Origin of the sequence: Dyella flagellata, from assembly GCF_030160275.1 — a bacterium.
Lineage (GTDB): Bacteria > Pseudomonadota > Gammaproteobacteria > Xanthomonadales > Rhodanobacteraceae > Dyella_B > Dyella_B flagellata.
Genome location: NZ_BSOA01000003.1, coordinates 383,881 through 498,122 on the forward strand (window position 1 = coordinate 383,881; position 114,242 = coordinate 498,122).

The window sequence follows — 114,242 nt, forward strand, 5'->3', positions numbered from 1 at the left end:
TCCGGCTCGCTTTTATCGATGATGCGGTCCAGGCATTGGTGGCTGCCGATGCGGAACAATCGCTGCGCATCGTGACGCTGGAACGCCTGGTACGCGATCTGCGTAGCGAGTTGGAAGCGGTGCGTCTCGGGCAGGCGCCCGATGCGCACAGCGAGCCGCCGCCGCCTCATTATTGATAGAACGCAACACGTAACACTGGATTTTCGATCATGGTCGATTCATTACGAGATCAGCTCCTGAAGAGCGGCATCGTCAAGCAGCTCAAGGACGAAAAACGCCAGCAGCAGCCTGCGCCCAAGCCGAATGCCGCCTTCGCCGGGGGCAAGCCGCCGCATAAACCGCCGCACCAGCCGAAACCTGCCCGCAGCGGCGAGATTGACCTGGCCAAGGCCTATGCCATTCGCGCGCAGACCGAGGCGCAGGAGCGCAAGCGTGCCGAACAGGAAGCGGCCGAGTTGGCGCGCATCAAGCGCGAGCGCAAGGCGAAAGTACAGCAGCTGCTTGAAGGCCAGGCGCTGAACAAAGCCGATGTCGATCAGGTGCGTCACTTCGAATACGGCGGAAAGATCCGCCGGGTACATGTGGACACCCACCAACTTGCCGACCTCAACGCCGGCAAGTTGGGCGTTGTGCAAAACGCAGGGCGTTATGTGCTGGTCACGCAGGCAGTGGCAGAGCAGGTGCGGGAGGTCGATCCGCACCTGGTGGCCTTGCTGGTGAATCCGGCGGCCGTGGGTGTGGACGAGGACGGCATTCCCGACGATTTGATGTGGTGATGCAGGCTGGGATGAGCATCCCAGCTCCCCACGCGGTGTCCCTATGCTGGGATTTCATCCCAGCCTACGCGATCGCGACGTCGAACTCCTCTTGCGGCTTCAACGCCGGGTGGTCCCAACCATGCTTGGGTGTGAAACGCTCGCCATGGCGTTTGGCCAGCGAGTCGAGTTTCTGGCGCACTTTCTCCGCACCCTCGTCGCGCACGAACTGGATGGGGCCGCCACGGAAGGGCGCAAAGCCGGTGCCGAAGATCACGCCGGCATCTAGCAGGTCGGCATCGTCCACCACGTTGTCGCTCAGGCAGGCGACCGCCTCATTGACCATCGCCAGGATCATGCGATCGCGCACGTCCGGCGGTGGCGTGTAGTCCGGGTCCACCTGTGGCTTCTGCGGCTTGCCGTCCTGCCAGGTGTACAGGCCCTGGCCGTCCTTTTTGCCGCGTTTGCCGGCTTCGAGTTTTTCCTCCAGGCCCGGTGGAAGCTCCAGGCCCAGGAACGGCGCCAGCTCCTTGCCGACCGAGGCGCATACGTCCAGGCCCACGGTGTCGGCCAGTTCGATCGGCCCCATCGGCATGCCGAAGGCCTTCGCTTCCCGGTCGAGCACCGGTCCTGGCACGCCTTCCTTGTACAGGCGCAGCGCTTCCAGCAGGTAAGGCATCAGGATGCGGTTGACCAGGAAGCCTGGCGTACCCTTGACCGCCACCGGCAATTTGCCGATCGCTTTGCAGAAGGCCAGCGCCCGTTTTTCGATGGCTGGGTCAAGGCGATCGTGACGCACCACTTCCACCAGCGGCATCTGTGCCACCGGGTTGAAAAAATGCAGACCCAGGAAGCGCTGCGGCGCTTGCAGGGATTTGCGCAGTTCATCCAGTGGCAGGGATGAGGTATTGGTGGCCAGGATGCCATTGCCTTGGCTCAGTTGCGGCTCCATCGTCGCGTAAAGCGCTTCCTTTGCTTCCGGGTTTTCGAAGATCGCTTCGATGGCAAGGTCGGCCTGCGCGACGCCAGCGCCTTCCACGTCAGCGCGTAGGCGCTTGCGCGCTTCGGCCACCTTGTCGGGTGTTTTCAGTTTTTTCTCGTACAGCGCCTGGGCGCGATCCAGTGCGGGCTGGATCCATTTCATCTCGCGATCCTGCAGCGTGACCTCGAACCCTTTGAGCGCCGCCCATGCCGCGATATCGCCACCCATGACGCCGGCGCCCACCACGTGTACGTGATGAATAGCTGCGTCGATGCCGCCGCCCTGACCCTTCAGGCGTTCCTGCAAAAAGAAGATGCGGATCAGGTTGCGTGCGGTGGAGGTTTCCGCCAGCTTGGCGACCGAGCGCGCTTCCAGTTTCAGGCGTTGCTGGATGTTGTTGCCGCCGCGCTTCCACACATCGATCAAGGCGAAGGGGGCGGGGTAGTGTTCCTTGCGTACCTTCGCCGCCGTCTGTTTGATCACCATCGGCGCCAGGATCTGGCGTGCCAGCCAGGTGTTGCTGATCCATGCCGTCGCACGCCGCGCGAACGGTTGGGCATGGGGATGGCGCAGCAGGGCGCGTGCTTCGGCCATCAGCTCATCCGCCCGGGCCAGCCGGTCGACCACGCCCAAACTCTTGGCCTTGCGGGCAGACAAGGCTTTGCCTGTCAGCATCAGGGGCAATGCCTCGGCCGCGCCGATCAGGCGTGGCAGGCGGGCGGAGCCACCCCAGCCGGGATGGATGCCCAGCATCACTTCCGGCAGCCCGATGCGGGTTTTCTCGTCGTCCGTGGCGATGCGCTGGCGGCAGGCCAGGATCAGCTCGGTGCCACCGCCCATGCAGGCGCCATGCACGGCGGCCACGGTAGGGCAGGGCAGGCGCGCCAGCGCTTCAAACACTCGCTGGCCATTCTCGATGTTCTCCAGCACCGTGCCCTGCCTGGCGTATTCGACGAATTCCTTGATATCGGCGCCGACGGCGAACCCGTTCGCCTTGGCCGAATGGATGATGACCCCGGCGGGCTTTTCGATCGCCAGCCGCTCCACGATCTGCCCTAGCTCATCCAGCACTTCGCGCGAGATGGCGTTGACCCCGCTTTGGGCGCGATCCAGGGTGAGGGTAACGATGCCGCTGTCATCCAGGCTCGTTTTCCAGTGATTGAAGCGCAATCCTTCGAACATGGGGGCATAGGGGATGGCCGGGAGACCTGCACCATACCGTTCCGCCGCGATGATTGCGAGACGCACCATTCGGAAGGGTATTGGGAGGGCAGCCTAGGGATGCTCTGATCTATTCCACGTGCCCGGCATGACGTCCAGAAGGCCCGCAGGGCGTGCCGCGCGGCGCGCATACAGTGCGGTGACGGGTACGTGGAATAGATCAGAGCATCCCTAGGGTATGCCGCATGGATCACGCCTCAGTCATCCGGCTATTGCGCTTCGCGTACGACTGCGTAACGTACGAGATGCGACGACTTCCCTTTGGGCGGTATGACTTCCCTGATGGCCCCCGCGCCGCTTGCCGGCAACGATATCTACGAGCGCATCCTGACCGCCCCGGGAGGGCTGGTCGTGCTGGAGCACGTCGAGAGCAAGGCCTTGATTGAGCAATTTCGCGCCCTGGCGCGCCTGAACGGCCAATCGGTGTATCTCTGGCGGCCCGAAACCGGCATGGAAAACCTGCGTGAGGCGCATGCGGTGATTCCCGGTTCGCTACGCCTGGGCAATGCCTTGCGTTACATCCAGCAGGCCATTCATTTTGGCGTGTACCTGCTTTCCCCGTTCCCTTTGCCGCTGGCGCCCGCTGATAGCAGCCTGTTGCGGCAGCTGGCCCGTGCGCCTCAAGGGCATGTGCGTCGGGTGGTATTGCTCGATGCGCCGCAGAGTCTGGTTTCGAGCATCGACGATATTGCCGTGCGCCTGGGCAGCGCGGCGGACGTGGTCCAGCGCCCACGGCTGCGTGACGGACGATGGCTGTTGTGAGTACGGCTGCTTTTCAAACCGGCATCTTGCTGGTGGCCTCGCAGCGCGAGCTTCGTCGCGAGCTGTTCGATGCGCTCGATCGCGAGGGGCATCCGACCATTCACTCCGCGCGCGACATGACGCATGCGGCGATCTTGCTGGAGGGGCGAGAACCGCTGGCGTTGATCGTGGTGGTGTTCGACGGTGACGGACGCGCGGGCACCACGGTCTGCGAACAACTGCGTCTGCTGCCGTCGTGCGTGGATGCGCCGATCATTGCGGTACTGGTCGACGAAGCGACCATCAAACCGGGCCAATTGCCGCCCATGGTTGGCGGCTGGCTGTTCGCGTCGCAAATCGGCAGCGAACTGATTGCGCGCTGGCAGCAATTGCGTGGCGGGGCGCAGTTGCAGGTTGCGGAGCCGGTCGCCAATCCATCTCCAGCGTCTTCCTTGGTATTGCCCGCCACCACCAGCGACTACCGTTTCATCTTCGAAGACGGTGATGGTGACTGGCTGATCGTCGACCCGGCCGCCGAACGCGTGGTGGAGGCCAATCCGGCCTATATCAGGCACAGCGGGCTGGCCAATAGCTTGCTGACCAGCATGCCGCTGACGGAAGTGCTGATCTTCGAAACGGTGGGGCTGGAGAAAGCGCTGTTCGATGCGGACCGGCGCTGGCTCGCGTGCCGGCGCAAATCGGTTCGTGGCCATGACATAGGCGAAGCCAGTGTGCGACGCGTAAGGCATAGCGGACGCGAGATGCTGGCGCTGGTGTTTCGCAGCGCCAGCGCGAGCGTTCGCCCGGCTGTTGCCTTGGGGGTGCTGGCGCGCTTGCTCTCGGGCAATCACGACGATGCAAGTCTGCCGGAAACCGCGCGACTGCTGTTGGACGAGATGGATCTGGATTATCTCGCCGTGTGGTCGGCGCGTCCGGAGGAAAGCAGCGTGCCGGTCCAGATCGTGCAGCGCTGGCGCGGCGAAGAGCAGGTCTGGCCGGGTCCGCAATTACAGAGTTCGCTGCGCCTGGTACTCGGGGGCCGCACGCTGCTGCATCCGCATGATGCAAAGCGATTGGCCGAGGTCGATCCGCTGATCAACTTGCTGGGCTTGCGCGGCTTCGTCGGCTTGCCCTTGCTCGACGAACGGCGCAGCGTGCTGGGCGCCTTGCTGGCGGGCAGCCGCCATCCTTTCAGCGAGCCGGGCATCGTGGAGCCGGTGCTGCATTGTGCGGCGGCGCACTTCGCGCACATGCTCGAATTGCGGCGCACCCGCGAGCAAGGCCGTGCAGAAGGCTTGCTGGATGCGCTCACCGGGCTGCCCAACCGGCTGCTGTTCAACGACCGCCTCGACACCATCATCCGCGAGGCGAATCGCACCGGCGAGACCTTCGCCGTCCTGTTCGTGGACCTTGACCGCTTCAAGTTCATCAACGATACGCTCGGTCATGCGGTAGGCGACCAGGTGCTCGTGGCGGTGACGCAGCGACTACGCAGCAGCGTGCGCGCGTCCGATACCGTGGCGCGTTACGCCGGCGACGAGTTCATCATCGTGCTGCGGCACATCGTCAAGACCGATGACGTGCTGCGCGTAGCGGACAAGATCGTGCAGTTGATGGAGGCGCCGTTGCATCTGGAAGATGGTCCGGAGTTGCAGGTCACGGCATCCATCGGCATCAGCTACTTTCCGGAAGATGCGCTCGATGCCGAGACCTTGCTCAAGCATGCCGACGAGGCGATGTATGCCGCCAAGAGCCTGGGGCGCAACAATTACCGCGTCTACGACGTAAGCCCCGCGCAAGAGCAGCAGAACGCCGCCTTGAAGGCGCGCTTGCGCCATGCCGAAGGCAACGGTGAATTGCGGGTGTTCTATCAGCCGCAGATCAGCGCGGAAACCGAAGACATTGTCGGCATGGAAGCGTTGCTGCGCTGGGAGCACCCGGAACTGGGCCACATCGGCCCCGGCTTCTTCATTCCGTTGGCGGAGGAAACCGGGCTGATCGTATCGATCGGCGAGTGGGTGCTGCGTACCGCTTGCAAACAGGCCAAGGCTTGGGACGAGCGTTTCGGCTTGCGCTTGCGGCTGGGCGTGAACCTTTCCGCTGTGCAGCTGATGCAGCCGGACCTCCCGGACGTGGTGGAGTCCGTGCTGGAGGAGAGCGGTCTGGATCCGGGCTTGCTCGAACTGGAGGTCACCGAGAGCATCAGCATCAAGGCGGCACCCAACCTGATGGACAACATGCAGAAGTTGTACAAGCTCGGCTGCCATATCGCCATCGACGACTTCGGTACCGGCGCCGCTTCACTGGACTATCTGCGCAAACTCCCCGCCGATCGCATCAAGATCGACCAGAGCTTCGTGCGCAACATCGGCGTCGACCCCGATGACGAAGCGATCGTACGGGCCACCATCGAAATGGCTCATCGCCTCAAACGTGGCGTGGTGGCCGAGGGTGTGGAAATCGAGCAGCACCTGCAGTTCCTGCGTGCCAACCATTGCGATGAGCTCCAGGGCTACTTGTTCTGCCGGCCTTTGCCGCACTCCGGCTTTGAGCGCTTGCTGGGCGAGCGCGAGCGCTTGTTGTCCGGCCAGGGTCTTTCTGCGGTCAGCGCCTGAATTGATCCGGGCAGCGCGCGCAACTTCTTGAGTCACAGCGGCATGCCCCTATCTTAGAATGGTGATGGATCGGCTTTTGCACTGAACTTGTCGGGGCGAAACAGGTCAGAACGGCTCACCCATCCAACGGGACATCCCGGCATGGTCCAGTGACGAAGGAGACGGCCCGGATGGGCGACAACGAACTCGACAGTGCGCTGGTAGAGCGTGTTCAAAACGGGGACAGGCGTGCTTTCGACCTGTTGGTGCGTAAATATCAGAACAAGGTCATCGGCCTCATTTCCCGCTACGTACACAACGCCGCCGAATGCGAGGACGTGGCGCAGGAGGCTTTTGTCCGCGCCTGGCGGGCGATCGGCTCGTTCCGCGGCGACAGTGCTTTCTATACTTGGATGTACAAGATTGCCGTCAACACGGCCAAGAACCATCTGGTAGCCATGGGCCGCCGGCCCCCGGCGGACGATATCGCCATCGAGGATGCCGTGTTCGTGCCGGGTGCCGACCGCATGCAGGAGGGGGCCACCCCCGAGCGCGAATTGATGCGCCAGGAAATTGAACAAACGGTGTTTGCCACTGTCCAAGCCTTGCCCGAGGAGCTCAGGACGGCCATCACCCTGCGTGAAGTGGAAGGCCTTAGCTATGAAGAGATTGCCGAAGCCATGGGCTGCCCGATTGGAACGGTGCGTTCGCGCATCTTCCGGGCACGCGAGGCGATCGATGAAAAGTTGCGGCCATTGCTTTCAGACCGCGAGGATCGGATGTCATGACTGAAGCCAACATGGAAAACCTTTCCGCGGCCGTGGACGGTGAGCTGTCCAGGGAAGAGTTGCGCTTTTTGTTGCGCAGACTCGATCACGACGGTTCGCTGGTGCAGACATGGATGCGTTATCACGTTGCAGGCGAAGGACTGCGCCGGCAGTTACCGGCGGTGGCCAGCGAGGGCTTTGCGTCCCGCGTAATGGCGGCCATCGAAGGCGAACACGCGGCCGCCAAGTCGCCCAAGCGTGACTGGCTGCGGCTGTCCATGGGCGGCGCGATCGCGGCGAGTGTCGCGGTGGCGGCGTTGATGGTGTCGCGGCCGACTGCACCTGATTCCGAGCGTCCGGCCCGGCTTGCCGCCAATGGCGGCGCGGCTGCATCCCACGGTGCGCGCGTCGGTGCATCCCTTGCTGCGGCCAATGCCACGGCGGCGCCAAGGCGGACGAGCAACGATATGCTGGCGGCCGTGCCGCCGTCCTTGAGCCCGTATTCGGCCTCGGCGTTGAGCCAGCGCGCTTCGGTGACCCTGGGCGATCCTTCGGAAAATCCGTTGTTCCAGCGCTATCGCGGCCAGAGCTATTCCATGCACGGCTACAAGGCGCTGAACAACCAGGACGGCAGCTACTTGCTGCTGATCGATACCCCGCAGGCGCAGCCTGCCGCGGTGCAAGGCGCCCGTTAAGTAACATCCGGAAGCGGCGGGCATGCGCTCTCCGCTTTTCGGCTGGCCAGCTGCCTGGCTTTGCCTTTCTTCCTTGTCCCCTTGCTCTCGTTCCACCTGGCCAGCCCTGGAGCGTGAAGAGGGGTGTCTGAAACCCGTGGAGGAGTCATGAATCAACCCCGTCTCGTCAATAGCCGTCTTCTTTGTGGCCTGCTGGGCTGTGCCCTGGGTTTGGGCATGGCCACGGCGAGTCCCGCGACTTGGGCGCAGGCTGCCCCGGCTGTTGCCGGCTTGCCCGATTTCACCGGGATCGTGCAGAAAAATGCTCCCGCGGTGGTGCATGTGGAGGCCAAGTATTCCGGGCATCGTCCCAAGAATTCCGGCGGTATGCCGATGCAGGGCATGGACCCGGGCCAGGCCGAAATCTTCCGCCGCTTCTTCGGCATGCCGATGCTGCCCTCGCCGGACGAGCAGGCCCACACCTCGCTAGGCTCGGGCTTTATTCTTTCCAGCGACGGCTACATCCTCACCAATAATCATGTGGTCGATCACGCCGACAGCGTGACCGTCCGCCTGCAGGATCGGCGCACCCTGACAGCTAAGGTGGTGGGTACCGATCCCACCTATGACATAGCCTTGCTGAAGGTGGATGCGGGCGGCAGCCTGCCGGCCGTAAGCATTGGCGATTCGAGCCTGCTCAAGCCCGGCCAGTGGGTGCTCGCGATCGGCTCACCGTTCGGCTTCGACTACACCGTGACACAAGGCATCGTGAGTGCGGTGGGGCGTAGCCTCGGCAACCGGGATCAGCCCAGCACCTCCTTCATCCAGACCGATGTGCCGATCAATCGCGGCAATTCCGGTGGGCCGTTGTTCAACCTGCAGGGCCAGGTGGTGGGCATCAACTCACAGATTTTTTCAGATACCGGCGGCTACCAGGGCATTGCTTTCTCGATCCCGATCGACCTGGCCATGAACGCGGTTGAGCAGCTGAAGAGCAAGGGTTACGTCACGCGCGGCATGCTGGGCGTCCAGATCAAGCCGGTCGATGACGATGTCGTGAAGGCGTTGAAGCTGGATAGCGACAAGGGGGCGATCGTGGTCAGCGTGTCGCCCGATAGCGCCGCACAGAAGGCTGGCCTGCAATCGGGTGACATCATTCTTGCCTTCGACGGCCACGAGGTTGTCCAGGGGCAGGACCTGCCGCCGATGGTTGCGATGACCAAGCCGGGCGCCACGGTACCGATCAAGGTCTTGCGCGATGGCAAGGAAAAGACCGTCAACGCCACCATCAGCACCATGCCTCGTGATCAGAATGCCGCCTCCGCGCTGAGCAAGGCCGCCCCGAGCAGTGGCGCGGACGCGTTGGGCCTCAGCGTCGAGAACATGGATGCCTCCGCGCGCAGCCAGCTCGGCCTGAAGCCGGGCGAGGGCGTGGCCATCGCCAACGTGACCGGCCCCGCGGCGGCACAGGCCGGCCTGCAGCAGGGCGACGTCGTTCTGATGGTGAACCAGAAGAAAGTGGGCAGCGTGGAGGCCTTCCGCGCCGCCACCGCGGGCGTGAAGCCGGGCGATACCGTGCTGCTGCTGGTGCGGCGCGGCGATTCGAACAACTTCATCGCACTGACCATTCCCAGCGACAAAGCCGATTGAGTCCCCGTACGAAGGCCCGCCGCAAGGCGGGCCTTTCCCAAGCAGAGCCCGCAGGGCAGCCGCCCGATGGTGGCGTGGGCCGATGTTCTCAATCCATGCGATAATGAGCGGCTAATATCGCCATTCCGGTGATAGCTGGCCTTGCATTGCGCGAGGCGGTGAAGCTGACAGCGTGCCCATGGAACTGATCCGCAATTTCTCCATCATCGCCCATATCGATCACGGCAAATCGACGCTTGCCGACCGCATCATTCAGATTTGCGGCGGACTGGCCGAGCGCGAGATGGAAGCCCAGGTGCTGGACAGCAACCCGATCGAACGCGAGCGTGGCATCACCATCAAGGCCCAGTCCGTGTCGCTGCCGTACAAGGCGCGGGACGGCAAGACCTATCAGCTCAATTTCATCGATACGCCGGGCCACGTCGATTTTTCCTACGAAGTGAGCCGCTCGCTCGCCGCCTGCGAAGGGGCGCTGCTGGTGGTTGATGCGGCGCAGGGCGTGGAGGCGCAATCGGTCGCCAACTGCTACACCGCCGTGGAGCAGGGCTTGGAAGTGGTGCCGGTGCTCAACAAGATCGACCTGCCCACCGCCGATCCGGACAAGGTGAAGGGTGAAATCGAAGCCGTGATCGGCATTGACGCCACCGAGGCCGTGGCGGTCAGCGCCAAGACCGGCCAGAACGTAGTGGAAGTGCTCGAAGCCATCGTGGCGCGCATTCCGCCGCCCAAGCCGCGCGATACCGACCGCCTGCAGGCGCTGATCATCGATTCCTGGTTCGACAACTACCTGGGTGTGGTGTCGCTGGTGCGCATCATGCAGGGTGAAATCAAGCCCGGGGACAAGCTGCAGGTGATGTCCACCGGTCGCGCGCACGAAGTCAGCGAAGTGGGTGTGTTCACGCCCAAGCGCAAGAAACTGGAGCGGCTCAGCGCCGGCGAAGTGGGCTGGATCACCGCCTCCATCAAGGACGTCCATGGCGCACCGGTGGGCGACACCCTGACCTTGGCCGCCAAGCCCGCTTCGCATCCGCTGCCCGGTTTCCAGACCATGCAGCCGCGCGTGTTCGCCGGCCTGTTCCCGGTTTCGGCCGATGATTTCCCCGCGCTGCGCGAGGCGCTGGACAAACTTCGCCTCAACGACGCTGCGTTGTTCTTCGAACCGGAAAGCTCCGAAGCAATGGGCTTCGGCTTCCGTTGCGGCTTCCTCGGCATGCTGCACATGGAAATCGTGCAGGAGCGCCTGGAGCGCGAATACGACCTGGACCTCATCACGACTGCGCCGACCGTGGTGTATGAAATCCTCAAGAGCGACGGCTCGGTGATGCAGCTGGACAACCCCGCGCGCCTGCCGCCGGTCACCCAGATCGAGGAAATCCGTGAACCGATCATCGTGGCGAACATCCTTACGCCGCCCGATTACATCGGCAACATCATCACGCTGTGCGAAGAGAAGCGCGGCGTGCAGCGTTCCATCCAGTACCTGGCCACGCAGGTGCAGATCAATTACGAGCTGCCGCTGGCCGAAGTGGTGCTGGATTTCTTTGACAAGCTCAAATCGGTGTCGCGCGGCTATGCGTCCATGGATTACCACATGGAGCGCTTCGACGCTGGCCCGTTCGTGCGCGTAGACGTCCTCATCAACGGCGACCGCGTCGATGCGCTCAGCCTGATCGTGCATCGCAGCCATGCTGATCGGCGCGGCCGCGACCTGGTCGAGCGCATGAAGGACCTGATTCCACGCCAGCAGTTCGACGTGGCGATCCAGGCCGCCATCGGCGCGCAGGTCATCGCGCGTTCGACGGTGAAGGCGCTGCGCAAGAATGTGCTCGCCAAGTGCTACGGTGGCGACGTCAGCCGCAAGAAGAAGCTGCTGGAAAAGCAGAAAGAAGGCAAGAAGCGCATGAAGCAGGTCGGTCGGGTAGAGATTCCGCAGGAAGCCTTCCTTGCCGTGCTCAAAGTGGACAAATAGCGGAGCCAACGCATGGATTTTGACTTTTCGGCCATTCTGCTCGCCCTCACCGTCCTGTTCGGTGTGGTGTGGGGCCTAGACCGATTGCTGCTGTATCGCAAGCGCAAAGCGCGCTTCGCGGCGGCTGGCGAGGAATACCGCGATCCGGCGCCGGTGGATTGGGCTCGCTCGCTGTTCCCGGTGATTTTCGTGGTGCTGGTGCTGCGCTCCTTCGTGGCCGAACCGTTCCGGATTCCGTCCGGTTCGATGATGCCCACGCTCGACGTGGGTGATTTCATCCTGGTCAACAAATTTGCCTACGGACTGCGCCTGCCCGCCTTCAACAACAAGATGGTCGGCATCGGCGAGCCCAAGCGCGGCGACGTGGTGGTATTCCGCTTTCCCGGCTACATCTGCCAGGACGACAATGGCAAGACCGTGCGCAGCGGCGACATGACTTGCGCCGATCCGCATGCGCCGGTGGCCAGCCAGAACTGGATCAAGCGCGTGATCGGCCTGCCGGGCGACACCCTCGAAGTGCACGACAGCCAGATCGTGATCAACGGCAAGCCGGTGGCCGATACCCAGATCGGCTCGTTCAAGGGCAATCCGGCCCGTCCCGAAGACAACGAGCTGCTGTATTACAACGCCAGCGTATGGAGCGAGCAGCTCGGCCCGGTCAATCACCTGATCGCACGCATGCCCGCGCGCGGTCCGACGCCACCGATCCCCAATGCGAAAGTGCCGGCGGTGGTGCCGCCGAACTGCTACATCGTGATGGGTGACGACCGCGAGAACAGCGAGGACAGCCGCTGGTGGGGCTGCATGCCGGAACAAAACCTGGTCGGCAAGGCTTTCATGATCTGGTTAAGCTGGAAGGGTTGGGGTACCGGCTACGTGGATTTCCACCGTATTGGCACGGTCATTCATTGAAGAAGCCATTGATCTATGCCTACGCGTGCGACATGGCGTCAACCAGCTTCCCTGGCAGAATCGTGAACATGTCGCTGGCGATGCTTGCGCGGACCGGGCAAAGTAGCGCTATTGGGGTTTTGATTCGGAACAGGGGCCGCGTCGGCGGCACAGCGAGGGGACCATGAAATCCAAACAATCAGGCATCACGCTGCTCGGCTTCATCGTGGTGCTGATCGTGGCGGGCTTTTTCGCCTACATGGCAATGAAACTGATGCCGGCCTACACCGAGTACGCAGGTGTGGTGAAGGCCATGAACCAGATAGCCACCGAAGGCGTGGAAGGCAAGACGCTGGACCAGGTTCGGCGTGACCTGCTGTTCAAGCTGGGGTTCCAGTACGTGGATGATTCCACCATTCATCCCAGCGACATCACCTTCGGCCAGGGCGCCAGCGGCAATGAGCTGCGCGTCACCTACGACAAGCAGATACCTTTCTTGTACAACATCGATTTCCTGATTCATTTCAACAAGAGTGTGCCCGTGCCGGGCAATGTCGCTCCCCCGCAATAACAGTGGATTTGCCTTATCACTTTCGCGATCCTTCGCTGGCCACGCTCGCCCTGACGCATCGCAGCGCCGGTAGACCCAACAACGAGCGCATGGAGTTTCTCGGCGATGCCCTGCTCGGGGCGATCATCGCCGAGATGCTTTACGAAACGCATCCCAAGGCGGCCGAAGGCGACATGTCGCGCCTGCGCGCGCAACTGGTGAATGGCCAGGCGCTGGCAGTCGTGGCCCGTGAACTGGAACTGGGCGACCGACTGAAGCTGGGCTCGGGTGAACTCAAGAGCGGGGGCTACCGGCGCGACTCCATACTGGCCGACGCCTTCGAGGCGCTGGTTGCCGCCATCTACCTGGATGGCGGCTTCGAAGCTTGCAGAGCGGCGGTACGAACGCTGTTCGCAGACCGCATCGCCGCTTTGCCGCATGCCTCCAAGGACGCCAAGACCCGGTTGCAGGAATGGTTGCAGGCGCAAGGTTTGCCGCTGCCGCAGTACGAACTGGTGGCGACCGAAGGCGAAGAGCATGCGCGTATCTTCGAAGTGCAATGCCTGGTCAGCCAGCCCACGGCGGTGACGGCAGCAGGGCGCGGCAGCAGCCGCCGGCTCGCCGAGCAGGATGCCGCCGAAACGGTGCTGACCCGGCTGGCTGGCGAGCAGGAAGGACAGTAATTCCCTGGCCGGACCCGGCCACCCGGTCGAAATCCAGGTTTTTCGCATGGCAATGACGCCATGCCGGTGGCGTTCGCAAGCGTGCGGAGCCATGCTTATAACCGTCTACCAGAGTACCCCCGCACCATGAACGACGAACGCGACGACGCCACCGAAAACGAGCTGCCGCACCCCGACTTTCGCTGCGGCTTCGTGGCGTTGGCCGGCCGGCCCAATGTCGGCAAGTCGACCTTGCTCAACGCGCTGATCGGCTTCCGCCTGTCGATTGTCAGCCCGCGTCCGCAGACGACCCGCCATCGCATCCTCGGCATCGCCAGCAGCGACGCCGGGCAGATTCTCTACGTCGATACCCCGGGCCTGCATCGCGGCGCCAAGCGGGCGATGAACCGCAGCCTCAACCGGGCCGTGCACTCCGCGCTCAGTGAAGTGGAACTGGCCGTGCAGGTGATCGAGGCCGGGCGCTGGACCGATGAGGACGAAGCGCTTTACGAGGTACTGCGCGAACAGAGCACGCCGCGCCTGCTAGCGATCAACAAGGTCGATCTGAGCAAGGACAAGGCGGCGCTGCTGCCGTTCGTGGCCGAGCTCACCGAAAAGCACAGCTACGATGCGGTGCACTACGTGAGTGCCCTGAAGAGCAAGGGGCTGGAGGTGCTCACGCAGGACATCCTCGCCCGCCTGCCGGTGCGCGCGCCGGTGTTCGGCCAAGACGAAATAACCGATCGCAGCGAGCGTTTCCTGGCGGCGGAAATGGTGCGCGAGCAGCTGATGCTGCGCCTCAACCAGGAATTGCCCTACGCCACCACGGTCGAGATCGAGCAATTCAAGGACCGCGAAGACGGGGTGGCGGAAGTTCATGCGGTGATCTGGGTGGAGCGTGATGGCCAGAAGGCCATCGTCATCGGGCAGGGCGGCGAACAGCTCAAGGCCATCGGCACCGCGGCACGCCGGCATATGGAGCGCATGTTCGATCGCAAGGTATTCCTGCGACTGTGGGTGAAGGTGCGGGAAGGCTGGGCGGACGACGAATCGATGCTCAAGCAGTTCGGCTATACCGACTAGCCGGGCCGGCGATGCTCATCGAGCAGCAGCCCGCTTTTGTGTTGCACTCGCGCCCTTATCGCGAAACCTCCTTGCTGCTCGAATGTTTGACTCGCGATCACGGGCGCCTCGGCGTGGTCGCGCGCGGCGTGCGCAGCCAGCGTGGGCGCCTGCAACGCTCGCAGCTCGAACCTTTTCAGCCGCTCGTCATGAATTTGCACCTGCGCGGCGAACTTGCCAGCCTGCGTGGCGCCGAACCCACCACGGCGCCGTTTCGCCTCTTGGGCGATGCAGGCCTTTCAGGCCTGTATGCCAACGAATTGCTGGTACGGCTGACCGAGCGGCAGGACCCGCACCCAGCCCTCTTTGAGGCCTACGCACAGACGCTCGCGCGTCTCGCCGAGGGCAGCTCCCTGGCATGGCATCTACGACGCTTCGAACGCGACCTGCTTGCCGCCTTGGGCTATGCCCTGCAATTGGATTGCGAAGCCGATACCGGAGCGCCTTTGCAGCACGATGTGCTGTATGCGTACCGTTCGGAGTACGGCGCGGTTCGTTGCGGTCCTAACGAACCTCATGCGGTGCGCGGGGGAGATCTGCTGGCATTGCACGACGATCGCATGCCGGAAGCCCAAGGCTTGTATGCGCTACGCGGAATGATGCGCGAGTTGATCCGCTTTCATCTGGGGGGCGTTGAGCTGCGCGCGTGGCGGGTGCTGCGTGGTGCGCTTACTCGGCGATAGAGGAGATTGGGGCAAACCCCCAATGTCTCCCTTGCTTACGCACGGTTGCTGCATTTCGTATGTCGAACCATTGCGTGCGGCGCGTAGGCTGGGATGCTAATCCCAGCTTTCTACACGCCATCCCGATGCTGGGATTGTCATCCCAGCCTACGCGCTTACACGACGCTAGAGGTAGAGGAGGTTGGGGGCTTGCCCCCAACCTACGCCCCCGGCAGGGCCTCGATCGTCTCCCGTACCGACCGCCGAAAATCCAGCAACGGCAGCATCGCCCCCCGATGGTCCAGCTTCAGATGCTGCTGCAACGACACGATATGCTCGGACAGCGACGCTGCGCCGCAAAACCCGCAGGATGAGCGCAGTTTGTGCAGGCGCGCTTCCAGCGCCTTCGGGTCCACGGCCAGCTCATCCAGCTCCTGGTTGATCGCCACCAGTTCCTGCCGTAGCAGTCCACGCAGCGCCTGGACTACCGCAGGCGTGCCGCTGGTGTGGAGGGCTTGGCCATCGTCCAGTACCGGTACGCTGCGCCGCCCCACGGCGGCCAGTGTCAGGATGCCGCGCAGATCCGCCAGGGTACACGGCTTGAGCAGCACGGCATGGAAGCCCGTTGCTAGTAACGCCTGTTGTGCCTGGGCATCCAGTTCCGCGCTGCTCGCGACGGCGGGGCGGGAGCCCGAGCTGGCCTCCGGATCGTTGCGCAGCTGGGTCAGGATTTCGACCGCGCCGGCCCCCGGCATCCGGCAATCCAGCACCAGCAGGTCGAAAGTCTCGTTGCGTGCCAGGGCCAGCGCTTCGTTGCCGTTGGCGGCGAAGACGACGCGGGCGCCGAACTGGCGAAAGGCGTCGCCGAGGAAATAGCGAGTGGGCGCATCGTCGTCGGCCACTAGCAGATATGGTTCGACGGCAGTAGCCGTCATGGCGTCGTCTGGCGGGTACGGCATCGGTCCTGTGTCCGTATCGTTCAGCTTAGTTTGGCAGAATGGCTGCCCCATGTTTTCATTTCGCCGCCCGCTTGTCGCATGCGCCCTCTGGACCCTGCTATGGGCGGTGCCCGCGTGGGCGGGAACTGTCGTGGTCGCCAAGCGTATCGATGTGCCTGGCGTGAGCCTGCAGGACGTGCGCGCGCAGTTCAGTCCTGGCGCAACGCCTGATACGGTGCAGATCAGCCTGCGCGCCGGCAAGGCGGACATACCGGGATTCGGCTGGCGCAAGGTTGGTGTCGTCGTGGACGGCAATCTGCATCGCGACCTGCAAATGCGCTGGATGTTCGACGGCACGGTACAGCTCAACGGCGCGCCGGGCGGCGCGCTCGGCAATGCCACGCTCAACCTGGTCGTGGATGCCTCTGCCAACACACTCGAAATCAACGCCGACCAGGGCGTCGCCCATATCAGTACGGCATTCCCGCTGGATCAACCCACGCACGCGCAAGTCAACTTGCGCAACCTGCCTGCCGGCTGGCTGCAGGGGTTGCTGGCAACCGTCTGGCCGGCGCGTATCGCAGGCGGCAAGCTGGATGCGGACCTCGCCCTCGATATGCGCGAAGAAGGGTTCCAGGCTTCCGGCGATGCCAGCTTTGCCGACTTCCAATACACCACGCCCGCGGGCAATGTCGCCGGCCAGGGTTTGAACGGGCATGCGCGTTTCGCGCTCGATGCCACGGCCCGGCCGGCGCAATTGAGCTTGAACGGCAGCCTGCATGGCGGGGAGCTGCAGCTTGGTCCTGTGTTGGCCAGGCTACCCGCCCACGACGTGACGCTGGATCTTGGCGCCAGCCCCGAGCGAGGCGGCCTCGCCATCAGCCGCTTGCGTATGGATGATGCCGATGCGCTTGAGCTGGACGGAGCGCTGGCGATCGACGCCAAGGGCAACCTGCAGAAGCTCAAGCTGGAGCATTTCCAGGCGCGCTTCCCGGTGGCTTACGAACGCTACGGTCAGCCGTGGCTCGACAAGCTCGCGGAACCGAACTTGCAAATCGCCGGGCAGCTCGAAGGACACGTCGACTACGCCGGTGAGAGCTTGCGCAGTTTCGGTTTTCATACGGAAGAGCTGGACGTTGCCGACAGTAGCGGCCAATTGCATGCGAGCGGATTGCACGGCGATCTGGACTGGTCCCAGCAAGGCGACAGATCGCCTACCGCGCTGGCCTGGGACCATTTGACGCTACATCAATTCACCACCGGCGCAAGCCAATCTCGCTGGCGCAGCCGCGATGGAGCCTTGAGCTTGCAGGTACCGCTGGAGTTCTCGGCGTGGAAAGGCCACGCCCGCCTCAGCCGCTTCGAATGGCGGCCGGATGCGGAGAAAGCCGAACGCTTGGACCTTGCCGCCAGCCTGGCGGGCATGGATATGACGGCGCTCACCCAATCACTGGGCTGGGTGCCCTTCGCCGGTACCCTGGGGGGCACTATTTCCTCCGTGCACTGGACCGGCGATCGCTATGCGTTGGAAGGCGGATTGACCATCGAGGCATTCGGTGGAAGCGCCTCGGTCGACCATCTGGCGGTGCAACAGCCGCTGAGCATTAGCCCGGCGCTGGGCGCGGACGTGGGCTTGCACCAGGTCGACCTGGCCGCCCTGGCCGAAGCCTACAATTTCGGCGCCATGACCGGCCGAATGGATGGCTCCATCGAGGGCCTGCAACTGGCGGGAGGGAGCCCGGTGGCGTTCAATGCTTCGCTGCTGGCGCAAAACGGCGGGCATATCAGCCTGCGCGCGGCCAACAACCTCTCGATCATCACCGGCGGCACACCGGCCAGCGGCCTGCAGAGCGCGATGATGAGGCTGTTCAAGACGGCTAACTTCAAGCGGATGGGGCTCAACGCCACCTTGCGCAATGGCGTATGCACGCTTGGCGGCCTGGATGGGGATGCCAGCAGTTACACGATTGTCGAAGGCAGCGGCCTGCCGTATCTGCACGTAACCGGCACGCAGAGCCGGATCGAATGGCCGCTGCTGGTCCGGCGCATCAAGACGGCCACCCAGGGCGCCGTGGCCGAGCGTTAGAGTCTTCCGCTGGTATCATTGAGGACTGGCCGGGCCGGCGAGGCCCACATTCCTCCCCTTCATGTCCCGTCCGGGTCGCACGCGATCCGGCGTCCTGTTTTCCCAAGAGGGCCGATGAACGAGTTCGAAGTCGCCATTACCGATCTGAGTCACGATGGCCGTGGCGTGGCCCGCATTGACGGGAAAACCGTATTCGTCAGCGGCGCCTTGCTGGGCGAGCAGGTGCGCCTGCGCATCCGCAAGCGCCACCGCAACTTCGACGAAGCGGAAACGCTGGAGGTCCTGACGCGCTCGCCGCACCGGGTGGAACCGCGTTGCAGCCATTTCGGCCAATGCGGCGGTTGCTCGCTGCAGCATCTGGACGCCGCCGCGCAGATCGAAGCCAAGCAGCGCGTGCTGGTCGACAACTTTGTGCGCATCGGCAAGGTGGGACCCGAAGCCTGGTTACCGCCGCTTACCGACGAAGCCTGGGGCTATCGCCGCAAGGGGCGCCTGTCCGTGCGCGCGGTGGCGAAGAAAGGACGCGTGCTGGTGGGTTTCCGTGAGGAGAACAATCCACGCTATGTCGCCGACATCCTGCACTGTGACGTCGTGCACCCGGCGCTCGGCGCAAAGATCGGTTTGTTGGGCGAACTGGTCGGCAGCATGGACGCCGCCGCCGAAATCGCGCAAATCGAATTCGCCGCCGGCGACGACACCATCGCGCTGGTGTTTCGCCATCTCAAGCCGCTGAGTGAAGGCGATCGCGCCAAGCTGGTGGCGTTCGGGCAAGAACACGGTTTCGCCATTTACCTGCAACCTGGCGGCGTGAGCAGCGTGCATCCGCTGTGGCCTGACCATCCACGGCTGGCATTTCGCATTCCCGCCGGCGCCGGCGTGGAAGACGTGGAACTGGTCTTCCAGCCGCTGGATTTCGTGCAGGTCAATGCGGGCCTGAATCGCCGCATGATGCAGCGCACGCTGGAGCTGCTAGACCCGCAGCCGCAGGATCGCGTGCTCGATCTGTTCTGCGGCCTGGGCAATTTCACCTTGCCATTGGCGCGTCGTGTTGCGGAAGTCACCGGCGTGGAAGGCGAGCATGGCCTGGTGGCGCGTGCAGCAGACAATGCGGCACACAATGGGCTTGCCAATGCACGCTTCCACGTCGCCAATCTGTTCGAGGATCAGCGCGGCACCGAATGGGCGCGCAAGCCGTGGGACAAACTGTTGCTCGATCCACCCAGGGCCGGCGCGGACAAGGTGTTGGAATACCTGCCGCACAAGGAAACCGGGCGTATCGTCTATGTTTCATGTCATCCGGCGTCGCTGGCGCGCGATGCCGGCATCCTGGTGAATCAGCATGGTTTCCGCCTGAAGGCGGCCGGCGTGATGGACATGTTCCCGCACACCGCCCACGTGGAATCCATTGCGCTGTTCGAACGCAAATAAACTATGGGCATCGAAATCGAACGCAAATTCCTGCTCGCCAACGACGATTGGCGCACGTCAGTGAATTCCAGCAAACCCATCGCACAGGGTTACCTGGTCGATGTGCGGGCTCTTCGCGATGGCACTGCGCGCGCGTCGGTACGCGTACGTATCAGTGGCGAGCAGGCCTGGCTCAATATCAAATCGGTGGAACTGGGCATTGCGCGCGCCGAGTACGAATTGCCGCTGGCGCTAGCCGATGCACAAACCATGCTCGCTACCATGTGCAACGGCGTGCTCGAAAAGCTTCGCCATCATGTGGAAGTCGAAGGCTGGATGTTCGAGATCGACGAATTCCTCGGCGCCAGCAGCGGGCTGGTGGTGGCGGAACTCGAAATGCCCGAGGCGCATGCCGCCTATCCGCGACCTGCTTGGTTGGGGCGCGAGGTGAGCAGCCTGGCGCGCTACTACAACGTCAACCTGCTCGAACACCCATACTCCGAATGGAGCGATGAGGAGCGCAACGCCTCCGACTTGCCGGCAGGGGAGGGCGTCTGATGCTGCTGATCGGCATTGCCGGCACCGAACTGCTGCCGCACGAACAGGTGTGGCTTACGGCCCCCGGCGTGGCGGGGGTGATCCTGTTTTCGCGCAACTATCGTGATCGCGAACAGTTGCTCGCGCTGGCCGAATCGATACGTGCCGCGGCCGGCGAAGATTTCCTGCTGGCGGTCGACCAGGAAGGCGGGCAGGTACAGCGGTTCCGTACCGATTTCACGCGCTTGCCTCCCTTGATCAAGATCGGCGAGGTGTACGACCGCGATCCCGCCGAAGCCATCAAGCTGGCCGAAGAGCATGCGTGGGTGATGGCGAGCGAACTGCGTGCCAGTGGCGTCGATTTCAGTTTCGCGCCGGTCGCCGACCTGGCGCGCGGCAATGCGGCGATCGGCACGCGCGCTTTTCATGCCGACCCCGATGTCGCCGGTGAGCTGATCCATGCTTACGTACGCGGCATCCACCTCGGCGGCATGGCGGCGGTGCTCAAGCATTTTCCCGGCCATGGTTCGGTGGCGGTCGACACGCACAAGGCGCAGGCGATCGATCCGCGCTCGCTGGATGAGATCCGGCGGCAAGATCTGCGCCCGTTCCTGGAAGGTTTTTCCGCGCGCGCCGAGGCGGTGATGATGGCGCACGTGGTGTATCCAGCGGTGGACGATCAGCCCGCGGGTTATTCGCGCTGCTGGATCCAGGAGGTCCTGCGCGAGGAACTTGGTTTCCAGGGCGTGGTGATCAGCGACGACATCAGCATGGCGGCAGCCGGTATTGCCGGCGGCGTGGCCGAGCGCGTGCATGCGCACCTGCAAGCCGGCTGCGATCTGGTGCTCGCCTGTTTTCCCGAAGTGGTCGAACAGGCCATTGCCGCCATGCCGAAACCGGCTGAAGCCAGCATGCGGCGCATCGCAGCCTTGCGTGGTGCAATCGGCTCGACCTGGGCCAGCCTGCTCGACAACCCGCAGCGCGATCATTTCGTCGCGCGTGTCACAGCATTGAATAGCTAGGGGCTTGCCTATGACTACCACTTCGTCCGTTCCCGCGCTGGCGCAAGCGCTGACCCGTTCCGAGCTGCTGTTCAAACGAGAGGATCTGGAAACCGTCATCGCCCATATCGGGCGCGCTGTCGATGCGGCACTCGATGGCGAGCGCGCGGTATTTCTAACCGTGATGAACGGTGCGCTGATGTTCGGCGCCCAGCTGGCCTTGGCGATTCGCACCGACCTGGAATTCGATTACGTCCATGCCACGCGCTATCGCGGGGCGACCTCCGGCAAGGATCTGCATTGGCTGCGCGAGCCCTCTGTGTCGTTGCAGGGGCGCGTTGTCCTGCTGGTGGATGACATTCTCGACGAGGGCCATACCCTCAAGGCCGTGCGCGACGACTGCCTGCGCCGCGGCGCCAAGCGCGTTCTGGTCGCCACGCTCTGCCGCAAGCTGCACGATCGTTGCGTGGAAGGTATTCAAAGCGATTTCAACGGCGTGGAGCTGCCCGATCGCTACGTTTTCGGCTATGGCATGGATTATTACGAGCAAGGCCGTAATCTGCCTGCCATCTACGCGTTGAAAGAATAACCACTAAGCAACCGTAATCTATAGGGCCGTCATTCCCGCGTTCGCGGGAATCCATTTTTGCAGCAGATCAAGATGGGTTCCCGCTTGCGCGGGAATGACGGGCTCGTCATTTGCCTAGGAGTTTTGCAGTGACTCACGCCCACATCGACCTCGCCGTCATCGGCGGCAGCGGCCTGTACCAGTTTCCCGGTCTGGAAAACGCCACGCGGCAAAGCGTCGACACACCCTATGGCCCGGCCTCCGGCGATGTCGTAATAGGCGACTTCGCCGGCCGCCGCATCGCTTTTCTGGCCCGCCATGGCGAAAGCCATACCCTGCCGCCGCACCGGGTGAACTACCGTGCCAACCTGTGGGCATTGCACCACCTGGGCGCGCGCCGCGTGATCGGGGTGAATGCGGTGGGTGGCATTCGCCACGACATGGGGCCGCGCACCCTCGTCGTGCCGGATCAGATCATCGATTACACCCATGGCCGCTACACCAGCTTTTGCGACGTGGAAGGCGCCGAGGTCAGGCACATCGATTTCAGCGAGCCGTATACCTCCTCCTTGCGTGTTGCGCTGCTGGAAGCGGCAAAACGTGCGGATATAGCGGTGATCGACGGCGGCTGCTATGGCGCCACCCAGGGGCCGCGTCTGGAAACCCGCGCGGAAATCGCCCGCATGAAGCGCGACGGCTGTGACCTGGTCGGTATGACCGGCATGCCGGAAGCGGGCTTGGCGCGCGAACTCGAGCTGGACTACGCCTGCCTGGCGCTGGTCGCCAACTTCGCCGCCGGCTGCGGCGACGAGGCGGAAATCAGCATCGAGGAAATCTTTGCGCACCTGGCGGCGGCGACTGCCGGGGTCCCCCCCATCCTTGCCCAATTGCTCAAAAGCTGATCATCCTAACCGGTTATGCGGGGGTGCATATTGCGCTTTGCCTGAAAACATGAGGATACTTCGCCCGTGCCAGGGGCGGCGGACCTAGGGGTAGAGGTGGTTCTCGCAGAGACTTGGTGCATCCAGTCCTTAGATTCAGAGGTTCACGCAAATGCGTTTCGGTACGGTCAAGTGGTTCAACGATGCCAAGGGTTTCGGCTTCATCGCGCCCGAGGACGGTGGGGAGGACGTGTTTGTCCACTTCTCTGCGATCAATTCGAAGGGCTTCCGTAGCCTGCAGGAAGGTCAGCGCGTCAAGTTCGAAGTGACCCAGGGCCCGAAGGGCGCCCAGGCGTCCGGCGTCGAACTCGCAGGCTGATCAAGCCATCGTTGTTTACCATGCAGTTCTAACGAGAAAGCCCTGCTAACGCAGGGCTTTCTTTTTTAATGCTCAAATGCGTGGCTTTCTTTTTCTTTGCAACGATTCCTTTTTGAAACAAGATTTAGATCGATGCAAGGCGAAAACCGGAATTGTCGCCCCCAACTTACGCCACAAACTGCAATCGAGCCAGTTCCGCATACAGCCCACCTTCGGCGAGCAAGCTTTCGTGCGTGCCTTGCGCCACGATGCGCCCGCCATCCAGGACCACAATGCGATCCGCGCGCTGCACGGTGGCGAGGCGATGGGCGATCACCAGGGTGGTACGGCCTTTTTCCAGTCGTTCCAGGGCTTGCTGGATGGCAGCTTCCGATTGGGCATCCAGCGACGAGGTCGCTTCGTCCAGCAACAACAAAGGCGCGTTGCGCAGGATCGCGCGTGCAATGGCAATGCGCTGGCGCTGGCCGCCAGACAGGCGTACGCCGCGCTCGCCCAGTTCCGCGTCATAACCGTCGGGCAGCATCTGGATGAAATCGTGGGCCTCGGCGGCGCGGGCCGCCGCGCGCACTTCCTCGTCGCTGGCGTCCTGCCGGCCGAAGCGGATGTTGTTGGCGGTGGTAGCACCGAAAATCACCGTTTCCTGCGGCACCAAGGCAATCGCGCCGCGCAGGTCGGGCAGGTTCATCGCACGCAGATCGATGCCGTCGAAACGGATGCGTCCATGTTGCGGATCGTAGAAGCGCAGCAGCAATGCAAACACCGTGCTTTTGCCGGCTCCCGACGGACCGACCAGCGCCACCGTTTCGCCGGGGCGGATGTCCAGGTTGAATTGGTGCAGCGCAGGGGCGTCCGGCCGGGTGGGGTAATGGAAGTCGACGTTTTCAAAGCGCAAGGCACCGCGCACCGGCTGCGGCAAGGCTTGCGGATGCGGCGGGTCGGCAATGCTGGCTTCTTCATGGAACAATTCGTTGATGCGTTCCATCGCGCCGGCAGCACGCAGTACGTCGCCCCACACGTCGGAAAGGCCCATCATCGAACCGCCGGAAAGCATGGCGTACACCACGAACTGCGCAAGCACACCGGCATCCAGGACGCCTTCCAACACATCGCGCGCGCCCACCCATAGCACCAGCGTTATGGCGCCGAAGAACAACACGATCACCGCGGCCGTAAGAAACGTACGCATGCCGATGCGTGCGCGTGCGCTCGCCAGGGCGAGTGCGATGGCGTTGCCGTAGCGTCCGCTTTCGATGCCTTCGCGCGCATAGGCTTTTACCGCGGGTGCCGCGTTGAGCGTTTCATTGGCGATGGCCGCGGCGTCGGCCAGGCGGTCCTGGCTGGCGCGCGAAAGCTTCTGCACGCGGCGGCCAAAAATCAGGATCGGCAACACCACCGCAGGAATGACCAGGGCGGTGAGGCCGGCCAGGCGCGGGCTGGTCCAGATCATCGCCACTGTCGCGCCAATCAGCATCACCGCGCTGCGCAATGCCACTGAAATGCCGGAACCGACCAGCGCCTGCACCACTTCCGTATCGGTGCCCAGGCGCGAGATCAATTCGCCCACGCGGTTGCGTTCGAAGAAGCTCACGTCCAGACGAATCACGTGCTCATACAGCTTTGCGCGCAACGCGGCGAGCGTGCGTTCGCCAAGCAGTGAGATGCAGTAGAAGCGCGCGGCGGTGGCAAATGCCATCACCAGGGCGACCGCGAACAGGCCGATGAAACTGGTATTGATCGCGGCGAGGCTGGAACCGCGAAAACCGTGGTCGATCATGTGTCGCACTGCCATCGGCAGCACCAGGGTGGCGCTGGAGGAAATGCCTAGGAACGCCAGCCAGCCCACCGCCAGCATGCGATGGGGTTTCACGAAGGGCCAGAGCAGCTTCAGGGAGCCGATGCGGCGACGGGGCTTGGGATCGTTCGCGGGCGTTGTGCTCATAGGGCTTGGAGTTGGGGGGTCAGGTGACACATAGGGATGGTCCGGGGTGATTCAATCCACCCGGGCCTGCGCAGCGTGGTTCATTCCAAGGTATGGCCCTCGCTCCTTCCGCGGCTGATATCGACGATGCGCGCCTTGGCCTCGCCTACCCGCTCCGCAGGAAGGCGCATCCGCAGCGTGACGCCGTCCGCCTCGAAGCTTTCCTGTTCGAACTCCACCCCAAGCTCCTTCAGCCGGGCCTTCATCAGGGCAAGCTCGGCAAAATCGCAACGCAGCCCCAATCGCGCCATGACCACGAGCGGCGTGCGCGCGGCCAGCCGCAGGCATTCGGCGGCGGTTCCGCCATAGGCGCGCGCCAGACCGCCGGCGCCGAGCTTGATGCCGCCATACCAGCGTGTCACCACCACCACCGCTCGGTCGATGCCCTGGCCCTCGATCGCCTGCAGGATAGGGCGCCCGGCCGTGCCGCCCGGTTCGCCGTCGTCGTTGAAGCGATAGTCCTGGCCGATGCGGTAGGCCCAGCAGTTGTGGGTGGCAGAGGCATCGCTCACCCGCTGCACGTAGGCCAGCGCTTGCTGCGGGGTTTGAACCGGCGCGGCCTGGGCCAGGAAGTGGCTTTTGCGAATCTCTTCGCTGTGTTGAAACGGGGCAGTGAGGGTATGCAGCATCCAGACAGGGTAGGGGAATCGCAAGCGGGGGTCACATGGGCGTTTCCCGTGACTTGCGTTACGCTGCCCGTTTCGCTCGGGATGAAGCCTTGATGTTGTTGCTGTTGTTGCTGATTTGCCTGCTGGGTTACAGGCTTCGCCGCAGCCGGGGCGGATGGGTTTGCTTTGTCGTGGCCTTCGCGCTGTTCGAGGCGACCTGCTGCGGACCCTTGCCGGCCTGGCTGCTCACCCGGCTGCAAGCACCGTATGCGACCCGGCCGATGGTCACCTGGGAGCCGCGCAATGCGATTGTCGTGCTGGGCGTTGGTACCTCGCGCGTTGTCGCGACCGGTGAGGTAGGCCCCACCGTGTTCGCGGGCGGCAGGCTTGCCGAGGGCTACACGCTGTATCGCCAATGCAAGCAGAGCGGCAACGATTGCAAGCTGATCGTCAGCGGCGGGGATCCCTTCCGCAACGGCGTAACGGAAGCGAAGGCGTATGGTGATGTACTGTTGGGCATGGGCGTGGATCGTTCCGACCTGATGCTCGAAACGCGCAGCATGAACACCTGGCAGAACGCGCAGTTCGTGCAACCCATGCTCAAGGCCTACGCACCACAGCGTGTGATCTTGGTGACGGCGGCCGTGCATATGCGCCGCTCACAGATGTACTTCACGCACTTCGGCATCGATGCCTTGCCGGTGCGGGCCGACTACGAAGATGCGCGGTTGACCTTGTTTCCCAACGGCTGGAACCTGGCGCTGACCGAAGCGTCCCTGCACGAATACCTGGGTGTGCTTACGTATTACATGTACAACGCGTTGGGATGGAACGCGCCGCCGAGCAGGTATGGGGCGCCTTGATCAAGCACAATTCCCTCCCCTGCGTGCAGCAGGGGAGGGAGTACACGTCACGCCGACTTGTTCAGCGACGCCATGTCAATCACGAAGCGATAGCGCACATCGCTGCTGAGCATCCGCTCGTAAGCCTGGTTGATATCCTGGATGCCGATCATCTCCACATCCGCGCCGATGCCGTGCTTGGCGCAGAAGTCCAGCATCTCCTGCGTTTCGGCAATGCCGCCGATCAGCGAACCGGCCAGCGAGCGGCGACCGAAAATCAAGCCACCGGCATGCACCGGCGGGTTGACCGGTTCCACCAGGCCCACCAGCACGTGCACGCCGTCCAGCTTCAGCGTGGCAAGGTACGGATTGAGATCGTGCTGGTGCGGCACCGTATCGAGAATAAAATCGTAGTGGCCGGCGACGGCCGCCATCTGCTCGGGATCGGTGGACAGCACCACGTGATCGGCTCCCAGTCGGCGCGCTTCGTTTTCCTTGCCGGGCGAGCGCGTGAACAGCGTGACGTCCGCACCCAGCGCCTTGGCGAACTTCAGGCCCATGTGGCCGAGGCCGCCTAAGCCGACGATGGCCACCTTGTGGTCCTTGCCGATATGCCAGTGACGCAGCGGCGACCAGGTGGTGATGCCGGCGCACAGCAACGGCGCGGCGGATTTCGGGTCCACGCCCTCCGGTACGCGCAGCACGAACTTGTCGTTCACCACGATGCGCTCGGAGTAACCGCCATAGGTCGTCAAGCCGTCGCGGCGGTCGACGCTGTTGTAGGTGAACGTGGGCATTTCCTTGCAATACTGCTCCAGGCCTTGTTGGCAGGCGGCGCAGTGCTGGCAGGAGTCGACCATGCAGCCCACCCCTACCAGGTCGCCGGGCTTGAAGCCGGTGACCTGGGCACCGACCGCGGCCACCCGGCCGATGATTTCGTGGCCGGGCACCAGCGGATAGCGCGAGCCGCCCCATTCATTGCGCGCCTGGTGGATGTCCGAGTGGCAAACCCCGCAATACAGGATGTCGATCACCACGTCATCCGCGCGCGGATCGCGCCGCTCGAATTGATGGGGTGCCAGTGGCGAGGTGGCCGATTGCGCGGCGTAGCCGCGGATGTTGAGTGCCATGCAGTGCTCCTAAGGGGAGTGAAGCCAAGCGAGAGGAAAGGCCAAGGGGCAAAGTATGCGCAGTGCGGCAAGGGCCGGGTAGCCGGATCCTGCTAAATGCTTGCTCGATCCTGCAAATCGTCCGTCCAGGACTCGCCTTGGCCTGCAGGAACAGGCAATCTTTCCCCGTTCCTGACAGGCCGCATTCCGCATGAATACGCAGTTCCAGCCGATCGAAATGCCGTCCCGCCTCGAGCAGGATTACGAGGAATTGACAGCCATCGTTGAACGATACGCCCAGGCTGAGGGCGTCACGGCCACAGCTTGGCCGGCCTTGTCTTTCTTCCGTGCCGACACGCCCAGCGACCGTAGCTGCGCCCTGTACGAACCCTGCCTGGGCCTGCTTCTGCAGGGCAACAAGCATGTTCTGGTGGGTGAGGAGCGCCTGGAGCAGGAATACGGCCACTACCTGATCAATTCGATCGACGTGCCGGTAACCGCCCAGGTGGTGCGCGCCTCGCCGCAGGAGCCGTGCCTGTGCATCACCTTGCGCCTGGATCCCCTGCGCATTGGCGAATGGCTGTCGGAGGTGAAGCTGCCCAAGCCCCTCAATGCGACCGCGCGCGGCATCGCGCTCAGTCCGGCCAGCCCGGAAGTGCTCGATCCGCTGTTGCGCCTGGTACGGTTGCTCGACTCGCCACAAGACCTGCCGTTGCTCGCGCCATTGATCGAGCGCGAACTGATTTACCGGCTGCTGACGGGCGAGCAGGGCGCGCGCCTGGCGCAGATCGCTAGTGCCGGCGGGCAGGGGCAGCAGATTGCCCGGGCTATCCATTGGCTGCGGCAGCATTTCAACAAGCCCCTGCGGATTGCCGAGCTCGCCGGCATGGTCAACATGAGCCCGTCATCGCTGCATCATCATTTTCGCCAGATCACCGCGATGAGTCCGCTGCAGTACCAGAAGGTGTTGCGCCTGCACGAGGCGCGTCGCCTGCTGTTGACCGAAGGCTGCGACGTGGCGACCGCAGCACATCGCGTAGGCTACGAAAGCCCCTCGCAGTTCAGTCGCGAATACAGCCGGCAACATGGTGCACCGCCGTTGCGGGATGTGATGCGCCTGCGGGCGATTGGGAATATGGCTTGCGTGGAGCTGGATGTGCCTGCGTAGGCTAAGATGCAACGCCCAACCTGCCGCTGAGCAAGCCTTATGCCCAGCGCTGCTGATTGATCTAGAATCATTGTCTCCAGGGAGCGTATGTATCTATTTCATTTCCTAAAAAACCTGACCAAAGGTTTTTACCATCGGGTGTTGCCTTCGAACACGCCGACGGCAGAAAAGCCGGTGTGCAATATCTGCGGTTTTCGCCTGACAGCCCCGCCCGATGTTTTGTCAGAACGCGAGATGCGTAGTTGTGCCGTTTGTGGATCAACGCTGCGTTTCCGCGCCATCGTTGCGGCCTTGCAATCCGAACTGGACGGTGATGGCCAAGTCCGAGCGCTCACGCGAATCCCGAGGCGCAAGCATGTCAAAGGGATAGGTATGAGCGATGCGGGCGTATACGCATTCGCCTTGCAGCGCAAGTTCGACTACCTCAACACTTTCTACCACATCGAGCCCATGCTGGACATCCGCTCGCCGGCCCGGCATTACCTTGGCCAGTTCGATTTTGTCGTCAGTTCTGATGTGCTGGAGCATGTGGAGGGATCCACCGACCGCACATTGGCTAACCTACGTGCCTTATTGAAGACGGGAGGCATCCTTGCCCTCACGGTACCCTATGGTTTTCACGAGACTACGATCGAGCACTATCCGGATCTTCATCAATTCCGGATCGAGGGTGAGGGCGCCGGCCGTGTCCTAGTGAACGTGACCAAGGACGGCAGGGAGCAGCGATTCACCAATCTTTGCTTCCACGGCGGCGACGGTTCTACTCTTGAGCTGCGAATCTATTCGTACCCGGATCTAGTCCGGCAGCTTGGCGAGGCGGGTTTCACCGATATTCGTCTGCACGCTGCCGACCATCCCGAATGGGGGATCATCCATCGCACCAAGCTTGGCCTGCCCATTACTGCCAAGGCAGCGTAGTTGAGATTTGCGTGAAACTTGAAGTGCCGGCGTAGGCTGGGATGACAATCCCAGCATTGCCGTGCATGCAGCACAAGCGATGCTGGGATTGTCATCCCAGCCTACAAAATTTCATGCGCCGGGGAACGCCCCGCGCATCACCATCAGCCTGATCTCCGTCATATCTTCAATCGCATAGCGCACGCCTTCGCGTCCCACGCCTGACAACTTCACGCCGCCATACGGCATATTGTCCACACGGAAACTCGGCACGTCGTTGACGATCACACCACCTTGCTCCAGCTCATCCCAGGCGCGCATCGCATGGGTGAGCTGGTCGGTGAAGATGCCCGCTTGCAGGCCGTAATCGGAGTCATTGACCAAGGCGAACGCCTCATCGATGTGCTCGAACGGCACCAGCAGCACGAACGGTCCGAACACCTCCATGCGATTGACCTTGGCGTCCTTGGGCACGTTCTCCATCACGGTGGCTTCGAGCATATTGCCCTTGCGCTTGCCGCCGCACAGGAGCTTGCCGCCGGCCTGCTGCGCCTCGTTGATCCAGCCTTCCAGGCGCGTGGCCGCGGCTTCGTCGATCATCGGACCTAAGAACACGCTCTTGTCCTTCGGGTCGCCGGCCTGCAACTGCTTGACGGCCTCGACCAGGCGCTGCTTCAACTCCTCGTACAGCGATGCATGCGCATAGATGCGCTGCACGCTGATGCAGCTTTGGCCCGATTGGTAGAACGCCCCGAAGATCAGCCGCTCGATCAGTCTGTCCAGGTTCCCAGCCTGATCGGCATCCACGATGCAGGCCGCATTGCCACCCAGTTCCAGCGTGACCTTCTTGTGGCCGGCGCGTGCCTTCAGATCCCAGCCGATCTGCCCGCCGGTAAAAGAGAGCAGCTTCAGCCGGGCGTCTTCCACCAGCGGCGTGGCGTGCTTGCCGTCCAGCGTCAGTATGGAAAACGCACCCTTGGGTAGATCGGTCTCCGCCAGCACCTGACCGATGATCAGGGCGCCGATCGGCGTTTTTTCCGAAGGCTTCAGTACGAACGGACAACCCGCGGCGATGGCCGGTGCCACCTTGTGCGCGACCAGGTTCAGCGGAAAATTGAATGGCGTGATGAACGATACCGGCCCCAGCGGCACGCGACGCGTAAAGCCGTGGTAACCGTTCAGGCGCTCGGCCAGTTCGAGGTTCAAGGTCTCGCCGTTGATGCGCACCGCTTCTTCGGCGGCAATGCGGAAGGTATCGATCAGGCGCGTCACTTCGCCTGCGGCATCCTTGATCGGCTTGCCGGCTTCGACGCATAACGCCATCGCAAGCTCTTCATGGCGCTCTTGGAAGCGTTGCGCGCAGTGCTGCAGAACGGCTTGCCGCGCCCACGGCTTGAATTTTTTCATCGGGCCGGTGGCTTGCACTGCGGCGCGGATGGCTGCCTCGGTGGCTTGCTCATCCGGCACGGCTACGCGCGTGGCGATTTCACCGCTGTACTTGTCGTACACCTCCATCATCGTGGCTGAGGTGCGCGGTTCGTTGGCCAGGTAATAAGGGTAGGTCTTGTCGAGCATGGTCACTCCTTCACCGCCGCGCTCAAACTGCGGATTTCTTCGTTGAGCACGCGATGGTTGTCCGAATAGTCGATGGCAAGGTCGATCAGGTGCACGCCGCCCTGGTCGAAGGCGCGCTGCAGGGTGGGCAGGAATTCGTCCGCGCTGGATGGGCGATGCCCGTGCGCACCATGCGCTTGGGCGAAACGCACGAAGTCGGGGTTGCTAAATTGCATGCCGTAGTCCGTATAACCCATCTCGGCCTGTTTCCAGCGAATCATGCCGTAGGCGTCGTCGCGCAACAGCAGGATCACCAGGTCGAGCTTGAGACGCACCGCGGTTTCCAACTCCTGCGCATTCATCATGAAACCGCCATCGCCGCAGATCGCCAGCACCTTGCGCTCCGGGTAGACCATCTTGGCGGCCATCGCCGAAGGCAGGCCGGCACCCATGGTGGCAAGCGCGTTGTCGAGCAGGACCGTATTGGGCTGGCGCGCCTTGTAGTAGCGCGCATACCACAGCTTGTACATGCCGTTGTCCAGGCACAGGATGCCGTCGTCCGGCATGAAGCGGCGGGTGTCGGCGACGATGCGGACCGGATGCATGGGAAAACGCTCTTCGTTCGCGTACTGGCCAAGCTGTGCCTGGAACGCTACACGCACCTGGTCGAAATAGCGGAAGTCCCACTGCTCCTGCGGGCCCAGCGCGTCGGTCAGGCGTTCCACCGTATGCGCGATATCGCCCACCACTTCAATCTGCGGGAAATAGACCGTATCCACCTCGGCCGAGGAAAAATTGATGTGGATCACCGTACGCCGCCCGCGCTGCATGAAGAACGGCGGCTTTTCCACCACGTCATGGCCGACATTGATGATCACATCCGCCGCGTCGATCGCGCGATGCACGAAATCGCCATCGGAAAGCGCAGCGTTGCCCAGCCATAAGGGATGCTCTTCATCCACCACGCCTTTGCCCATCTGCGTAGTGAAGAAAGGGATGCCGAGCTTGTCGATGAACGCGCGCAAGGCAACCGCGGTGCGCTGGCGATTGGCGCCGGCACCGATCATCAGGATCGGGTGTTGTGCGCTGCTGATCGCTTCGGCCGCTTGCACCAGCGCGGCGTCGTCGGGAGAGGGCCTGCGCGCGTATTCGGTGGGAAGCAGTACGTAGTCTTCGACTTCGTCGCGGGCGATGTCCTCGGGCAGCTCCAGGTGCACCGCGCCGGGGCGTTCCTCCTCGGCGCGGCGAAACGCTTCGCGAATGCGCGCCGGGATCGTTGCTGCCGACACGAGCTGGCGCGTGTACTTGGTGAGCGGCTGCATCATGTCCACCACGTCGACCAGCTGGAACAGGCCCTGCTTGTGTGTGCGGATCGGCTTCTGGCCGGTGATCATCAACATCGGCATGGCGCCGAGCTGGGCATAGGCGGCAGCGGTCACCAGGTTGGTGGCGCCAGGCCCCAAGGTGGACAGCGCCACCCCCACCTCGCCGGTGAGCCGGCCCCAGGTCGCCGCCATGAACCCGGCCGCCTGTTCATGGCGGGTCACGATCAGGCGGATGGAGGATTCGCGCAAGGCTTCAACGAAGTCCAGGTTCTCTTCGCCCGGCACGCCAAAGATGCACTTCACGCCTTCGGCTTCCAGGGCTTTCACGAACAATGACGCAGCTTTCATGCATCGTCCTCTCGAAAGATACAGCCGCTATATGTACTCCAAAGTTCGATTCTTGCGGGAATACGTTTGAGTCGTGTGAAGAATGAATGCACTCGCGATCCAGCTTGCCTCGAATCACTTTCTTCCCTAAGCGCAACCCGAGAGTGCTATGTCTCAGTTGGCGGATATCTGCCCCCTCCCCTCCGTGTAGGAGGGGAGGGGGCATGGCGCGTTATTCTTTGCTGACGCGAAGCGGCAGCTCCCCATCCGCCAGCTTCGCCCGCAATGGCGTATCGACAGCCACGTTCTGGGCCGAACGCAGCACCTTGCCTTGCGCATCGAACAGAATCGCATAGCCACGCTCCAGCGTAGCCAGCGGGCTCACTGCATGCATGGCGCGGGCGGTCTGCTGCAGGTTCCATTGTTCGCGCTGCAGCTTGTGCTGGATCAGGTGCCGCAATTGCAGCGCATGCTGTTCGAGTTGCTGGCGGCGGATCGTAACGTAGTGGCGTGGATGCAGAGAGAGCAGCCGTGTATAGGCACGATCAAGCTGTACCGCATTTCGCGTCTTCTGTACCAATTGACAGGCGAGCAGCCGGCGATGCAACTGCTGCAAGCGTTGGCGATCGCGCTCCAGCCGTGCCTGCGGACGTTGTGCTTGCAACCGCGCCAGCAGATGATCGATGCGTTGAATGCGCGTCTGCAAACGCCGCTCATGGATGGCCGTGACGCGCTGGCGCAACTGCTCCAGATGCCGGTGTTGGGCAAGAATATCGGGCACCAGCAATTCTGCCGCCGCCGAAGGAGTGGGCGCGCGCAAGTCGGCAACGAAGTCGGCGATGCTGAAGTCGATCTCGTGCCCGACCGCGCTCACCACCGGCACGGCGCTGGCGTGAATGGCGCGAGCCACTTGCTCGTCGTTGAAAGCCCACAGGTCTTCCAGCGAACCGCCGCCGCGCGTGAGCAACAGCACGTCGTAACGTCCGCAAGCCGATGCCTTGCGCAGCATGGATACGATGGCCGGCGGTGCTTCGCGGCCCTGCACCGGTACCGGCAGCACATCGACCTCCACCAGCGGCCAGCGGCGTGACATCACGCTAAGCACATCTCGAATCGCGGCGCCGGTGGCCGAGGTGATCACGCCGATGCGGCGTGCGTAGCGGGGCAGGGGGCGTTTGCGTTCCTGCGCGAACAGGCCTTCGGCATCCAGCTGCGCCTTCAGCCGTTCGAACTCGCGTTGCAGCGCGCCTTCGCCGGCCGGCTCCATGTGCTCGATCACCAGCTGGAACTCACCGCGTGGCTCGTATAGACCGACGCGCGCGCGCGCCAACACATGTGCGCCATCCACCGGCCGGAAACGCAGGCCCATGCTCTTGGTCTTGAACATGGCGCAACGCACCTGTGCCAGGCTGTCCTTCAAGGTGAAGTACAAATGGCCGGAAGCCGGACGCGCCACGTTGGACAGCTCACCTTCGATCCACACTAGCGGCAAGGCATCTTCCAGCAGCCCGCGCACCAGCCGATTGAGCGTGCTGGGCGTGAGAACGTGCCGTGGCGGTTTGCCGCCGGCCCCTTCGTTGAAGTCGTCGGGTGCGTGCATGGAGGCGGGAGACTAGCACGAAAGGCTTGAGGAACATTGCATTGGCGCACGATGCGCATGCGGAGCCTCATTCATATTCGCCAAGTAGCTGAAGGCAAAAGCTGTTTGGGTTGGTCGGCGTTTATGAATCGTCGCTATCGCGCATTGCGCGTAGCCGGCGCAAATGCCGTCTGCGCATGCGCCAGGCGCGGATGCCGGTATTGATCGCCAGCCACACGGCCAGCAGCGCAATCGGCCAAGCCACCACGGCCGGCCAAAGCATGGCCAGTACCGCCAGCACGGCCAGCAGCAGCGTGACCGCCAGCAAGGCACCGGTTTCGGTATCGCCCAATACACGGCGATCGGTCAGTGCAGCCCCCATGGTGTTGGCGATGCGCAAGGCGCCGGCCGCGGCACGGCTGGAACTGCCGCCCGCATGCCGCGTTTGCGGTGGACGAGTTTCGCTGCTGCGTACCCGCTCGCCACGCCGATGGCGGCGCGGTGCGAGCACGATTTCGGTGGCGTTCTGCAAGTCCTGCTCGTATTGCGCGGCCAGTTGCGCGGCGAAGCCGGCATCTTCGATCGCCACGTCGATCTCGCGGTTGTTCAACCAGCTGGCAAGATTGAGATTGGAGGAGCCCACGCGTGCCCATTGGCCATCCGCCACCGCGCTCTTGGCGTGCAGCATCGAGCCATTCCATTCGAACACGCGAATGCCGGCTTTCAACAAGGGCCGGTAGCCGCTGCGCGACATGCTGGCCACCAGCGGGATATCGCTGGTGCCCGGCACCAGCAGGCGCACATCGACACCATCGCGCGCGGCGGCGGAAAGTGCCTGCACGTAAGGCGCTACGCCTACGAAGTACGCATCGGTCAACCATAGGCTGCGCCGCGCCATGGCCGCGATCAGCTGATCGAGCCGATACATGCCGGCCGTGGCCGGTTGGGTGGCGATTACGCGCAATGCGACGTCGCCGGCGGGCGTTGCCAGTGGCGCGTAGATCGGCTGCGCGCCGCCTGTGGCCACCCAGCTGTCGGCAAATGCCGCTTCCAGTTCCAACACCGCCGGTCCACGCAACGCCAAGCCGGTATCGCGCCACGGCGGCACCTTGCGTGACGCATCGCCTAGCCATTTCGCGCTGATGCACACGCCGGACAGAAATCCCCACTGCCCATCCACCACCAACTGCTTGCGATGATCACGGCTCAGCCAGCCCAGGGTCTGTCCGAGCTGGGGCGGATTGAACACGCGCACTTCACCACCGGCCTCGCGCAGCGGCTTCCAGAATGCCGCGCCGGATTGGCCCAGGCATCCCAGCCAATCGACGATCACCGCGACGTAGACGCCACTGCGCGCACGCTCCACCAGGGCGTCCCGGAAAGTGCGGCCCACCTCGTCGTCGCGAAAGATGTAGTTCTCCAGCAGCACACGATGCTGCGCGTTGCCGATGGCGGCGAGCCAGGCTTCGAAGTGTTGCTCGGCATCGATCAGCAGATCCACCTTGTTGCCGCCCAGCAGCGGGGCACCGGCGGCACGGCTCAAGGCCTGTTCGGCTAGTACGCGATTGGGGTCGGGTGGCAGCGCGGCGGACATGCCGGAAGTATAAGGAGCAAGGGAGTCGTGTTCGTTCGTCGTCGCCGACTTCACGCTTCCTGTTCCCCGCTTCCCCATTCCCCGCTTATGATCCCCCCATGTTGCCAGAGCAGCGCTTTACGGACACCGATGCGTGCGTGCAGCTGATCGTCGAGCGGCTGGGAGCCGACTTGCGCGTGGTGACGCCCTTGGGACTGGGCAAGCCGCACGGATTGCTCAATGCCTTGTATGGCCTGATGCAGAGCGACACCTGGCGATCGATGACCTTGTACACCGCCCTGTCGCTGATGCGTCCACGGGCCAAGCACAAATTCGAAGCCCGTTTTCTGGAGCCGTTCGTGGAGCGCCATTTCGGCGCCGACTACGTAGATCCTCAGTACGCCATCGACCAGCTGCATGGCAAGCTGCCGCCGAACGTGGCGGTGCACGAGTTCTACATGCTGGCGGGCGCGCTGCTGCAATCGGCTGGCGCGCAGCGCAATTACATCAGTCAGAACTACACGCACGTGGCGCGCGATCTGATCGTGCAGGACATCAATCTGCTCGTGCAGCTCGTGTCGCGTCGCGAAACGCCGGCCGGCGTCCGCTACAGTCTTTCGTGCAATCCCGATCTCACCGTGGATTTCCTTGATCGCGTCAAGGCGGCCGGCAAATCGCGGCCCCTGTGCGTGGCGGTGGTGCATCCGGCTTTGCCCTACATCGGTGGTGATGCGGAAGTGCCGCAGGACTTCTTCGACATCGAGCTGGCACCCGCTTCATCGTCACCGTTGTTTGCCGTACCCAGGGGGCCGGTGGATACGGTCGAATACGCGCTGGGCCTGCATGCCAGCGCGCTGGTGAAGGACGGCGGCTGCCTGCAGATCGGTATCGGTGCATTGTCCGATGCCTTAGTCAAAGGCCTGTTGTTGCGGCAACAGAACAATGTGGCCTGGCGAAAGGCGCTGGTTGCACTGGATCCGCGTGGCACCACCCACCGCCTGGCCGAGCGCATGGGTGGTCTTGGCGGTTTCAAAGGCGGTTTGTACGGCTGCAGCGAAATGGTGATGGACGGTTTCATGCACCTGGCCAAGGCCGGCATTCTCAAGCGTCGCAGCTGGGACAATCTCGCGCTGGAACGCGCTGCCGCCGCGGGACGCCTGCCGGACGATGTGCCCGGCGGGCATTATTTGCGGGGCGCCTTCTTCCTCGGTTCGCGCGATCTTTACGACTGGCTGGAAACGACGGCCAACAGCGATGTCGATGCAATCGACATGTGCCCGGTATCCAACGTCAACCAGCTCTACGGCGATCACCAGGCACTGGCCACGCTGCAGCGTCGCGGCGCGCGCTTCTTCAATACCTGCATGATGTCGACCCTGCTGGGCGCCGCCGCTTCCGATACGCTGGAAGACGGTCGCGTGGTCAGTGGCGTCGGCGGCCAGTACAACTTCGTCGCCATGGCGCATGAGTTGCCCGACGGCCGCTCCATCCTGCTCCAGCGCGCGACCCGTCAGGGCCGCAATGGTGTGGAGACCAACATCCGCTGGGATTGCGGGCAAATCACCATTCCGCGACACCTGCGCGACCTCGTGGTGAGCGAGTACGGCGTGGCGGACTTGCGCGGCAAGAGCGACAGCGAGTGCATCGAAGCCATGCTGGCGATCAGCGATGCGCGGTTTGTGGATGCGCTGGCGGCACAAGCCAAATCGCACGGCAAGCTGGCCGCGGACTTCAAGATTCCCGATGCCTGGCGCAAACACCGTCCGCAGATGCTGGAGGAGGCGTTGGCGGAAACTGCCGCCAAAGGCCTGCTACCGAAGTTTCCGTTCGGCAGCGACTTCACCGAGGTGGAACAGCATCTGCTACCGGCATTGGCATGGCTGCAATCGTCGAGTGTTACCTGGAAGGGCAGGTGGCAATTGCTCAAGGCGGTTTTGCGACCTGGCGAAGCCACGGCGGAAGAAAGCACGGCCTTGGAACGGATGGGGCTGACGGCGCCCCAGCGATGGAGTGACTGGCTGCAGCGTCGCCTGCTGCAGGCCGCATTGCGGCGCTAGTTGTTTGGCGCGTAGAAGCCTAGATGATGGCGATCGATTCGCCGGATTGTGACGGCGGACGAATTGCGCAAAGCCGCACAGCGTGTTTCACTCGGCGAGTGGCAGAATGCGTCTTCCAGAAAACGCCACAGGGGAGCAAGAGCGTGGCCTTGGCCAATTTTCGTGACAGCGATGGCAATCGCCTGCTGAGTTCGGGTGCTGCTGCGTGCGCATGCGCGCATCTGCCGAACGCTTGCTGGCCGTGATCAAACTCAGCCCACAATCGCGCACCGCCGGCATCTATATGTTGCTTTCGGCGGCATGGATCTGGTTTTCCGGGCATGTGCTGGGCTACCTGGTGCACGATCCGCATCGCCTCATCGTTTACCAGATCGCGAAAGGATGGGGGTTCGTCCTGGGCACCGGGATCCTGCTGTATTGGATGATCGGCCGTACGGTGCAGCGACTGCGCATAGCCAATCAGCACTTGCTCGACAGCCACGAGCAAGCTTTGCGGGTGCTGGTGGAAGCCATGGACATAAGGCACAAGGAAACCAGCGATCATTCCGAACGGGTGGTGCGCATGGCGCTGGGCCTGGGACGGCTCAAAGGATTGGAAAGCGATGCCCTGCGCGACGTGAAGTTTGGCGCGTTGCTGCACGACATCGGCAAACTCGCGCTGCCCGATGCCATCCTGATCAAGCCCGGCAAGCTGGACGAAGAAGAAACAAAGCTGATGCGCACGCACCCGCGTATGGGCTACGACATGTTGCAGCGGGTCGACTTCCTGCGCGCTGCCAGCGCCATTCCGTACAGCCATCACGAGCGCTGGGATGGCACCGGCTACCCGCAAGGCTTGAAGGGCGAGCAGATTCCCCTGGCCGCACGAATCTTCAGTGTGGTGGACGTATGGGACGCGTTGAGTTTTGCGCGGGTGTACAAACCGGCTTGGCCGGAGCCCGAAGTGCTGGATTACCTGCGCGATGCGGCAGGCGGGCAGCTCGATCCCCATCTGGTACAACTGTTTCTCGACCACTACAGTGAGCTGAAGGCGCTGGCATTGAACACCTGATTCGGAAAGGTTGCCGCGACGAGGCGGCGTAGGCTGGGATGATAATCCCAGCTCCCCACACGGCAATCCGATGCTGGGATTGTCATCCCAGCCTACGAAGCCGCTTGCGGGCGAGGGCGCAGCAGCAGATAGAACGCGGCGATATGCGTGATCATCAGCAAGGGCACATAGATGATCGGGATCGCATACATGCTGCCCAGTTCTCCCGCCTGCGCTGGAAGGTTGATCCGGGTAGCGTGGTAGTAGTCGACAACGAGGTCGGTGACTCCCACCAGATTGAACGCCACCACGAACAGCCAAAACACGGGGCGTATCCGTGCCGTGCACAGCGCCAGCATCGCCAGCAGTCCTGTTGCCAGGTCGCCATAGGCTGCGAATGTGGCGAAGCTGGCAGGCAGATCCGGGCTGACGACCCCCGGCAGGAGAAACACCAGTCCGAAGAAACGGAAGCTGTGCAAGCTGGCGATGGCGCGTTGCGCTTCGAACAAAGGCATGGACTTGAGCCTGGGCCAGACATACACGCCGAAGCAAAGCAGCCACGCGACGTAGCCCAGCACGAGATGCGATCCAAAGATAAGTTCCGACGGCATGGTGCCTCCTGTCAGGCGTTGTATGGCGCAGCTTCGAATACAGCGGTCAGAATGCCGAGCCGGTCTTCCAGCAGATTGCGCCCCAGATTGGCGGCGAGCTGCGCGAACTCCGGCCCCATTACCACGCCGAGATTGGGTGAAGGTGGCGGCCCCGATGCGCGTAGTTGAGTGATCCAGGCCTTGGCCGCATCGGTATCGTTTTTTGCGGCCAGCGTGCGAAATCCTGCTGCTTCGATCGCCTCGCAAGTCGCATCGGTCGTCAGTAGAAAACTCGTTGCTGGCGTTCGCGCCCAGGGAACGGGGTAGTGTGGTTCGCCGCCGTTGGCGACGACGTCGAACGTCGCAAACCTGCCACCCGGCTTCAGCACGCGCCGGATCTCCTGGTAGAGCCGGGCGCGGTCGGCGATGTTCATCGCTACGTGTTGCAGCAACACGACGTCGTAGCGGCCATCGTCGTAGGGAAGTTCCAGCGCGCTGCCGGTATGGAACGACACCTGATCGTCCTGTCCCGTGCGCCGGGTGAGATAGCGCGCTGCATCCACGAACGGTTCGCTAAGATCGATACCCGTGACCCGGCAGCCATAGCTTGCAGCCAGAAAGCGGGCCGGTCCGCCAACGCCCGAACCGATGTCCAGCACCGACATGCTGGCGGTGATGCCGGCCAGCTCGGCCAGCTCGGCCGTGGCGGCAAGACCACGGGTATGGAATTGATCGAGACTAGCCAACTGCTGCGGCGTGAGCGGCTGATCCTCCGGCCCCCAAACCGCAAGCGCACTCTTCAGCCGCTCGGTCAGGCCGGTTGCGCGATAGTGATCGCGTACGCCATCAAGTGGATCGGTCATGACTAGTTCCTCGCTTCGAATCGGCAGGCTAGGTGTACCATCGCCTCGCACGAGCGACTATTCATCACAATGTTGACGGGCTATGAAGCAGAACTTCACAGTCAGACAGGGCGCGCTCGATGGCGTGGAGGCGTTCCTGAGCGTTGCCCAGCATCGCAGCTTTCGCCGCGCAGCCGCGGAACTCGGGGTGACGCCATCGGCCATCAGTCAGGCGGTACGTGCACTTGAAGCGCGCGTGGGCGCTGCACTGTTTATACGCACAACGCGTAGCGTCGGTTTGACGGAAGCCGGTGAACGGTTTCTCTCTCGCGCCAAACCCGCCTTCGAAGAGCTGGTCGCCGCTGGCGAAGTGGCGCGCGGACTTGGCCAGCGGCCGGCAGGATTGCTGCGTCTTTCCGTGCCGCGTGCGGTGGTGCCGATCCTGCTGGAGCCATTGATCGCCTCCTTCAGCAAGGCCTATCCCGAGGTGGAAGTGGAGATCGCCGCCAGCGAGGAACTGGTCGATATTGCAGCGGAAGGCTTCGACGCCGGCATCCGGATGGGTCAGTTCATCGCTGCCGACATGGTGGCGGTGCCGTTGACGCCACCGTTCCGTCTCGTTGTCGTCGGCAGTCCTGCCTACTTCGCCGGCCGCCATCGCCCGCTACGCACGGATGATTTGCGCCAGCATGCCTGCCTGCGATGGCGGCGATCCAATGGCGCACTCGCGCTATGGTCGTTCAACGACAACGGTCACCCGATCGAGATCGCCGTATCCGGCCCCTTCATCGCCAATGATTTTCCCACCATGCTTGGCGCGGCAGTCGAAGGCATCGGTCTTGCCCAGGTGCCCGAGCCGATCGCCGCCGAAGGCTTACGCACGAAAAAGTTGGTGCAGGTGCTGAAGCCGTTTGCGCCGGTGATACCGGGCGTGTTTCTTTATTACCCGAGCCGTCGGCAGATCCTGCCGAAGTTGCGCGCCTTCATCGATCATGTGAAAAGCAGCCGCAAACAGTAGGCTGGGATGACAATCCCAGCATCGGGGTGCCGCATGCAAAGCTGGGATTGTCATCCCAGCCTACGAGAAGCTGCCGCCTTCCAGGATGCGTTGGGTGGGAATCATCGGCAAGTTTTTCCATTGGCGTGCATCAAACGGCGCGGTAACCAAGGTCTCGACTTCAAGCAGAAACGCCTCACGCCCCATCTCCACCGCGCCCAGACCCATCAGATGCGGATTGCTGACCTGTGCATCGATCAGCGGAAATTCCCACTCGCGCAACAGCGCGGCAAGCGCGCACAACGCCAGCTTCGAGCCGCCGCTTTGTGCACTGAACATCGATTCCCCGCAGAACAGGCGTCCGATGGAAACACCGTAGATCCCACCGATAAGGCGATCCTGCTCCCACACTTCCACGCTGTGCGCGTGACCGAGATCGTGCAGCGCGGTGTAGGCGCCGATCATCGCGGGGCTGATCCAGGTGCCGAACTGGTCTGGCCTTGGCGCCGCGCAAGCCCGCATGACCTGGCCAAAGGCGCGGTCCACGCTCAATTGCCAGGTGCTGTCCTTCAAGGCTCTGCGCAGGCTGCGATTGGGCCGCAGCTGCTCGGTATGAAACACGCAGCGCGGGTCGGGCGACCACCACAAGATCGGTTCGCCCTCGTTGAACCAGGGAAAGATGCCGTGCGCGTAGGCTGTTATCAGGCGCAGTGGCGAGAGATCGCCACCGAAAGCAAGCAGGCCGTTGGGCTCAATGAGCGCATCGCGCGGGTCGGGAAAATGCCCCGGATGGCGGTCGTCGAGCCTGGGCAGGCGAATCATGGTTGGGCGTAGGGGCTGTGTTCGAGCAGTTCTTCGGCGTAAGCGTCCATGCCTTCACCTTCTTGTGCAAGTGCTCGACCCACGGCAGCGCGAAAACCCTCGTGCAACAGATAATGACGCGAATGCGTGCGCGCAGGCAGGAAGCCGCGCGCCAGCTTGTGCTCGCCTTGCGCCCCAGGCTCGAAACGCTGCAAACCTTGCGCAATCGCGTACTCGATGCCCTGGTAATAGCACAGCTCGAAATGCAGATCCGGCAAGTCCAGGCTGGCCCCCCAATAGCGGCCGTACAAGGTGCTGGCGCTGCGCAGCATCAGCGCCATTGCAACGATCTCGCCCTCTTGCCGGGCTAGCGCCAACTGCACCGTATTGCCCAGTTCCTTGCGCAGGTATTGAAAGAACGTCTCGGTGAGCGCCGCGTGGTTGCCCTTGGCATCGAAGGTGTCGGTATACAGCGCATGCACCCGCCGCCATTCGCGCGCACTCAGTTCCGCCCCGCCCACCATGCCGATGTCCAGGCCGTGCGCAGCCACACGCCTGCGCTCATGGCGGATGTTCTTCCTTTTCTTGTGATTGAGCGCGGCCAGGAACGCATCGAAATCCGTATAGCCCTGGTTGTGCCAATGGAACTGCACGTCGCTGCGTTCCATCCACGGTCCATCGAAAGCGGGGAGATCGGCGTCGGTTAGAAAATTCGCGTGCACGGATGAAAGCTGCAGCCGTTGCGCTTGTTGCTGCATGGCATCCACGAGCAGCTTGCGCAAAGCATCAGCTTGCGCCGAATCCGTTCCGACCAGCAGGCGTGGTCCGGTTACGGGCGAGTAGGGCACGGCGTTGAGCAGCTTGGGATAGTACTGGCCGCCCGCCTGCTCCCAGGCTGAGGCCCAGCTCCAGTCGAATACGAATTCGCCGTGCGAATTGCCCTTGAGATACAGCGGCGCGGCGGCGACCAGGTGGCCGCCGCGATAAAGACCCAGGTGATGCGCCTGCCAGCCCCAGTCGGGACGGATGCAGCCGGAGCGTTCGAGCCCGGCGAGAAAGGCGTGCGAGAGAAAGGGATTGTCGTCCGGGCACAGGGCGTCCCACGCCGAAGCGGCGATGTCATCGATGCTTTCGTGGAAGCGGGCTTCGATCATGTTCGCGGGGAACTGCTCCCATCCCTGCACGCAGGGGTGGGAATAAACGTCATGCCTTCACATGCTGATCCAGCCACCGCTCCGCATCCAGCGCCGCCATGCAGCCGAAACCGGCCGAGGTCACCGCCTGGCGGTAGACATGGTCGGCCACGTCGCCGGCCGCGAAGACGCCGGGCACCGAGGTCATCGTCGCCATGCCTTCCAGGCCGCTGCGGATCTTGATGTAGCCGTCGTGCATGTCGAGCTGGCCTTCGAAGATGCCGGTATTGGGCGTGTGGCCGATCGCCACGAAGAAACCGGTGGCGGGGATGTCGCGCGTGGCGCCGCTGTCGACATCCTTCACGCGCACTCCGGTAACGCCGGTGTTGTCGCCCAGTACTTCGTCGATCACGTGGTTCCACACCAGCTCGATCTTGCCGGCGGCCGCCTTCTCGAACAGCTTGTCCTGCATGATCTTCTCGGCACGCAGCTTGTCGCGGCGATGCACCAGGTAAACCTTGCGGCCGATGTTGGCCAGGTACAGCGCTTCTTCCACGGCGGTATTGCCGCCGCCGACCACCACTACATCCTGGTCACGGAAGAAGAAGCCGTCGCAGGTCGCGCAGGCCGACACGCCCTTGCCCTTGTAGTGCTCCTCGCTGGGAATGCCCAGGTACTTGGCGGTGGCGCCGGTGGCGATGATCATCGCGTCGCAGCTGTATTCGCCCGAATCGCCCTTCAGGCGGAACGGACGCTGCTTGAGATCCACGCTATGGATATGGTCGAACTCCATCCGCGTCTCGAAGCGCTCGGCGTGCTCGGCCATGCGCTGCATCAGTTCCGGACCTTGCACACCCTTGACATCGCCCGGCCAGTTGTCCACTTCGGTGGTGGTCATCAGCTGGCCGCCCTGCTGCAGGCCGGTGACCATGGTCGGCTTGAGGTTGGCGCGCGCGGCGTACACCGCGGCGGTGTAACCGGCGGGACCTGAGCCGAGGATCAGCAGGCGGCTATGCTTAGGGGTGGTCATTGCTATAATCCTTAAGGAGTTGCTGGCGATTTATCAGGGCGGTTCTCGCTTGCGGAAGGCCTCCAGGGGCGCTCCGAAGAGTCCGCAAGGATGGGGAAGTCGCCCAGGCTATTCAAGGTTGACTTGCCACACCCGTTTCTGAACCTGTCCAAGGGCGGTAGGCACCACGCTGTTCGGCTGCCACCTCTGGTTGGTTACACTGCAACACGCCTATTTGTTCGACATTTCCCAAGGAAACACACCCCGGTGGCGGCGCGCAGCGCAAACGTTAGAAAAACCAAGGAAAAGACCGGCCTCAGCGAGGAAGTGAAACGCCGCCTGCGCGAGGCTGGCGCTTTATTGCTATTGCCGCTGGCGCTCTACCTGCTGGTATGCCTGTTCAGCTACGACGCCTCTGATCCAGGCTGGTCGCACGCGGACACCGGCGGCCACGTCCACAACCTGGGCGGCACCGTAGGCGCCTACATCGCCGACCTGCTGCGCTACCTGTTCGGCAGCGTGGCCTACTGTTTCCCCTTGCTGCTGCTGTTCCTTGGCGTGCAAGTGCTGCGCAACCACGGTGTGCGCAACGTGCAGCCATGGGAGCCGTCGCTGCGCTTGATCGGTTCGGTGTTCTTCTTCATTACCGCGCCGGCGCTGTGCTGGGTCGAATTCCCTGATAGCACGATGGGGCCGGAAGGGGCGGGCGGCGTGATCGGCCGCGGGGTGGGCCATGGCCTGCTCAGCGCCTTTGGCGACAAGGGCGCGCCGTTGTTCCTGCTGGCGATTTTCCTGGTCGCGGTCACCTTCGCCACCGGGCTTTCCTGGTTCAAGCTGATGGACCTCACCGGCCAGGGCGTGCTCAGGCTCGCTGGCTGGTTCGGCGGCAAGCTGCGCAAGGCGCCGGAAGTGATCGCCGCCCACCAGGCGCGGGTCGAGCGCGAAGCGGTGAAGAAGACCGAGGCAATCAAGCAGGCCAAGCGTGAGCCGGTGCGCATCGAGGCGCCGGCGGCGCCGGTAGTGAAGAGCGAACGGGCGCGCGTGGAAACGCAGATCCCGCTGTTCGTTGGCGCTGCACAGCCCGGCGAATTGCCGCCGCTGTCGCTGCTGGACGAAGCGCCCGAGCAAGGGCCGGGCTATTCGGAAGAAACCCTGGAAGTGCTCTCGCGCCAGGTCGAGCTGAAGCTCAAGGACTTCAAGATCGAAGCCAAGGTGGTGGGCGTCTACCCGGGCCCGGTGATCACCCGCTTCGAGCTGGAGCCGGCAGCGGGCGTACGCGGCAGCCAGGTGTCCAGCCTGGACAAGGACATCGCGCGCGGCCTGTCGGTGGTCAGCGTGCGCGTGGTCGACGTGATCCCGGGCAAGAACGTGATCGGCCTGGAAATTCCCAACGCCAAGAAGCAGATCGTGTACCTGTCGGAGATCCTGCGTTCGGACAAATACGACCAGCAGAAATCGCCGCTCACGCTGGCGCTGGGCAAGGACATCGGCGGCCGCGCCATGGTGGCGGACCTGGCCAAGATGCCGCACCTGCTGGTGGCCGGTACCACCGGCTCGGGCAAGTCCGTGGCGGTCAATGCGATGGTGCTGAGCCTGCTGTACAAGGCCAGCGCCAAAGACGTGCGCATGATCATGATCGACCCGAAGATGCTGGAACTCTCGGTCTACGAGGGCATCCCGCACCTGCTCGCACCGGTCGTGACGGACATGAAGGAAGCCGCCAACGCGCTGCGCTGGTGCGTGGCCGAGATGGAACGGCGCTACAAACTGATGGCCGCGGTGGGCGTGCGCAACCTCGCCGGTTTCAACAAGAAGGTGAAGGACGCCGAGAACGCCGGCCAGCCGCTGCTGGATCCGCTGTTCCGCCCGAATCCGGATATGCCCAACCAGGTGGCCGAGCCGCTGGAGCCGCTGCCTTACATCGTCGTGATCATCGACGAATTCGCCGACATGATGATGATCGTCGGCAAGAAGGTGGAGGAGCTGATCGCCCGCCTCGCGCAGAAGGCGCGCGCCGCCGGCGTGCACCTGATTCTCGCCACCCAGCGCCCGTCGGTGGACGTGATCACCGGCCTGATCAAGGCCAACATCCCCACTCGTATTGCGTTCCAGGTGTCGAGCAAGATCGACTCGCGCACGATTCTTGATCAATCGGGCGCTGAGACCCTGCTCGGCCACGGCGACATGCTCTATTTGCCGCCCGGCACCGCCACACCCGACCGCGTGCACGGCGCCTTCGTCGACGACCACGAAGTCCACAACGTGGTGAACTGGCTGCGCGCGCAGGGCGCGCCGCAATACATCGAGGGCGTGCTGGAAGAAGTGCAGGCCACCTCCGATGGCAAGTTCATCAACGAATCGGGCCTGCCGCAGGAAGGCGAGGAGGGCGGCGATGCCGAAGCCCAGCTTTACGACAAGGCCGTGCGCATCGTCACCGAGACACGCCGTGCCTCGATCTCCGGTGTGCAACGCCACCTGCGCATCGGCTACAACCGCGCCGCGCGCCTGATCGAGCAGATGGAACAGGATGGCGTGGTCAGTGCGCCGCTGCACAACGGCAACCGAGAAGTGCTGGCGCCACCGCCGCCGAAGCATTAACGCCTGGTTTTCGCTCCCTCCCCTGCTTGGCAGGGGAGGGTTGGGGTGGGGTTGTTCGAGCTTGCCGTATGCTCTCTTCATCTCACCTGCATTAAGCCTTTCAACCGCACACTCGCACCATCCGATACACCAGGAACGGGAATCCATGAAACGCCTTCGCTTCGCAGCCATCCTTGTCTTGCTCGTAAGCGGCCTGGCGCAAGCCGCCACCGGCCCGGCCCGTGCGCGCCTGGACGCTTTCGCGCAAGGCCTGCACGCCGTTTCCGGCAACTTCTCGCAAACCCTCACCGACCCCAACGGCAAAACCAGCAAGACCAGCACCGGTACCCTGGTGCTGGAAGCGCCACGCCAATTCCGCTGGGATACGCTGGCGCCGTACAAGCAGACCATCGTCGCCGACGGCAGTCGAGTGTGGCTGTACGACCCGGACCTGGAGCAGGTCACCGTGCGCCGGCAGGACACTGAAGAGGCGCACAGCCCGCTCACCGTGCTGACCGATCTCTCCCAGCTCGACAAGGAATTCCATGTGGCCGAGCAGGGCGAGCACGATGGCCTGGTGTGGCTGCGACTCACCGCCAATGCCAAGGACTCGCAGTTCAGCTACGCGGACCTGGGCTTCGACGCCAACGGCCTGGCGCGCATGCAGTTCAAGGACCAGCTCGGCGCCACCACCGACATCCGCTTCTCCAACTGGAAGCGCAATCCCGAAATCCCGCCGCAGGATTTCAACTTCACGCCGCCCAAGGGCGCGGACGTGATCGGTGACCTGCCCGAAATCTCCACCCAGCCACTGAAGAATTGATCCGCCAGCTGCCACGCTGGGCATGGATTGGCGGCGGCCTGCTTGCGCTGGTCGCCGGCTGCATCAACGCGGTCGGCTACTTGTGCTTTCGCCATCAGCCGGTGACGCATCTCACCGGCACCAGCACTCAGTTCGGCATTGCGCTGGCGCAAGGCGACCTGGCTGAGGTCACCCACTGGGGCCTTACCATCGTTTCATTTTTGTTTGGTGCGATGCTCAGCGGCTTTATCGTCGAGCAACGCACGTTGCAGCTTGGCCGCCGCTATGGCGTAGTGCTGACAATTGAATCGTTGTTGCTGTTCGCCGCCGCGCCGTTGATCCACGATGCCAGGGATCTGGGCCTTTACCTGGCTGCCACTGCCTGCGGTCTGCAGAACGCGATGGTGAGTACCTACAGCGGTGCCACGCTGCGCACGACGCATCTATCAGGCATTTTCACCGACCTCGGCATGTACCTTGGGCAACGCCTGCGCGGCTTGAACGTGGATGTGCTGCGTATCCATGTGTGCCTGTTGGTGGCCGGCCATTTCATCCTGGGCGCGACGCTGGGCGCGTTTGGTTTTGCGTATTTGCAGGAGCGCGTGCTACTGGTGCCTGCGGTGCTTACCGGTACGGTAGGCTTGGCGTATGCGATCTACCGGCATTTCTTTTTGCGGCGAGTGTAGCCCTCCATCGCCGTCATTCCCGCGAAAGCGGGAATCCATCTTGCTCTGATGCATCCTGAAAATGGATTCCCGCTTTCGCGGGAATGACGGCGAGGTGGTTTATGGCAACCCCAACGCCTTCCTCAACTCACTACGCGCAGCGTTGTAATCGGCCTGCCACTGCGCATCTTGCAGCAGCTCTGCCGCAATCACCGTTCCAGCAAGCTTGCCCGCTTCGATATCGCTAGGAAAATGCACACCCATCACCACCCGGTGCTGGGCATACAGGTCCGCGCGCGCAAAAATCGCCGCGCGTTTCTCCGGCAACATATTGGCCAATAGCACCGCCGTGGTGTAGCCGAACGTGGCATGCCCGCTGGGATAGCTCCAATCACCGGGCTTCTCCTTGGACAGCGCATGCACCTGGGTGGAAACCACCGAAGGCCGCGGTCGCTGCCAATACATCTTGGCCTGCTTCACCTCCAGCTTGTCGAACTTGGCGACGCGCTCAAAAAACGCCGCCGTCTTGGGCAAGGTCGAAGCTTGCGCGGTCAAGCCCATGGCATCGGCAAAACGGAACACGGAATGCTCCGCGTCCGCCTTGGCCGCCGCCATGTCTTCGGCACTACGCGAGTGCTGTACGGCCAGCACCGCCTGCAGGTCACGCTGGGCCGCAGCCGAACCTGCTGCCGGCGGAGGCGGCAGCAGGTTCGGCAGTCCGACGACGGCGGGAGAGGCGCCGTTGCCGTCGGCCAGCGCGGGCTGGCCGATCAGTAGCATCAACATCAACAGGGCGTGGCGTTTCATCAGAACAGATCGGCTGAAACGGTGAAGTTGAAGTTGCGCGCCGGGATGGTGAAGTACAGCGGCGTGCTATCCGCGCCGGTGGTGCCGGCCAGCGAGTTGATGGTGGTGTTGTTGAACAGATTGTTGATCTGGAAACCGATCTTGAAGTCCTTCACGCTGGTGATGCGCGGGTCGAAGGTATAGCTGGCGGCGAAGTTGGTCACCGCATAGCCGCCGATCCGCGTGTCATTCTCGGCGTTGGCCGTGTAATAGGTCCTGCCGATGAACTTGTCGACCAGCGACGCGTAGATCGGGCCCTTGCTGTAGGTGAAGCCCAGCGCGGCGGTCTTGTGCGGCGTATTGGCGTTCCACTGATTGTCGGTGGTCTGGATGGCGCGGTTGAGCGAGCCGTTGGCATAGACGCTGAAGCCGCCGCCCAGCACGTAGGCACCTTCAAGCTCGATGCCTTTGTAATGCACGCCGCCGCCGTTGTAGAACTCGGAAATGCCGGCAACGTTGTGCTTCTGCACGAAGTTGTTGAAGTTGATCTTGTAGATGTCGCCCGACAGCGTCAGGCGGTCGCTGCTCCAGGTCGTACCGAGCTGGATGTTGGTGGTCTTCTCCGGTGCGACGGCGCTATCGGAAGCCACCGGATTGGGCACGTAGAACAGATTGAGGTTGGGGGCGAGATAACCCTTGGCCCACTGCGCATAGGCCGTCCAGTTCGAGGTGAACGCGTAGTGGAACGCGAGCGACGGCAGGGTGGCGTTCCAGTCCTTGGAATACGTCAGCGGCGTGCCCGTCTTCTGGTTCACCGGAGCATCGATGTTGCGCTTGAAGTTGTTGTACTTCACGCCACCCACCAGGTAGGCGTTGTCGGTGATGTTCCACTGGTATTCGACGAACGGCTGGATCGTGACCAGCGTGTCGGTCATCCGGCGATCGGCCGAAGCCAGCTGCAGCGTAGCCGCACCGGGGTTGACCACCGGGTTCAGCAGATTGAGCGTGTCGTCGAATTCATACAGCCAGCGGATGTCGTCCTGGTGGTCGTACCACACGCCGGTGCGCACTTCGCCCGGACCGATTTCCTTGGCCAGGCGGAAGATGTCGCCCCACGAACGGTTGGTGTTGCGCATGTGCTGGCCGGGCACGTCGGTGAGGCTGTAGAAGGTGCCGTTGGGCGTTTCGCCGTTCGGATCTTCGCCGTTGAAGCCGAAGTGGTTGTAGCCGTAAGTGTAGACCTTGTTGTCGATCGTCCAGCCGGCGAACGCCGAATGCAGGCCGATGTAGGCCATGTTGGTGTTGATCTTGTCCTCGTTGTAGCGGTAGTACGCCTGGCTGGTCGGGTCGTTGTTCAGCGCGTAATTGATGCCGTATTGCGCAATCTGCGCTTTGGTGGCGCCGAACGGCACGTACTGGTTCAACTTGTTCCACATTGCGGCGAAGGTCAGCGTGGTGTTTTCGCCCAAGGGCTGCACAACCTTGGCAAACACGCTCTGGCGGCGCTGGCCGGCATAGGTGAGATAGCCGTCCGACTCATTGTTCTGCAGGTTGATCACCGCATTGGTGCCGCTGCTGGTGAAGCTACCCGTATCGATGCGGGCGCCTTCCACGGCGGTATCCCAGCTGCCGAAGCTGATGTACGGGTGGACGTTGAATTTGTCTTCCGGGCTGATCGAATCCACCGTAATGGTGCCGCCGAACGTGGCGTTGCCGAGCGTGCTGGCCGTGCCCGGGCCGCGATCGACCACCACGCTGCCGGTTTCCTGGTTGGTGAAGTACGAGGTGGAATGGTGCGTGAAGTCGTTGGAGTCCATCCACGGAATGCCATCGAAGGTCACGTTGTACTGGCCGTCCTGGAAGCCGCGAATGGAAACCACCGCCGCTTCCATCAGGCCGGAGCCGTTCGGGGTCACGGTGTACACGCTCGGCGCGATGGCGGCGACGTCGGTGTAGTCGCCGGTGGGCGGAACGTTTTCCTGGATGTAGGTGCTGCCGATGATCGACTGCGGCTGTGTGGCGATGGTTGAGCCTTGGGTAAGGGCCACTGAGCTAACCGCTGTGGAAGCCGCCGTTACCTGCACGCCATTGAGGACTTTGGGCGTATTGGCGGCATTGTTGCCGTCATTGCTGTCCGAATTGTCCGAGGCACTGGGGCCGCTTACCGCATTATTTCCGTGATTGGCCACGTCCTGGGCATGGATCGGCGCGGCAAGGGTCAGGCCCATGCAGAGGGCGAGATAGACCGGCGTGCGGCGGTACGGCGCAAGTGTCGAGGACGTCATTGTTTTTTTCCGGTATCGGCGGGTTGTAGAAAGGTCGACACCGTAATGAGGCTTTATGACATTTCCGTAACATTTACATTAAAATGACGAATTCGATAATAAGTAAGAAAATGCGCTAAGCCTGATCTAAGCTTTGCATTGGAGATGTAATAAAGAGGCGTAATTAGGCGTTAGTTCGGCTTAGTCCAATTAAGCCAAATCTAAGCCATGCATCATTAATGAAATAAATCATTATCGATAATAATCGGCGCGCGGTACTACAAGCAAGCGGCATGCCCGACGCAGTCCCGCACACCGGATGCCCTATCATCGGCAGATGGAACGACGCGAAGCACCCCATACCCCGCAACTGTTCGGCAGCGACGCGGAAGAACTGAAGCCCCTGGCCGAGCGCATGCGCCCGCGCACCCTGGACGAGATCGTCGGCCAACAGCGTCTGCTGGCTGCGGGCAAGGCCTTACGCCGCGCACTCGAAGCCGGCCGCGTGCACTCGATGGTGCTGTGGGGGCCGCCGGGCTGTGGCAAGACCACGCTGGCGCTGCTGGTGGCGCGCTATGCCGATGCGGATTTCCGCGCCATCTCCGCCGTGCTTTCCGGCCTGCCGGACGTGCGCAAGGCCTTGGCCGAGGCCGAAGTCAACTTCGCGCAAGGCCGGCGCACCGTGTTGTTCGTGGACGAAGTGCACCGCTTCAACAAGGCACAGCAGGATGCTTTCCTGCCGCACATCGAGCGCGGCGTGATCATCTTCGTCGGCGCCACCACCGAAAATCCCTCGTTCGAACTGAACTCGGCCTTGTTGTCGCGCTGCCGTGTGCACGTGCTGGATGCCGTATCCGTCGACGACATCACCGCGGCGCTGCAGCGGGCGCTCGCCGATTCGGAGCGAGGCCTGGGTGCACAGCAACTCCAGGTAGCCGAATCCGCCCTGCGCCTGATCGCCCAGGCTGCCGACGGCGACGTACGCCGCGCACTCACCTTGCTGGAAATCGCCGCCGAGCTGGCCGATGGCCATGTGATCGATGAGGCCACGCTGGAGCAGGTGCTGGCCGATCGCACACGCCGCTTCGACAAAGGCGGCGAACAGTTCTACGACCAGATCTCCGCGCTGCACAAGTCCGTGCGCTCTTCCGATCCCGATGCTGCCGTGTATTGGCTCACCCGCATGCTTGACGGTGGCTGCGATCCGCTTTATCTGGCGCGCCGTATGACGCGCATGGCGGTGGAAGACGTGGGCCTGGCCGAACCACGCGCCTGGCGCATGGCGCTGGATGCCTGGGATACCTATGAGCGCCTAGGCAGCCCTGAAGGCGAACTCGGCCTCGCGCAACTGGCAATCTGGCTTGCCATCGCGCCCAAGAGCAATGCGGCATACATGGCCTACAACAAAGCACGCGAAGTAGTCGGCAGCACTGGCACGCTGGAAGTACCCATGCACCTGCGCAACGCACCCACGCGCCTGATGAAAGGCTTAGGCTACGGCAAGGGCTATCAATACGACCACGACGCGGAAGGCGGCATTGCGCTCGATCAGCAATGCCTGCCCGATGCACTGGCGGGTACCGAATTCTACGAACCGGTGGAGCGTGGGCTCGAAGTGAAATTGCGTGAGAAACTGCTCGCGCTGCGCGAAGCACGCAGGCGGGCACGCAAAAAATAGCCTTGCCCGATGCGTAGGCTGGGATGCCAATCCCAGCATTGCCATGCATGCCATATCGCGATGCTGGGATTGTCATCCCAGCCTACGAAACCCTCATCGCCGTCGTCACCACGCTCAACTTCACCCGCGCGCAAATAGGCGCGCAAGAAGCAACCCCGCCCCGATGCGTAGGCTGGGATGCCAATCCCAGCATTGCCATGCAAGCCGTATCGCGATGCTGGGATTGGCATCCCAGCCTACGAGCTGGCCAGCCTTGCTTCCGAGCGGCCCACGATGATCACTTCGGCCCCTTCCGCCAGCAACATTTCCGCCAGCGCCAAGCCCATGCCTGAGCTGCCGCCTACGATCAAGACTTTTTCCACCTGGGTAAGCATAACGTCTCCGCCTTAGGAGGTGCCGATTGTCTTGGCGCTGCCGCAAGAACGGAACCGGGAATGCACGATAGTTGGCGTCGGAAAGGCCGATGGCGGCAACTTTGGTATGACATCAAAGCCTTGCCAATGGAGGTGTGCCGCCGAGTGCGACGAGTTTGGTAATGTGAGGGAGTTGAAGGCCAAGGCAGGGGAGTGATTACGATGCAGCGCTGGTCAGAATGCGGGGCTGGGGGCGATAGACCGCGTGCAAGCCCGTGGCCCGCAACCCATAACGGACATCAAGGGGCGACGCCCGAAATTTTTAGAGGACGACATAGGGTGAGCGCCGTTACTGCACGTATCTTTCGAGTTGGTCAGCAAGCAGCGTTGGTGGCCTTCGTGCTTGTGTTGTCGGGGTGTAGTCGTAGCCTTGCGAAGGCCAGCACTACTCCGCCCCCGCCGATTCCTGAACCCTGTCACTGTACCCCGCCGGCGCCCGTAAAGGGCTCCTATGTAGTCACAGGAATCGAGGTCGTGACGCCACCCGATCAATTTCATGCCGAGATAGCAGATGTCACCTTTGAGTTTCACCCGGATTCCGGCACCCTCTCAAACAGCTCAGAACTTTGGGTTGGACGCTTTTATGTACAAATACCGAGAGTTGGCGATATTTTTCCTGGTGGTAGCTATGGCGCAACGATTCACTTTCAGGACCAATCAGTAGAACTTTCTCAACGCGACTCCTTCCGTTTGGACGTCAATAGCATGTTTCATGATCGGCGGAAGCCTTAACCCAAAGCGGCCGTGGTGACATCGAGTAACTAGTTTGTCTGAATCCTGGATAGTCACCTGGATTGTTCTCGCCACAACGAGTAGTCGAGTGTCCGCTTTCGATGGCGGACGCTTGGTGTTTTCAAATAGGGAAGGGATATGACGCGTTTCATTAAGTTGTCGAGGACGCTTGGCATGGTTGTCGCAAGCCTTCTTGCGGCCTGTAGTCACTACGCGACGGTTGACGGCATCCCGGCCTACCACCACGGTTTGAGCGATGACGGCAAGGGATACACGACTCCCATAGAGGGTGTTGATGCAAAGACGTTCCGGGTTCTCACTGGCGGCTACGCTGTGGATCGTTATTCAGTTTATTGGAGTGGAAACCGCATCTTCGAAGCGAATGCGCAATCATTTAAGGCCTTGTCGGGCGCTTACGGCAAGGATAATGCGCATGTGTTCTACGACGGACAACCTATTCCTGGGGTAGACCTACCGACATTTGAGTTGGTGTCCGAAGTCGCGCGGGACAAAGACGCCATCTACGACGGGATGCGGCGAACTCCGGCGTGTGACCCGAAAACCTACAAGGTTTTGAAAGGCCCGTGGCACGTAGATAGTCAGTGCGTGTACATCATGGGAAAAAAACTAGCCGGTGCGGATCGGAGTACTTTCAAAGTCATCGATTTCGAATACGGAATGGACGCGGCGCATGTTTATTTGTTCGAGAAGCCACTGCCGGCTGCTGATCCGTCCACCTTCAAGATCATCGGTAACATGTACGAAGAAGACGCAGTTCACGTCTACTATGAATCTCGTTTAGTGCCGAAAGCCGATCCTGCTACGTTTCATCCCATTAATGCCGGCTCCTCGGAAGCACGGGATAGGGATCGATGCTATCGGAGAGGAATCGAGGTGGATTGCAGCACCTTAGCCAACGGCCGTTAAGAGTTTCATGTTTAAGTGAGCTTGGGCGCTCCTCTTTCGACCAAAGTGGACATTCTCAAGCCGGATCGCGAGTAAGTTATGGGGTGCATTGATGCGGCGTGAAATCCTTTTCGGCGTGGCTGCGATTTTAATCGTCGGTTGCAGTGGACATCCGCAGGCCGCGATGAATATTCCGCGTGACGCTTATCCTGACGCGCGTGCGTTCTTGAGCAGCATAAAACGCTATCCCTACGTGGCCTCGATGGAGCGTGCGGCACGAATCACGGCTGGAGCCAAAGAACTTCGCCGCTGCATGACCAAGGGTGAAGTTGGCGCATCGCTTGGAGCACCCGACTACGCTGAGGTTAGCTATGGACCGAAGGGGCCAAACGCCAGGTGGCTCGGATCGAGTTGGGTGTTTTATATCTCGAAGCGGAGCGACGACGTGAATCTCAATGACCCGAGGCTTGAGGTCTTCTTTGACACTGCCAATAGGGCACAGTGGATAGTCCCAGCCGGTATAGAGGGAGTAAACGTACTAGGCGCCCCCAACTTTGTTTGCCCAAGCTCAGGGTGACCTAGGCTCCAGTTGTTGGATCTCACGCACTTGACACCGCAATGTGTTGCGTCGACCGGCTGAATCCACAACCTATATCCCCATGTTTGTACAACCAGTACACGCATGGGTGTCATGACCAAACCGCCGGCGATTCGCTCGGGAATGGGGCAGGGGCCAAAACCACCCCATAGGTTCGAGCCCAGCCATTTGCACTCGGCCCCAACACAGCCTAGATTCCCCTCACCATCCTCAACGGGGAGGGCAACGCCATGCGCATCGTCATCGCCGCCATCTTTGGCGGCATCGTCATGTTCATCTGGGGCGGCATCGCACACATGGTGCTCGGCCTGGGCAATCACGGCATCTATCAGCCCATGCACGAAGACGTAGTGCTGAGCAGCCTGCACGAGGGCCTGGGCGCTACCCCGGGCGTCTACATCCTGCCCAGCTTCGATCCTAAGCAATGGAGCGACCAGGCGGCCCGCACGGAATATGCGCAGAAAGCGCAGGCTTCGCCGTACGCGTGGATCGTCTATCTGCCGCAAGGCGAGGACATGACCGATATGCATCGCCAGCTGCCGCGCCAGTGGGCGTCGGACACCCTGTCCTCGCTGGTCCTTGCCTGGGTGATGGGGCTGGCCGCGTTCGGCTTCACCAAGCGCTTGGGGCTGGCTGTGGCTGCCGCCGTGTTTGCCTGGCTGACCGTCCTGGTGCCGTACTGGAATTGGTACCGTTTTCCCGACCTCCTGGTCTGGGCGGCGCTGGTGGAACAGCTGGTTGGCTGGCTGCTGGCCGGGGCGGTAATGGCCTGGTGGATAGGACGGGCGGAGCGTAAGCCGGCCTGATCAACCCGAAGGCCTCTGAAGCATCGATAGGTGGTAGGATAAAATCCTACCACCCCAGGCTGAGGGAGGCGTCTATGACTGCCAAGAAACGAAGTATCACGCTCCCGCCCGAGATGGCTGATTATGTTGAGCGTAAGGTCGCATCCGGCGAATACGGCTCGGAAAGTGAGGTGTTGCGCGACGGGCTGCGTGCGCTACAGGCTCGCGATCAGGCTGTTGAAGCCTGGCTGCGCACGGAGGTAGCCGCCGCTTATGACGCCGTCAAGGCCGACCCTTCTCGCCTGGTTAGTGCAGCTGATGTGCGCGCCCGCCTAGCCACGTTGCCACAACGCTTGCTCAAGAAAGGGAACGCCGCGTGATTCTTTACGCGGTGGAGTACGCGCCTGAAGCCATCGACCAACTCGAAGCTTTGTATGCGTACCTGGCCTATGAAGCTGGTTTGAACGTCGCGCGCTCGTATATCGACGGCGTCCAGAACTGTTGCGAGGGTCTGAACCTATACCCCGAGCGTGGCATGCGCCGCGACGATATTCGGCCCGAATTGCGCATTACGAACCACCAAAGCAAAACTATCGTGGCCTTCACGATCGACCACGCGGCGCGCCGCGTGGCGATCCTTGGCATCTATCACGGTGGTCAAGACTATGAGAGTGATCTGCGGGCCAGAGGCTGAATAGTGCCGGGCAGGCCGCCGCGTTGCGACAACCGTGGCCCCACGGCGATAATCCAGCGTTCTTGCCCCCAACGGATCCGAACATGCTGGACCCCGCACTACTGCGTTCGCGCCTGGCCGAAACCGCCGCGCGCCTCAAGGAAACCCGTGGCTTTACGCTCGATGTGGCGGCCGTGGAGGCCCTGGAAAGCCAGCGCAAGCAGCTCTCCACCGAAACGCAGGAACTGCAGAACCTGCGCAACACCCGCTCCAAGGCCATTGGCCAGGCTAAGGCCAAGGGCGAGGACGTAGCCCCCTTGATGGCCGAGGTCGCCGGCATCGGCGACAAGCTCAAGGCCAACGAACACGCCCTGGCCGAGGTGCAGGCCAAGCTCAACGACATCGTGCTGGGCATTCCCAACGTGCCGGATGAATCCGTGCCGCTGGGCAACGACGAAAACCACAACCAGGAAATCGCCCGCTGGGGCACCCCGCGCCAGTTCGACTTCCCAGTGAAAGACCACGTCGACCTGGGCGAGCGCCATGGCTGGCTGGACGGCGAAACCGGCGCCAAGCTCTCCGGCGCGCGCTTCACCGTGATGCGGGGCCAGCTTGCGCAGCTGCATCGCGCGCTCGCGCAGTTCATGCTCGACCTGCACACGCGCGAACACGGCTACCTGGAATGCAACGTGCCGTTGCTGGTGAACGCCGACAGCATGCAGGGCACTGGCCAGCTGCCCAAGTTCGAGGAAGACCTGTTCGCCACCCAGGTGGGTGAGACCAAGCGCTACCTGATTCCCACCGCCGAAGTCTCGCTGACCAACCTGGTGCGCGACACCATCCAGGATGCCGGCACGCTGCCGCTGCGCCTCACCGCGCACACGCCATGCTTCCGTGCCGAAGCCGGCAGCTATGGCCGCGACGTGCGCGGCATGATCCGCCAGCACCAGTTCGAAAAGGTGGAAATGGTGCAGATCGCGCGTGCTGAGGATTCTCACGCCCAGTTGGAGGAAATGGTCGGCCACGCCGAAACCGTGCTGCAAAAGCTCGGGCTTCCCTATCGCAAAGTGCTGTTGTGTGGGGGCGATATGGGTTTCACCGCTACAAAGACCTACGACCTGGAAGTGTGGCTGCCCAGCCAGAACACCTACCGCGAAATCTCCAGCTGCTCCAACTGCACCGATTTCCAGGCGCGCCGCATGCAGGCCCGCGTGCGCAACCCGGAAACCAACAAGCCGGAACTGGTGCACACCCTCAACGGTTCGGGCCTCGCCATCGGCCGCACCCTGATCGCCGTGATGGAGAACTACCAGAACGCCGACGGCTCGATCACCGTGCCCGAAGCCCTGCGCCCCTACCTGCACGGCGCGGAGAAGATTGCGTGACCGCCCCGGTGAGCCGCTCGTGGGATAAGGTGGAGTTCTACTCCAGCTACTTCCTCATGCTCGTGCTCGCCTCGGTGATCGGCACCCGCCTGAGCTTCGCCAGCGTGTGGCAGATCCCCACTGTCGACTTAGGTCTAAGCATCATCGCCCTGGTGCTGGTACTCGCCAGCTTCTGGATCGCCCGCAAGCGCCGTAGCTGGCGCTTGTGGATCATTGCCTTCGCAGCCGCTACCCAGTTGCTGCCGATGGTGCTGCGCTATCCGGTTACGCTATTTCCGCTGCTGGGGGCACTGGTGCCGGTGGGAATCACGGTTTGGGCGTTGGTGGCACTGTCGAAGAAAGGGCGGCCGGGCCCGCAAGCTGGGGATTCCTGATAGGATGATCGACCTTGCGGGCCGGCCAAGCCGGATGCCCGCACACAAAATACGGAGAGATGGCCGAGTGGTTTAAGGCAGCAGTCTTGAAAACTGCCGTAGGTGTAAGCCTACCGTGGGTTCGAATCCCACTCTCTCCGCCACTTATAAGAAGACGCCCGCGTGGGCGTTTTTTTATGGGTGGCGGAGAGGGTTCTGATGAGAATCCATACGGTTCGACAAATTTGTCTGGAACAAATTTTGGACTGCTGAAGGCTGACCCTGCTCAATAGGGGGGCGAAGGCGGTGAAATGAGATCAATTTGGTGGCGCTTCCTGCATTGAATGCCGATGCCCACGAGATCTGCAGTCGTCGGCACAGCATTGGTGTCATATACCCACTCTTCATGGGCGTGGAGACCTTCATCTTCACGTACTCCGCAGGTTTCCCATTTGGGTACCGGACATACCCATCTCGACGACAATCGGAGACAGGAATCTACGTACCTATTGACTGCGGAGGCAAAATGGCGGTTTCTATGACTAGCCTTATGGTTAGAGAGAATCGATATGAATCAGGCGAGCGAGCTAGATATCTATACGCAATTCAATAGCTTAAATGGTGGTGTCTCTATGTGGATTCCGCGGTTCTCTCATCATCTGGTGGAAAGAGGAGTCGATGCCTTCTTCGAAGATGTGCGGGAGGAGGCTGCGAAGACCAAAGATCGAAGGCTGCGTAACGATCTGCATTTTCTAAGCAAGGGCGTAAAAAGCATCGACAAGCAAACGCTTGAGGCTGTCATTGCGTCGCTGAGAGGACCGTTTCAGACGATAGTGACCCTTTCCAGCAGGCATGAGCATTGCGTTGCCTCCATGAAGCAAGCGGAGGGCGAATGGCGAAGGGCCGCCGATCGCGCGAAGCAGCAACTTGAAGCTTGGGGGAGGTGGGCCTATGAGACAGAAGTTACACGGTACAAAAGGTTGTTCGCTTGGCACAACTTGGTGCCATCGCTCAAGTTATCCTTCGAATTTCGTAGCGAATGGGATGTCTTGAGTTCGCCTCAGCGATTGCGTACCAATCTTGAGTTTTTTGAGATCAGAATCGAGGCCATCCGGGGCGTGATTTCTACTGCATATATCGTAGAAGCGCTTCCTATCAATCTTGAACCTGTCGAGTTCGACGAAGCTATCGACTGTTTGTTGGAGCGTCAAGCGAAAGTGGACCACTGGGCGGAGACAAGTCACCAGATTGAGGGGGAGTGGCGCGCCGCAGGCGCGGACTATTTGGAGTTGGAAAAGCCCTTACTCGAACTGCTTCGGTCAATGCCTAATACGGCGCTTTGGGCGCTCTTCAGGATCTGCCGCCCGGACCTGCGTGAATGGGCTGAAGCAGACACGTTTCAGCAGTGCGTGGCCGATGCGCTTCCCTTGGAGGCGGACGGCTATTGATGCCGATAAGAGGCCCGGAGGCAGTTTAGAGAGTTGTGTTGGATCATTTTTCCGGTTCAGCACCCCGCAAATCAGAGTTTGGTATGTGGTGATTCAAAGTTCAGCTCCTGTCGAACACATCGTCTATATCCTCATACCCTGAGCTAGGTGGATTTGATTGCCGATGCCTAAACGGTCTTTCGGTTTCTGAGCGGTCTTCATGATAGCTATCAAGTGCAGTTTTATATGGATAGTTTTCCAATATATTGTTGATTGCGTTAGGGTCACTCAGCGTAATGCCCATGTTTTTTAAGGTCGACTCTATAAGGCCTGCCAGCTTGTCTTTTGCCCCGTCGTAATCGCCAGGTCCTGTATATGCAAAGGCATCGCTTGTTACAACGAATGAGCCGAAGTCATCTCCAATAAGATCTACGATGCGTCCTTCAAATCTTTGAGTAAGAATTTGCTTATCTGGTGTTTCACTTTTTATTATGGAAAGAATTGAGGAAAATAGCTCAATTTCAGTATCCGTAGAGACTGATGAAGTACGATCTAGCAAGAAGTCCATGACTTTTTCAGAGGTTAGAAGATTTCTCTTTAGGCTCCGTTCAATGGTTAGAAAGAAATCTTCATTTATTTCGTTTTTTTCCTCGGTAAGAATGTAATTGATGGAATCAATGTATCCCGCACATGTTTCTTCGCTAATGTTAATTAGCTTTTCATATATAGAACAAAGTTTCGCAGTGAAATAAACATCTACGCTGACGTGCGAAGTTTCGGAAAGTTCTATAAATAGAAGTGCGCAAATTTCTCTAAGATCGATTGACTTAATAAGTTTTTCTCTGTGAAGGCTATCCACAGCGCGTAGGCATGAGAAGCTTCTTAGACTCAATATCATGTCTATAAGTAAGTTTTTATCTTTACAGAAATTTTTTAAAATGTAGTCACTTATTGATGGATTAAAGGGCGATATGATAACTCGATCTGGATTGGTTTGAATGGTCCTATTGAGTAAGGCCCCAACTGTTACTCGGAGGCATGACGTGAAATCAACTGTGCCGGCTAAAGCAGGAAAATGAGGCCTGCGTAAATATCGCGAATATGCATTATGTAAATGACATTCGTCGATTGATTGTCCATTAAACACAACCAATTTGATAAGGGCTTTGCCATAATCATCTGTTTGATTCCTAAAGGGCATTTCCCATATGGCCGCCGGATTCTTTAGCGAATACTCGATGTAATTCCAGTAGTCAGTGGAAGGAATGTCTTTGAGCCTTGCGGGGTCTGTTATGAAGCGAACGAGGCGAGGGTTGAAATTTTTATGGGTTACTATATTTCTGTAGCGCTTGTCTAAATAAATTTCTTCAATATAAGATTGATCTAGGCAACCATAAAATAGTTGATTATAGAGAATAAAGGCCTTATCTATGTTCGTGAGGGATGAAATTGTTACCTCAAATTCATTATTTTGGACATTGGATATATGGAATTGTTCAATTAGCTCTTTTCCTTTATTTAAGATGCTTGTCCTTGACGTTAGGACAAAACGTTTGTTTTCTTCTTTGGATATCTTTCGAATAAATTGCGTAATTTGTGAACCATCTTGATCGTTGATGGCTTGAAGATAATTGCTTCCAAGGAAGTCATCGAAATAAAATATTTGTTTATGTTCTGGTAAATAAGCCTTGTAGGCTTCAGTAATGGTATTTATCTTTTCATATTTATAGCCCTGTTTTACATAATAAAGACACAGATGGTTTGCTAATGTCGTTTTACCAATGCCAGGTAGTCCAGTAATGATGGCCACCTTTTTTTGTTCCAATCTCTCTAATGCTTTAGCATGATTTTTGGTTTCAACGTACAAATTTATATCATTTACAATTTCTTCTAGTGAAAAATCTCCCCTATTATTTATATCGTTATTAAGTAAGGTTGTTAATGTATTGCCTGTGGATATCCACAACTTGTAGAACCTACGTTCAATTTCTGGATGTTTGCTCAAGATGTCATTTAAGTCTTCTTTTCCATAGATATTATTTTCATCCTTAATAATTCCCGAGAAGGCGTCGGCTATTTGGGTTTTTTGATGTGCTGAAAGTGGGTAACTTACGGCAAATAAATATTGCGCTGAATTGAGTTTTATTGCCTTACTAGCTTCTTTTTTTAGGTGATTTAGAAATTTAGGGAAAGATGTGTTTACGGGATGCTTACATTGAAGATGGATTCTTTCGCCGGAATGCGAAAAATATCGTCCATCTATACCTTGGTCTTTTCCTGGCTTAAATCTTTCAAATTTCACGCATCTTTCACGACCAATAAGGTCAGCACACAAAATTTCAAATTCCTTATCGTTCAGAACCTTGAAGTCGTAGTCGTTCACAACTATTCCCCGTGTATTTAAATCGATAAGTATTGACGCTTTAGAAAGCTACTAGAAAATAACGTGATTAGACACCTTCAAGATTTTCTATGTCCATATAAATTTGATGCTGTCCACGCCCGTCCGCACATTGAAGAGTTAAATGAGAAGTGCTTAGATTTTTTTTCGTTTTAGGAGCTCGCTTTTACCATCTTCGGCTCCCTATTTGTCGAAAAGTCGATTGATCACTGTCGTGAGCCAATCGAACTGTTGAAATAGCATGCCGACAGAATAGGCTCGTTGATCAATGAGGTGGGAGACGTCGTTCCTTAATGCAACGACGACCCGCCATGATCGATGATCCTCGGTGACGATGCCATTGCGCTTGATCAGCCATTCAACAGCATTGGAAAAGTTTTTGACCTGCTTGAGTTCCGCGCCAAGCGAGAGGCATTTGGCACGTGCTGCAGTTTCGGCTACACGAATGAACTGGTCTGCGCTTAACGCAAGGATGGGGTAGAAGAAAAGTCCGTAAAGCAGCATGCCTCGCGTCGCCTCGAACAATCGGACCACTTCCGGTGGAACCTTTTCGTCGAGTCGAAACTCATTCACGGCATCAAACCATGCTTTGTGATGATCAGTATGCGTGGTAGACAGCACTGTCGTGCGCATGAGCGGGTCGATATCGAGCCAGTTATTAGGCTCAAGGGTCCGGAAGCCGAGTTTGCGATCGGTATTCATGTTGTCGGGAGCTTCGGTGGACAAGCGAATATTCATCTGTCAACCTGGAAAATTACTCACGGTGGTCATGGGCCGGAGTCGTCGCGCGCCGCCGATATGGGGCGCTTTGATAAGGGGCGGATCGGACTTTGTCCAACAAATTTCCTATTTCAAGGCTTTTTCACCCTTCTATAAATGAGGCGCCGTCAGGCGGCATGTTTCTTTGCTTGGACATACGCGCGTAAGACTGCGTTAATTCTCGTTTGATAACCGGCGCCGCCTTGTTCAAACCATTCCAAAACATCGGCATCTAGCCGCAGGGTTTTTTGGACCTTTACGGGCCTATACATTTTTCCAGTTTCTTTGAACCAATCCGCTGAACGTTGCGGAATGTCTGAGTAGTCAATTTTTTCATCAGGAAGCTCACCTAGCTCTTTGAGCATGGCAAGCTGTTCATGGGTAAGTTGGATCGCTTTCATAGTTCCTCCTTTCGCTGCTATCGGCCTTACGTGCGGAGATGATCCTTATATGCTCGACCGAATCTATCCATTCGATGGTGTGGGAAACAATGACAACCGTCTGTCCAAACAGACTGCCTATGGTGTCGTATCTCAGTTCACCATTTTCCTCATAGGAATCACTTGTTCTGCATAACGGGTCTTCGAAAACATGTTGAGCAAGATCAAATGAAAGCTTATGAGCACGTCGGTTTTTTTGGTCTTTATTGGGGTCCCATGTGATTGGCATGTCCCTTACCTTCGTTTGTAGTTACAATATTGTAGTTACATCGCCCCGTCAAGGTTAGACGTTCAGTTTCGCCCCTGGGAGCGTTTCAGGCGCACTTGATATGTTGCGATCGCCCGGTTGCCTGGTCGGATGGGAACGGCTGGCCCGCCATTCGCCCGCTGGTCGTGGATTGGCTGGTACCCCGTCTTAGAGCGACCGAGTTGCGCACGTTAAGGTATTCATATGTGTCCAGGACGGACGCCAACTGGCAGGGAGCGCATGGGGCGACCTGCAATGCTTTTGCGCAATGCATCATTATTTGACACGTTATGCAAACGTATTGCGTGCTCAGTCGAAGGAGCCTGCCCAGGTCTGCAGCGGAAGGGGTCGTTCCCGTCAAGCTTGATGACGGCGATGAAACTGTCATCGAATTTGGATGTGCGAACGAGGTACGGCACACCAGCCTCCTGGTAGGTGTGCCGTAAAGAAGCATCATTGATGCGCGATCAACTTATTTGTCGCGCTCAGCCTGAAGCAGGTCATCGCCATACCGGCGAAGGAAGTACAACGCTGCACGTAGACCGTTCACTTGCGTTGGGCTGAATGGCCATAGGGTGGGGTCGGTTACCCTGTCAGCTAGTCTCGTTCGGCGATGGGCGTTGCTGTGCCTCAAGAGATTCCGAATGACTCCCATCGCCAGTGAAGCACCTGCGATTCTCATCAGAGATATATGCTCTTTGGTCGGCTCAGGGTATAGGTGGAGATGGTGCTCGTCGACGAGCCAGAAGGGTTCAGATGTATGTGCGTGTGCCGTATGCTTTGTAGTAGCCATGATCAACGTCCTCGTTGGTGATGGTTAGCGGGTCGTACGAGTCCTACCTCGTGCGATCCGCGCTTTTTTCACTGCATTGCTGCAATGGTCCCCGGCGTAGCCCGTAATCAGACTGGCGCCTGTGACGCCCCCAACGTAACAGATGGCGTTATTGTGCGATGTAGGTGTTTACCGTCTTGATGTGTGCGTTATGGCATGAAGTGCAAAACCATGACTGCTAAAAGTTAGAGTGACTCACTATGGTCGATAAACTAACCATATTCGATCCTGCCGAACTGCTTCAGGACGATGAGACCATTGCGAATTGAATATCCTTGATCCCGATCTGGTAACCAAACCGCACACGGCCTAATCCAAGCCGATGCCTCCTAGGCGAGCAATGCACAACTTCATCCATTCGGCCGACCTAGCGCTGCATGAGCGAAAGTTCGGATCAAGGTACCGGCCGCTTTGCAGTGTTGTAGGCGGCAGAGGCGAGCCTGCGAAGTGGCAGAAGCGACCGAATTAACCGGCGCGCCCTCGTCTTAGGCTTCCAATCCCTTTACCATGCGTGGACGGACGGAGGGGGCCATGGGGCAGAACGAAGGGAATGCACAGTCGCGTCGATTGATGGAGAACCTCGGTAGGTTGGTGGACGGGAATCATGCTCGAACCCATGAGCTTCAGGCTACTGGTTTGAGTGAGGACACCTATCCTGTCAATGCATGGGCAACCTGGCGATTTGGGCACGACCCACGCTCTCGCAGCGTGCATGGCAATGGGGCTGTGACCACCCATTTGGGCTTTGACATGGACGCTTTCGAGGAGCGATGACGGTAGTCCAGCCATGTGCAGCCGATGTCAACGTCGGACGGCTATACGGTCGACGCAACCCAAGGCGCAAATCGGTGCTGACCGATACGTTATGAGTTAATCAAAGGTTGATAAACCAATGATAAGGGGTCATTGATGAGAGTCTTGTGGAAGAACTTCACCAAGTCGTTAATTTTGATTATGCCATTGATCATTATGGCGATTGTGCCAATCCTGGCGCTTGGTATGTGGCAAGGCGAAGAAATTCTCAACAACGTGTGGTCGTTGCGATCGGCTGCCTATCTCCAATTCATTGTCTTTCCGTACCTGTTCTGTATGTTTTCATCTGCGGCGCGTCTGGTTCTTTATGCGCGGGCAGGTTTGCAGTATTCGCCCGGCCTATTGAGTTGGATGGATGGCCATAGGCTGCTTATATCGTCTGTAATCGGTTTCGGTACAGCACTGTTGGCGCTTCTTCCGCTATGTACCTTTAAGGTAACCCATGGCTTTTCCTTGTCCTTCAATGGCGGCTTCGTTGACAGATGGTTTTACTGGACAGGTGTGTTTATCCTATTGATTATTGGGTCCGGCTTGATTGTCCAGTGGCGAGTAAGTCTTTCTCCGACACACTGGATAATTCGATGTATCTTTAATGCAAAAGTTATTTATTTTGTTTTCGCTTTCACAACCTATATGGAATTTGTTTACTTTCAACATCTAAGCATGGCCGACCGCGAGCACAGGCACGCGGCTCAAATGGAAGGCCTTGCTTTTTTGGGAGTGCTGATCGCGGTTGCCTCTATCCTGCCAAAAATCAAATTGAAGTCGGCGAACCAAGGCGGACAATCAGCGCAGATAAACCCGACAATAGGAAGCTTGCTAAGCGAGTGGCGTTCGATTGTATTGGCCGTGCTCATCCTTTTGTTATTCGCGTGGTTTCCTTTGCAAAGCGGGTTGCTACTTGGCTCATTGCTGGTCTTGATTGCCGGTATAGGCGCGTGGGTTGTGCTGGCCGCCTTGGTATGGTCTTGGCTGCTGTTTGTTCCGCGCCGCATTATTCGATTCGTTTTGCTGGCACTTGTAGGGATTGGTATTGGTCTTGCAACGTATACCACTCGCATGCTGGTTGCAGATCAGGTGAACAAGGTTGTTCACGGAGCCGCACAGGGATCGGGAGTGCCTGAGGATCAGCGCATTTCGATTGCGGACGACTACGCGGCGTGGAATGGCGAGAGCTCGAATTCATCACTGCCGACTATCATCATCCTCGCAGAGGGCGGCGGAATTCGCGGGGCGTATTGGACGGTGTCGGGGCTGCAGGACTTCAGCTCGCCTTTTATCGATTTGATGTCCAGAACTTATGCGATTATCGGCGTCTCCGGAGGAGCGCTCGGATCTACTACCTTTATGGCCAATTACCTTGCCAGTCGACGGGCGTACCAGGCAGACCCGTCGGCTTTCAAGGCGCCCATGAACCCTTCCAATTTTGCAGGGGGCGTATCCAGGCGGGAGTTGCTGAGCGACTTCATTGCGCCATGGCTTGCGCGCATGCTGTCCACGGGAATTCCGCAAAAATTCATCCCGGTCTTGCTCTTTTCCTCAAAAGGACAGACTTTGCAGGATGCTTGGTACAATGCGCTGACATGTCATGACGACGCTTCCAATCGGGGATCGATTTCGGCGGCGAGCTGCCAGGACGTGGGGCAGATCTTGAAGGCTCCCATGGCGCAATTTCCCAAGGATGTCGATGGGCGCCACCTGCCTCGATTGATATTTGTCGCTACCCATGTTGGGAGTGGAAAACGTCTTCTTTTTTCATCCGTCAGCTTTCAGAAGAGCGATTTTCCGGATGCGTTGCTGATGGAAACATTGGCGCCCCGCAGTGTCACGCTATTGTCCGCTACGCACACGAGTGCGCGTTTTCCGTTTGTCAGTCCGCCGGGCGAACTCGTCGACGCTGATGGGAAAGTGGCAGGTCGTGTGGTGGATGGGGGCGTACATGACGTGTCCGGCGCACAAACGGCATTGGATCTGGTGCGATCCATTTCGCGCGGAAACAAGAAGGATTTTCATCCCATCATCGTTGACCTCGACAATGATCCGGAAGATAGTGCGCCGGCTGAAGATCAGAGCTCAAATATGCAGGGAATCGGTGAGTTGCAAACGATCATCTCTGCCATTAGTCATTCGCATAACGACCAGAGCGCTCTGGCGAAGCATGAGCTTCTAGCCCTAGTTTGTGACCTTAAAGGTGGTTACTTGTCGCTGAAAGTGGATAAAGAGAAAGCGGGACCAATCGGTCTTGGTTGGACACTGTCGCAGAGCACTGGCAATGTCCTCACTAGAGCGATGATGCAAGATGATGCATTTCTAGTTTCAGACCACGCGAACGGTACAACGCCGGCATCAGCCATGGCGCAGTTGGTTGATGGTGCGAAAAGGAGTTGTGAAGATGGTGAGTCACGGCGTTAAGTAATTCATCGTTGAAGAATCAAGTTAGCTGCTTGGCTTTTTCGATTGGGAAAAGATGCGTGGTAACTACGCGAATCGGAAGTCTGGGGGGCTGGAAGGCCATTGTCTAGGAGGGGTTGACTCCATTCCAGTCTCCACCACCCATAAAGACGTCCATCTGGGCGTTTCTTTATGGTGGCGTAGAGGGTAGTCTTGATGAGAGCCCATTCGGTTACGTTCAGGCCCTTAAAGACGCGGCTGGAAAATGCGGTGGAGATGGGTGATGGAAACCACGCTTGTAGTATTCGGCAAGGAAAATCTCTCATGTTGGTGCGGGAAGTGCTTGACAGAAGTAAAAATTCCGCCAGTGTCAAAGCAATTCCTGGTATCCGATGGTCTTCCCGTGGTCGGCGATTGGACGATGACGTTCAATGTCGGTGGCGACCAGCTATATGCGAGACGGTATGCTTTGAGGCCTTGGGGCTGGCGCCCTGAACACAGCCACTTTGCGGTAAAGCGCTGCTCACTACAATGGCTGATATGATGGCAGCTTCCAATCCAAGCTACGATTTGCTCGATCCGCGTCCTGTTGCGGCAAGCGCTCCTTACACCTTTTTCCTGCCAAGCCCCGCCGAGATAGCGGCGGTTGCGAACGGCGATATCGTCAAGTTGACGTTCGAATATCTCCACGAAACAGAGAAATCGTCGGCGGAGCGGATGTGGGTTAGGGTTGAACGGGTTGCGGATGAAGGCCTGTTTGGTGTGCTCGACAATGATCCTGCTGAGCCGACGTCGCCGCTAAAAGCGGGTGACCCTATCCACTTCCAGCGCCATCATGTTCTCTCGATCAGGTGGGCCAACCCGGAGACGGCTCCTTCTCCGACGGAACATCGGGAATATTGGGAGCGCTGCCTCGTGGATGATTGTGTTCTCGAAGGCTCTGAACCTGTCGAATATCTCTATCGGGAAGAGCCGGATCTGCAGGACGAGAACGACACATACCCGGATAGCGGATGGCGTATCCGCGGCCGCATGGGAGATGCGACCGACGAGGACATGGACGCGCGCGTAGTGAAATATGTCGCTGTCGGAGCGGTGCTCAATCAAGACGATAGCTGGCTAAGCTTGATTGACGCTCCGACGGGTTCCCGGTTTATGCGGGACTTTGTGACCAATACCTACAACGAAGAGCGCTAACGATCTGCGTCCATTCCTCTGCTTTGGTGAGCATCTCGCGGGTGCGAGGCGGTATTGCTTAATTGGCAGACCCATTTTCAACTTGGCTGCCGGATTCCATGCGGGAACGTGACATCCTTGCCCAGGCAATCTCGACCAGCTCAAAGCGATAGCGGCGAAGTACCGCGCCAGACAGAATGATGCAAGGCTGATGGTGCAACCTGGCAAGTGACGGGGTAGTCCAGTTTAGTAGTGCCGGTTCACTCGGCGTCGTTTTAAATCATTGGTGGGGAGCTATAGAACGTGCGGAAGCCGCAGTTTCTGTGCCTGCTGGTCGCTGGTGGACTGACCACGTTTTCTTTGGCTACGTGTATCTCCAATAGCTTGTACCACCCATTGAACGGGCTGGCATTGGTTCTGGCCTTGTTGCCATGGCTTCCCATAGTTCTAAAGCTCTATTTCAAGCCGAAGCGCTATTTCAAGTACAGCCAAAGGAACCGGCCCGAGGAGAACGATGGCATCGTCCTCGGCACCCTTTTGGCTGTCTTCTTCGAGATAGTTTGCCTGCTCTTGCTTGCGTCTTGGCGGGCAGGTCTCGTGCACGATAACGAGGTGCTCGTGCCGGGCGCGATGGTGGGATTTTTGTGGCTGCTGGGCATGTATGTTGCCTTCTTGCGAGGAAATGCAGCTGAGCGGGAGAGCCTTTCGATTAAGACTTGGCTTTCCTTTCTAGTGCTATTCGGCACATTCGGTGTTTGTTACGGCGGTTCCGCGCTGGGTCTGGCCAATCGCCTATGGGATAGGGGCGCCCCGGACATTTATCACAGCCAGATCACCGGGAAGCACACTACCTCGGGTAGAGGCGGCATGCGTTACTACCTTGAGCTGAGCGGTGGACCGGATCCCGGCGGTTCGGATTTACAGGTTAGCAACACGCAATATGTCGCCGCGCAAACGGGCAACTTGGTGTGCATGGCTGTTTATCCGGGAGCGCTGGGGTTTAAGTGGATGGAGAGCGTTTCGTGTCCGGACCAAGCATCTCCCTAACGCTGTATGGGGCGGATCGTTACCAACATGAACAACGTGGGGCCTTGAGGGGAGGAGTACACCCCGGCGTAGCCACCAGGAATACCCACGTAGAAGGCTTTATTCCTGGGGGGATAGGTGCCTGCAGGAAGTTCCACCTGCGGCGTGTAGCTTTCATCGCAGCAAAGAACAAGGTTTCGATTGTTCCGGTGTTGGATATAAATCCTGGCCATGAGGTCATTGTCCAATCAAATTCGCATGCTGCTGGATGTACGAGTCGGGTTTTTGCTTCAACCATTCACCGAAGTTGCGCAGCAGAGCAAAAAAACGCCAACCAGGCATGCTAAGGTGCGCGTCAGCCGGATCCCCGGCCAAGGGGTGCGCCTTTTGTGCGACAGGCGCGTTTTTGAAGGGAAGGTAGAGGGAACAGGATGTTCGGCGAAACAAGCAGCCAGTTATGGTTGATGCTGCACCGGATCGAGGATCGCGTTGAATCCAGGGTAACCTGGGCAGAACGCCAACTCTCCCAGACGATATACAGCTATAAGAGTCGCGTTGAACGGCTGCGTTCCGCGCTGGCGGACTCCCGCTCTATCGCATGGCAGGCGATTGTCTTGAAGCTGGAAGGCATCGACTTGTCGATGATCTGGGAGATCCTGTATTCGGCCTTGCATGACATAGCTCTCTATTACGGCGGCAGCGTCGTTCTCGGCACCGCCATTGGCGCCGGTGCGGGCGCGTTTGCCGGGGGTGTTGGCGCCGTTCCTGGCGCTGCCATTGGCATGGCGGCGGGCGCGGAGCTTGGCGGCTGGGTGCTGACGTTCCTCGGCCTGGCGATGGTGGCCAAGGGACTGACCGATACGATTCCCCAGGCCATGGTTTGCTACAAGGACGGCTTCCGGGCCGCGTGGGAGCCTACCACGCAGGAGGGTTCGGGCGCCCGCGCTGCGGTGAATCCAGCAGCCAGCGAAAAGCTGGCTGCTCACCGTTTCGCCGACGGCCACGTGTTGATGGTCGTGGGCATGTTGATCGCCTTGATGTTCTATCTCACCAAGGGTGGCAATGAAGAGGCGCTGTTGTTGAAGGCAGTTCGCGGCAGCAAGCGCCTGGGGCCGAAGGTGGCCGACTGGCTGGTGAAGAACAAAGAAGCATTGATGAAGCATCCGGCCCTGCGGCCGCGGATGTTCAAGCGGGAATTACCGGAAGAGTCGCCTTCGCCCGGGCCTACATCCAAGGCGGGGCGGCGGCCGATAGGAAAGGGTGCAGTACCGAAGGCCGACGACGCTGCCGCAAGCGGTGCCACCAAAAATTTCAAGCTTGATTCCGATACAATCAATCGCATTAAAGCGATCCCCAAAGGCGAGCGTCCCGATCCGTCGACGTACATGCCCAAGGAAGTGATCGATGACCAGCTCAGTCAGTTCGACGATGGCGCGTCGCGCTTCATGCTCAAGAAGAATCTGGACAAGTACGGGCCGGCACAGACGGATGGAACATCCTTCCTCATGACACGTCAGCAGGCGGACGATCTGCTCCAGTCTACGGGGGGTGATCCGGCAGCGATGGAGGATGCATTGGGTCTGCCGAGCGGCTCTCTCAGCTCCAATCAGCTGGTACGTGTTGACGTACCCAATCCGCGGCAATTCAACCTTCGGATTCCGTCGGGGAACGAAGCCGGTGCCAACGACCAGTGGATTCCCGGCGGCAAGCTGCCAACCGGCAATCTGGAGGCGGTTCTCGATCTCGGCGGCGTACCCGCTTCGAGTTATAACGAGACGCCCATTCAATTTTGAGGAGTTGAGGCGTGAATTTCATCGACAAGCACGTGTTTCGGGAAGAGCGCTTCTCGGTGGGCATCGAGGAGACGACCGGGAAGTATTACGTCTCCTTCCCGGTGGCCAATTCGTATGTCGAGTACGAGGAGTATTACGAGATTGATCGCGACCAATACGAAGCGTGCCCCGCCAATCTGGATGTGCTGAAAGAGATCGTGAAAAAAAGCCGTGCCAGGCAGAATGACGAGCGATTGATCGTGAAGCCGGGAAGGTTGCGCGGCAGCCCGGTTTAGCACGTAGGCTGGGATGACAATCCCAGCTTTACACGCGGCATGCGGATGCTGGGATTACCATCCCAGCCTACGGACTGCGCAGCATCGACTAACCGATCTGCTGGTTCTCGAACTTGAAGAAGAACCAGGTTCGTTGGGGGTTCCCCGTGGCCGGGTCTGTCCAGTACACGGCTACCGCACCGTCCTGATTCGGCCTTCCTGTGAAATGTGTCTCGTGGATGCCACGTACGTTGTCGCCATCTTCGAAGGTCATGCCATAGACCGCGACGAAGGTGGAAGTACTCAAGGCTGCCGTGAGCTGGCTATCTAGCCGGAAATAGGTCATGGCAGTGAAGTTTTCATCCTTCAAGCCCATGGCCTGGTAGCTCAATTGTGCGTTGGGGAAGACACCGTAGGCAGGTGCACCGAACGGATCGGGCGCGTTTGGATCGCTGTTGTCCAGGGCTTCATCCGCGATGTAGACATCGACGGACGAACCGTCGACAGAACGGGTATTGACATCAACCTGGTAGCGCAGGCCGTTGCCGATATCGAGTTCGAACTGCAAATGATCGCCGCTGCGGCCGGTGATGGGTTTTTCCGAATTCTGCTCAACGGTACCCACTACCGAAGCATACAGTTCCGGCGATTTGCCCGATTGCAATTTGGCGCTGATGTTCGTGGTGTGCGTGTGGTCGTGATGAAAGAACATTGCTTGCTCCTGTTGGTTCGATCAACCGTCAGGACGCATCAGCGGGTCATGCCGATACCGCAGCCATGGCTTTGCTTGGAGGGAAGCAGGAGTGCTGATCCGGCCTTCGCCTCTATTCGACCTGTTGGGTGTTGCAAGGCGATGTCAGCGTGTAGGCTGGGATGACAATCCCAGCTTTTTACGCGGCATGCAGATGCTGGGATTACCATCCCAGCCTACGGGCTTCAGCCTCAACCCTCCCCTGCAAGCAGGGGAGGGAGCTATACGCAAGCACGCTAACTACGACACATCCGCCAGTGCCTCTTCCGTCTCGGTGCTGGTCTTGGTCAGATCCGCAAGGATGTTGTCGGCCGCCTGGAAGGCGAGGGCGGCGATGGTCAGAGTGGGGTTGCCGGTGGCGACCGTTGGGAAGACTCCGCTGCCAACCATGTACAGGTTGTTGTGGTCCCAGGATTGTTGCCGTGAGTTGAGTACGGATTTTTCTTTGCAGTCGCCCATGCAGTAGGTGCCCACGATGTGGCCGGCGCCGTAGAACTTGAAGTTCTGGCCCTGGTACTGGAAGTTGGTGGCGGTCACCTGGTCCGGCGTTCCATACAACCTGGGAGGCGGCGGGGTTTGCGTGTACTCCGTGGCGCCCATGGCATTGAAGATCTCGGTGGAGACTTGCTTGGCCGACACGAAGGCATCCCGCTCGTAGTTGCTACGCAGTCGATAGGTCACTTGCGGGCGGAGCAAACCCAAATGGTCTTTCTCGGTCGACAGCTCCACCCGGTTGTCCGGATCGGGCAATTGTTCGATCAGATAGCCCAGGCGGATTTGCCGGATGTAGATGCCGTTGAGCGTGTTCACCAGTTGTTCGCCAAACAGCTGGCTGTTGGCGGGCAAGGCCGGATTGAAACGCAGCGGTTGACCTTGTTGATTGACCGAGTCGCCATTGAGCTGGTTGTTGTCCTGGCCAAACACAAAATCGGCAAGCGTCGTGAACGGATCATTGCCGGCCCACTGCCAGCCTTCATTGCCGATTTCGATGCGATAAGCGGCCCGCTTGCTGCGGAATGCACCGTCGCGCAGCGATTCAAAGCCGGACGTCGCCAACGGACCACGGTAGGCATAGACCGGGTCTTTGGCCAATCCCCACGCAAGGTACATGATGTGGTCCATCAAATTGCGACCGACCTGGCCGCTGGAGTTGGCCACACCATTGGGAAAGCTCTTGTTCTTGTTGGACAGCAACAGGAGCTTGGGCGTCTCGATAGCGTGCGCGGCAAGCAGATACTTGGTGCCTACTGCGGTGCCGCTGCCCGTCGGCGGTCCAAGGTGGTCGTCATAGGTGATGTAGTCGATGCCGGTGACTTCATGCGTCGTGTCGTCCACCCGGATATTGCTTGCAACGCAGCGGTAGCGGATGTCGACATTGCCCGTCTGCAGGGCATTGGCAAGCGTGACGGTCGCGTCGTACTTGGCCTGGATCGGGCAGATCGGAATGCAATTGGTGTTGCCGGCGCACTGGCGTCGGTCGCCGGGCAGGGAGTTGCGTCCTTGCGGGGTAGGCGTGGTGTAGACAGGGATGCCATCGACGGTCAATGAAGTGACCTTGCCGAAAGCGGTATCGACCATGGAGTCGATAATGGGCGGCATGGGGTAGTTGTAGTTGGCACCATAGATGCCGGAGGGCTCTACGCCGAATTGCGTGTAGAGCTTATCCAGCGCCTCCTTGTCGCCCGCCACGCCGATTTCGTTGGTCGCCTTTTCGTAGTAAGGCACCAGGGCCTGGTAGAAGTTCTTGCCGCCGGGCCAATCCACGCCCTGGTTGTATTGCGTCTTCAGTTCGAAATCGTTGGGGAACAGGCGCACGCTGGTTCCCAACCAATGCCAAGTAGTGCCACCGCCAATGCGCTCATAAGAGCTGGCGAAAGCGAACATGGCTTCCTGGCTGTCTCCGGTCAAGCCCGGTGGCTGGGGCGGATAGATGAAATAGCACTGGTCCGGCTTACGCCAGGCATTGATTTGCAACACGGTATAGCGCGGCACGTTTTCCAGCGCCGGATTGGGCAAACCCAGCGGATTTTGCGGCGTGGAAGCTTGGGGATTTTGCGTAGTCGGCGGATAAGGCGATTCCGGTGTCTTGGCGTTGGCTTTGTAGAAGGTCTGCATGTAGCCGCTGCGGTCGACCGGTACTTCCTGGCCGGCTTCCAGTATCAACACCTTCTTGCCTTGCTTGCCCAACTGGTGCGCGATGATGGCGCCGGAAATGCCGGAACCGACGATCACCAGGTCATAGGTTTTCGTGTTCATGGCTATTTTCCTCCGTTGCCCGTGTAATCGCTGAGTGAGGCAGGGGCCTTGGCCCAATACCCGTAGCGGTAGTTGGAATCACCCATGGGATGGGATTGCATGACCTGCCAGACCAGGCCCGTGGTGTAGCTCTTGGCGGAGATCATGTCGCTGACGGTGCTGGCCGGCGTCGATCCGTTGGCGGGAATAAGTGTTGGCCACGCGCCCGAATACCACATGAAAATCAGCTTGCGGCAAGCCAGCACGAAGTCGGCCCCGTTACCGGGATCGAGCATGGCCGCGCCGATTTGTTGGGGTGTGAGGCCTTGGGCGGAAAGGCTCGAATACTTCTCAAGGATCTGGCCGACCAGATTCGGATTGCCGCTTTCCTGCGCAATCTTCTGTTTAAAAAACGGCAGGTACTCGCTCTTGATGTCGACCGGGTCCAGGAAGGGTGACAGCACGCTCTTGTTGAATCCCGTCAGCACGGCGCTAAGGCCGATGAAATTGTCCATCTCGCTGCTCATGGCTTATCTCCTTTTTTGGATCACTGCGCGCGCTGCAGCAGGTAGGTGAAGTCCGAGAAATTTCCGTTGGTGGTGGTAGCGTTGTTATGGCAGGCCATGCAGCTGCTGGAGGTCTGCTTGACGTGACCCTGGATGTAGCTTTCCAGTGTGGCGTTGGCGAGGAAGGACGGCGCCGGTACGCCAGTGGGATCGGTTTTGCTTTGGGCGTCCGTCGGCCATTGCGTGCTGACTAGCTCGTAATTCAGCCAGACCGAATCCGGCACGGCGGCCGCCAAGGCTTGGTGGTACGCCGCATTGAGTTGCTGCGCTTCGGTGGTGATGGGAATCACGCGCTCCACCTGGCTGGGTTTGGTGTAGCGATTGCCTGGGTTCCAGGGACGCGGCGGCGGCTGGTTCACCGCGCAATTCTTGCAATGCGGATCGAAGAAGTTATAGGCCGCCAGCGTGGCCGCTTGTCCCTTGGTCGGCACGTTGTCGACATGCTCGAAGGTGGACCATACCCATTGCGGTTCATCCTGGGTCTTGTGCCCGATGTGGAAGCCGACCAGGCCCACTTGCTCAAGCACGCAGGATGGCTTTACGCCAGGCTCTTCGTCGGGATTGTCATAGACCAGGGCGTAGGTGGTGTAGAACTTCGAAGGGTCGTACTTGCCACCCATTTTTACCCAGGCCGTCTTGATCATGATGGAGCCAAGCTGCTGCTTGGTCGCATCGCTGGCGGGAAAGTTGGCATCCGCGTTGAACAGCTTCTGGCCTTGCTTGGAGTAGAGCTTGTTGTTGACGATGTAGGTGAACATCGCCTGGTTGGTCATGATGGAAAAGCGCGTGTACTGGCCGTTCTGATCGATCAGGGGGCCGGTCTTGAACGGCTCGCCGCTTTCGTCGAGCACGTTTGGCGTTTTGCCTACCTGGGTCAGGCGCAGCGTTCCGGCCGGAAGGTGTTTGGCATCGATGTTCTTGCATACAGCCGGCGGCGGGGTTTCTTCACCCCAGGGCGCCGGTGTGGCGCCATCGGGAAGAAAAATGCTGCGGCTTTCGCGGTAGCTCTGCCAAACCACCGGGTCATTCGGCGCTTGGCCAATGGTGAGGTTGGTGTCGGGCGTGCCATCGGAGTTGGCTGGCCAGTTCAGTGCAATGAATGTCTGCCAGGAAAACACGTCAAAGTCGTCTTGCAGGGAGGCGAGGGTGGGCGGCTTTTTAGTGACGGTGATTTCCAGTGGAACCTGCGGTGTCAACACCGGTAAGGGTTGTGTGGTCGCAGGTTTGTCCTGTGCCATCAATCCCTGGGCAAAAGAAAAAACACCAAGGCCGCAGAGCAGGGCGCGGGTCAAATAGTTTCGGTGGGCGGTCGAGCAGAGGCGTTCGAGGGTCATCGCTATCGTCCTTGTCCAAGAGTGGTTCAACAAAACCGTGGGACGCAAAAGGGGAAGCCGCTAGCGATAGCGTCAGCCAGTGTCAGGGTGAAGCGCGCGGAGCATTCAGCGGCCGGGCAACGCCTGCCTTGAAAAATAGTGACCCCTGGGCAGCGAAGACCCCGATATCACTGCACGTTTTCCCCTGTTCCGGCAGCCGTTCCGCTGCGCTGCCCCGAAGTAGAGGCTTGCGTATGTCAATGAGATGTGAAAACTACCCGATGGCACCCATCCCTGGTGCTTGTTGGAGCAAGTGCGAGCTTGGAAATATACCCGGGTCTTCGAGGTGCCCCTTGAGGTGATGCGATTACGGGGACAGGTTCGGTATGCGTGGAAGTGGCCTGGAATGACAGGCTGTTTGCTGCGCTGGATATGGGATTTGCAAACCCCAAAAAAACTCGCCGGATCGCCCATGCCTTAATGGCTTTTTCAATATTCCGCACGGACCATTGATAAAAGCGCAACCCAAGGCTTGAAACAAACTACTTGCTCAAGGTTGACAAGGGAAAGGCGATGAATTGGGCGATTTTTGATATCGACATAAAATTCGAAGTCTGTGGCATTTCAACAAAGCTCTAAGGTCCCGCATCAGAGCGGACGAAATAAAAAGGCGCGGAATATCCGCGCCTTTTGTTTTTCTTGTTCGACAGCTCGGCCTCTCACCCCAATCCCTCTCCCACAAGAAGAGGGAGTTCAAGGCCGGCGAAGCATCAACGCCGCTTGATCCTGCGACGCGTTGCTTTCTTCGCGGCTTTCTTCGTAGCTTTTTTCGCGGAGCCAGCCTTTTTGCGGGTGACGGCACCTTCGATCAGCAGGCTTTCCTTGGTGACGCCACGCTTCTTCAGCGCAGCCACGAACCACAGCGGCTGCTTGCCGCGGCCGGTCCAGGTTTGCGACGGATCCTCGGGGTTGCGGTACTTGGGAGCGACCACCGAACGTTTGCCGGCCTTCTTGGCGACGCGGCCACCACGGGTGGGATACACGTCGGCCAGGCTCAGGCCGGCGTTGTTGAGCAGGGTATCGATTTTCTTGCGGACGTCGTGGATCTGGCTGCTCTTGGCTTCGTGCATCTGCGCTTCAGCGTTGGCAATAAGCGATTGGAGTTCTTTCGGTGAAAGGGTTTTCAAGTCAACGGCCATGTGTGGTCCTTATAGTGTTTTTGGATGATGCCGGCGAACAAACTAGTCAACATGAACGAATTTTGCAATCTTTTTACTCATTTTTCAGTCTTCTAGACCTGTCGGTGTTTTCTTTGCACAGGCAAACCGAGGCGTCCAGTATTTTCCTCGATTTAGACAATCGCCACCGATTGCGCCCTACATCAAAAGGAGAACGAGTTCTCCATTATGGGCATCCCTTGGGCCTATAACCGCTGATGAGGCGTGCAATAAAGGCTCATTGGCGCGCCTTACACGTTACTTGGTAGTAGATTCGACCGGGTAACCGTTGCCGAATTCTGAAAGATAAGGGGGTTTTATGTTTCGTAAGCCATTGGGTTTTGCTTCTCGCGGCGCCTTGACTGCCTTGTTCGTGGCGCTGCTGTCCACCGCGGCCTTCGCGCAGGCGCCCAGCACCGGTCTTGGCCAATCGTGGCCGAACGCCGCGGACGTCAGCGTAAGTCCGCATTACCATGTCTATGTATTCGTTCGCGAGGGTATTCGCTATATCCAGGTCAACGATTTGAATGGCACGGTGCGCGGTGCCGTGGCCCTTGCGGACAACGTGGTGCTGGTACTACCGGTTGGGGCCGATGCCCAATACGTGACCACGCAAAGCAGTGCCCAATCTGTTGCCAGCACGACGGAGACGGTCTTTAGCGATGCCAATACGCGCATTACCGCCACCCCAACCAGCACGGGGGCGGTGCAAATCCATGTAGCCAGTACACCGGCTTCCGTACCCACCATCTGCACGAACCCGGCCAATTGCAGCGGTGCCGTTAAAGGCCTCCCGGGCGGCTGAGGACCAATGGGCTACCGGGTGCTCAACGAATATACAGTTCCGGAGAAGCAGCAGGAGCCGCAGCACGCGGCTCCTGTATCCGGTGGTTTGCATCGTGCAACAAGGCTGTCAAGCGGAACGCATGCTCTTGCGCAAGCGTGTGCAACTCGCCGTTGTAGAGGCGGGCATAGTCGCGCAGCGTGATGGCATTTAGATTGTTGGCGCCCAATTTGGCTGCCAGGTATTGGCTTTCATGTTTCTTCTGCACGGGCAGCGTATTTTCCACATAGTCGGCTTGTCCTTCCACCCGCAGCACGGCCCAGCGCAGGCCATGGGTGAAGCCGCCGCGTAGCGAAATGATGATGGTGGACCGGGCATGTTGCGCAAGCACGAATACCACCGCCTCACAGGCCAGGCGATAAATGGCCGCGTGCACGCCGGGCGACAGCTGGCTCAATCCACGGCCTTTCAATTCGAAGCGATAGGCGATACCTGCCTCGTCCAGGGCGCGTCCGATGGTTTCGCGCAAGGCCGCTGGCAGGCCGCGTTCGCGCCAGGCCGTGGGATGCATGGATTCCACCAGCTGGTAGACCTGGCTCTGCGTGGTGGCCATTTGCTTGTAATAGCCTTGGCCTTCCGACGGCGGAATCATATGCTTGAAACGATTGAGCAGCCGCGTTTGCGTCAATTGCAGGCCGCCGGCGACTTTTTCCAGCGTTTCCGAAGCCTGCCGCATGCGCAGTTCGCACAGGTACAAGCCTTGTTGCGCGAGTTTGACGGCCGCCTTGGCGTCGATCCGCTCCTGTTCTTCCAGCGCATTTTGCATGCTGACGCGAACACCGAGTATCAGCAGGCACGTGACCGAGAAAGCGATGAAGGCTTGCGCGCCGATCACATCCAGGTCGCCAATGCGTGAATCCATGTTCAAAAGAATGCAGATGATCGCCGCCGTGGTGCCGATGGTCGCGGCGCGCCAGCCATGTTTCATGGTGAGCCATGCCGCCGGCAGCAGCATCGCCATGCGTATGACCGGCTTGATGTCCGCGGGGGCATGCAGGTTGAGCCAATAAAGCACCACCAGCGAGGGCAGCAGCAAAACGATGGATTCCTGCAACAACGGGTTGCTGATCCAACCGAAGAGGCGATCGCGCCAAGGCCTGGGCTTTTGCAGCTTTAACGCCAAGGCGATCGGCAGCACGCTGAGGATCCCGGCGTACCGTCCGAGGAACAGCTGGACGGCCTGGATGCTCTGGAACTGGTAGGGATGCGGGGTACCGGAGGGCTGCACCACGGTGAGCAGCAGGAGCACCGTGACGGCCGTCCAGACTGCCGCCGACAGCACGATGCAAACGAGCAGCGCCTTGGCCCTTATCAGGTACTTGGAAGGAAACAGGCCCAGCCGACGCTTGCACCACGCCACGATGGGCATGGCAAACAGGATGGCCGGAATCGAATTGCCGATCTGCCAGGCCAGGCCGAACGGTGCTTGCTCGGGCGAGGCGTAGTAGACGTCGGGGCCCAATTCGGCCAGCGCGAGGGCCGGCCAGTAACGGTAAGGCAACAGCAGCAGGCAGCCCAGCCGCAGACCGCTGATGATGTGCCAGACGGCGACTGAATAGGGACGCAGCAACGTGTAAACGATTCCGTATACGCCGAAGACTGCCAGCTGCCGCAACCACCTGTTTTCCGTCATCGAGTTGAGCATCGGTGCACCCCTGAGCTTTGGATAAGCGCGCCCCTACCGTCCGTGGTGATACGACATCCGATGGTGCAAGCCAGGTAATGCTTAGACCGTGCCATGTAAGCCGCTACATGGCTTCTGGCGCTGTTTTTTTACGGATCGTGGTCAGGTTGGCACTTGAGGTCATCATAGGTAGCAGGGTGTGTCGAAATGTGAAGGGCAGGGGCTATCTGCCGACGGCCTCTGCTGGTGGCCCACCTAGGCTGCTCGTTTTCCGAGCTGGTTCGCTGTAGGTGAATATCGCACGCAAAAAGCAGGGAAGGCCGATGGAAGGCCTACGTCCCTATGAGATAATCATTGGCCCTGTAACCCACTTCGTTGCCATGACCCTCCCGAAAGACGCCTTCCGCCGCTTCCAGGAAGAACTTGCGGCCCTCGACAAGGAGATCGAACAACGTGCACCCACGGCCAAAGAAAGAAAGCAGACCGCCAAACAGGCCGCTCTCAGTGCCATGGAGCGCGCGAAGGAGGAATTTCTGGCGCTGAAGGCGCGCCATAACCTGACCGTGGCCGACGTGGTGGCCTTTTTCCCGGAGGAAGAAGGGATTGCCTACCTGCAAAGCCTGATTGCGCAGCAGGCCGAGGCCAAGCCGCGGCGTGGGCGCAAGCCGAAGGACCCCACTGCCGGCTAAATAAGCCTGCAAAAACGGGGACATGCTGGCCCCCAGGGTAACAAGCTGCCCTATCCGGGCACGATCACGACCCGCCCGGGCGTGCCCTGGGCCACCGCCTGGTAAGCCTCCCGCCCCTGCGCCAGCGCATAGCGGTGGGCGATTACCGGCGGATCGAACTTGCCGTTGTCGAATTCCCGGGCCACCGCTTGCATCAGACGGGCCGACTCCAACACGCCTAGCTTGGCGCTGTCGGCGCCGAGCAGCTGGGTTTCGTTGTGATAGAAATCGATCAGGTCCATTTCCACCCGGCGCCTGCCGGTTGCGCTGATCTCAACCACCCGGCCGCGGCGCTTGGCCAGGCCCAGCGCCGTTTCGAAGGCGATCCCACCGACACTGTCGAACACCACGTCCACGCCATCGGCAAGGCCATCCAGGCTGCGCACGCCGGCCACCGTGTGTTCGTCGAACGGGACGAAGGCATGAATACGTTTTCCAGCCGGCGAGCTGGCATCGATGGGATGCCGGTCGATGCCGATGATGCGGCAGCCAAGCGATTTGGCGATCTGCGTGACGGCGCCGCCAACGCCGCCGCCTGCGCCTATCACGGCGATGGTTTCGCCCTCGCGCAGCCGCGCGTAGTCCACCACCCCCAGCCACGCCACCACGAAATTGACGCCGATGGCCGATGCCTGCGCGTGATCTAGCCCGGCCGGCTTGCGCACCAGGGCACCGATCGGCACCTTGATGAATTCCGCATGTGTTCCGTCGCGCACCGAACCGATATCGCCGCCGGTGCCCCATACCTCCACGCCGCGCCACTCCCGAGGCCCTTGTTCCACCACGCCGCTGAAATCGCGGCCCGGAATGCGCGGCAGCGTGGTCTGCGAAAAATGGCCGGAGACGTTCTTGACGTCGCTGGGATTCACCGACGCGCCATGCACTCGCACCAGGGCGCTGTCCGCAATCGGGTCGGGCGTTGCGACGTCGACGTATTCCAGCACATCAGGTGCACCATGACGGGTGAATCGCAATGCTTTCATGCGGGTCTCCTTCGCTGGCGGATGGAACGGCAACCAGGCTGGCTCTCAAGCGGGCCGGGTAAGACCGCCCTAAGCTAATCTGCGCAAAATGCTCAAGCGGGACAATACCTCCAGCCAGGTAGGACGAAGGTAAACAGCGGCATGCACATCATCCTGGTCGAAGACGATCTGCAACTGGGCGAAGCCATCCGGCAGGCGCTGGAACGGCTTTCCTATGCGGTGACCTGGCTGCGCGACGGGCGCGAGGCGCTGGCCGCCATGCGCGACCAGACCGCGGACCTGGTCCTGCTCGACCTGGGGCTGCCCAACAAGGACGGGCTGGAGGTGCTGGCCGAGGCACGTCGCTCGCAGGTCAATACGCCGGTGATCGTGATGACGGCGCGCGATGGCCTGGAAGCGCGTGTGCGCGGCCTGGATGCCGGCGCGGACGACTACCTGGTCAAGCCCTTCCACCTGGAGGAACTCAGCGCGCGCATCCGCTCACTGACGCGCCGGGCGCAGGGGCTTGCCGCCAATCGCATCGATGTGGGCGTGATCAGCCTGGATATCGGCACCTGCGAGGCGGAATACCGCGGCAAGCGTGTGGAACTGACTCGCCGCGAGTTCTCCCTGTTGCGCATCCTGATGGAGCGCGCCGGGCGAATCGTGCGTCGCGAGCATCTGGAGAATTCCCTGTATGGCCTGGACAACGCCGTAGGCAGCAGCGCACTGGAGGTGCAGGTCCACGCCTTGCGGCGCAAGCTGAGCTTCGATGCGATCCGCACCATCCGTGGCGTGGGCTACATGATTCCCCGGGATCCCACGTGAGTCGGCTTAGTCTGCGCGGCCGGCTGCGCTGGATGATCATTGCCGTGCTGGTCGCCGTGCTGCTACCGCTCGGCCTGTACAGCTATCACCGCGCCTTGAAGGAAACGCGGGAGCTGCTGGATGGGCGCCTGGCCCAATCGGCACGCACGCTGGACGTATTGATTCGCCACTCCGGTCTGGACGCGTTGCGCAAGCCCGAGCAAGGTACGCTGGTGGTGCCGATACTCGGCCGAGAGGCCGAAGAACAGCTGATGCACACGCGCACTTACGAAGCGGAAGTGGGCTATCAGGTGTTCGACATGCATAACCGCATGCGGCTTGCCACGGCCAACCTGGCGCAATTGCCGTTGCCGCCTACGCCGGTTTCCAAGTTCGAAAACTACTTCTTCGACGGCTATGGCTGGCGCGTCTTCACCCTCGTCGATGATGTGAACAACGTGGTGATCCGCGTGGGCGAACGCGACGACAGCCGGCGCGATATCAACCACGCGTTGTGGCTCGATCTTGGGTTGCCGCAGTTGTTCGGCCTGCCTTTGTTGGCGCTGTTGGTGGGATGGGCGGTGCGACGCGGCTTGCGCCCGTTGGAACGTTTGCGGCAGGCCCTGGCATCGCGCGCGCCGGGCAGCCGGCAGCCCATACAGCTGACTCATGCACCCCAGGAGCTGCAGCCGGTGGTGGATGCCTTGAACACCCAGCTGGAGCGCCTGGAAGATGCGCTGGAGCGCGAGCGCCGTTTCAGCGCGGACGTGGCGCACGAACTTCGCACCCCGCTTGCGTCCACCATGATCCATCTGGATGGCGCGATGGCCGCACCCTTGCCACCGGATGCACAAGCGGCCTTGACCAGCGCGCAATCCGGCCTGGCGCGCCTGGCTAGGCGGATCGAGCAATTGTTGGCTTTGGCGCGACTGGAAGCAGGTGCAGCGGCGGGCCAGCGCGGCGAAATCGACCTGATCGCGGTGGCCATGAACGTGATCGACGAGCTTGCGCCGCTGCTTGGCGAGAGTGGCGTGGAATTCGATTTTGCCGCGCACGATGACAGCCTGAAGGTGTATGGCTACGAAGCGGCGCTGGCAGCCTTGCTGCGCAATCTGATCGAGAACGCGATGCACCATGTGCCGCTGGGTGGGCAAGTGCAGCTCATCATGCAGCGTACGCAGGGCACTACGGTGATCGAGGTGATCGACAACGGCCCTGGCATTCCGCCGGAACGGCGCGCCAGCGTGTTCGCGCGCTTTCATCGCGAATCGAGCGGCGGCGATGGCTATGGCCTTGGCCTTTCCATCGTGCAGCGCGCAGCGCAATTGCACAATGCGAGCATTGAATTGCTCGATGCGCCGGCGGGAAGTGGCTTGAGGGTGCGGGTGGCAATTCCCGGCGCGACTTCCTAGTCCGTAGGCTGGGATGACAATCCCAGCATTGCCATGTATATGGCTTGCAGATGCTGGGATTGTCATCCTGAGGTATCCCCACGTTTTTTGCTCTTGGATCCCGTAAAAATCAGGCAGCTGCGTTTTAGCCCGCTGACATCCAAAGAAACGGGCCGTCATTCCCGCGAAAACGGGAATCCATCTCGCTCTGATGCATCCTGAAAATGGATTCCCGCTTTCGCGGGAATGACGGCATTTGGGGCACGTATGCAGGTAAAGGAAAAACGTGGGGATACCTCAGGATTGTCATCCCAGCCTACGTTTATCCTAGCCCAGACGCCCCGCTGGATTTGGTGGATTGCCATGCAGACCAGGATTGTCCATTTTCGTGTGTTTACGGTGCTGACCCTGATGGCCGCGTCGAGTGCTTGCGCCGGCCAGTTTGGCGATGCGCGCCCGGTCTCGCTCGCCAATGGCTTCAATCATGTCGTTCTAGGCGGTCACGATGCCACCATCGTCGTGGCCGACAGGGAAAACTATAACGCCCATGATTTCACCGTGGCGACGATCTATATGCAGGGGCCATCGGATCTTTCCAACGGCCAGGTCTTGAACCTTGTACCCGTCTTCTATGCCGATGCCAAAGACCAATACGAGCGGCTGCATCTGGTCAAGAGCGGCGGTGCGGATTGCGTGCTCCACGATTTCCGCATCCTTGCATCTGCGCGTTCCGATGCTGCATGGCTGATTCGCGCGGAGCGCGATATGCAACGCAGCTTTGCCGATGCGGAGCCCGTGCACTTTTACTTTTACCGCCTGAAGGAAAACAAAGAAGAGCAGGTTGGACGACCACCGGTTTACTTCGAATTCGACCATCGTGTTGATGCAACCAAGCCGTATTGCGATGTCGACGAAGCCATGAGCAAAGAGTTGGGTATTTCTTCCCAGTGAAGTGCCGCGAGCCCATCGCCAGCTCCAGGTATCGCGCTTTACCCCAGGACTTCCCGCACTGGTAAGTCATATCCCCTGATCTAGGATGGATTCGGCCCGTTGATAAGGAGGACAACCCATGGATCGCCCATTCAAACGAGTAAAAAAGGCCGCCTGGCTTGGTGGCGTCTGCGCCGGCTTGGCTTACGCCCTGGGTGCACCGACCTGGCTGATCCGGGCGTTGTGGCTGCTGTTGTTCCTGGGTGCGGGCATTGGCGGATTGATTTACCTGGTGCTGTGGCTGGTCGTGCCGCAGTGGCCGCAGGAGCCGCTCGACTACGACACCGTCACCGCCTAGCGGCGTAGGCTGCGCTAATAATCCAAGCTGTCTTCGGAACACTCGTGAAGCTCGGGCTGTATTCCTATCCTGCCTCTCGTGATTGATGCATGCTTCGAGTCGTTGACCTCAGTGTGCCGCCTTGCCCATGACCACTGCGATAGTGCTGTTCCGCTGCGACTTGCGCTTGAATGACAATCCAGCACTTTCTGCGGCATGTGCAGCGCATGCGCGAGTCCTGCCGCTATACATTCACGACGAACGTGCGGATGCACCCTGGCAAATGGGGGCGGCCAGCCAGTGGTGGCTGCATCACTCTTTGCAGGCGTTGCAATCGATGCTGCGTGAAGGTGGTGCCAACTTGCAGCTTCGTAAAGGGGATACCCTGCGCGTGCTGCGTCATGTCATCGACAGCAGCGGTGCCGAGGCGGTCTACTGGAACCGTCGTTACGAGCCCGCTGCCATAGAACACGATAAGCAAATCGAGCAGGCTCTGCTTGAACAAGACGTCGCCGTACACAGTTATTCCGCGTCGCTGTGGTGCGAGCCTTGGCGAGCGCAAACCAAACAGGGCGAGCCCTATCGGGTCTTTACTCCCTTTTGGCGCCATGTACGTCCCGGTCTTCGCGTGACATCGCCGCTTCCGCAACCGGCGGGAGTGAACTGGGTACAGCTGCCGGTGGGCCTCCCGCTGGAAGCCCTCGGCCTGCTGCCACGCATACACTGGGATAAGGGGCTGGGCGAAGCATGGAGTCCCGGCGAGTTAGGTGCCAAGGAGGCGTTGGAGTTGTTTTGCGACGACGCGCTTGCCGAGTACGCGACGGCAAGGGATTTGCCGGGACGCCATGGCACATCCAGGCTTTCCCCGCATCTTCACTTCGGGGAAATTTCACCAACGCAGGTTTTGCATGCCTTGCACGAGCACGCGCAACGCATCGATACACGCCGGCGCCCGGACATCGAACCTTATTTGCGCGAGCTGGGATGGCGCGAGTTTGCCTATCATCTGCTATATCACTTTCCTCGGACGCCGATGGAATGCTTCAACCCCAGGTTTGCGGATTTCCCCTGGGCGGCTGACGATGAAGGGCAGTTGGAGCGGTGGCGACGAGGGCGCACCGGTATTCCATTGGTGGACGCGGGCATGCGCGAACTCTGGCACACGGGCTGGATGCACAATCGCGTGCGCATGATCGTAGCGAGCCTGCTTACCAAGAACCTGCGGCAGCCTTGGTTGCATGGTGCGCGATGGTTCTGGGACACACTGGTGGATGCAGATCTGGCCAATAACACTTTGGGCTGGCAGTGGGTGGCCGGTTGCGGCGCGGATGCGGCGCCTTATTTTCGTATCTTCAATCCGATCAGCCAGGCGCAAAAATTCGATCCGCAGGGTGTGTACCTGCGCCGATGGTTGCCGGAGCTTGCTGAAGTGCCTCTCGATCTCCTGCATGAGCCGTGGAAGGATTCATCCATACCTAAGCGCACCGGCTATCCCTTACCCATGCTCGATCTGGCCTCCTCACGCGAGCAGGCGTTGCGCGTGTTTCAAGCATGGCGTAGATGATGGGCGCCGAGAATGAAGCCGGCACATGCAAATCACGCCACTGAAAATCGTGAGGGAGTATTGGTGCCCGGAGCGGGGCTCGAACCCGCACAGCCTCGCGGCCGAGGGATTTTAAGTCCCTTGCGTCTACCTGTTTCGCCATCCGGGCGGGGGAGGGATTGCCGAATGACCGGCTACAGGCGCGCGGATCGTAACATGCGCCTTGCGATAACGGAGCCGCAGGCTCCGTTTTGTTTTGGCGGGTCTCAGGCCACCGCGCTTTGCATCGGCAGTACCTGGCCCGGATGCGCGTATTGCGCCAGGCGAATATTGGATGCCGGGCCGGGCATTTCTACGCAGGTGCTGCGGCCGGAGCGGTTGTACTCGTCGCGGGCGGTTTCACGGGCCAGTTGAATGGCGGGACCTAGGCGCAGCTGGCTGAACAGCGTGGCCGAATCCCTTCGAATGCTCCAATCTCCATCTGGCGACTGTCTAAGCGAGTAGATCACCATCGATACACTCCAAGGCAGGGGTGGGCGGAACGCCTGACTTAACGACTTCTACTTGAGCTACTTGTCCAATAATGGCATCAAAATTGAAACGAGTATGTAGGCATTTTCCTACGTGGGCTGTGAGGGATGGCCCCAGATGAAAAATCCTTTCCAGACTGAGGGTTATCGACTTGCAATGTGTCAGCGACGCGCCTACTTTGCGGGGGCCAAGTTCCCAACCAAGGAGGGGCCTAGATGATTGACGTGGTATTGGTGGACGACCATGAGCTGGTCAGAACCGGCTTCAAGATGATCTTGCAGCAGCCGGACATCCGCGTTTGCGGCGAGGCGGCCAACGCCGAGGACGGCTTGCGCGTGATCCGTACCAGCAAGCCGCACATCGCGCTGGTCGACGTGCACATGCCGGGCATGAGCGGTATCGAGCTGACCGAGCGTATCGTGCGGGCAAAACTGCGCACGCACGTGATCGTGGTGACCGTGGTGGAGGATGCCCGCTTTCCCAAGCGCCTGCTGGATGCCGGCGCGCACGGCTACCTCACCAAGAGCTGCGCCGCCGAGGAACTGCTCAATGCGGTGCGCCAGGTGGCCAGCGGTCGCCGCTACCTGGCGCCGGCGGTGGCGCAGCAGCTGGCGCTGGCAACCCTCGATGGCGAGGGCTCCCCGTTCGATACGCTATCCAGCCGTGAGCTGGAGGTAGCCATGATGCTAGTGCGCGGCAAGGCGCTCACCGCGATTGGCGAGCAGCTCAGCCTGAGTCCCAAGACGGTTTCCACCTACAAGCAGCGGCTGATGGAGAAGCTGCAGGTGGATCACGTGATCAGCCTTGCCCATTTGATGACCGTGCATGGCTTGCTCGATACGCATAACAACCAGGTGGGAACCTAAGGGAAAGGTTTCCCCTGGCCCAAAAGCGCGTAGGCTGGGATGCTAATCCCAGCTTTTCCACACGGTATCCCGATGCTGGGATTGTCATCCCAGCCTACGCGCTCGGTGCGCATAACAAACAGGTGGGAACCTAAGGAAAAGTTTGTTCTGGCCCGTGAAAAGCAAAAAGGGCCGGACGCAATGTCCAGCCCTTCGTTTGCAGAGGTTCGTTGACGACTGACCGGTCAGCTAAGCCTGCCGTCATGCTGTTGGCCCAGGTGCCGCTCGTCTTCCTCCGGCGATGACTGCTTGGCCTCGCCATGCTCCTCGCCGTGGCCATGCAGCGGGGCACTCGAAGCATGCTCATGGAGCGGCGCGGAGAGCAGATCGCCTTGTTCGGGCTGATGGACGATCGGCGCCGGGGTCACGGCTACCGGCTCTTCGTGTGCAGGGGCAGCCGTGGCGGGCTCGACCAGTACGGGTTTGTCCGCGTGCTTGACCTCGGCGACGACGACGACCGATTCGGTCACCAAGTTGGTTTCGTTGGCAGCTGACGCAACTTCGTGCGGCACTGTCACGGTGACCACCTCGGCGTGCGCTACCGGAGCCTCTTCATGCCGATGCGGCTGTGCAACGGTTTCATCGGAAGGTGTCGGTGCGTTGATCGCCACCACGGCGTCGTCCACCACGGGTTCACTCACCGGAATGGGCGGAAGCACGGGCAGGTTGAACGATGAGGGCACCGGTGCCGGGGTAACGATCACGGGGGCGGCAGCCTGGTCATCTTCGAAGGCCGCAGCTTCAGGCTTGGTCGCAGTCACGTGCACGGGTTCTGCTTCGGCGACGGCCTGCTTGATGGTCGCCGGTTGATGCTGCTCGATGACCGCGGCAGCATGGATCGGTGCCGGTGCTGCAGGGACGCGCGCAACGGCAGGAGCGGCCGCTTCCGGCTTTGCCTCCACCGCTTCGGAATGTTCTTCCGGCGTGTCGAGATCATCACGATCTTCGTCGTCCAGGTCTACCGCGTAGGCCTGTTCGTTCTGCCCGGCGCCCGCGGCGCCTGCGCCTTCATGGCGACGACGGCGACGGCCACCGCGGCGGCCACGACGGCGGCGCGACTGGCCGGCGGCTTCAGCTGCGGCGGCTTCGTCTGCCACGCCACTGCCTTCGCTCGCGACCACTGGCACGGTGGGTTCCGCAGCCGGCTTTGGCGCTTCGACCGGTTTGCTGGCCGGTGGGTTTGCCGCTTGCTGGGGTGCTTGCTGCGGCTGGCGCTCGACTTGCGGCTGGCGCTCGGCTTGCAGCTGACGCTCGGCTTGCGGCTGACGCTCGGCTTGCGGCTGACGCTGGCGTTCCGGCTGGGTCGCCTTGCTTGCTTCAGCGTTCTGCTGCTTGTTGCGCTGCTCGGCTACGGCCGCTTCATTGGCCTGCGTAGCCTTCGGCTGGCGTTGCTGTTGTTCCTGCTTGCCCTGCTGCTGACGCGCCGGCTGCTCCTGGCGCTGGCGCTGCTGATTCTGGCCCTTGGCCTGCTGTTGGGCACCGCGGCCTTCACGCTGCGGCTGATTCTGGCGCTGTTGCTGGCTCTCGCCACGCGCACGCTGTTGTTCGCCGCGGCGGCCGTCTTGCGGCTTGCTGCGAGGAGTTTCCTGCCGCACGGCTACCGGCGCAGGGGCCGGGGCGGGAGCAGGGGCTGCGGCGCCATTGCCGCGGAACAGGCCGAACAGCTTGGACAAGAACCCACCTTGCGCAGCCGCCGGAGCGGGAGCAGGGGCGGGAGCTGCCGCGCTCTGGCGCTGCTGCTTCGCGACCGGCGCGGGAGCCGCTGGTTCTTCTTCACGCATCGGGGCGGGACTGCTGGGCACGATGCCGGTGACTGCCGGCTGCTCGCTGCTGCCGAGCATCTGGCCCATCTTGCGCACCACGCTGGCTTCTTCGGCGGTGAGGCGCTCGTAGCTGGGCTTGCTGTGCTCGCCCATTTCCGCTTCGCGGATGCGCTGGATCTCGATGTGCGGCGTTTCCAGCTTGTCGTCCGCCACGATCACCACGTGCACTTTGTTGCGCAGCTCGATCTCGACCACGCTGGCGCGCTTTTCGTTGAGCATGTAATTGGCCACGCTGGACGGCGCCTGCACCAGCACCTGGCCGGTGTTGTCCTTCATGGCGTGCTCTTCGATCAGGCGCAGAGTCGACAGCGACAACGATTCCACGCTGCGGATATGACCGTGGCCTTCGCAGCGCGGGCAGACGATCTGGGTGGCTTCACCCAGCGAGGGACGCAGGCGCTGGCGCGACAACTCCAGCAGGCCAAAGCGCGAGATGCGGCCGATCTGGATGCGTGCGCGGTCGAGCTTGGCCGCGTCCTTCAGGCGTTCTTCGACTTCCCGCTGGTGCTTGGGGCTGTCCATGTCGATGAAGTCGATGACGATCAGGCCGCCGGCATCGCGAATGCGCAGCTGGCGGGCGATCTCGGCCGCCGCTTCTAGATTGGTGTTGAACGCGGTCTCCTCGATGTCGCCGCCCTTGGTGGCCTTGGAGGAGTTGATGTCGACGGCGGTGAGCGCTTCGGTCTGGTCGATGACGATCGAGCCGCCGGAGGGCAGGCGCACGGTGCGGTCGAAGGCGCTTTCGATCTGGGTTTCGATCTGGTAGCGCGAGAACAGCGGGGTGTCGTCCTTGTACAACTTCAGCTTGCGCAGGGCGTTGGGCATCACCTGCTGCATGAAATCGCGGGCGTCCTGGTAGAGGGACTCCTCGTCGATCAGGATCTCGCCGATGTCATTGCGCAGGTAGTCGCGCAGGGCGCGGATGAACAGCTTCGATTCCTGGTAGATCAGGAACGGCGCCTTCTGGGCGCCGGCAGCTTGCGAGATGGCCTTCCAGGTGGCCAGCAGGTAATCCAGATCCCACTGCAGCTCTTCGGCGTCGCGGCCCATGCCGGCGGTGCGCACGATCAGGCCCATTTCGTCGGGGACGGTGAGGTGCTCCAGCGCTTCCTTCAGCGCCTGCCTGTCTTCGCCCTCGATGCGACGCGAAACGCCACCCGCCTTCGGGTTGTTTGGCATCAGCACCATGTAGCGGCCGGCCAGGCTGATGAAGGTGGTCAGGGCGGCGCCCTTGTTGCCGCGCTCCTCCTTCTCCACCTGCACCACCACTTCCTGGCCTTCCTTGAGCAGGTCGCGGATGTTGGACTTGTAGGGATCGTGGCCCGACGCGAAGTATTCGCGGGCGATTTCCTTCAGCGGGAGGAAGCCATGGCGCTCGGCGCCGTAGTCGACAAAGCAGGCTTCGAGGGAGGGTTCGACGCGAGTGATGCGGCCTTTGTAGATGTTGGCTTTTTTCTGTTCGCGGGACGGGATTTCAATATCAAGGTCGTACAAGGTCTGGCCATCCACGATGGCCACACGCAACTCTTCACGCTGAGTTGCGTTGATCAACATTCTTTTCATTGTGATTCCTCGGCTTGGCCGCGCGTCGCGCGCCGTGGGGGCGCCTGGTGTGGCGGCCTCTCCTGCGGATCGCGCCGCTGCGGTAAAGCGGCAAAAATGAACGGTAACGTTCCCGATACCGGGATGATTCTTTGCACGCACGCCGCCTCGTCAGGCAACAAAACCGGACAAGCGGCTACCCGAACCGTTACGATGAAAGGGTGTTTGCAACCGGCTGCCAAGACGGGCGACCGGAGCGAACCTCGCCGGCGTAACAGGCGGGCGCCCGAGTCCCAACGGATGTCGGTGGGCCGGGCTAAGCGCCAGGCGAGTATCCTCTCAACCCAGGTTTTTTTCAATGCAGACGGCAACTTCCCCCGATGTACCTCAAGGGGTGCGTCAAGTAGAGATTGGTCCCGAGCGCGATGGCCAGCGTATCGACAACGCCCTCGTGACCCTGCTCAAGGGGGTGCCCAAGAGCATGATTTACCGGCTCCTGCGCACCGGGCAGGTGCGTGTAAACGGCAAGCGCGCGAAGCCGGATACCCGTCTCAGTCAGGGTGATACGCTGCGCATTCCCCCGGTTCGGGTCGCCGAGCGTCCTGCCGATGAGGGGGCTCCACCGGCGGCGATCGCCGCCGCAGCCGCAGCCGTGATCTTCGAGGACAAGCATTTCCTGGTCATCGACAAGCCGGCCGGCATGGCCAGCCATGGCGGCAGCGGGGTGAGTTTCGGGGCGATCGAGCTGCTGCGGCAGGCGCGGCCCAAGGAGCATCTGGAACTGGTGCACCGCCTGGACCGGGATACCAGCGGGGTGCTGGTGTTCGCCCGTACCCGCGCCGGGCTGACCGGTTTGCAGGCCGCGATCCGCGCCGGCGAGGTCACCAAACAATACCTATGCTTGATGGTGGGTCACCCGCAAAAGGCCAAGTTCGACGTGAACGCGCCGCTGAAGAAGTCGGTCTTGCAGGGCGGCGAGCGGATGGTGCGAGTGGCGGATGACGGCAAGCCCTCGCTGACTTTTTTCCGCGAGATGGAGCATTACTCCGGTGCGCGCCTGATGCAGGCCACCCTGGGCACCGGCCGCACCCACCAGATCCGTGTGCATGCCGCGCACGTTGGCCACCCGCTGGCCGGGGACGCCAAGTATGGCGACAAGGAGGCGAACAAGCGCTTCCGCGAGCGGGGGCTGCACCGGCTGTTCCTGCATGCCTCGCATCTGTCGTTCGAGCTGGATGGCCGCGCCTACGGGTTCTCCGCGCCGCTGCCGGATGAATTGAAGGCCGTGCTGAATGCGCTAGCGCCACAGGAAAAAAGCCGGAAGCGCTGAGCGAGCCGCTAATGCTCCCTCCCCTGCTTGCAGGGGAGGGCTGGGGTGGGGTAAAGCAACCTCGCGGTGAATTTCAACAGGGCGGCAAGCTCGTGCAACCCCACCCCAACCCTCCCCTGCCTGCGCAGGGGAGGGGGCACAGCTCTCAACCTACAGAAAGAAGCGTGCGCTGACTTCCAGCGAACGCAGCAGCGGCCCGCCCGCCAAGGCTGACTCCACCAGCAAGGCGCAAAGCGCGTGCGCCAGCGCGATCGGCAGCACGCTGCGCGAGCGTAGAAAGCACCAGGCCCACCACAGCTCGCCGACGAAGCACAGCTGCATCAGCATGCCGTTGGGCGTGTGCAGAAGTGCGAACACGGTCGCCACCGGCAGGATGGCCCAGTCCGGCCGGCGCAGAATCTGCTCGAACCGGCGCTGCAGCACGATCAGCATCAGCCATTGTTGCAGCCAGGCCCAGCCGAAATAAGCGAGCACATGGCCCATCAGCAAGGGCCGCAACGTATGGCCATAAAAAAGGACCAAGCCCATCGTGACCGGCAGCGTTGCCAGCGGCCACAGCCAGTGCTGGCCGGCCTCGGGCCACCGCCATAGCCGCGGCAGATGCCGGCGCTCGATAGCCAGCGCGTATGCCAACCCACCGCCAAAGGCCGTCAAACCCAATGGGGTGGAGCGCAGTCCCCAATGCAGTCCCATGATCAGCCACAAAGGGCCGAGCAGGCAGCCGGCGATCTCGATCCACGGCCGCAGGCGACCTTGAACGGGGCGCAGCGCCAGCCCTAGCAAGACAAGCAGGTAAAGAATGCAGGCGCCCCAGGCCGGGGCGGAATCCGCAGCGGTCGCCGGCTCGGCCTGTGGCGTTGCACCAGCCGGAACGATCAATGCAGCCGGCCAAACTGCGCGCAGCTGATTGCGCAGGGCCAGCATGGTTTCTGCCGTGATGCCGTCGGGCAGGCGGAACAGCGGCATGGGCCAGTTTCGCGCCGGCGCGGTGATGCGTTCGATGTCCTGTGGCGTGGCGTCTGGCGGCAGGTCGATCTTCACGTCCTGCGGGTGCGGCATCGGTTCGGTGGTCAGCAATGCTGCCGACGCCATGCGCAGGCTCGCCCCGCGAGGCAGTTGTATGCGTAGCCGCAGCATTTGCGCGATGCCTGGTTTCTTGCACGCGGCTTGTTCGGCACCGGCCCAGCTCAGGTTGCGCAAATCGATGCGCAGGCTGTTCGTTTCCGGCGTCAAGGCGTGCGCCGCGAGCGCGAGGCAAGCGGGCGCCTGGCTGCCTTGCCATACCAGGCCCAACTGGCCCGGTGCGCTGCTTTGCAATTGCAGTTGCAAGATCGGCCAATAGCGTAGATCCAGCGACCAAGCGATCGGCAGGCCAAGTTCGAAGGGCGCACCATCCTCACTGGTGATGCGCAAGCCGCTGTCCTCGCGTTCTACCGTTGCATTGCCGAAAGCGCGGCCTGCCACCAGATCGCGCGGTCGGCGCAATTGCCATTGCCATAGCGGCTGATTGGCTTGCACGCGCGCGAGCTGCTGCTGGGCCTGGTCAAGCAATTGCGCGCCGGTCATACGCGCCGCCAGGAGCCGAAGCGCCAGACAGACAACCACCGCCGCCAGCACGTAGCCGGCGCAGATCAACGCCGTTCGCAGGCGCCGGCTTTCGCTCAACGTTCGAGCAGGGCGTCGACGCGCGCCGCGCAGATGAAATCGTTCAGCGACAAGCCCCCCACGTCATGCGTGGACCAGCGTAGCTTGCAATGGCCGTAGCCCGCCTCGATATCCGGATGGTGGTCCTCGTGGTTGGCCATGAAGCCGACCGCATTGATGAAGCCCAGCGTGTGGTGAAAGTTCTCGAAGCGGAAATCCTTCACCAGCGCATCAGCTTGAGCGCTGAGCTTCCAGCCCGGCACCAACGCCAGCAGCGCGGCGACGGCGGCCTCGTCCAGAGCGTGTTCCTTGCCCTTGCGCGGCTGGCAATGCTGGGCGGATAGCGGAAGGGCAGTCATGACGATCTCCATCGTTCGCTCAAACGGGGGCACTGTACGCGAAAATGAACCATTCGGACATTCGCTGGAAACAGTACTAAAATGGTGCGGTATCGCCGCGTAGGCTGGGATGAGAATCCCAGCAGCGGTAGGCCGCAAGCAAAGCTGGGATTGCCATCCCAGCCTACGGTGACGGTCTCAAGCAGATACGTTGTCAGAGCATTCTTAGTGGTTGCGGAGCAGGCATGATCGAGATTTCCGAACGCGCGCAGCAGCATTTCCTGCGCCTACTCGCCCAGCAAGGCATTGACGGACTGGGCATTCGCCTGCGTGTCACGGCACCGGGCACCCCTGCTGCCGACTGCGAGCTGGAGTTTTGCGAGCCGCAGGAACTTACCGGCACCGAGTGGACGGTGGAATGCCAGGGCTTCAACTTTTATATCGAGGGCGACAGCGCGTCCTGGCTGGCCAACGCCAGCGTCGACTACGAGCCGAGTCAGACCGGTGGCCAGTTGAACATCCGCGCACCGAAGATCAAAGGCCAATTGCCGGGTGCGGAAGCTGGGCTGGTCGAGCGCGTGCGCTACGTGCTCGAGGCGGAGGTCAATCCGCGCATCGCCGCACATGGTGGACGCGTGAGCCTGCTTGAAGTGGATGCCGACGGCGTGGTGCTGCTGCAATTTGGCGGCGGCTGCCATGGTTGCGGCATGGTCGACGTGACGCTGAAGCACGGCGTGGAAAAGACGCTGCGCGAGCGCGTGCCTGAAATCACCGCGGTGCGCGATGCCACCGACCATAAGGGCGGCGCCAATCCGTATTACCGGAAGAAGGAAGGGCAGTCAGCCATGGGCTGACGGGTCGTCATTCCCGCGTACGCGGGAACCCATCTTGATCTTGCGTCGTCATTCCCGCGTACGCGGGAACCCAACTTGATCTTGCGTCGTCATTCTCGCGTACGCGGGAACCCAACTTGATCTTGCGTCGTCATTCCCGCGTACGCGGGAACCCATCTTGATCTTGCTCTGATGTAGATTTGAAAATGGATTCCCGCTTGCGCAGTCATGACGGCCATGACTAACGCTCAGTCGCCCTGCACGTGTCCTTTCAGCGTGCTCAGCTCGTCGGGTTTTTCCAACTGCGTGGGCAAGGTGGAAAAGTAGTCGGCCAACTGCTTGATATCGTCCGGCGACAGGTTGGTGACCTGCGGCTTCATGATCGGATTGTCCCGCTCGCCGTCCTGGTACTCGTGCACGACGTGCTGGATGTACTCGTTGTACTGGCCAGCCAGACGCGGAAACTGCGGAGCGGTGCCGTTGCCGTCATTGCTATGGCAGGCCACGCACTTGCTGGCCAGCTTGCCCGCGTCGCTTTGCGTAAGCAGATCCTTGGCCTTCTTCGCCTGCGCGTCCGTGTCTTTCGGAGGCGTGGGCGCAAGGCTGGACAGATAGGCGGCGATGTCTTCGATCTCCTGATCGGACAGGCTTTGTGCTTGCGCCGTCATGGTCGGATGCGCGCGCTGGCCCGCCTTGTAGGCGTGCAGCGCATCGATCAGGTATTGCTCGCTCTGGCCAGCGATCTTCGGCACCGGATATTGCGGATACGCGTTGTTGGTACCCGGAATGCCGTGGCAGCCATTGCAGGTATAGATGAGCGTACGGCCGTTTTTCTTGTCGCCCGTGGCATGGGCGGAACTGGAACAAAGCAACACTGCCGCAGTGAAGGCAGCCAGGCCAAACAATTGCAGTCGAATCATCAAAAGGATCCCCGAGGTTCCAGCGGATGCGTGCAACGTACTCGACCGAGTATAGGGGTTGCTGCTCAGCCGTCACAATGGGAGTGGGGGAGCGACAAAAAGCCGCGCATCCCAGCCTACGCGATCAGAACACTCTGAATTAGAGCAGGCTGAATTAGAACAGGCTCTTGAGAATGTGGATGCCCGCGGCGTACTCGCCGACGATGGTGCCTAGGCTCACCAGGAAGAAATTGAGCAGCGTGCGCGCCACGCGGTTGGTCCACCATCCGCTCCAATGCACGATGTCGTCGCGCAGGCTTTCGAAATCCGCCACGCGCGGCCGGCGTACCCACACCTCGGCCATCGCACTGATGCCGCCGGCAGGAATGCCGGGCCGGAACGGCTTGATCGGTGCGGCAATGAACGCGGCAACGATGCTCAACGGATGCCCGCGCGCAATCAGCGCGCCCAGGGCGGCGAAGCCCCCGGTATATAGCACCCAATCGCGCAGGGCCTGGGCGCCCAGCGCCGTATTGCGATGGAAGGCGTAAGCGATCGCGGCAAAGATCAACAGCACCACGCCAACCGCCAGCCACTTCGGCCATTGCGATTTCGGCGGCAACTTGGCCAGTTGCTCCACCGTCGTGCTGGGATCGGCCTGCTGGATACGCAAGTGCTCGCACAAGCCTTTCAGATGCCCCGCGCCGATCACCACCAGCACCTTGCACGGATTGGCGGTTACCGAACGCCCGGCTTCCTCGCGCAGGCGTGCCGCCATGTAGGCATCGCGTTCGGCGATCAGGCTGCGGTACAGCGGTTCCGATTCGTGGGCGAATTCGCTGAAGGCGCTTTCCAGCATGTCGCCTTGCTTGAGCTTCTCGATTTCCTTCTCGTCGATCGTCTCGCGTTCGAACACGCTGGCCAGCATGCCGCCGAGCAGGCCGAAGCGCTGCCAGAAACCCACGCTGTGCCAGGCCCGCTTGAGCGTGGTGCCCACTTCGCGATCGACCAGCCACAACGGCACCTTCAGTTCGGCGGCGCCGTCCATCGCCGCTTTCATTTCGGCGCCGGGCTGAATGCCGTATTGGTCGGCCAGGCGTTTCTGGAAAGTGGACAGCACCAGGCTCGCCGCCACCATGCCGGCCTTGCCTTCGCGGATCACGCGAAACAGATCCATCTGCTTGAACGCTTCCGGATCGCGCATGCCCTGGGCGCGGCTTTCGCACAGCTCCACCGCGATGGCGTCGAAAGACTCGTTGGCCAGCAACGCCTTCACTGCGTCCACGCTGGTGCGGGACACGTGCGCCGTGCCCAGCACCACGTATTCCACGCCGTCGCGCTGCACGCGCTCGATCGGCTGACCGTTGAGGTCAGGCTTGGCGGAGAGGTGGGTCTCGGGGACGCTCATGCGATCGATCAGGCGATGGGGGGAGATCCTGAGCATGGAGGCTGCGGGTGCGAGGCGCAAGTCGGCTTACGCCGACTTGCGGCATCGTCGTACGCAATCAGTCGCGAAAACGGCGCAGCAGATCACCGTAGGCATCGATGCGCCGATCGCGCAGGAACGGCCAGATCCGTCGCACATGCTCGCTGCGCGCCATATCGATCTCGGTGATCAGCAATTGGCGCTGCTCGGTGCCGGCCTGGGCCAGGAATTCGCCCTGCGGACCGGCCACGAAACTGCTGCCCCAGAACTGGATGCCGGCACCTACGCCGGCCGGATCGGGCTCATAACCGGTGCGATTACAGGACAGCAAGGGAATGCCGTTGGCCACCGCGTGGCCGCGCTGCACCGTGATCCACGCTTCGCGCTGACGATCCTTCTCGGCCTGCGCGTCGTTCGGATCCCAGCCGATCGCGGTGGGGTAAAGCAGCAGCTCGGCCCCGGCCAGCGCCATCAGGCGCGCCGCTTCCGGGTACCACTGATCCCAGCACACCAGCACGCCGAGGCGGCCCACCGCGGTATCGATCGGCTCGAAGCCGAGATCGCCCGGCGTGAAATAGAATTTCTCATAGAAGGCCGGATCGTCCGGGATGTGCATCTTGCGATACTTGCCGGCGATCGCGGCGGAGCGATCGAACACGACTGCGGTGTTGTGGTACAGCCCGGCCGCACGCTTCTCGAACAGCGAGGCCACCACCACCAGCTTCAGCTCCTCGGCCAGCTTGCCGATGCGCGCGGTGCTGTGGCCGGGAATGGTCTCGGCGGTGTCGAATTCATCAACCGATTCGTGCTGGCAGAAATACGGCCCGTTGTGCAGCTCCTGCAGCAGCACGAGTTCGACACCGGCCGCGGCGGCTTCACGCAGGCCGGCTTCAATCGCGTCGAGATTGGCGTCGCGGCTGCCGCGGTGGGTTTCCTGCAGCAGCGCCACCTTGAGGGTCTTGCGGGTCATGGGGCGTTTCCTGGTCGCCGGTGGGCGAGAAACGCCTATTGTAAGGGAAGGAAGCGCAGACGTAGGCCGGCGCCTCTCCTTCGGTCAGCCGAGCAAACCCGCCGGCAACTGCATGGTGATGCAATGCAGGCTGCCGTTCTGCCAGATCAATGGGCGGCAGGGGACTTGCACCACCACGCGTCCGGGGTGCGCCTCGCCGATGATGCGTGCAGCTTCGTCATCAGCGGCATCGCCGTATGCCGGCACCAGCACGGCGCCGTTAACGATCAAGTAATTGGCGTAAGACGCCGCCAAGCGGCGGCCTTCGTCGACGATCGGCTTGGCCCATGGCAAGCGGTGCAACGTGTACGGCTTGCCATCTGGCGTACGCAGTGCGGCCAGTTCCTCGCCCATGCGCTGCAACTCCGCGTGATGCGCATCGCTGGTGTCATCGCAAGCTTGATAGACGATGCGGTCGCCCGGCGCAAAGCGCGCCAGCGTGTCGATATGCGCGTCGGTGTCGTCGCCTTCCAGGTAGCCGTAATCCAGCCAGAGCACGCGCCCGGCATGCAGGCTGTCGCGCAGGATGTTGCTCATCTCTTCGCGCGATTGTTCCGGATGCCGCTGCGTGAGGCAGCGCCAGGTAGTGAGAACGGTCCCGGCACCGTCGCTTTCGATGCCGCCGCCTTCCAGCGCCCAGTCGATGCGATGGTGCTCGGCAGAGCCGAACACACCGGCCTGCACGAGCCCTGCGATCAGCGCGTCATCCTGTTCCGCCCCGAACTTGCCGCCCCAACCGGTGAAGTGGAAATCGGTGAGCTGAAAGCGCGTGCCTTCGCCACGCAAGGTGATGGGGCCGGAGTCACGCAGCCAGGTGTCGTCGTAGGGCAATTCCACGAAGCGGATGCGCGCCAGATCGGCCTTCGCGCTTTGCAGCTTTGCGGTGGCGTGTGCGCGTAGTGCCGCATCGGCCACAACGATGATCAGCGGCTGGAACCGCGTAACCGCCGCGGCCAACGCAACATAGGTGGATTCCACTTGTTCGAGCCGCTCGGCCCAATCGGTGCCGGCATGCGGCCAGGCAATCAACACGGCGGCCTGCGGCTCCCATTCGGCCGGCAGGCGCAAGCTGGAATCGGTCATCGGGACGACACTCGCGCTCAAAGGGGATGCCCGGAGACTGGCCGGGCAGGCAAGTGCGGAAGTTTACGATGCGAACAGCGGTTACGTTAAGTCAGATGAGTGCGAAGATGCATTTGCCCCCTCCCCTACGTGTAGTAGGGGAGGGTTGGGGTGGGGTGAAGCAATCTCGCGGGGAACTCAAACATTGCGGCAAGCGCGTGCAACCCCACCCCGACCCTCCCCTGCAAGCAGGGGAGGGAGAAAGGAACGGAATTAATTCACCGCCGCAGGATTGCGATTGTTGCCGGCCGGCGTATTCAACACCGAGTGGATCACGTGGCTGCGCTCGAAGTACACGATGAAATCCGCATATTCCCAGCGATTGATCACCGGGTGACGCGCCGAATCGCCGCCTTTGGGCGAAAGCTTGCGCTGTGGGGCGCCGAATTGCTTCTCCACCTGCGCCATGCTCATCCCGCGCGTCGGCAGGTGCATGGTTTTTTCTTCCTGCACGCGCTGGCTCAGCGTCTGCTGGGCAAAGACGGCCTGCGAGAAGGCCAGCCCGGCGCCGAGGGCGAAGACTGCCAGCAAGGGCAAGGTATGACGGTGCTTGAACATGATTCCCCTCTCCGCACAAAGCGTTGCCGCGATGTTGTAGCAGAAGCGTTGAACACACGCTACGAGCAAAAACGGCAGATGTGACGGCCACAACCGTTATCATGGTCGGCTTCGGGCGCCCCCGCCCGGCCTCAGCTAGATTTCACATGATTGCGTTCCGCCACTTCGCCCTGCGCCGCGGCAGCCGGTTGCTGCTTTCCGACATCGACCTCGTCATCCAGAGCGGTTGGCGCCTGGGCGTGGTGGGCCGCAACGGCTGCGGCAAATCCAGCCTGTTTGCCACCCTGCAGGGCCAGCTCGAAGCCGACGCCGGCGAGCTGGATATGCCGGCCAAGCTGCGGCTGGCCTCGGTGGCGCAGGAAACCCCGGCCCTGCCCGACCCGGCCATCGACTACGTGATGGGCGGCGACGTGGAGCTGGCCGCGGCCATCCGCGACGAGGCCGATGCCGAGGCGCGCGGGGATACCGAAGCGATGGCGCTGGCCCATCACCGCATCGAAGAGCTGCACGGCTACGATGCCCGCGCCCGAGCTGGCCGTCTCCTGCACGGCTTGGGCTTCAGCCCCGAAACGCACGAACGCGCGGTCTGCGAATTCTCCGGCGGCTGGCGCGTGCGCTTGAACCTGGCCCGTGCCCTGATGGCGCCTTCGGACCTGCTGCTGCTGGACGAGCCCACCAACCACTTGGACCTGGACGCGGTGCTGTGGCTGGAAGAATGGCTGCGCCGCTACCAGGGCACCTTGCTGGTGATTTCGCATGACCGCGAATTCCTCGACGGTGTGATCACGCACACCCTGCATTTGAACGAGGGCAGGGGGAAGCTTTACGCCGGCAACTACAGCGCCTTCGAACGCCAGCGCGCCGAGCAGTTGCGCCTGCAGCAGATCGCGCACGAACGCGAGCAGACCGAGCGCGCGCACCTGCAGTCTTTCATCGACCGCTTCAAGGCCAAGGCCAGCAAGGCCAAGCAGGCGCAATCACGCATGAAGCGGCTGGAAAAAATGGCCGGGACCGAAGCGGTGCGGGCGGAGCGTCCGTTCCGCTTCCAGTTCGCCGTGCCGGAGCGCTTGCCCGATTCGATGTTGCAGTTGGAAGACGTGGTGGCGGGCTATGCCGGTGAAGCGGGCGAGCCGCCTGCCGTGATTCTTCGCGATGTCCGCTTCCGCCTGGAAGCCGGCGAACGCGTAGGCCTGCTCGGCCCCAATGGCGCCGGCAAATCCACCCTGGTCAAAACCCTGGTTGGCGAACTGCCCGCGCTCGAGGGCGAGCGCAAGAGCCACAAAGACCTGAAGATCGGCTACTTCGCCCAGCACACGGTGGAAAGCCTGCGCGAAGGCGCGAGCCCCTTCGATCACTTGCAGGACAAGGCGCCCGGCGTCGGTGCGCAGGTGCTGCGGGATTTTCTCGGCGGCTGGAATTTCGCCGGCGATCGTGCCTTCGAGTCGGTCGACGGTTTCTCCGGCGGCGAGCGTGCGCGCCTGGCGCTGGCGCTAATCGCCTGGGACAAGCCCAACCTGTTGCTGCTCGACGAACCGACCAACCACCTCGATTTGGACATGCGCGAAGCCTTGGCCGACGCCCTGGCCGATTTCGACGGAGCGCTGGTGCTGGTCTCGCACGACCGCCATCTGCTCGGCATGGTTTGCGACAGCTTCTGGCGCGTGGCCGATCACAAGGTGGAGTCTTTCGACGGCGATCTGGACGATTACGCGCGCTGGCTGCGTGCGCGCGGCTCGGCGTCGAAGAAAGCCGAGTCTGAAGCGAAGCCGGCTGAATCCGCCGCGGACCGCCGCCGTGCCGCCGCGGCTCAGCGCGAAACCGAAAAGGCTACACGTCAACGCGTCAAGAAGATCGAAACCCGCGTCGCGGCGATCGACGAAGAGCTGACCAAGCTGGAACAGAAACTCGCCGACCCGCAAACCTATAACGGCCCCACCGCCGAACTGATGAAGCTAGGTCAGCGCCAGGCGGAATTGCGCAAGGAAAAAGAGACGCTCGAAGCCGAATGGCTTGAGTTGTACGAGCTGCTTGAAGCTTAAGCCATGAGCGATAGCGCGCCTGCAACCCTGGAGTGCTGGCTGCCGGCCTGGCAGCGCTTCGATCGCTCGCATCCCTTACGCGTGCTGCTGCAGCGGGCGGATCGTCTTCCCGCTGGCGCCGTGGGCTACCTCGGTGGCCTGGCCGCGCATTTTCAATGCGACGGCGGGATGGCGGTTGCCGCCCTCACTCGCGACTACCTGACCGGCGATGCCGCTGACGCCTGCTGGCTCAGCGCCGATCCGGCCTGGGTGCAGCCGGATCTGACCGGGGCGCGGCTGATGGCTTGCGGCCAATTGCCGTTGAGCATGGAAGAGGCCGAACAGCTGGCCGAACCCTTGCGAGCCATGTTTGCCGATGAAGGCATGCGGCTGGACGTTACTTCTGCGCATCATTGGCACCTGCGCTTGCCGGCGCAAACTGACTTGCCGGAGTTTGCCGCGCCGGAAGCAGCGCTCGGCGAAGACCTGTATGAGCACTTGCCGGAAGGCGCTCAGGCACGTCGCTGGCGCGTACTGTTCAACGAAGCGCAGGTTTTGTTGCATCAGCATCCGCTCAATGCCCGGCGGCGCGAGCGCGGCTTGCCACCCGTCAACAGCTTGTGGTTCTGGGGTGGCGGCGCACTGCCGTCGCGCGTTGCTACTTCATTGCGTGGTGTCATCGGCGAAGACTTGCTGCTGCTCGCGTTGGCCAAACGTGCAGGCATTCCCGCGCAGCGGCATACCAGGCTGGACGCCGCGCAAGCGGGCTGGTTGATCGACCTGGAGGATCAGTCCGCGGACGCCATTGCTACCGAGTGGTGGCCCGGTTTGTTGCGCTTGTGCAAGCGTGGGCCAGTGCAATTCACCTTCGCCAGTGGCGAGCGTTTTGTGCATCGCCCTTGGCACCGCCTGCGCTTCTGGCGGCGGAGCAAAGCATGACGCGCCAGGTGTTGAAACAGCGCCCGTTGCTGGGGGAACCGGCCGGATGGGGCGCTGCGGTGCATCCTGTGCTGCAACGTATCTACGCCGCGCGCGGGGTGTTGAACCCCGAACAGGCCGAGCATCGTCTGAACCGTTTGTTGTCGCCGCAGCACTTGAACGGCATGCAGCAGGCGGTGTCGTTGCTGGCGGAAGCAATTCGCAGCGACATGTCGATCATGATCGCCGGCGACTACGATTGCGATGGCGCCACCGGCTCGGCAGTAGCTGTGCGCGGTTTGCGCATGCTTGGCGCCCAGCGCGTGGATTACGTAGTACCCAATCGTTTCGTGCATGGCTACGGGCTTACCCCGGAGCTGGTGGCTTCGCTACCCGCGCATGCGCAGTTGATCGTTACCGTCGACAACGGCATTGCCAGCATCGCTGGTGTCGCTGCCGCGCGTGCACGAGGCATGCGCGTGATCGTCACGGATCATCATTTGCCCGGTGACCAGTTGCCGCAGGCGGACGCCATCGTCAATCCCAACGTGCACGGCGATGGTTTTCCCAGCAAGGCGCTGGCCGGCGTGGGGGTGATGTTCTACGTGCTGTTGGCCTTGCGCGCGCATTTGCGCGAACAGGGCTGGTTCGCCGATAAGCCGGAGCCCGACTTGTCCGCGCTGTTGGACTTGGTTGCCTTGGGCACGGTGGCCGACCTGGTGCCGTTGGACTACAACAATCGCGTGCTGGTGGAAGCGGGCATGAAGCGCCTGCGCAGTGGTCGCGGTTGTGCCGGTATCCTGGCGCTGATCGAAGCCAGCCAACGCAGCGTGGCTTCGTTGTGCGCCAGCGATTTCGCTTATGCCCTGGGGCCGCGCCTGAATGCCGCCGGCCGGCTGGAGGATATGCGTATCGGCGTGGAATGCCTGCTGACCGATGACGCCAGGCAGGCGCGCCGCTACGCCGAGCTGTTGAGTTCCATCAATCAGGAGCGGCGTGATTTGCAGGCCGCGATGGTCGCCGAGGCGGAAGTGATGGTGGCAAGTGCCGCCCATGTCGACGTGCAAACCGTAGGTGTCACGCTGTTCGAGCCAAGCTGGCATGCCGGTGTAGTGGGGCTGGTGGCTTCCAAGCTGAAAGAACGCCTGCATCGCCCGGTGATCGCCTTTGCGCCGGCGGGCGAAGACGCTCCCGACCAGCTGCGCGGCTCGGCGCGCTCGATCGCCGGCTTTCATATTCGCGATGCTTTGGCGGTGGTGGATGCGCGCCACCCAGGCTTGATTGAACGATTCGGCGGCCACGCCATGGCCGCCGGCTTAAGCATGCGCGCGGAGCACTATCCGCGTTTCGCCGCAGCTTTTGACGCCGTGGCGCGCGAGTGGCTGAGCGAAGAGCAATTGCAGGCCGTGCTCTACACCGACGGCGAAATGCCGGCCGGCCTGTTCACCTTGGAAATGGCGCGCCAGCTGCGCTTTGCCGGTCCCTGGGGGCAGGCGTTTCCCGAGCCGGTGTTCGAAAACCGCTTCGAATGCTTCAGCTGGCGCCTGATGGGCGAACGGCATTTGCGCCTGAGCCTGCGTGATCCACGCGACGATGCCTTGCATGATGCGGTGATGTTCAACGCCTACGAGGGCAAGCCGCCGCCGAGCGTGATGCGTGCGGCTTACGAACTTACCATCAACGATTGGCAGGGCAGGGAATCGCCGCGGCTTTTGCTGCGTTATATGGAGCCAGCGTAACGTTCCCATGGCCGTCATTCCCGCGCAAGCGGGAATCCATTTTTGCCCTGATGGAAAGGCGAAGATGGATTCCCGCTTGCGCGGGAATGACGGCCATGAGGCGGGCTGCCTACGAACTTTCACGCCGCTTCACTTGCACACCCGCTCAAATGGCGCTTGGATAAGCCCATCCCGCACCAAGGAGCGCTGCCATGATCGAGCAACTCCCTTCGCTGCCGGCCGCTGTGCTCGGCTTTCGCATGCGCGGCCTGGTGACCGCGCAGGACTATGAGACTGTGATGGTGCCGGACATCGAGGCCGCCTTCGCGTTGAATCCCAAGTTGCGCCTGGTGATCCATATCGGCGACGACTTCACCGGCTTCGCCCCCGGCGCCATGTGGGACGACGTGAAGCTTGGCTTCCGTCACATCAGCGGTTGGGAGCGCACGGCGCTGGTCACCGACGTAGGCTGGGTTCGCGTGATGTCCAGCATGTTCGGCTTCGCCATGCCCACCCATTTCAAGCTGTTCGCCGACGCCGAACTCGATGAAGCCGTTGGCTGGGCGTCCTCGAACTGAGCCGGCTGGTAACGCTTGCAACCGTTGCGCGCGGTTCGGACTTGTGCTCTAGTCGTCCCCATGCACGCTCATCTCGCCAGCCAAATCTCTAGCAACGCCGCCCTCGCGGCGCGTGCTGTCGTGGCTGCAACAGTCCTGAATAACAACGCCAATAACAATAACCGCAACCGCGGACGGGCCGGCGTGTAGACGAGAGCAGCAAATACTCACACGCAAAAGGGCCCGCCAAGTGCGGGCCCTTTTGTTTTTCCAGTGTTCCATCCCTCAAGCGATCCCAAGGAAATCCACCATGTGCGCGATCTTCGGAATGTTCGACCTGCAGCCGGGCGACGACCTGGCTGCGTTACGCCTGCTGGCCCTGGAACTGTCACAGCGACAGCGTCACCGCGGGCCGGACTGGAGCGGGGTGTTCGTGGATGCCGGCGTCATCCTGGTGCACGAGCGCCTTGCCATCGTCGACCCGGCCAGCGGTGCGCAGCCCCTGCGTTCCCGCGATGGCCATCTGGCGCTGGCGGTGAACGGCGAGATCTACAACCATCGCGAGCTGCGCGCCCACAGCGACTACGACTTCACCACCGGTTCGGACTGCGAAGTTATCAACGCGCTCTACCGCGAGCATGGCGCGGATTTCCTCAACCAGCTCAATGGCATTTTTGCGTTCGCCTTGTGGGATGGCGATGCCCGGCGTTACCTGATCGCGCGCGATCCCATCGGTGTGTGTCCCTTGTATTGGGGCCACGACGCACAAGGCCGTTTGTGTGTGGCCTCGGAAATGAAAGCGTTGGTAGGGGTATGCGCCGACGTAGCGCCGTTCCCGCCGGGGCATGTGTATGACAGCGCTACGGGCGAGTTGCAGCGTTATTACCAGCGTCCGTGGCGTGACTATGCGGCGACCAAAGGCCACGGTCCGGGCGACCTGCGCAAAGCATTCGAACAGGCGGTGCATCGCCAGCTGATGACGGATGTGCCGTACGGCGTCTTGCTTTCGGGCGGCCTGGATTCTTCGCTAGTCGCCGCTTGCGCCGCTCGTTTCGCACGCGAGCGCGTCGAAGACGACGATCGCAGCGAAGCCTGGTGGCCGCGCCTGCATTCCTTCGCCATCGGCCTGGAAGGCTCGCCCGACCTGGCCGCGGCCAAAGTCGTGGCCGACGCGCTGGGTACGGTGCACCACGGTTTCGTCTACAGCTTCTGGGAAGGCTTGGATGCGCTGCCGGAAGTGATCCGCCATATCGAAACCTATGACGTCACCAGCATCCGCGCTTCCACGCCGATGTACCTGCTGGCCCGACGCATCAAGGCGATGGGCGTGAAGATGGTGCTGTCGGGCGAAGGCTCGGATGAAATCTTCGGCGGCTACCTGTATTTCCACAAAGCGCCTTCGGCGGAAGCCTTCCATGAGGAAACCGTGCGCAAGCTAGATGCGCTGCACAGCTACGACTGCCTGCGCGCGAACAAGTCGATGATGGCCTGGGGGGTCGAAGCGCGTGTGCCGTTCCTGGACCTGGAATTCATGGAAGCGGCGATGAGCATGGATGCTGCACACAAGATGGCCGGCAAGGGCCGCATCGAAAAGGGTGTGCTGCGCGAAGCTTTCGCTGGCGCCTTGCCCGAATCGATCCTGTGGCGGCAGAAAGAACAGTTCAGCGATGGCGTGGGCTACGGCTGGATCGACGGCTTGAAAGCGCACGCCGAGCAGGCGGTAAGCGACCGCGAATTCGCCGCCGCTGCTTCGCGCTATCCCTTCAACACGCCGGCCACCAAGGAGGCGTACCTGTATCGCCGCATTTTCGAGAAATTCTTTCCCGGCGAAGCCTGCGCGGCGACGGTGCCGGGCGGCAAATCGATCGCTTGTTCGTCGCCGGCGGCGTTGGCGTGGGACCCGACGTTTGCGGCGATGGCCGATCCTTCCGGGCGCGCAGTGCGTGATGTGCACGCAAATGCAATGGCACCGTAGGCTGGGATGAAATCCCAGCATCACGACGCGGCATGCATGGCAATGCTGGGATTATCATCCCAGCCTATGAGGCCTTCAGCCTTCAGCTAGGCGCCCGCGCCCCCGGTTTGCTACGATTGGGGTTTATCTCGCGCCTCTCGGGCGCCATCCCCATCAGGGTCAGCCACATGATCGAAACCAATCCGATCCTTGCGCAGATCGCGGACCTCAGGGCCCGCGTCGAGTCGCTTAGGGGGTATCTTTGACTACGACGCCAAGCGTGAGCGTCTGGAAGAAGTAAGCCGCGAACTGGAAAGCCCCACCGTCTGGGACGATCCGCCGCGCGCACAGGAACTGGGCCGCGAACGCGCCCGCCTCGACACCATCGTCAGCGGCATCGACCGCATCACCTCCGGCCTGACCGATGCCGGCGAACTGCTGGAAATGGCCGCCGCCGACGGCGACGAAGCCACCGTGCAATCCGTGCTGGAGGATGTCAGCAAGCTCGACGGCGAGGTGAGCAAGCTGGAATTCCAGCGCATGTTCTCCGGCAAGATGGATTCGGCCAACGCCTTCGTCGACATCCAGGCCGGCGCCGGCGGCACCGAAGCCCAGGACTGGGCTGAAATGCTGCTGCGCATGTACCTGCGCTGGTGCGAATCGCGCGGTTGGAAGACCGAGTTGATGGAAGCGAGCGCGGGCGACGTGGCCGGCATCAAGTCCGCCACCTTCCGCGTCGAGGGCGATTACGCCTACGGCTGGCTGAAAACCGAAATCGGTGTGCACCGCCTGGTGCGCAAGAGCCCGTTCGACTCCGACAACCGCCGCCATACGAGCTTCACTTCGGTGTTCGTGTCGCCGGAAGTCGACGACGACATCGACATCGAGATCAACCCGGCCGACCTCAAGACCGACGTCTACCGTTCGTCCGGCGCCGGCGGCCAGCACGTGAACAAGACCGAATCGGCCGTGCGTATCACGCACGTTCCGTCCGGCGTGGTGGTGGCCTGCCAGACCGAACGCAGCCAGCACGCCAACCGCGACCGCGCCATGAAAATGCTGGCGGCCAAGCTGTACGAACTGGAGGTCCAGAAGCGCAATGCCGAGAAGGATGCGCTGGAAGCAACCAAGTCCGACATTGGCTGGGGCAGCCAGATCCGCAACTACGTACTGGACCAGAGCCGCATCAAGGACCTGCGTACCGGCGTAGAGCGCACCGACACCCAGAAAGTGCTGGACGGCGACCTCGACGATTTCATCGAGGCGAGCCTGAAGTCCGGACTGGATGCCGGCGCCAAGCGCCTGGACGCCTGATTACCGAGCGAGGAGTCACTGCATGAATGGCAAGAAGATCTTTGCGGTTGCGTTTGCGTGCGCCAGCGTGGTGCTGTTCAGCGACGTGGCGATTGCCGGGCAGGGCGTCAAGCAGGACGCCAAAGACGCCGGCCACGCCGTCGGCAATGGCGCGCGCGATGTGGGTCACGCTACGGCGCATGCAGCCAAGGCGGTGGGCCATGGCGCCAAGGAAGCGGGCCAGGGCATCGGGCACGGCGCGAAGGTAGTCGGCCACGGTGTCGCGCACGGTACGCGCGAGGGCTGGGACGCCACCAAACACGCGGTCAAACACGTGTTCGGCAAAGACAATTGATGCGCCGCTTTGCTCTCTAGCAAAGCTTTGACCCTCAGCGACACCTACCAAGAAGCGTTTGGCACTCCATGAGCGAACCCACCGAGAACCTGCCCCTTGACGAAAACAAGCTGATCGCCGAGCGCCGCGAAAAGCTCAAGGCGCTGCGCGAGCAGGGCATCGCCTTTCCGAACGACTTCAAGGTCGACGCTTTTGCCGGCGACCTGCAGGCCGAGTTCGAGGACAAGGAACAGCACACGGCCGAAGTGATCGAGGCCGCCGCCCGCCGCGTGAAAGTGGCCGGCCGTATTGTGCTCAAGCGCGTGCAGGGCAAGGTGAGCTTTGTGCAGGTGCAGGATTTCACCGGCCGCATCCAGCTGTTCATCCATCAGGGCACGGTCGGCGAAGCCACCTACGAAGCATTCAAGGGCTGGGACACCGGTGACGTCGTCGGCGCCGAAGGCCTGCTGATGCGCACCAAGACCGGCGAGCTGTCGGTGAAGGTGCAAACCCTGCGCCTGCTCACCAAGAGCCTGCGCCCGTTGCCGGACAAGTGGCATGGCCTGGCCGATGTGGAACAGCGCTACCGTCAGCGCTATGTCGATCTGATTGTCACCGAGGAAGCGCGCCGCACCTTCCTGCTGCGTTCGAAGATCGTCGGCTACATCCGCAAGTGGCTGGAGGCCGAACCGTACCGCTTCATGGAAGTGGAAACGCCGATGATGCACATCATCCCCGGCGGCGCCACCGCGCGTCCCTTCATCACGCACCACAACGCACTGGATATCGACCTGTATTTGCGCGTGGCGCCGGAGCTGTATTTGAAGCGCCTGGTCGTCGGCGGCTTCGACCGCGTCTACGAGATCAATCGCAACTTCCGCAACGAGGGCGTGTCCACCCGGCACAACCCCGAATTCACCATGCTGGAGTTGTACCAGGCCTACGCCACCTATCACGAGATCATGGACCTCACCGAGGCGATGATTCGCGACACGGCGAAGAACGTGTTGGGCACCACCAAGCTGGCCTGGGAAGACGCCGAGATCGATGTCGGCCCGGCCTTCCGCCGCTGGCGCATGGAAGACGCGGTGCTGGAACTCAATCCGGAAATCAAGCGCGAAGAACTGCGCGATCGCGAGGCCATGGCCGCGCACGCCAAGCGCCTGGGCCTGCAGGTAAAGCCCGCTTATGGCTGGGGCAAGCTGCTGCTGGAAATCTTCGAGAAGACGGTGGAGCACACCCTGGTGCAACCCACCTTCATCATCGATCACCCGGTGGAAGTGTCGCCGCTGGCGCGCGAGAACGACGTCGACAAGGGCATCACCGACCGCTTCGAACTGTTCGTCAACGGCAAGGAATTCGCCAACGGCTTCTCCGAGTTGAACGATCCGGAAGACCAGGCGGCGCGCTTCCAGGCCCAGGTGGATGCGAAGGCCTCCGGTGACGACGAAGCGATGCACTTCGATGCGGACTACATCCGCGCGCTGGAAGTGGGCTTGCCGCCGACCGGCGGGCTGGGCGTGGGCATCGATCGACTGGTGATGATGCTGACCAACTCGGCGTCGATCCGCGATGTGTTGCTGTTCCCCTACATGCGTCCCGAGGCGTAGGATCGGCGTAGGCTGGGATGACAATCCCAGCTTTCTGCCCGTTACCGGAGCTGGGATTGTCATCCCAGCCTACGCATTTAGAACTCCAGCTCCTGCGCCGCGCACAAATAATCGATCATCGGCGCCAGCCGTTTGTAGCTGGCTGCCATGAACGGCAACAGTTCCGCCGAACATGCCAGGGCTTCGTCGAACTGTTCCCCCGCCGCGAAATCCTTGCGCTTGAGATCCTCGATCAGCTCATGCTCCGGATCGAAACCGCGTGGTGGCCGCGTTAGTGATTCGCCCCAGAACGCAAAGTGTTCGCTGAATGCCTTGCTCTGCGTAGCGCGTTTCCACGCGGCGGGATTATCGGCCAGAAAAGCCCGAATACGTTTCAAGGCGTCCGCCTCCGGATGCCACATGCCACCGCCGATAAAGCAATCGCCCGGCTGGATGTGCAGATAGAACGAAGGCGCCGGAATCTCGTGCCGCCGCTCGTGGAAAAAGCGCGCGCTGGCCCAGGGCTTGTACGGTTCCTTGTCGTTCGAAAAGCGCGTGTCGCGGTAGATGCGGAACAGCGAGCCGCCCATCTTGCGTGAATCGGCACGGAAATGCGCACTGATCTTCGCCAGCGGCGCTTGCATGTCGCTGATCAGTTCCAGGAAGGGATCGCGTACGTCGCGCTCGTAATCGGCCTTGTGTTTCTGGAACCACTCGCGGTTGTTGTTGCGGGCCAGGCTTTTGAGGAAGCGGAAAGTGGCGGGCGAGAAATAGGCGCGTGGCATGAAGATTCGGGAGGTAAGTTGGGGGGCACGGCAATGGTGACATACAAGGCGATGTCAGACTCCCTCCCCTACGTGTAGTAGGGGAGGGTTGGGGTGGGGTGAAGCAACCTGGCGATTAACCCAAACATTGCGGCAAGCTCAAGCAACCCCACCCCAACCCTCCCCTGCAAGCAGGGGAGGGAGTAATCAGGCAAGAGCGACGCCAATCTCTCCAGCAAGCTGCTCACCCCAAGCTTGTAGCTGATCGAGCACAGCCCCCTTATCACGCCCCAGCGGATCACTGCGCAACAAATCCAGCCTGGCGAAGTAATCGGCAAGGGTGAGCGTCGTAAGCGGAGTGGGGCGCGTCAACCGCGCCATGCGAAACGCTTCCCAAAGCTCCCTTTCCTCCGACGTCAGCGTCTCCGGCCAATTGCGCGCCCGATAGCGGAACAGCAAGTCCGGATAGCGTTTGTCGCGAAACTCGAACTTGCGCTGCACCAACTGCTCCGGCGGCGTAGCGCGTACCTCGCGCAGCAGGCGTTTGTCCGCATCCGGCAGAAAACCGCCATAAAGCGCCAGCTCCGGATCTTCCGGCGGCGGCAGCTCGGCCGCCTGCTGGAAAATACGGCGTAGCTTGTCGCCAAGGCCGGCGGCCTGGCGCAACTGGTCGGCATGCGCCAGGCAGCGATCCAGATCCAATTGCAGCCGCCCAGGATCGGCACCCTTGAGCACGGACAGCGGCGCCAAGGCCGGCGAGCGGTTCGCATGCACGGTGCGCAGCGCAATGCGCTCCACCCCTTCGGGCAGGTCGGCGCGCGCGGTGAACATGCGATCGGCGATGTCCTCGACCTCCAGTGCCAGCAGGTCGCGAGGATCCTGCGCCAGGTCGTAGACGATAATTTCACCCGAGCGGGCTGGATGCACCGCCAGCGGCAGGATGACGCTGAGGCAGCAGCGGCTCGCCGGATAGCGTGACGACACGTGCACCAGCGGCGTCATGCTGGTGACGTCGAGCAGCTCGAACACGCGTTGCTTGCGGCGTAGCGCAAAATGCCAATCCCACAATCGCGGCTGGCGTACGCGAATCAGGCGCGCCAGGTCGATCAGGGCATACACGTCCGACAAGGCATCGTGCGCACGTTCCTGCCGCAGGTGATTGGCCGCGGCCAGGTGTTCCAGCTTGAAGCTGGGCGTACCGTCCTCATGCGTGGGCCATACGATGCCCTCGGGGCGCAGCGCGGCGCACATGCGTAC

Annotated in this window: 100 protein-coding genes and 2 tRNA genes (2 of these 102 only partly in view); 62 read left to right on the top strand and 40 right to left on the bottom strand. The window is 61.1% G+C overall.

Features of this window, described 5'->3' with window-relative positions; all coding sequences use genetic code 11:
* Nucleotides 1-176, top strand: the 3' portion of a protein-coding gene (locus QQJ96_RS03365; RefSeq protein ID WP_284330519.1) for a SlyX family protein. The gene continues 37 nt to the left of window position 1, outside the view; 176 of the gene's 213 nt are visible here — the last part of the coding sequence; the start codon falls outside the window, past its left edge; its stop codon occupies nucleotides 174-176.
* 33 nt (nucleotides 177-209) lie between these two features.
* Nucleotides 210-776 (top strand): DUF2058 domain-containing protein, encoded by a 567-nt coding sequence (locus QQJ96_RS03370; protein ID WP_284330520.1) that lies wholly within the window; start codon nucleotides 210-212, stop codon nucleotides 774-776.
* A 64-nt stretch (nucleotides 777-840) separates the two neighbouring features.
* On the opposite strand, the gene QQJ96_RS03375 is transcribed toward QQJ96_RS03370, so the two are convergent.
* A complete protein-coding gene (locus QQJ96_RS03375; RefSeq protein ID WP_284330521.1) occupies nucleotides 841-2,919 on the bottom strand; it encodes a 3-hydroxyacyl-CoA dehydrogenase NAD-binding domain-containing protein in 2,079 nt (692 codons plus the stop codon).
* A gap of 321 nt (nucleotides 2,920-3,240) precedes the next feature.
* Between QQJ96_RS03375 and QQJ96_RS03380 the strand changes: the two genes are divergently transcribed.
* From QQJ96_RS03380 to recO, 11 genes are all read left to right on the top strand, one after another.
* Entirely contained in the window at nucleotides 3,241-3,720 is a 480-nt protein-coding gene (locus tag QQJ96_RS03380; RefSeq protein WP_284330522.1) for a hypothetical protein, read from the top strand.
* Nucleotides 3,717-6,314: a putative bifunctional diguanylate cyclase/phosphodiesterase gene (locus QQJ96_RS03385; RefSeq protein WP_284330524.1), complete on the top strand. Its 2,598-nt coding sequence runs from the start codon at nucleotides 3,717-3,719 to the stop codon at nucleotides 6,312-6,314. Before QQJ96_RS03380 ends, QQJ96_RS03385 begins: the two co-directional genes overlap by 4 nt.
* A 170-nt stretch (nucleotides 6,315-6,484) precedes the next feature.
* Nucleotides 6,485-7,081 (top strand): RNA polymerase sigma factor RpoE, encoded by a 597-nt coding sequence (rpoE, locus tag QQJ96_RS03390; RefSeq protein WP_284330525.1) that lies wholly within the window; start codon nucleotides 6,485-6,487, stop codon nucleotides 7,079-7,081.
* Complete coding sequence (locus QQJ96_RS03395) at nucleotides 7,078-7,755, top strand: sigma-E factor negative regulatory protein (RefSeq protein ID WP_284330527.1); 678 nt, start codon at nucleotides 7,078-7,080, stop codon at nucleotides 7,753-7,755. The genes rpoE and QQJ96_RS03395 overlap by 4 nt, the downstream gene beginning before the upstream one ends.
* Before the next feature lie 147 nt (nucleotides 7,756-7,902).
* A complete protein-coding gene (locus tag QQJ96_RS03400) occupies nucleotides 7,903-9,384 on the top strand; it encodes a DegQ family serine endoprotease (RefSeq protein WP_284330528.1) in 1,482 nt (493 codons plus the stop codon).
* A 178-nt stretch (nucleotides 9,385-9,562) separates the two neighbouring features.
* Nucleotides 9,563-11,353 carry a translation elongation factor 4 gene (gene lepA, locus QQJ96_RS03405; protein ID WP_284330530.1) on the top strand — a complete coding sequence of 597 codons (1,791 nt, stop codon included), beginning with the start codon at nucleotides 9,563-9,565 and terminating at the stop codon, nucleotides 11,351-11,353.
* Between the two features lie 12 nt (nucleotides 11,354-11,365).
* Nucleotides 11,366-12,265: a signal peptidase I gene (gene lepB, locus QQJ96_RS03410; protein ID WP_284330531.1), complete on the top strand. Its 900-nt coding sequence runs from the start codon at nucleotides 11,366-11,368 to the stop codon at nucleotides 12,263-12,265.
* A gap of 163 nt (nucleotides 12,266-12,428) precedes the next feature.
* Nucleotides 12,429-12,815, top strand: a complete 387-nt coding sequence (locus tag QQJ96_RS03415) for a DUF4845 domain-containing protein (RefSeq protein WP_284330533.1) — start codon at nucleotides 12,429-12,431, stop codon at nucleotides 12,813-12,815.
* A 2-nt stretch (nucleotides 12,816-12,817) separates the two neighbouring features.
* Complete coding sequence (rnc, locus tag QQJ96_RS03420) at nucleotides 12,818-13,477, top strand: ribonuclease III (protein ID WP_284330535.1); 660 nt, start codon at nucleotides 12,818-12,820, stop codon at nucleotides 13,475-13,477.
* Between the two features lie 126 nt (nucleotides 13,478-13,603).
* The gene (era, locus tag QQJ96_RS03425) at nucleotides 13,604-14,539 is read left to right on the top strand and encodes a GTPase Era (protein WP_284330537.1); all 936 of its coding nucleotides are present in this window, start codon (nucleotides 13,604-13,606) and stop codon (nucleotides 14,537-14,539) included.
* 11 nt (nucleotides 14,540-14,550) lie between these two features.
* Nucleotides 14,551-15,261, top strand: coding sequence for a DNA repair protein RecO (recO, locus tag QQJ96_RS03430; protein WP_284330538.1), 711 nt, complete (start codon nucleotides 14,551-14,553; stop codon nucleotides 15,259-15,261).
* 200 nt (nucleotides 15,262-15,461) lie between these two features.
* Here recO and QQJ96_RS03435 read toward each other — a convergent pair whose 3' ends face one another.
* Nucleotides 15,462-16,175 carry a response regulator gene (locus QQJ96_RS03435; RefSeq protein ID WP_284330539.1) on the bottom strand — a complete coding sequence of 238 codons (714 nt, stop codon included), beginning with the start codon at nucleotides 16,173-16,175 and terminating at the stop codon, nucleotides 15,462-15,464.
* 154 nt (nucleotides 16,176-16,329) lie between these two features.
* Here QQJ96_RS03435 and QQJ96_RS03440 point away from each other — a divergent pair, with 154 nt between their 5' ends.
* From QQJ96_RS03440 to QQJ96_RS03470, 7 genes are all read left to right on the top strand, one after another.
* The gene (locus QQJ96_RS03440) at nucleotides 16,330-18,264 is read left to right on the top strand and encodes a DUF748 domain-containing protein (RefSeq protein ID WP_284330540.1); all 1,935 of its coding nucleotides are present in this window, start codon (nucleotides 16,330-16,332) and stop codon (nucleotides 18,262-18,264) included.
* A gap of 114 nt (nucleotides 18,265-18,378) precedes the next feature.
* A complete protein-coding gene (rlmD, locus tag QQJ96_RS03445) occupies nucleotides 18,379-19,692 on the top strand; it encodes a 23S rRNA (uracil(1939)-C(5))-methyltransferase RlmD (protein ID WP_284330541.1) in 1,314 nt (437 codons plus the stop codon).
* 3 nt (nucleotides 19,693-19,695) lie between these two features.
* Nucleotides 19,696-20,229, top strand: a complete 534-nt coding sequence (locus QQJ96_RS03450; RefSeq protein ID WP_284330543.1) for a CYTH domain-containing protein — start codon at nucleotides 19,696-19,698, stop codon at nucleotides 20,227-20,229.
* Entirely contained in the window at nucleotides 20,229-21,230 is a 1,002-nt protein-coding gene (nagZ, locus tag QQJ96_RS03455) for a beta-N-acetylhexosaminidase (protein ID WP_284330545.1), read from the top strand. Before QQJ96_RS03450 ends, nagZ begins: the two co-directional genes overlap by 1 nt.
* A 10-nt stretch (nucleotides 21,231-21,240) precedes the next feature.
* Nucleotides 21,241-21,798 (top strand): hypoxanthine-guanine phosphoribosyltransferase, encoded by a 558-nt coding sequence (locus QQJ96_RS03460; protein ID WP_284330546.1) that lies wholly within the window; start codon nucleotides 21,241-21,243, stop codon nucleotides 21,796-21,798.
* Nucleotides 21,799-21,926: 128 nt separating this feature from the next.
* A complete protein-coding gene (locus QQJ96_RS03465; RefSeq protein WP_284330547.1) occupies nucleotides 21,927-22,679 on the top strand; it encodes an S-methyl-5'-thioinosine phosphorylase in 753 nt (250 codons plus the stop codon).
* A 151-nt stretch (nucleotides 22,680-22,830) separates the two neighbouring features.
* The gene (locus QQJ96_RS03470; RefSeq protein ID WP_126682719.1) at nucleotides 22,831-23,037 is read left to right on the top strand and encodes a cold-shock protein; all 207 of its coding nucleotides are present in this window, start codon (nucleotides 22,831-22,833) and stop codon (nucleotides 23,035-23,037) included.
* A gap of 166 nt (nucleotides 23,038-23,203) precedes the next feature.
* On the opposite strand, the gene QQJ96_RS03475 is transcribed toward QQJ96_RS03470, so the two are convergent.
* Together QQJ96_RS03475 and QQJ96_RS03480 are read right to left on the bottom strand one after the other, a co-directional pair.
* A complete protein-coding gene (locus QQJ96_RS03475; protein ID WP_284330549.1) occupies nucleotides 23,204-24,976 on the bottom strand; it encodes an ABC transporter transmembrane domain-containing protein in 1,773 nt (590 codons plus the stop codon).
* Between the two features lie 80 nt (nucleotides 24,977-25,056).
* Nucleotides 25,057-25,644: an IMPACT family protein gene (locus QQJ96_RS03480; RefSeq protein WP_284330551.1), complete on the bottom strand. Its 588-nt coding sequence runs from the start codon at nucleotides 25,642-25,644 to the stop codon at nucleotides 25,057-25,059.
* 35 nt (nucleotides 25,645-25,679) lie between these two features.
* On the opposite strand from QQJ96_RS03480, the gene QQJ96_RS03485 reads away from it, so the two are divergent.
* Nucleotides 25,680-26,486, top strand: a complete 807-nt coding sequence (locus QQJ96_RS03485) for a YdcF family protein (RefSeq protein ID WP_284330552.1) — start codon at nucleotides 25,680-25,682, stop codon at nucleotides 26,484-26,486.
* 47 nt (nucleotides 26,487-26,533) lie between these two features.
* Here the strand turns inward: QQJ96_RS03485 and QQJ96_RS03490 are convergent, their stop codons facing one another.
* On the bottom strand, nucleotides 26,534-27,595 hold the full coding sequence (locus tag QQJ96_RS03490; protein ID WP_284330553.1) for an NAD(P)-dependent alcohol dehydrogenase: 1,062 nt from the start codon (nucleotides 27,593-27,595) through the stop codon (nucleotides 26,534-26,536).
* Between the two features lie 190 nt (nucleotides 27,596-27,785).
* Here QQJ96_RS03490 and QQJ96_RS03495 point away from each other — a divergent pair, with 190 nt between their 5' ends.
* Nucleotides 27,786-28,742, top strand: a complete 957-nt coding sequence (locus tag QQJ96_RS03495; RefSeq protein ID WP_284330554.1) for an AraC family transcriptional regulator — start codon at nucleotides 27,786-27,788, stop codon at nucleotides 28,740-28,742.
* A gap of 87 nt (nucleotides 28,743-28,829) precedes the next feature.
* Complete coding sequence (locus tag QQJ96_RS03500; protein ID WP_284330555.1) at nucleotides 28,830-29,660, top strand: class I SAM-dependent methyltransferase; 831 nt, start codon at nucleotides 28,830-28,832, stop codon at nucleotides 29,658-29,660.
* A 111-nt stretch (nucleotides 29,661-29,771) separates the two neighbouring features.
* On the opposite strand, the gene QQJ96_RS03505 is transcribed toward QQJ96_RS03500, so the two are convergent.
* The 4 genes from QQJ96_RS03505 to QQJ96_RS03520 form a co-directional block, all read right to left on the bottom strand.
* Nucleotides 29,772-31,214: an aldehyde dehydrogenase family protein gene (locus QQJ96_RS03505; protein WP_284330556.1), complete on the bottom strand. Its 1,443-nt coding sequence runs from the start codon at nucleotides 31,212-31,214 to the stop codon at nucleotides 29,772-29,774.
* A gap of 2 nt (nucleotides 31,215-31,216) precedes the next feature.
* Complete coding sequence (locus tag QQJ96_RS03510) at nucleotides 31,217-32,866, bottom strand: acetolactate synthase large subunit (protein ID WP_284330557.1); 1,650 nt, start codon at nucleotides 32,864-32,866, stop codon at nucleotides 31,217-31,219.
* 211 nt (nucleotides 32,867-33,077) lie between these two features.
* Entirely contained in the window at nucleotides 33,078-34,445 is a 1,368-nt protein-coding gene (gene xseA / locus QQJ96_RS03515) for an exodeoxyribonuclease VII large subunit (RefSeq protein ID WP_284330558.1), read from the bottom strand.
* Nucleotides 34,446-34,566: 121 nt separating this feature from the next.
* Nucleotides 34,567-36,018: a phospholipase D-like domain-containing protein gene (locus tag QQJ96_RS03520; RefSeq protein ID WP_284330763.1), complete on the bottom strand. Its 1,452-nt coding sequence runs from the start codon at nucleotides 36,016-36,018 to the stop codon at nucleotides 34,567-34,569.
* 98 nt (nucleotides 36,019-36,116) lie between these two features.
* Here QQJ96_RS03520 and QQJ96_RS03525 point away from each other — a divergent pair, with 98 nt between their 5' ends.
* Together QQJ96_RS03525 and QQJ96_RS03530 are read left to right on the top strand one after the other, a co-directional pair.
* Nucleotides 36,117-38,054, top strand: a complete 1,938-nt coding sequence (locus QQJ96_RS03525; protein ID WP_284330559.1) for an acetyl-CoA hydrolase/transferase C-terminal domain-containing protein — start codon at nucleotides 36,117-36,119, stop codon at nucleotides 38,052-38,054.
* Between the two features lie 211 nt (nucleotides 38,055-38,265).
* Complete coding sequence (locus tag QQJ96_RS03530; RefSeq protein WP_284330560.1) at nucleotides 38,266-39,105, top strand: HD-GYP domain-containing protein; 840 nt, start codon at nucleotides 38,266-38,268, stop codon at nucleotides 39,103-39,105.
* Nucleotides 39,106-39,197: 92 nt separating this feature from the next.
* Here QQJ96_RS03530 and QQJ96_RS03535 read toward each other — a convergent pair whose 3' ends face one another.
* Both QQJ96_RS03535 and QQJ96_RS03540 read right to left on the bottom strand, forming a co-directional pair.
* Nucleotides 39,198-39,695, bottom strand: coding sequence for a hypothetical protein (locus tag QQJ96_RS03535; protein ID WP_284330561.1), 498 nt, complete (start codon nucleotides 39,693-39,695; stop codon nucleotides 39,198-39,200).
* Between the two features lie 11 nt (nucleotides 39,696-39,706).
* Complete coding sequence (locus tag QQJ96_RS03540; RefSeq protein ID WP_284330562.1) at nucleotides 39,707-40,537, bottom strand: class I SAM-dependent methyltransferase; 831 nt, start codon at nucleotides 40,535-40,537, stop codon at nucleotides 39,707-39,709.
* A gap of 82 nt (nucleotides 40,538-40,619) precedes the next feature.
* On the opposite strand from QQJ96_RS03540, the gene QQJ96_RS03545 reads away from it, so the two are divergent.
* Nucleotides 40,620-41,534: a LysR family transcriptional regulator gene (locus QQJ96_RS03545; RefSeq protein WP_284330563.1), complete on the top strand. Its 915-nt coding sequence runs from the start codon at nucleotides 40,620-40,622 to the stop codon at nucleotides 41,532-41,534.
* Nucleotides 41,535-41,594: 60 nt separating this feature from the next.
* On the opposite strand, the gene aat is transcribed toward QQJ96_RS03545, so the two are convergent.
* Genes aat through trxB form a run of 3 tightly spaced genes read right to left on the bottom strand, consistent with a single transcriptional unit; the run spans nucleotide 41,595 to nucleotide 44,477 of the window.
* Nucleotides 41,595-42,335, bottom strand: a complete 741-nt coding sequence (aat, locus tag QQJ96_RS03550; protein WP_284330564.1) for a leucyl/phenylalanyl-tRNA--protein transferase — start codon at nucleotides 42,333-42,335, stop codon at nucleotides 41,595-41,597.
* Nucleotides 42,332-43,468, bottom strand: coding sequence for a GNAT family N-acetyltransferase (locus QQJ96_RS03555; protein ID WP_284330565.1), 1,137 nt, complete (start codon nucleotides 43,466-43,468; stop codon nucleotides 42,332-42,334). Before QQJ96_RS03555 ends, aat begins: the two co-directional genes overlap by 4 nt.
* Nucleotides 43,469-43,517: 49 nt before the next feature.
* Nucleotides 43,518-44,477 carry a thioredoxin-disulfide reductase gene (trxB, locus tag QQJ96_RS03560; RefSeq protein WP_284330566.1) on the bottom strand — a complete coding sequence of 320 codons (960 nt, stop codon included), beginning with the start codon at nucleotides 44,475-44,477 and terminating at the stop codon, nucleotides 43,518-43,520.
* 246 nt (nucleotides 44,478-44,723) lie between these two features.
* Between trxB and QQJ96_RS03565 the strand changes: the two genes are divergently transcribed.
* From QQJ96_RS03565 to QQJ96_RS03575, 3 genes are all read left to right on the top strand, one after another.
* A complete protein-coding gene (locus QQJ96_RS03565; protein ID WP_404649482.1) occupies nucleotides 44,724-47,054 on the top strand; it encodes a DNA translocase FtsK in 2,331 nt (776 codons plus the stop codon).
* Between the two features lie 145 nt (nucleotides 47,055-47,199).
* Nucleotides 47,200-47,856 (top strand): outer membrane lipoprotein periplasmic chaperone LolA, encoded by a 657-nt coding sequence (gene lolA, locus QQJ96_RS03570; protein WP_284330567.1) that lies wholly within the window; start codon nucleotides 47,200-47,202, stop codon nucleotides 47,854-47,856.
* Entirely contained in the window at nucleotides 47,853-48,521 is a 669-nt protein-coding gene (locus tag QQJ96_RS03575) for a YoaK family protein (RefSeq protein WP_284330568.1), read from the top strand. Before lolA ends, QQJ96_RS03575 begins: the two co-directional genes overlap by 4 nt.
* A 99-nt stretch (nucleotides 48,522-48,620) precedes the next feature.
* Here QQJ96_RS03575 and QQJ96_RS03580 read toward each other — a convergent pair whose 3' ends face one another.
* Nucleotides 48,621-49,307, bottom strand: a complete 687-nt coding sequence (locus QQJ96_RS03580) for an acid phosphatase (RefSeq protein ID WP_284330569.1) — start codon at nucleotides 49,305-49,307, stop codon at nucleotides 48,621-48,623.
* On the bottom strand, nucleotides 49,307-51,571 hold the full coding sequence (locus QQJ96_RS03585) for a TonB-dependent receptor (RefSeq protein WP_284330570.1): 2,265 nt from the start codon (nucleotides 51,569-51,571) through the stop codon (nucleotides 49,307-49,309). The genes QQJ96_RS03580 and QQJ96_RS03585 overlap by 1 nt, the downstream gene beginning before the upstream one ends.
* 316 nt (nucleotides 51,572-51,887) lie before the next feature.
* Between QQJ96_RS03585 and QQJ96_RS03590 the strand changes: the two genes are divergently transcribed.
* Nucleotides 51,888-53,228 (top strand): replication-associated recombination protein A, encoded by a 1,341-nt coding sequence (locus QQJ96_RS03590; RefSeq protein WP_284330571.1) that lies wholly within the window; start codon nucleotides 51,888-51,890, stop codon nucleotides 53,226-53,228.
* A gap of 236 nt (nucleotides 53,229-53,464) precedes the next feature.
* Here QQJ96_RS03590 and QQJ96_RS03595 read toward each other — a convergent pair whose 3' ends face one another.
* Nucleotides 53,465-53,602 (bottom strand): SDR family NAD(P)-dependent oxidoreductase, encoded by a 138-nt coding sequence (locus QQJ96_RS03595; RefSeq protein ID WP_284330572.1) that lies wholly within the window; start codon nucleotides 53,600-53,602, stop codon nucleotides 53,465-53,467.
* Nucleotides 53,603-54,115: 513 nt separating this feature from the next.
* On the opposite strand from QQJ96_RS03595, the gene QQJ96_RS03600 reads away from it, so the two are divergent.
* The 9 genes from QQJ96_RS03600 to QQJ96_RS03640 all read left to right on the top strand — a co-directional run bounded on the left by QQJ96_RS03600 (nucleotide 54,116) and on the right by QQJ96_RS03640 (nucleotide 60,521).
* Entirely contained in the window at nucleotides 54,116-54,373 is a 258-nt protein-coding gene (locus QQJ96_RS03600; RefSeq protein WP_284330573.1) for a hypothetical protein, read from the top strand.
* A 138-nt stretch (nucleotides 54,374-54,511) separates the two neighbouring features.
* A complete protein-coding gene (locus QQJ96_RS03605; RefSeq protein WP_284330574.1) occupies nucleotides 54,512-55,300 on the top strand; it encodes a DKNYY domain-containing protein in 789 nt (262 codons plus the stop codon).
* A gap of 807 nt (nucleotides 55,301-56,107) precedes the next feature.
* Nucleotides 56,108-56,683 carry a hypothetical protein gene (locus tag QQJ96_RS03610; protein ID WP_284330575.1) on the top strand — a complete coding sequence of 192 codons (576 nt, stop codon included), beginning with the start codon at nucleotides 56,108-56,110 and terminating at the stop codon, nucleotides 56,681-56,683.
* 74 nt (nucleotides 56,684-56,757) lie between these two features.
* Entirely contained in the window at nucleotides 56,758-57,042 is a 285-nt protein-coding gene (locus QQJ96_RS03615) for a type II toxin-antitoxin system ParD family antitoxin (RefSeq protein WP_284330576.1), read from the top strand.
* Nucleotides 57,039-57,356 carry a type II toxin-antitoxin system RelE/ParE family toxin gene (locus QQJ96_RS03620; RefSeq protein ID WP_284330577.1) on the top strand — a complete coding sequence of 106 codons (318 nt, stop codon included), beginning with the start codon at nucleotides 57,039-57,041 and terminating at the stop codon, nucleotides 57,354-57,356. Before QQJ96_RS03615 ends, QQJ96_RS03620 begins: the two co-directional genes overlap by 4 nt.
* Nucleotides 57,357-57,439: 83 nt before the next feature.
* Nucleotides 57,440-58,720 (top strand): serine--tRNA ligase, encoded by a 1,281-nt coding sequence (serS, locus tag QQJ96_RS03625; RefSeq protein ID WP_284330578.1) that lies wholly within the window; start codon nucleotides 57,440-57,442, stop codon nucleotides 58,718-58,720.
* A gap of 56 nt (nucleotides 58,721-58,776) precedes the next feature.
* Nucleotides 58,777-59,094 (top strand): LrgA, encoded by a 318-nt coding sequence (locus QQJ96_RS03630; protein WP_284330765.1) that lies wholly within the window; start codon nucleotides 58,777-58,779, stop codon nucleotides 59,092-59,094.
* Between the two features lie 53 nt (nucleotides 59,095-59,147).
* Nucleotides 59,148-59,237: transfer RNA gene (locus QQJ96_RS03635), tRNA-Ser, on the top strand.
* A gap of 405 nt (nucleotides 59,238-59,642) precedes the next feature.
* Nucleotides 59,643-60,521 (top strand): hypothetical protein, encoded by an 879-nt coding sequence (locus QQJ96_RS03640; RefSeq protein ID WP_284330579.1) that lies wholly within the window; start codon nucleotides 59,643-59,645, stop codon nucleotides 60,519-60,521.
* Nucleotides 60,522-60,621: 100 nt separating this feature from the next.
* Here QQJ96_RS03640 and QQJ96_RS03645 read toward each other — a convergent pair whose 3' ends face one another.
* The 4 genes from QQJ96_RS03645 to QQJ96_RS23555 all read right to left on the bottom strand — a co-directional run bounded on the left by QQJ96_RS03645 (nucleotide 60,622) and on the right by QQJ96_RS23555 (nucleotide 64,329).
* Nucleotides 60,622-62,883: an nSTAND3 domain-containing NTPase gene (locus QQJ96_RS03645; RefSeq protein ID WP_284330580.1), complete on the bottom strand. Its 2,262-nt coding sequence runs from the start codon at nucleotides 62,881-62,883 to the stop codon at nucleotides 60,622-60,624.
* A gap of 201 nt (nucleotides 62,884-63,084) precedes the next feature.
* Complete coding sequence (locus QQJ96_RS03650; RefSeq protein ID WP_284330581.1) at nucleotides 63,085-63,639, bottom strand: hypothetical protein; 555 nt, start codon at nucleotides 63,637-63,639, stop codon at nucleotides 63,085-63,087.
* 149 nt (nucleotides 63,640-63,788) lie between these two features.
* Entirely contained in the window at nucleotides 63,789-64,061 is a 273-nt protein-coding gene (locus tag QQJ96_RS03655; protein ID WP_284330582.1) for a BrnA antitoxin family protein, read from the bottom strand.
* Complete coding sequence (locus tag QQJ96_RS23555) at nucleotides 64,036-64,329, bottom strand: BrnT family toxin (RefSeq protein WP_404649481.1); 294 nt, start codon at nucleotides 64,327-64,329, stop codon at nucleotides 64,036-64,038. Before QQJ96_RS23555 ends, QQJ96_RS03655 begins: the two co-directional genes overlap by 26 nt.
* Before the next feature lie 1,759 nt (nucleotides 64,330-66,088).
* On the opposite strand from QQJ96_RS23555, the gene QQJ96_RS03665 reads away from it, so the two are divergent.
* From QQJ96_RS03665 to QQJ96_RS03685, 5 genes are all read left to right on the top strand, one after another.
* Entirely contained in the window at nucleotides 66,089-68,404 is a 2,316-nt protein-coding gene (locus QQJ96_RS03665) for a hypothetical protein (protein WP_284330583.1), read from the top strand.
* 510 nt (nucleotides 68,405-68,914) lie between these two features.
* Nucleotides 68,915-69,580 (top strand): immunity protein Imm33 domain-containing protein, encoded by a 666-nt coding sequence (locus QQJ96_RS03670; protein WP_284330584.1) that lies wholly within the window; start codon nucleotides 68,915-68,917, stop codon nucleotides 69,578-69,580.
* A gap of 282 nt (nucleotides 69,581-69,862) precedes the next feature.
* Nucleotides 69,863-70,606, top strand: coding sequence for a hypothetical protein (locus QQJ96_RS03675; protein ID WP_284330585.1), 744 nt, complete (start codon nucleotides 69,863-69,865; stop codon nucleotides 70,604-70,606).
* Between the two features lie 410 nt (nucleotides 70,607-71,016).
* Nucleotides 71,017-72,378, top strand: a complete 1,362-nt coding sequence (locus QQJ96_RS03680) for a DUF6861 domain-containing protein (protein ID WP_284330586.1) — start codon at nucleotides 71,017-71,019, stop codon at nucleotides 72,376-72,378.
* Between the two features lie 11 nt (nucleotides 72,379-72,389).
* Nucleotides 72,390-72,653, top strand: a complete 264-nt coding sequence (locus QQJ96_RS03685) for a hypothetical protein (RefSeq protein ID WP_284330587.1) — start codon at nucleotides 72,390-72,392, stop codon at nucleotides 72,651-72,653.
* Between the two features lie 88 nt (nucleotides 72,654-72,741).
* Here QQJ96_RS03685 and QQJ96_RS03690 read toward each other — a convergent pair whose 3' ends face one another.
* From QQJ96_RS03690 to QQJ96_RS03710, 5 genes are all read right to left on the bottom strand, one after another.
* Nucleotides 72,742-73,344, bottom strand: a complete 603-nt coding sequence (locus QQJ96_RS03690) for a hypothetical protein (protein WP_284330588.1) — start codon at nucleotides 73,342-73,344, stop codon at nucleotides 72,742-72,744.
* A gap of 279 nt (nucleotides 73,345-73,623) precedes the next feature.
* Nucleotides 73,624-75,639: a GMC family oxidoreductase gene (locus QQJ96_RS03695; protein WP_284330589.1), complete on the bottom strand. Its 2,016-nt coding sequence runs from the start codon at nucleotides 75,637-75,639 to the stop codon at nucleotides 73,624-73,626.
* Between the two features lie 2 nt (nucleotides 75,640-75,641).
* Nucleotides 75,642-76,145 carry a hypothetical protein gene (locus QQJ96_RS03700; protein WP_284330590.1) on the bottom strand — a complete coding sequence of 168 codons (504 nt, stop codon included), beginning with the start codon at nucleotides 76,143-76,145 and terminating at the stop codon, nucleotides 75,642-75,644.
* A 20-nt stretch (nucleotides 76,146-76,165) separates the two neighbouring features.
* Nucleotides 76,166-77,518, bottom strand: coding sequence for a hypothetical protein (locus QQJ96_RS03705; RefSeq protein ID WP_284330591.1), 1,353 nt, complete (start codon nucleotides 77,516-77,518; stop codon nucleotides 76,166-76,168).
* A 749-nt stretch (nucleotides 77,519-78,267) separates the two neighbouring features.
* Entirely contained in the window at nucleotides 78,268-78,696 is a 429-nt protein-coding gene (locus QQJ96_RS03710) for an H-NS histone family protein (RefSeq protein ID WP_284330592.1), read from the bottom strand.
* Nucleotides 78,697-79,033: 337 nt separating this feature from the next.
* Here QQJ96_RS03710 and QQJ96_RS03715 point away from each other — a divergent pair, with 337 nt between their 5' ends.
* Nucleotides 79,034-79,519 carry a hypothetical protein gene (locus QQJ96_RS03715; protein WP_284330593.1) on the top strand — a complete coding sequence of 162 codons (486 nt, stop codon included), beginning with the start codon at nucleotides 79,034-79,036 and terminating at the stop codon, nucleotides 79,517-79,519.
* Between the two features lie 22 nt (nucleotides 79,520-79,541).
* Here the strand turns inward: QQJ96_RS03715 and QQJ96_RS03720 are convergent, their stop codons facing one another.
* Entirely contained in the window at nucleotides 79,542-81,203 is a 1,662-nt protein-coding gene (locus QQJ96_RS03720) for an MASE1 domain-containing protein (RefSeq protein ID WP_284330594.1), read from the bottom strand.
* Between the two features lie 302 nt (nucleotides 81,204-81,505).
* Here QQJ96_RS03720 and QQJ96_RS03725 point away from each other — a divergent pair, with 302 nt between their 5' ends.
* Complete coding sequence (locus QQJ96_RS03725) at nucleotides 81,506-81,871, top strand: 2-hydroxyacyl-CoA dehydratase (protein WP_345782678.1); 366 nt, start codon at nucleotides 81,506-81,508, stop codon at nucleotides 81,869-81,871.
* A 50-nt stretch (nucleotides 81,872-81,921) separates the two neighbouring features.
* Here QQJ96_RS03725 and QQJ96_RS03730 read toward each other — a convergent pair whose 3' ends face one another.
* Nucleotides 81,922-82,893, bottom strand: a complete 972-nt coding sequence (locus QQJ96_RS03730; protein ID WP_284330595.1) for a quinone oxidoreductase family protein — start codon at nucleotides 82,891-82,893, stop codon at nucleotides 81,922-81,924.
* 141 nt (nucleotides 82,894-83,034) lie between these two features.
* Here QQJ96_RS03730 and QQJ96_RS03735 point away from each other — a divergent pair, with 141 nt between their 5' ends.
* The 5 genes from QQJ96_RS03735 (at nucleotide 83,035) to QQJ96_RS03755 (ending at nucleotide 87,901) form a co-directional block, all read left to right on the top strand.
* Nucleotides 83,035-83,700: a response regulator gene (locus tag QQJ96_RS03735; RefSeq protein ID WP_284330596.1), complete on the top strand. Its 666-nt coding sequence runs from the start codon at nucleotides 83,035-83,037 to the stop codon at nucleotides 83,698-83,700.
* The gene (locus tag QQJ96_RS03740) at nucleotides 83,697-85,091 is read left to right on the top strand and encodes a sensor histidine kinase (protein ID WP_284330597.1); all 1,395 of its coding nucleotides are present in this window, start codon (nucleotides 83,697-83,699) and stop codon (nucleotides 85,089-85,091) included. The genes QQJ96_RS03735 and QQJ96_RS03740 overlap by 4 nt, the downstream gene beginning before the upstream one ends.
* Before the next feature lie 246 nt (nucleotides 85,092-85,337).
* Nucleotides 85,338-86,021, top strand: a complete 684-nt coding sequence (locus QQJ96_RS03745) for a carbapenem self-resistance protein CarG family protein (RefSeq protein ID WP_284330598.1) — start codon at nucleotides 85,338-85,340, stop codon at nucleotides 86,019-86,021.
* Nucleotides 86,022-86,139: 118 nt separating this feature from the next.
* Complete coding sequence (locus tag QQJ96_RS03750) at nucleotides 86,140-86,358, top strand: PspC domain-containing protein (RefSeq protein ID WP_284330599.1); 219 nt, start codon at nucleotides 86,140-86,142, stop codon at nucleotides 86,356-86,358.
* 127 nt (nucleotides 86,359-86,485) lie between these two features.
* On the top strand, nucleotides 86,486-87,901 hold the full coding sequence (locus QQJ96_RS03755) for a cryptochrome/photolyase family protein (RefSeq protein ID WP_284330600.1): 1,416 nt from the start codon (nucleotides 86,486-86,488) through the stop codon (nucleotides 87,899-87,901).
* A 61-nt stretch (nucleotides 87,902-87,962) separates the two neighbouring features.
* On the opposite strand, the gene QQJ96_RS03760 is transcribed toward QQJ96_RS03755, so the two are convergent.
* Nucleotides 87,963-88,049, bottom strand: a tRNA-Leu gene (locus QQJ96_RS03760).
* A 97-nt stretch (nucleotides 88,050-88,146) separates the two neighbouring features.
* Nucleotides 88,147-88,392: a hypothetical protein gene (locus tag QQJ96_RS03765; RefSeq protein ID WP_284330601.1), complete on the bottom strand. Its 246-nt coding sequence runs from the start codon at nucleotides 88,390-88,392 to the stop codon at nucleotides 88,147-88,149.
* A gap of 234 nt (nucleotides 88,393-88,626) precedes the next feature.
* On the opposite strand from QQJ96_RS03765, the gene QQJ96_RS03770 reads away from it, so the two are divergent.
* Nucleotides 88,627-89,277 (top strand): response regulator, encoded by a 651-nt coding sequence (locus QQJ96_RS03770; protein ID WP_284330602.1) that lies wholly within the window; start codon nucleotides 88,627-88,629, stop codon nucleotides 89,275-89,277.
* Nucleotides 89,278-89,501: 224 nt separating this feature from the next.
* Here the strand turns inward: QQJ96_RS03770 and rne are convergent, their stop codons facing one another.
* The gene (gene rne / locus QQJ96_RS03775) at nucleotides 89,502-92,702 is read right to left on the bottom strand and encodes a ribonuclease E (protein WP_284330603.1); all 3,201 of its coding nucleotides are present in this window, start codon (nucleotides 92,700-92,702) and stop codon (nucleotides 89,502-89,504) included.
* 337 nt (nucleotides 92,703-93,039) lie between these two features.
* On the opposite strand from rne, the gene QQJ96_RS03780 reads away from it, so the two are divergent.
* Nucleotides 93,040-94,011, top strand: a complete 972-nt coding sequence (locus tag QQJ96_RS03780; protein ID WP_284330604.1) for an RluA family pseudouridine synthase — start codon at nucleotides 93,040-93,042, stop codon at nucleotides 94,009-94,011.
* Nucleotides 94,012-94,161: 150 nt separating this feature from the next.
* On the opposite strand, the gene QQJ96_RS03785 is transcribed toward QQJ96_RS03780, so the two are convergent.
* Together QQJ96_RS03785 and QQJ96_RS03790 are read right to left on the bottom strand one after the other, a co-directional pair.
* Nucleotides 94,162-95,676, bottom strand: coding sequence for a CPBP family intramembrane glutamic endopeptidase (locus QQJ96_RS03785; RefSeq protein ID WP_284330605.1), 1,515 nt, complete (start codon nucleotides 95,674-95,676; stop codon nucleotides 94,162-94,164).
* Nucleotides 95,673-96,014, bottom strand: a complete 342-nt coding sequence (locus QQJ96_RS03790) for a 4a-hydroxytetrahydrobiopterin dehydratase (RefSeq protein ID WP_284330606.1) — start codon at nucleotides 96,012-96,014, stop codon at nucleotides 95,673-95,675. Before QQJ96_RS03790 ends, QQJ96_RS03785 begins: the two co-directional genes overlap by 4 nt.
* Before the next feature lie 224 nt (nucleotides 96,015-96,238).
* Here QQJ96_RS03790 and QQJ96_RS03795 point away from each other — a divergent pair, with 224 nt between their 5' ends.
* Nucleotides 96,239-96,847: an NfuA family Fe-S biogenesis protein gene (locus tag QQJ96_RS03795; protein WP_284330607.1), complete on the top strand. Its 609-nt coding sequence runs from the start codon at nucleotides 96,239-96,241 to the stop codon at nucleotides 96,845-96,847.
* A 227-nt stretch (nucleotides 96,848-97,074) separates the two neighbouring features.
* Here the strand turns inward: QQJ96_RS03795 and QQJ96_RS23535 are convergent, their stop codons facing one another.
* The 5 genes from QQJ96_RS23535 to QQJ96_RS03825 all read right to left on the bottom strand — a co-directional run bounded on the left by QQJ96_RS23535 (nucleotide 97,075) and on the right by QQJ96_RS03825 (nucleotide 101,840).
* Nucleotides 97,075-97,746: a c-type cytochrome gene (locus QQJ96_RS23535; RefSeq protein WP_345782679.1), complete on the bottom strand. Its 672-nt coding sequence runs from the start codon at nucleotides 97,744-97,746 to the stop codon at nucleotides 97,075-97,077.
* Between the two features lie 154 nt (nucleotides 97,747-97,900).
* Nucleotides 97,901-99,133 (bottom strand): TraB/GumN family protein, encoded by a 1,233-nt coding sequence (locus tag QQJ96_RS03810; protein ID WP_284330769.1) that lies wholly within the window; start codon nucleotides 99,131-99,133, stop codon nucleotides 97,901-97,903.
* A 97-nt stretch (nucleotides 99,134-99,230) separates the two neighbouring features.
* Complete coding sequence (locus QQJ96_RS03815) at nucleotides 99,231-100,121, bottom strand: carbon-nitrogen hydrolase (protein WP_284330608.1); 891 nt, start codon at nucleotides 100,119-100,121, stop codon at nucleotides 99,231-99,233.
* Between the two features lie 84 nt (nucleotides 100,122-100,205).
* Nucleotides 100,206-101,243, bottom strand: coding sequence for an agmatine deiminase family protein (locus QQJ96_RS03820; RefSeq protein ID WP_284330609.1), 1,038 nt, complete (start codon nucleotides 101,241-101,243; stop codon nucleotides 100,206-100,208).
* Between the two features lie 252 nt (nucleotides 101,244-101,495).
* A complete protein-coding gene (locus QQJ96_RS03825; protein WP_284330610.1) occupies nucleotides 101,496-101,840 on the bottom strand; it encodes a hypothetical protein in 345 nt (114 codons plus the stop codon).
* A gap of 146 nt (nucleotides 101,841-101,986) precedes the next feature.
* On the opposite strand from QQJ96_RS03825, the gene QQJ96_RS03830 reads away from it, so the two are divergent.
* The 8 genes from QQJ96_RS03830 to lysS all read left to right on the top strand — a co-directional run bounded on the left by QQJ96_RS03830 (nucleotide 101,987) and on the right by lysS (nucleotide 112,242).
* Nucleotides 101,987-103,879 (top strand): ABC-F family ATP-binding cassette domain-containing protein, encoded by a 1,893-nt coding sequence (locus QQJ96_RS03830; RefSeq protein ID WP_284330611.1) that lies wholly within the window; start codon nucleotides 101,987-101,989, stop codon nucleotides 103,877-103,879.
* A 3-nt stretch (nucleotides 103,880-103,882) separates the two neighbouring features.
* The gene (locus tag QQJ96_RS03835; protein ID WP_284330612.1) at nucleotides 103,883-104,797 is read left to right on the top strand and encodes a phosphoglycerate mutase; all 915 of its coding nucleotides are present in this window, start codon (nucleotides 103,883-103,885) and stop codon (nucleotides 104,795-104,797) included.
* Entirely contained in the window at nucleotides 104,794-106,515 is a 1,722-nt protein-coding gene (gene recJ / locus QQJ96_RS03840; protein WP_284330613.1) for a single-stranded-DNA-specific exonuclease RecJ, read from the top strand. The genes QQJ96_RS03835 and recJ overlap by 4 nt, the downstream gene beginning before the upstream one ends.
* Before the next feature lie 191 nt (nucleotides 106,516-106,706).
* Nucleotides 106,707-107,072, top strand: a complete 366-nt coding sequence (locus QQJ96_RS03845) for a SpoIIAA family protein (protein ID WP_284330614.1) — start codon at nucleotides 106,707-106,709, stop codon at nucleotides 107,070-107,072.
* Nucleotides 107,073-107,361: 289 nt separating this feature from the next.
* Nucleotides 107,362-109,026, top strand: coding sequence for an asparagine synthase B (asnB, locus tag QQJ96_RS03850; protein ID WP_284330615.1), 1,665 nt, complete (start codon nucleotides 107,362-107,364; stop codon nucleotides 109,024-109,026).
* A 167-nt stretch (nucleotides 109,027-109,193) separates the two neighbouring features.
* Nucleotides 109,194-110,319, top strand: a protein-coding gene (gene prfB / locus QQJ96_RS03855) for a peptide chain release factor 2 (RefSeq protein WP_284330616.1) whose coding sequence is annotated in 2 segments (ribosomal slippage) — nucleotides 109,194-109,268 and nucleotides 109,270-110,319 — 1,125 coding nt in all. Because the reading frame shifts where the segments join, the coding sequence is not laid out codon by codon here.
* Nucleotides 110,320-110,341: 22 nt separating this feature from the next.
* The gene (locus QQJ96_RS03860) at nucleotides 110,342-110,653 is read left to right on the top strand and encodes a hypothetical protein (RefSeq protein ID WP_284330617.1); all 312 of its coding nucleotides are present in this window, start codon (nucleotides 110,342-110,344) and stop codon (nucleotides 110,651-110,653) included.
* Between the two features lie 68 nt (nucleotides 110,654-110,721).
* On the top strand, nucleotides 110,722-112,242 hold the full coding sequence (gene lysS / locus QQJ96_RS03865) for a lysine--tRNA ligase (RefSeq protein ID WP_284330618.1): 1,521 nt from the start codon (nucleotides 110,722-110,724) through the stop codon (nucleotides 112,240-112,242).
* Between the two features lie 77 nt (nucleotides 112,243-112,319).
* On the opposite strand, the gene QQJ96_RS03870 is transcribed toward lysS, so the two are convergent.
* Both QQJ96_RS03870 and sbcB read right to left on the bottom strand, forming a co-directional pair.
* Nucleotides 112,320-113,006, bottom strand: a complete 687-nt coding sequence (locus QQJ96_RS03870) for a DUF2461 domain-containing protein (RefSeq protein WP_284330619.1) — start codon at nucleotides 113,004-113,006, stop codon at nucleotides 112,320-112,322.
* Nucleotides 113,007-113,192: 186 nt separating this feature from the next.
* A protein-coding gene (gene sbcB / locus QQJ96_RS03875) for an exodeoxyribonuclease I (protein ID WP_284330620.1) crosses the window boundary here: on the bottom strand, nucleotides 113,193-114,242 show its 3' portion. It continues 399 nt past the right edge of the window; the window shows 1,050 of its 1,449 coding nt (coding positions 400-1,449); its start codon lies beyond the right edge, outside the window — the gene reads right to left on this strand; the stop codon is at nucleotides 113,193-113,195.

Bases quoted from the DNA above. Each gene is read 5' to 3' on its own strand.
- QQJ96_RS03370 (WP_284330520.1), top strand. From the start codon at position 210: ATGGTCGATTCATTACGAGATCAGCTCCTGAAGAGCGGCATCGTCAAG.
- QQJ96_RS03375 (WP_284330521.1), bottom strand. From the start codon at position 2,919: ATGTTCGAAGGATTGCGCTTCAATCACTGGAAAACGAGCCTGGATGAC.
- QQJ96_RS03380 (WP_284330522.1), top strand. From the start codon at position 3,241: ATGGCCCCCGCGCCGCTTGCCGGCAACGATATCTACGAGCGCATCCTG.
- rpoE (WP_284330525.1), top strand. From the start codon at position 6,485: ATGGGCGACAACGAACTCGACAGTGCGCTGGTAGAGCGTGTTCAAAAC.
- QQJ96_RS03395 (WP_284330527.1), top strand. From the start codon at position 7,078: ATGACTGAAGCCAACATGGAAAACCTTTCCGCGGCCGTGGACGGTGAG.
- QQJ96_RS03400 (WP_284330528.1), top strand. From the start codon at position 7,903: ATGAATCAACCCCGTCTCGTCAATAGCCGTCTTCTTTGTGGCCTGCTG.
- lepA (WP_284330530.1), top strand. From the start codon at position 9,563: ATGGAACTGATCCGCAATTTCTCCATCATCGCCCATATCGATCACGGC.
- lepB (WP_284330531.1), top strand. From the start codon at position 11,366: ATGGATTTTGACTTTTCGGCCATTCTGCTCGCCCTCACCGTCCTGTTC.
- QQJ96_RS03415 (WP_284330533.1), top strand. From the start codon at position 12,429: ATGAAATCCAAACAATCAGGCATCACGCTGCTCGGCTTCATCGTGGTG.
- era (WP_284330537.1), top strand. From the start codon at position 13,604: ATGAACGACGAACGCGACGACGCCACCGAAAACGAGCTGCCGCACCCC.
- recO (WP_284330538.1), top strand. From the start codon at position 14,551: ATGCTCATCGAGCAGCAGCCCGCTTTTGTGTTGCACTCGCGCCCTTAT.
- QQJ96_RS03435 (WP_284330539.1), bottom strand. From the start codon at position 16,175: ATGACGGCTACTGCCGTCGAACCATATCTGCTAGTGGCCGACGACGAT.
- rlmD (WP_284330541.1), top strand. From the start codon at position 18,379: ATGAACGAGTTCGAAGTCGCCATTACCGATCTGAGTCACGATGGCCGT.
- QQJ96_RS03450 (WP_284330543.1), top strand. From the start codon at position 19,696: ATGGGCATCGAAATCGAACGCAAATTCCTGCTCGCCAACGACGATTGG.
- nagZ (WP_284330545.1), top strand. From the start codon at position 20,229: ATGCTGCTGATCGGCATTGCCGGCACCGAACTGCTGCCGCACGAACAG.
- QQJ96_RS03460 (WP_284330546.1), top strand. From the start codon at position 21,241: ATGACTACCACTTCGTCCGTTCCCGCGCTGGCGCAAGCGCTGACCCGT.
- QQJ96_RS03470 (WP_126682719.1), top strand. From the start codon at position 22,831: ATGCGTTTCGGTACGGTCAAGTGGTTCAACGATGCCAAGGGTTTCGGC.
- QQJ96_RS03475 (WP_284330549.1), bottom strand. From the start codon at position 24,976: ATGAGCACAACGCCCGCGAACGATCCCAAGCCCCGTCGCCGCATCGGC.
- QQJ96_RS03480 (WP_284330551.1), bottom strand. From the start codon at position 25,644: ATGCTGCATACCCTCACTGCCCCGTTTCAACACAGCGAAGAGATTCGC.
- QQJ96_RS03485 (WP_284330552.1), top strand. From the start codon at position 25,680: ATGGGCGTTTCCCGTGACTTGCGTTACGCTGCCCGTTTCGCTCGGGAT.
- QQJ96_RS03490 (WP_284330553.1), bottom strand. From the start codon at position 27,595: ATGGCACTCAACATCCGCGGCTACGCCGCGCAATCGGCCACCTCGCCA.
- QQJ96_RS03495 (WP_284330554.1), top strand. From the start codon at position 27,786: ATGAATACGCAGTTCCAGCCGATCGAAATGCCGTCCCGCCTCGAGCAG.
- QQJ96_RS03500 (WP_284330555.1), top strand. From the start codon at position 28,830: ATGTATCTATTTCATTTCCTAAAAAACCTGACCAAAGGTTTTTACCAT.
- QQJ96_RS03505 (WP_284330556.1), bottom strand. From the start codon at position 31,214: ATGCTCGACAAGACCTACCCTTATTACCTGGCCAACGAACCGCGCACC.
- QQJ96_RS03510 (WP_284330557.1), bottom strand. From the start codon at position 32,866: ATGAAAGCTGCGTCATTGTTCGTGAAAGCCCTGGAAGCCGAAGGCGTG.
- xseA (WP_284330558.1), bottom strand. From the start codon at position 34,445: ATGCACGCACCCGACGACTTCAACGAAGGGGCCGGCGGCAAACCGCCA.
- QQJ96_RS03520 (WP_284330763.1), bottom strand. From the start codon at position 36,018: ATGTCCGCCGCGCTGCCACCCGACCCCAATCGCGTACTAGCCGAACAG.
- QQJ96_RS03525 (WP_284330559.1), top strand. From the start codon at position 36,117: ATGTTGCCAGAGCAGCGCTTTACGGACACCGATGCGTGCGTGCAGCTG.
- QQJ96_RS03530 (WP_284330560.1), top strand. From the start codon at position 38,266: ATGCGCGCATCTGCCGAACGCTTGCTGGCCGTGATCAAACTCAGCCCA.
- QQJ96_RS03535 (WP_284330561.1), bottom strand. From the start codon at position 39,695: ATGCCGTCGGAACTTATCTTTGGATCGCATCTCGTGCTGGGCTACGTC.
- QQJ96_RS03540 (WP_284330562.1), bottom strand. From the start codon at position 40,537: ATGACCGATCCACTTGATGGCGTACGCGATCACTATCGCGCAACCGGC.
- QQJ96_RS03545 (WP_284330563.1), top strand. From the start codon at position 40,620: ATGAAGCAGAACTTCACAGTCAGACAGGGCGCGCTCGATGGCGTGGAG.
- aat (WP_284330564.1), bottom strand. From the start codon at position 42,335: ATGATTCGCCTGCCCAGGCTCGACGACCGCCATCCGGGGCATTTTCCC.
- QQJ96_RS03555 (WP_284330565.1), bottom strand. From the start codon at position 43,468: ATGATCGAAGCCCGCTTCCACGAAAGCATCGATGACATCGCCGCTTCG.
- trxB (WP_284330566.1), bottom strand. From the start codon at position 44,477: ATGACCACCCCTAAGCATAGCCGCCTGCTGATCCTCGGCTCAGGTCCC.
- lolA (WP_284330567.1), top strand. From the start codon at position 47,200: ATGAAACGCCTTCGCTTCGCAGCCATCCTTGTCTTGCTCGTAAGCGGC.
- QQJ96_RS03580 (WP_284330569.1), bottom strand. From the start codon at position 49,307: ATGAAACGCCACGCCCTGTTGATGTTGATGCTACTGATCGGCCAGCCC.
- QQJ96_RS03585 (WP_284330570.1), bottom strand. From the start codon at position 51,571: ATGACGTCCTCGACACTTGCGCCGTACCGCCGCACGCCGGTCTATCTC.
- QQJ96_RS03590 (WP_284330571.1), top strand. From the start codon at position 51,888: ATGGAACGACGCGAAGCACCCCATACCCCGCAACTGTTCGGCAGCGAC.
- QQJ96_RS03595 (WP_284330572.1), bottom strand. From the start codon at position 53,602: ATGCTTACCCAGGTGGAAAAAGTCTTGATCGTAGGCGGCAGCTCAGGC.
- QQJ96_RS03605 (WP_284330574.1), top strand. From the start codon at position 54,512: ATGACGCGTTTCATTAAGTTGTCGAGGACGCTTGGCATGGTTGTCGCA.
- QQJ96_RS03610 (WP_284330575.1), top strand. From the start codon at position 56,108: ATGCGCATCGTCATCGCCGCCATCTTTGGCGGCATCGTCATGTTCATC.
- QQJ96_RS03615 (WP_284330576.1), top strand. From the start codon at position 56,758: ATGACTGCCAAGAAACGAAGTATCACGCTCCCGCCCGAGATGGCTGAT.
- serS (WP_284330578.1), top strand. From the start codon at position 57,440: ATGCTGGACCCCGCACTACTGCGTTCGCGCCTGGCCGAAACCGCCGCG.
- QQJ96_RS03630 (WP_284330765.1), top strand. From the start codon at position 58,777: ATGCTCGTGCTCGCCTCGGTGATCGGCACCCGCCTGAGCTTCGCCAGC.
- QQJ96_RS03640 (WP_284330579.1), top strand. From the start codon at position 59,643: ATGAATCAGGCGAGCGAGCTAGATATCTATACGCAATTCAATAGCTTA.
- QQJ96_RS03650 (WP_284330581.1), bottom strand. From the start codon at position 63,639: ATGAATATTCGCTTGTCCACCGAAGCTCCCGACAACATGAATACCGAT.
- QQJ96_RS03655 (WP_284330582.1), bottom strand. From the start codon at position 64,061: ATGAAAGCGATCCAACTTACCCATGAACAGCTTGCCATGCTCAAAGAG.
- QQJ96_RS23555 (WP_404649481.1), bottom strand. From the start codon at position 64,329: ATGCCAATCACATGGGACCCCAATAAAGACCAAAAAAACCGACGTGCT.
- QQJ96_RS03665 (WP_284330583.1), top strand. From the start codon at position 66,089: ATGAGAGTCTTGTGGAAGAACTTCACCAAGTCGTTAATTTTGATTATG.
- QQJ96_RS03670 (WP_284330584.1), top strand. From the start codon at position 68,915: ATGGCTGATATGATGGCAGCTTCCAATCCAAGCTACGATTTGCTCGAT.
- QQJ96_RS03680 (WP_284330586.1), top strand. From the start codon at position 71,017: ATGTTCGGCGAAACAAGCAGCCAGTTATGGTTGATGCTGCACCGGATC.
- QQJ96_RS03690 (WP_284330588.1), bottom strand. From the start codon at position 73,344: ATGTTCTTTCATCACGACCACACGCACACCACGAACATCAGCGCCAAA.
- QQJ96_RS03695 (WP_284330589.1), bottom strand. From the start codon at position 75,639: ATGAACACGAAAACCTATGACCTGGTGATCGTCGGTTCCGGCATTTCC.
- QQJ96_RS03700 (WP_284330590.1), bottom strand. From the start codon at position 76,145: ATGAGCAGCGAGATGGACAATTTCATCGGCCTTAGCGCCGTGCTGACG.
- QQJ96_RS03705 (WP_284330591.1), bottom strand. From the start codon at position 77,518: ATGACCCTCGAACGCCTCTGCTCGACCGCCCACCGAAACTATTTGACC.
- QQJ96_RS03710 (WP_284330592.1), bottom strand. From the start codon at position 78,696: ATGGCCGTTGACTTGAAAACCCTTTCACCGAAAGAACTCCAATCGCTT.
- QQJ96_RS03715 (WP_284330593.1), top strand. From the start codon at position 79,034: ATGTTTCGTAAGCCATTGGGTTTTGCTTCTCGCGGCGCCTTGACTGCC.
- QQJ96_RS03720 (WP_284330594.1), bottom strand. From the start codon at position 81,203: ATGCTCAACTCGATGACGGAAAACAGGTGGTTGCGGCAGCTGGCAGTC.
- QQJ96_RS03725 (WP_345782678.1), top strand. From the start codon at position 81,506: ATGGAAGGCCTACGTCCCTATGAGATAATCATTGGCCCTGTAACCCAC.
- QQJ96_RS03730 (WP_284330595.1), bottom strand. From the start codon at position 82,893: ATGAAAGCATTGCGATTCACCCGTCATGGTGCACCTGATGTGCTGGAA.
- QQJ96_RS03735 (WP_284330596.1), top strand. From the start codon at position 83,035: ATGCACATCATCCTGGTCGAAGACGATCTGCAACTGGGCGAAGCCATC.
- QQJ96_RS03745 (WP_284330598.1), top strand. From the start codon at position 85,338: ATGCAGGTAAAGGAAAAACGTGGGGATACCTCAGGATTGTCATCCCAG.
- QQJ96_RS03750 (WP_284330599.1), top strand. From the start codon at position 86,140: ATGGATCGCCCATTCAAACGAGTAAAAAAGGCCGCCTGGCTTGGTGGC.
- QQJ96_RS03755 (WP_284330600.1), top strand. From the start codon at position 86,486: ATGACCACTGCGATAGTGCTGTTCCGCTGCGACTTGCGCTTGAATGAC.
- QQJ96_RS03765 (WP_284330601.1), bottom strand. From the start codon at position 88,392: ATGGTGATCTACTCGCTTAGACAGTCGCCAGATGGAGATTGGAGCATT.
- QQJ96_RS03770 (WP_284330602.1), top strand. From the start codon at position 88,627: ATGATTGACGTGGTATTGGTGGACGACCATGAGCTGGTCAGAACCGGC.
- rne (WP_284330603.1), bottom strand. From the start codon at position 92,702: ATGAAAAGAATGTTGATCAACGCAACTCAGCGTGAAGAGTTGCGTGTG.
- QQJ96_RS03780 (WP_284330604.1), top strand. From the start codon at position 93,040: ATGCAGACGGCAACTTCCCCCGATGTACCTCAAGGGGTGCGTCAAGTA.
- QQJ96_RS03790 (WP_284330606.1), bottom strand. From the start codon at position 96,014: ATGACTGCCCTTCCGCTATCCGCCCAGCATTGCCAGCCGCGCAAGGGC.
- QQJ96_RS03795 (WP_284330607.1), top strand. From the start codon at position 96,239: ATGATCGAGATTTCCGAACGCGCGCAGCAGCATTTCCTGCGCCTACTC.
- QQJ96_RS23535 (WP_345782679.1), bottom strand. From the start codon at position 97,746: ATGATTCGACTGCAATTGTTTGGCCTGGCTGCCTTCACTGCGGCAGTG.
- QQJ96_RS03810 (WP_284330769.1), bottom strand. From the start codon at position 99,133: ATGAGCGTCCCCGAGACCCACCTCTCCGCCAAGCCTGACCTCAACGGT.
- QQJ96_RS03815 (WP_284330608.1), bottom strand. From the start codon at position 100,121: ATGACCCGCAAGACCCTCAAGGTGGCGCTGCTGCAGGAAACCCACCGC.
- QQJ96_RS03820 (WP_284330609.1), bottom strand. From the start codon at position 101,243: ATGACCGATTCCAGCTTGCGCCTGCCGGCCGAATGGGAGCCGCAGGCC.
- QQJ96_RS03825 (WP_284330610.1), bottom strand. From the start codon at position 101,840: ATGTTCAAGCACCGTCATACCTTGCCCTTGCTGGCAGTCTTCGCCCTC.
- QQJ96_RS03830 (WP_284330611.1), top strand. From the start codon at position 101,987: ATGATTGCGTTCCGCCACTTCGCCCTGCGCCGCGGCAGCCGGTTGCTG.
- QQJ96_RS03835 (WP_284330612.1), top strand. From the start codon at position 103,883: ATGAGCGATAGCGCGCCTGCAACCCTGGAGTGCTGGCTGCCGGCCTGG.
- recJ (WP_284330613.1), top strand. From the start codon at position 104,794: ATGACGCGCCAGGTGTTGAAACAGCGCCCGTTGCTGGGGGAACCGGCC.
- QQJ96_RS03845 (WP_284330614.1), top strand. From the start codon at position 106,707: ATGATCGAGCAACTCCCTTCGCTGCCGGCCGCTGTGCTCGGCTTTCGC.
- asnB (WP_284330615.1), top strand. From the start codon at position 107,362: ATGTGCGCGATCTTCGGAATGTTCGACCTGCAGCCGGGCGACGACCTG.
- QQJ96_RS03860 (WP_284330617.1), top strand. From the start codon at position 110,342: ATGAATGGCAAGAAGATCTTTGCGGTTGCGTTTGCGTGCGCCAGCGTG.
- lysS (WP_284330618.1), top strand. From the start codon at position 110,722: ATGAGCGAACCCACCGAGAACCTGCCCCTTGACGAAAACAAGCTGATC.
- QQJ96_RS03870 (WP_284330619.1), bottom strand. From the start codon at position 113,006: ATGCCACGCGCCTATTTCTCGCCCGCCACTTTCCGCTTCCTCAAAAGC.